Origin of the sequence: Chryseobacterium sp. MYb328, assembly GCF_037572595.1 — a bacterium.
Taxonomy (GTDB): domain Bacteria; phylum Bacteroidota; class Bacteroidia; order Flavobacteriales; family Weeksellaceae; genus Chryseobacterium; species Chryseobacterium pennae.
The window spans coordinates 230686-346028 of the sequence record NZ_JBBGZQ010000001.1 but is presented as its reverse complement, the minus strand read 5'-3'; the positions used below and the strand labels follow the sequence as shown (position 1 = coordinate 346028).

Annotated in this window: 112 protein-coding genes and 13 tRNA genes (1 of these 125 running past the window's edge); 84 read left to right on the top strand and 41 right to left on the bottom strand. The window is 34.5% G+C overall.

Going from position 1 to position 115343, the window contains the following annotated elements:
* The 17 genes from WH267_RS01735 to WH267_RS01655 form a co-directional block, all read right to left on the bottom strand.
* Positions 1–877, bottom strand: partial view of an NADH-quinone oxidoreductase subunit N gene (locus tag WH267_RS01735; protein ID WP_340005078.1) — the 5' portion only. 503 nt of this gene lie to the left of the window's left edge; 877 of the gene's 1380 nt are visible here — the first part of the coding sequence; the start codon lies at positions 875–877; its stop codon lies beyond the left edge, outside the window.
* A gap of 152 nt (positions 878–1029) precedes the next feature.
* Positions 1030–2523, bottom strand: coding sequence for a complex I subunit 4 family protein (locus tag WH267_RS01730; RefSeq protein ID WP_340005076.1), 1494 nt, complete (start codon positions 2521–2523; stop codon positions 1030–1032).
* Positions 2524–2525: 2 nt separating this feature from the next.
* Positions 2526–4439 carry an NADH-quinone oxidoreductase subunit L gene (gene nuoL, locus WH267_RS01725; RefSeq protein ID WP_115971758.1) on the bottom strand — a complete coding sequence of 638 codons (1914 nt, stop codon included), beginning with the start codon at positions 4437–4439 and terminating at the stop codon, positions 2526–2528.
* Between the two features lie 2 nt (positions 4440–4441).
* Positions 4442–4771 carry an NADH-quinone oxidoreductase subunit NuoK gene (gene nuoK, locus WH267_RS01720; protein WP_045492868.1) on the bottom strand — a complete coding sequence of 110 codons (330 nt, stop codon included), beginning with the start codon at positions 4769–4771 and terminating at the stop codon, positions 4442–4444.
* A 4-nt stretch (positions 4772–4775) separates the two neighbouring features.
* The gene (locus WH267_RS01715) at positions 4776–5273 is read right to left on the bottom strand and encodes an NADH-quinone oxidoreductase subunit J family protein (RefSeq protein WP_115971759.1); all 498 of its coding nucleotides are present in this window, start codon (positions 5271–5273) and stop codon (positions 4776–4778) included.
* On the bottom strand, positions 5273–5830 hold the full coding sequence (locus WH267_RS01710; RefSeq protein ID WP_040996950.1) for a NuoI/complex I 23 kDa subunit family protein: 558 nt from the start codon (positions 5828–5830) through the stop codon (positions 5273–5275). The genes WH267_RS01715 and WH267_RS01710 overlap by 1 nt, the downstream gene beginning before the upstream one ends.
* Before the next feature lie 152 nt (positions 5831–5982).
* Entirely contained in the window at positions 5983–7047 is a 1065-nt protein-coding gene (gene nuoH / locus WH267_RS01705) for an NADH-quinone oxidoreductase subunit NuoH (RefSeq protein WP_115971760.1), read from the bottom strand.
* A gap of 96 nt (positions 7048–7143) precedes the next feature.
* Positions 7144–8142, bottom strand: a complete 999-nt coding sequence (locus WH267_RS01700; protein ID WP_123321462.1) for a 2Fe-2S iron-sulfur cluster-binding protein — start codon at positions 8140–8142, stop codon at positions 7144–7146.
* Between the two features lie 41 nt (positions 8143–8183).
* Positions 8184–9056 carry a hypothetical protein gene (locus WH267_RS01695; RefSeq protein ID WP_340005065.1) on the bottom strand — a complete coding sequence of 291 codons (873 nt, stop codon included), beginning with the start codon at positions 9054–9056 and terminating at the stop codon, positions 8184–8186.
* A gap of 5 nt (positions 9057–9061) precedes the next feature.
* Positions 9062–10420, bottom strand: coding sequence for an NADH-quinone oxidoreductase subunit NuoF (gene nuoF / locus WH267_RS01690; RefSeq protein ID WP_115971763.1), 1359 nt, complete (start codon positions 10418–10420; stop codon positions 9062–9064).
* A gap of 78 nt (positions 10421–10498) precedes the next feature.
* Positions 10499–11008 (bottom strand): NADH-quinone oxidoreductase subunit NuoE family protein, encoded by a 510-nt coding sequence (locus WH267_RS01685; protein ID WP_103291622.1) that lies wholly within the window; start codon positions 11006–11008, stop codon positions 10499–10501.
* 128 nt (positions 11009–11136) lie between these two features.
* The gene (nuoD, locus tag WH267_RS01680) at positions 11137–12360 is read right to left on the bottom strand and encodes an NADH dehydrogenase (quinone) subunit D (RefSeq protein WP_047494369.1); all 1224 of its coding nucleotides are present in this window, start codon (positions 12358–12360) and stop codon (positions 11137–11139) included.
* A 71-nt stretch (positions 12361–12431) separates the two neighbouring features.
* Positions 12432–12926, bottom strand: coding sequence for an NADH-quinone oxidoreductase subunit C (locus WH267_RS01675; RefSeq protein ID WP_340005060.1), 495 nt, complete (start codon positions 12924–12926; stop codon positions 12432–12434).
* A 6-nt stretch (positions 12927–12932) separates the two neighbouring features.
* Positions 12933–13493, bottom strand: coding sequence for an NADH-quinone oxidoreductase subunit B (locus WH267_RS01670; protein ID WP_002983540.1), 561 nt, complete (start codon positions 13491–13493; stop codon positions 12933–12935).
* Between the two features lie 87 nt (positions 13494–13580).
* Positions 13581–13952: an NADH-quinone oxidoreductase subunit A gene (locus tag WH267_RS01665; RefSeq protein ID WP_045492896.1), complete on the bottom strand. Its 372-nt coding sequence runs from the start codon at positions 13950–13952 to the stop codon at positions 13581–13583.
* A gap of 122 nt (positions 13953–14074) precedes the next feature.
* Entirely contained in the window at positions 14075–14251 is a 177-nt protein-coding gene (locus WH267_RS01660; RefSeq protein WP_165852242.1) for a hypothetical protein, read from the bottom strand.
* A gap of 56 nt (positions 14252–14307) precedes the next feature.
* The gene (locus WH267_RS01655; protein ID WP_340005055.1) at positions 14308–15441 is read right to left on the bottom strand and encodes a GTP cyclohydrolase; all 1134 of its coding nucleotides are present in this window, start codon (positions 15439–15441) and stop codon (positions 14308–14310) included.
* A 105-nt stretch (positions 15442–15546) separates the two neighbouring features.
* Between WH267_RS01655 and WH267_RS01650 the strand changes: the two genes are divergently transcribed.
* Positions 15547–16257 carry a zinc metallopeptidase gene (locus WH267_RS01650; protein WP_115971766.1) on the top strand — a complete coding sequence of 237 codons (711 nt, stop codon included), beginning with the start codon at positions 15547–15549 and terminating at the stop codon, positions 16255–16257.
* Here WH267_RS01650 and WH267_RS01645 read toward each other — a convergent pair.
* From WH267_RS01645 to rbfA, 9 genes are all read right to left on the bottom strand, one after another.
* A complete protein-coding gene (locus WH267_RS01645) occupies positions 16254–16859 on the bottom strand; it encodes an IMPACT family protein (protein ID WP_340005052.1) in 606 nt (201 codons plus the stop codon). The two genes, WH267_RS01650 and WH267_RS01645, sit on opposite strands and share 4 nt — an antisense overlap.
* Before the next feature lie 118 nt (positions 16860–16977).
* The gene (locus WH267_RS01640; protein WP_165852243.1) at positions 16978–17139 is read right to left on the bottom strand and encodes a bacteriocin-like protein; all 162 of its coding nucleotides are present in this window, start codon (positions 17137–17139) and stop codon (positions 16978–16980) included.
* A gap of 36 nt (positions 17140–17175) precedes the next feature.
* Positions 17176–17340 (bottom strand): bacteriocin-like protein, encoded by a 165-nt coding sequence (locus WH267_RS01635; RefSeq protein WP_165852239.1) that lies wholly within the window; start codon positions 17338–17340, stop codon positions 17176–17178.
* A gap of 72 nt (positions 17341–17412) precedes the next feature.
* On the bottom strand, positions 17413–18429 hold the full coding sequence (gene ribD, locus WH267_RS01630; RefSeq protein ID WP_340005049.1) for a bifunctional diaminohydroxyphosphoribosylaminopyrimidine deaminase/5-amino-6-(5-phosphoribosylamino)uracil reductase RibD: 1017 nt from the start codon (positions 18427–18429) through the stop codon (positions 17413–17415).
* 64 nt (positions 18430–18493) lie between these two features.
* A complete protein-coding gene (locus tag WH267_RS01625) occupies positions 18494–20296 on the bottom strand; it encodes a DUF349 domain-containing protein (protein WP_115971769.1) in 1803 nt (600 codons plus the stop codon).
* 74 nt (positions 20297–20370) lie between these two features.
* On the bottom strand, positions 20371–21108 hold the full coding sequence (locus WH267_RS01620) for a shikimate dehydrogenase family protein (RefSeq protein WP_115971770.1): 738 nt from the start codon (positions 21106–21108) through the stop codon (positions 20371–20373).
* Positions 21109–21172: 64 nt separating this feature from the next.
* Positions 21173–22963 (bottom strand): endonuclease, encoded by a 1791-nt coding sequence (locus WH267_RS01615; protein WP_340005046.1) that lies wholly within the window; start codon positions 22961–22963, stop codon positions 21173–21175.
* 81 nt (positions 22964–23044) lie between these two features.
* Complete coding sequence (locus WH267_RS01610; protein ID WP_115971772.1) at positions 23045–24250, bottom strand: ABC transporter permease; 1206 nt, start codon at positions 24248–24250, stop codon at positions 23045–23047.
* Between the two features lie 3 nt (positions 24251–24253).
* Positions 24254–24613: a 30S ribosome-binding factor RbfA gene (rbfA, locus tag WH267_RS01605; RefSeq protein ID WP_115971773.1), complete on the bottom strand. Its 360-nt coding sequence runs from the start codon at positions 24611–24613 to the stop codon at positions 24254–24256.
* Positions 24614–24707: 94 nt separating this feature from the next.
* On the opposite strand from rbfA, the gene mce reads away from it, so the two are divergent.
* The 10 genes from mce (at position 24708) to WH267_RS01555 (ending at position 35771) form a co-directional block, all read left to right on the top strand.
* Positions 24708–25106, top strand: coding sequence for a methylmalonyl-CoA epimerase (gene mce / locus WH267_RS01600; RefSeq protein ID WP_115971774.1), 399 nt, complete (start codon positions 24708–24710; stop codon positions 25104–25106).
* A 62-nt stretch (positions 25107–25168) separates the two neighbouring features.
* Positions 25169–25242: transfer RNA gene (locus tag WH267_RS01595), tRNA-Ile, on the top strand.
* Between the two features lie 351 nt (positions 25243–25593).
* Positions 25594–28563, top strand: a complete 2970-nt coding sequence (locus WH267_RS01590) for a TOTE conflict system archaeo-eukaryotic primase domain-containing protein (protein ID WP_340005043.1) — start codon at positions 25594–25596, stop codon at positions 28561–28563.
* An 87-nt stretch (positions 28564–28650) separates the two neighbouring features.
* Positions 28651–29700 (top strand): hypothetical protein, encoded by a 1050-nt coding sequence (locus WH267_RS01585; RefSeq protein ID WP_340005041.1) that lies wholly within the window; start codon positions 28651–28653, stop codon positions 29698–29700.
* Positions 29701–29810: 110 nt separating this feature from the next.
* Positions 29811–30113, top strand: coding sequence for a helix-turn-helix domain-containing protein (locus tag WH267_RS01580; RefSeq protein WP_340005040.1), 303 nt, complete (start codon positions 29811–29813; stop codon positions 30111–30113).
* Positions 30114–30119: 6 nt separating this feature from the next.
* Positions 30120–31670 carry a hypothetical protein gene (locus WH267_RS01575; RefSeq protein ID WP_340005038.1) on the top strand — a complete coding sequence of 517 codons (1551 nt, stop codon included), beginning with the start codon at positions 30120–30122 and terminating at the stop codon, positions 31668–31670.
* An 11-nt stretch (positions 31671–31681) separates the two neighbouring features.
* Positions 31682–32194: a ribonuclease H-like domain-containing protein gene (locus WH267_RS01570; protein WP_340005037.1), complete on the top strand. Its 513-nt coding sequence runs from the start codon at positions 31682–31684 to the stop codon at positions 32192–32194.
* A 1-nt stretch (position 32195) separates the two neighbouring features.
* The gene (locus tag WH267_RS01565; RefSeq protein ID WP_340005035.1) at positions 32196–33473 is read left to right on the top strand and encodes a DNA polymerase; all 1278 of its coding nucleotides are present in this window, start codon (positions 32196–32198) and stop codon (positions 33471–33473) included.
* Between the two features lie 39 nt (positions 33474–33512).
* Positions 33513–34415, top strand: coding sequence for a hypothetical protein (locus WH267_RS01560; RefSeq protein ID WP_340005033.1), 903 nt, complete (start codon positions 33513–33515; stop codon positions 34413–34415).
* 108 nt (positions 34416–34523) lie between these two features.
* Entirely contained in the window at positions 34524–35771 is a 1248-nt protein-coding gene (locus tag WH267_RS01555) for a site-specific integrase (RefSeq protein WP_340005031.1), read from the top strand.
* 69 nt (positions 35772–35840) lie between these two features.
* On the opposite strand, the gene WH267_RS01550 is transcribed toward WH267_RS01555, so the two are convergent.
* Positions 35841–36416, bottom strand: a complete 576-nt coding sequence (locus WH267_RS01550; protein ID WP_340005029.1) for a hypothetical protein — start codon at positions 36414–36416, stop codon at positions 35841–35843.
* A gap of 843 nt (positions 36417–37259) precedes the next feature.
* Between WH267_RS01550 and WH267_RS01545 the strand changes: the two genes are divergently transcribed.
* Positions 37260–37880 (top strand): hypothetical protein, encoded by a 621-nt coding sequence (locus WH267_RS01545; protein ID WP_340005028.1) that lies wholly within the window; start codon positions 37260–37262, stop codon positions 37878–37880.
* A 142-nt stretch (positions 37881–38022) separates the two neighbouring features.
* Here the strand turns inward: WH267_RS01545 and WH267_RS01540 are convergent, their stop codons facing one another.
* Positions 38023–38286: a helix-turn-helix domain-containing protein gene (locus WH267_RS01540; RefSeq protein WP_340005026.1), complete on the bottom strand. Its 264-nt coding sequence runs from the start codon at positions 38284–38286 to the stop codon at positions 38023–38025.
* A 112-nt stretch (positions 38287–38398) separates the two neighbouring features.
* Here WH267_RS01540 and WH267_RS01535 point away from each other — a divergent pair, with 112 nt between their 5' ends.
* The 7 genes from WH267_RS01535 (at position 38399) to WH267_RS01505 (ending at position 44808) form a co-directional block, all read left to right on the top strand.
* A complete protein-coding gene (locus WH267_RS01535) occupies positions 38399–38914 on the top strand; it encodes a hypothetical protein (protein WP_340005025.1) in 516 nt (171 codons plus the stop codon).
* A 43-nt stretch (positions 38915–38957) separates the two neighbouring features.
* Entirely contained in the window at positions 38958–39839 is an 882-nt protein-coding gene (locus WH267_RS01530; protein WP_340005023.1) for a hypothetical protein, read from the top strand.
* A 201-nt stretch (positions 39840–40040) separates the two neighbouring features.
* Positions 40041–42230, top strand: coding sequence for a type VI secretion system Vgr family protein (locus WH267_RS01525; RefSeq protein WP_340005021.1), 2190 nt, complete (start codon positions 40041–40043; stop codon positions 42228–42230).
* Positions 42231–42240: 10 nt separating this feature from the next.
* Positions 42241–43443, top strand: coding sequence for a hypothetical protein (locus tag WH267_RS01520; protein ID WP_340005019.1), 1203 nt, complete (start codon positions 42241–42243; stop codon positions 43441–43443).
* Complete coding sequence (locus WH267_RS01515; RefSeq protein WP_340005017.1) at positions 43440–43892, top strand: hypothetical protein; 453 nt, start codon at positions 43440–43442, stop codon at positions 43890–43892. The genes WH267_RS01520 and WH267_RS01515 overlap by 4 nt, the downstream gene beginning before the upstream one ends.
* 82 nt (positions 43893–43974) lie before the next feature.
* Positions 43975–44463, top strand: coding sequence for a hypothetical protein (locus WH267_RS01510; protein ID WP_340005015.1), 489 nt, complete (start codon positions 43975–43977; stop codon positions 44461–44463).
* 15 nt (positions 44464–44478) lie between these two features.
* Positions 44479–44808, top strand: a complete 330-nt coding sequence (locus WH267_RS01505; RefSeq protein WP_340005014.1) for a DUF4280 domain-containing protein — start codon at positions 44479–44481, stop codon at positions 44806–44808.
* A 35-nt stretch (positions 44809–44843) separates the two neighbouring features.
* Here WH267_RS01505 and WH267_RS01500 read toward each other — a convergent pair whose 3' ends face one another.
* The 5 genes from WH267_RS01500 to WH267_RS01480 are packed head-to-tail and all read right to left on the bottom strand — an operon-like array spanning position 44844 to position 48985.
* Entirely contained in the window at positions 44844–45584 is a 741-nt protein-coding gene (locus WH267_RS01500; RefSeq protein ID WP_340005012.1) for an NARF domain-containing protein, read from the bottom strand.
* On the bottom strand, positions 45571–46047 hold the full coding sequence (locus WH267_RS01495) for a Mov34/MPN/PAD-1 family protein (RefSeq protein ID WP_340005010.1): 477 nt from the start codon (positions 46045–46047) through the stop codon (positions 45571–45573). The genes WH267_RS01500 and WH267_RS01495 overlap by 14 nt, the downstream gene beginning before the upstream one ends.
* Positions 46037–47689 (bottom strand): ThiF family adenylyltransferase, encoded by a 1653-nt coding sequence (locus tag WH267_RS01490; protein ID WP_340005008.1) that lies wholly within the window; start codon positions 47687–47689, stop codon positions 46037–46039. The genes WH267_RS01495 and WH267_RS01490 overlap by 11 nt, the downstream gene beginning before the upstream one ends.
* Before the next feature lie 8 nt (positions 47690–47697).
* Entirely contained in the window at positions 47698–48675 is a 978-nt protein-coding gene (locus WH267_RS01485; protein ID WP_340005006.1) for a nucleotidyltransferase, read from the bottom strand.
* Positions 48662–48985, bottom strand: a complete 324-nt coding sequence (locus WH267_RS01480) for a DUF3892 domain-containing protein (RefSeq protein WP_340005004.1) — start codon at positions 48983–48985, stop codon at positions 48662–48664. The genes WH267_RS01485 and WH267_RS01480 overlap by 14 nt, the downstream gene beginning before the upstream one ends.
* A 136-nt stretch (positions 48986–49121) precedes the next feature.
* Here WH267_RS01480 and WH267_RS01475 point away from each other — a divergent pair, with 136 nt between their 5' ends.
* The 24 genes from WH267_RS01475 (at position 49122) to WH267_RS01365 (ending at position 72806) form a co-directional block, all read left to right on the top strand.
* Positions 49122–49460, top strand: a complete 339-nt coding sequence (locus WH267_RS01475) for a helix-turn-helix domain-containing protein (RefSeq protein WP_340005002.1) — start codon at positions 49122–49124, stop codon at positions 49458–49460.
* Complete coding sequence (locus WH267_RS01470; protein ID WP_340005000.1) at positions 49457–49984, top strand: ImmA/IrrE family metallo-endopeptidase; 528 nt, start codon at positions 49457–49459, stop codon at positions 49982–49984. The genes WH267_RS01475 and WH267_RS01470 overlap by 4 nt, the downstream gene beginning before the upstream one ends.
* A 474-nt stretch (positions 49985–50458) precedes the next feature.
* Positions 50459–51415 (top strand): tyrosine-type recombinase/integrase, encoded by a 957-nt coding sequence (locus tag WH267_RS01465; RefSeq protein ID WP_340004998.1) that lies wholly within the window; start codon positions 50459–50461, stop codon positions 51413–51415.
* The gene (locus tag WH267_RS25070; RefSeq protein ID WP_445223261.1) at positions 51412–51618 is read left to right on the top strand and encodes a tyrosine-type recombinase/integrase; all 207 of its coding nucleotides are present in this window, start codon (positions 51412–51414) and stop codon (positions 51616–51618) included. Before WH267_RS01465 ends, WH267_RS25070 begins: the two co-directional genes overlap by 4 nt.
* Positions 51619–51893: 275 nt before the next feature.
* Positions 51894–52853 (top strand): TM2 domain-containing protein, encoded by a 960-nt coding sequence (locus WH267_RS01460; RefSeq protein ID WP_340004996.1) that lies wholly within the window; start codon positions 51894–51896, stop codon positions 52851–52853.
* Positions 52854–52855: 2 nt separating this feature from the next.
* Positions 52856–53470 (top strand): hypothetical protein, encoded by a 615-nt coding sequence (locus WH267_RS01455; protein ID WP_340004994.1) that lies wholly within the window; start codon positions 52856–52858, stop codon positions 53468–53470.
* Positions 53471–53897: 427 nt separating this feature from the next.
* A complete protein-coding gene (locus tag WH267_RS01450; RefSeq protein WP_340004992.1) occupies positions 53898–57149 on the top strand; it encodes a phage baseplate assembly protein V in 3252 nt (1083 codons plus the stop codon).
* 64 nt (positions 57150–57213) lie between these two features.
* Positions 57214–57921 carry a hypothetical protein gene (locus WH267_RS01445; RefSeq protein WP_340004990.1) on the top strand — a complete coding sequence of 236 codons (708 nt, stop codon included), beginning with the start codon at positions 57214–57216 and terminating at the stop codon, positions 57919–57921.
* Between the two features lie 5 nt (positions 57922–57926).
* Positions 57927–58277, top strand: coding sequence for a DUF4280 domain-containing protein (locus WH267_RS01440; RefSeq protein ID WP_340004987.1), 351 nt, complete (start codon positions 57927–57929; stop codon positions 58275–58277).
* An 89-nt stretch (positions 58278–58366) separates the two neighbouring features.
* Complete coding sequence (locus WH267_RS01435) at positions 58367–58684, top strand: hypothetical protein (protein WP_340004985.1); 318 nt, start codon at positions 58367–58369, stop codon at positions 58682–58684.
* A gap of 1 nt (position 58685) precedes the next feature.
* Positions 58686–58913 carry a hypothetical protein gene (locus WH267_RS01430; RefSeq protein WP_340004983.1) on the top strand — a complete coding sequence of 76 codons (228 nt, stop codon included), beginning with the start codon at positions 58686–58688 and terminating at the stop codon, positions 58911–58913.
* A 193-nt stretch (positions 58914–59106) separates the two neighbouring features.
* On the top strand, positions 59107–60477 hold the full coding sequence (locus WH267_RS01425) for a helix-turn-helix domain-containing protein (protein ID WP_340004981.1): 1371 nt from the start codon (positions 59107–59109) through the stop codon (positions 60475–60477).
* Between the two features lie 826 nt (positions 60478–61303).
* Entirely contained in the window at positions 61304–61513 is a 210-nt protein-coding gene (locus WH267_RS01420; RefSeq protein WP_340004980.1) for a hypothetical protein, read from the top strand.
* A gap of 347 nt (positions 61514–61860) precedes the next feature.
* A complete protein-coding gene (locus WH267_RS01415; protein ID WP_340004978.1) occupies positions 61861–62124 on the top strand; it encodes a helix-turn-helix domain-containing protein in 264 nt (87 codons plus the stop codon).
* Positions 62125–62323: 199 nt separating this feature from the next.
* Positions 62324–62641, top strand: a complete 318-nt coding sequence (locus tag WH267_RS01410; RefSeq protein WP_340004976.1) for a hypothetical protein — start codon at positions 62324–62326, stop codon at positions 62639–62641.
* Positions 62638–62817 carry a hypothetical protein gene (locus WH267_RS01405; RefSeq protein ID WP_340004974.1) on the top strand — a complete coding sequence of 60 codons (180 nt, stop codon included), beginning with the start codon at positions 62638–62640 and terminating at the stop codon, positions 62815–62817. The genes WH267_RS01410 and WH267_RS01405 overlap by 4 nt, the downstream gene beginning before the upstream one ends.
* Positions 62818–63321: 504 nt before the next feature.
* The gene (locus tag WH267_RS01400) at positions 63322–64104 is read left to right on the top strand and encodes a DUF5694 domain-containing protein (RefSeq protein WP_340004972.1); all 783 of its coding nucleotides are present in this window, start codon (positions 63322–63324) and stop codon (positions 64102–64104) included.
* A 165-nt stretch (positions 64105–64269) separates the two neighbouring features.
* Positions 64270–66024, top strand: a complete 1755-nt coding sequence (locus WH267_RS01395; protein WP_340004970.1) for an alkaline phosphatase D family protein — start codon at positions 64270–64272, stop codon at positions 66022–66024.
* Between the two features lie 92 nt (positions 66025–66116).
* Positions 66117–66806, top strand: a complete 690-nt coding sequence (locus WH267_RS01390; RefSeq protein WP_340004968.1) for a hypothetical protein — start codon at positions 66117–66119, stop codon at positions 66804–66806.
* Positions 66807–66902: 96 nt separating this feature from the next.
* Positions 66903–67769: a helix-turn-helix domain-containing protein gene (locus WH267_RS01385; RefSeq protein ID WP_340004966.1), complete on the top strand. Its 867-nt coding sequence runs from the start codon at positions 66903–66905 to the stop codon at positions 67767–67769.
* A gap of 683 nt (positions 67770–68452) precedes the next feature.
* Entirely contained in the window at positions 68453–69376 is a 924-nt protein-coding gene (locus WH267_RS01380; protein ID WP_340004964.1) for an alpha/beta hydrolase, read from the top strand.
* 67 nt (positions 69377–69443) lie between these two features.
* The gene (locus tag WH267_RS01375) at positions 69444–70079 is read left to right on the top strand and encodes an NAD(P)H-binding protein (RefSeq protein ID WP_340004962.1); all 636 of its coding nucleotides are present in this window, start codon (positions 69444–69446) and stop codon (positions 70077–70079) included.
* 87 nt (positions 70080–70166) lie between these two features.
* Positions 70167–71747 (top strand): Na+/H+ antiporter, encoded by a 1581-nt coding sequence (locus tag WH267_RS01370; protein ID WP_340004960.1) that lies wholly within the window; start codon positions 70167–70169, stop codon positions 71745–71747.
* A 12-nt stretch (positions 71748–71759) separates the two neighbouring features.
* The gene (locus tag WH267_RS01365; RefSeq protein ID WP_340004958.1) at positions 71760–72806 is read left to right on the top strand and encodes an MBL fold metallo-hydrolase; all 1047 of its coding nucleotides are present in this window, start codon (positions 71760–71762) and stop codon (positions 72804–72806) included.
* A 145-nt stretch (positions 72807–72951) separates the two neighbouring features.
* On the opposite strand, the gene WH267_RS01360 is transcribed toward WH267_RS01365, so the two are convergent.
* Both WH267_RS01360 and WH267_RS01355 read right to left on the bottom strand, forming a co-directional pair.
* Positions 72952–73809: a DUF4822 domain-containing protein gene (locus WH267_RS01360; protein ID WP_340004956.1), complete on the bottom strand. Its 858-nt coding sequence runs from the start codon at positions 73807–73809 to the stop codon at positions 72952–72954.
* 118 nt (positions 73810–73927) lie between these two features.
* A complete protein-coding gene (locus WH267_RS01355) occupies positions 73928–74101 on the bottom strand; it encodes a hypothetical protein (protein WP_340004955.1) in 174 nt (57 codons plus the stop codon).
* A 225-nt stretch (positions 74102–74326) separates the two neighbouring features.
* Between WH267_RS01355 and WH267_RS01350 the strand changes: the two genes are divergently transcribed.
* From WH267_RS01350 to WH267_RS01310, 9 genes are all read left to right on the top strand, one after another.
* Entirely contained in the window at positions 74327–74524 is a 198-nt protein-coding gene (locus WH267_RS01350; protein ID WP_340004954.1) for a bacteriocin-like protein, read from the top strand.
* A 69-nt stretch (positions 74525–74593) separates the two neighbouring features.
* On the top strand, positions 74594–75412 hold the full coding sequence (locus WH267_RS01345; protein ID WP_340004952.1) for a GLPGLI family protein: 819 nt from the start codon (positions 74594–74596) through the stop codon (positions 75410–75412).
* Positions 75413–75802: 390 nt separating this feature from the next.
* A complete protein-coding gene (locus WH267_RS01340) occupies positions 75803–76522 on the top strand; it encodes a DUF434 domain-containing protein (protein WP_340004950.1) in 720 nt (239 codons plus the stop codon).
* Positions 76512–77165 (top strand): hypothetical protein, encoded by a 654-nt coding sequence (locus tag WH267_RS01335; protein WP_340004949.1) that lies wholly within the window; start codon positions 76512–76514, stop codon positions 77163–77165. Before WH267_RS01340 ends, WH267_RS01335 begins: the two co-directional genes overlap by 11 nt.
* A gap of 250 nt (positions 77166–77415) precedes the next feature.
* Complete coding sequence (locus WH267_RS01330; protein ID WP_340004947.1) at positions 77416–77820, top strand: hypothetical protein; 405 nt, start codon at positions 77416–77418, stop codon at positions 77818–77820.
* Complete coding sequence (locus tag WH267_RS01325) at positions 77804–79726, top strand: hypothetical protein (RefSeq protein WP_340004945.1); 1923 nt, start codon at positions 77804–77806, stop codon at positions 79724–79726. Before WH267_RS01330 ends, WH267_RS01325 begins: the two co-directional genes overlap by 17 nt.
* A 5-nt stretch (positions 79727–79731) precedes the next feature.
* Positions 79732–79802: transfer RNA gene (locus WH267_RS01320), tRNA-OTHER, on the top strand.
* A 34-nt stretch (positions 79803–79836) separates the two neighbouring features.
* Positions 79837–80895, top strand: coding sequence for a hypothetical protein (locus WH267_RS01315; protein ID WP_340004943.1), 1059 nt, complete (start codon positions 79837–79839; stop codon positions 80893–80895).
* A 198-nt stretch (positions 80896–81093) separates the two neighbouring features.
* Positions 81094–81879 carry a TatD family hydrolase gene (locus WH267_RS01310; protein ID WP_340004941.1) on the top strand — a complete coding sequence of 262 codons (786 nt, stop codon included), beginning with the start codon at positions 81094–81096 and terminating at the stop codon, positions 81877–81879.
* A 61-nt stretch (positions 81880–81940) separates the two neighbouring features.
* Here the strand turns inward: WH267_RS01310 and deoD are convergent, their stop codons facing one another.
* Complete coding sequence (deoD, locus tag WH267_RS01305; protein WP_340004939.1) at positions 81941–82651, bottom strand: purine-nucleoside phosphorylase; 711 nt, start codon at positions 82649–82651, stop codon at positions 81941–81943.
* A gap of 278 nt (positions 82652–82929) precedes the next feature.
* Here deoD and WH267_RS01300 point away from each other — a divergent pair, with 278 nt between their 5' ends.
* The 7 genes from WH267_RS01300 to WH267_RS01270 all read left to right on the top strand — a co-directional run bounded on the left by WH267_RS01300 (position 82930) and on the right by WH267_RS01270 (position 91311).
* A complete protein-coding gene (locus tag WH267_RS01300) occupies positions 82930–83319 on the top strand; it encodes a VOC family protein (RefSeq protein ID WP_115971978.1) in 390 nt (129 codons plus the stop codon).
* A gap of 417 nt (positions 83320–83736) precedes the next feature.
* The gene (locus WH267_RS01295; protein WP_228438768.1) at positions 83737–84387 is read left to right on the top strand and encodes a hypothetical protein; all 651 of its coding nucleotides are present in this window, start codon (positions 83737–83739) and stop codon (positions 84385–84387) included.
* Positions 84384–85517, top strand: coding sequence for an AAA family ATPase (locus WH267_RS01290; protein ID WP_115971977.1), 1134 nt, complete (start codon positions 84384–84386; stop codon positions 85515–85517). The genes WH267_RS01295 and WH267_RS01290 overlap by 4 nt, the downstream gene beginning before the upstream one ends.
* Entirely contained in the window at positions 85490–86233 is a 744-nt protein-coding gene (locus WH267_RS01285; RefSeq protein ID WP_340004934.1) for a hypothetical protein, read from the top strand. The genes WH267_RS01290 and WH267_RS01285 overlap by 28 nt, the downstream gene beginning before the upstream one ends.
* Positions 86224–88593 (top strand): hypothetical protein, encoded by a 2370-nt coding sequence (locus WH267_RS01280; protein ID WP_340004932.1) that lies wholly within the window; start codon positions 86224–86226, stop codon positions 88591–88593. Before WH267_RS01285 ends, WH267_RS01280 begins: the two co-directional genes overlap by 10 nt.
* Positions 88594–88601: 8 nt before the next feature.
* The gene (locus WH267_RS01275) at positions 88602–90299 is read left to right on the top strand and encodes an APC family permease (protein ID WP_340004930.1); all 1698 of its coding nucleotides are present in this window, start codon (positions 88602–88604) and stop codon (positions 90297–90299) included.
* Positions 90286–91311 carry a hypothetical protein gene (locus WH267_RS01270; RefSeq protein WP_340004928.1) on the top strand — a complete coding sequence of 342 codons (1026 nt, stop codon included), beginning with the start codon at positions 90286–90288 and terminating at the stop codon, positions 91309–91311. The genes WH267_RS01275 and WH267_RS01270 overlap by 14 nt, the downstream gene beginning before the upstream one ends.
* 628 nt (positions 91312–91939) lie before the next feature.
* Here the strand turns inward: WH267_RS01270 and WH267_RS01265 are convergent.
* Positions 91940–93319 (bottom strand): SDR family NAD(P)-dependent oxidoreductase, encoded by a 1380-nt coding sequence (locus WH267_RS01265; protein ID WP_340004926.1) that lies wholly within the window; start codon positions 93317–93319, stop codon positions 91940–91942.
* A gap of 11 nt (positions 93320–93330) precedes the next feature.
* Positions 93331–93403 (bottom strand) — tRNA-Ile (locus tag WH267_RS01260).
* A 68-nt stretch (positions 93404–93471) separates the two neighbouring features.
* On the opposite strand from WH267_RS01260, the gene WH267_RS01255 reads away from it, so the two are divergent.
* The 25 genes from WH267_RS01255 (at position 93472) to WH267_RS01135 (ending at position 112324) form a co-directional block, all read left to right on the top strand.
* Complete coding sequence (locus tag WH267_RS01255; protein ID WP_165852250.1) at positions 93472–93600, top strand: penicillin-binding protein; 129 nt, start codon at positions 93472–93474, stop codon at positions 93598–93600.
* Between the two features lie 577 nt (positions 93601–94177).
* Positions 94178–94245 (top strand) — tRNA-His (locus tag WH267_RS01250).
* Between the two features lie 81 nt (positions 94246–94326).
* Positions 94327–94400 (top strand) — tRNA-Arg (locus WH267_RS01245).
* A gap of 5 nt (positions 94401–94405) precedes the next feature.
* Positions 94406–94490, top strand: a tRNA-Ser gene (locus tag WH267_RS01240).
* A gap of 7 nt (positions 94491–94497) precedes the next feature.
* Positions 94498–94568 (top strand) — tRNA-Asp (locus WH267_RS01235).
* A gap of 66 nt (positions 94569–94634) precedes the next feature.
* Positions 94635–94706 (top strand) — tRNA-Pro (locus tag WH267_RS01230).
* 82 nt (positions 94707–94788) lie between these two features.
* Positions 94789–94861, top strand: a tRNA-Leu gene (locus WH267_RS01225).
* Positions 94862–94866: 5 nt separating this feature from the next.
* Positions 94867–94938: transfer RNA gene (locus WH267_RS01220), tRNA-Asn, on the top strand.
* A gap of 251 nt (positions 94939–95189) precedes the next feature.
* Positions 95190–95271, top strand: a tRNA-Cys gene (locus tag WH267_RS01215).
* Between the two features lie 215 nt (positions 95272–95486).
* Positions 95487–95570: transfer RNA gene (locus WH267_RS01210), tRNA-Tyr, on the top strand.
* A 263-nt stretch (positions 95571–95833) separates the two neighbouring features.
* A tRNA-Glu gene (locus WH267_RS01205) sits at positions 95834–95905 on the top strand.
* Positions 95906–96173: 268 nt separating this feature from the next.
* The gene (locus WH267_RS01200) at positions 96174–96659 is read left to right on the top strand and encodes a ribonuclease H-like YkuK family protein (RefSeq protein WP_115971972.1); all 486 of its coding nucleotides are present in this window, start codon (positions 96174–96176) and stop codon (positions 96657–96659) included.
* A gap of 85 nt (positions 96660–96744) precedes the next feature.
* The gene (locus WH267_RS01195; RefSeq protein ID WP_115971971.1) at positions 96745–97521 is read left to right on the top strand and encodes an ATP-grasp domain-containing protein; all 777 of its coding nucleotides are present in this window, start codon (positions 96745–96747) and stop codon (positions 97519–97521) included.
* A gap of 12 nt (positions 97522–97533) precedes the next feature.
* Entirely contained in the window at positions 97534–98079 is a 546-nt protein-coding gene (locus tag WH267_RS01190; RefSeq protein WP_115971970.1) for a 3'-5' exonuclease, read from the top strand.
* A 20-nt stretch (positions 98080–98099) separates the two neighbouring features.
* Positions 98100–98885 (top strand): hypothetical protein, encoded by a 786-nt coding sequence (locus tag WH267_RS01185; protein ID WP_115971969.1) that lies wholly within the window; start codon positions 98100–98102, stop codon positions 98883–98885.
* A 15-nt stretch (positions 98886–98900) separates the two neighbouring features.
* A complete protein-coding gene (locus WH267_RS01180; RefSeq protein ID WP_340004922.1) occupies positions 98901–99272 on the top strand; it encodes a cyclic-phosphate processing receiver domain-containing protein in 372 nt (123 codons plus the stop codon).
* A gap of 117 nt (positions 99273–99389) precedes the next feature.
* A complete protein-coding gene (locus tag WH267_RS01175) occupies positions 99390–100403 on the top strand; it encodes an RNA ligase, Rnl2 family (RefSeq protein WP_340004920.1) in 1014 nt (337 codons plus the stop codon).
* Positions 100404–100567: 164 nt separating this feature from the next.
* Positions 100568–101509, top strand: coding sequence for a peptidase (locus WH267_RS01170; RefSeq protein WP_340004918.1), 942 nt, complete (start codon positions 100568–100570; stop codon positions 101507–101509).
* 132 nt (positions 101510–101641) lie between these two features.
* Positions 101642–102205: a metallophosphoesterase family protein gene (locus tag WH267_RS01165; protein ID WP_340004917.1), complete on the top strand. Its 564-nt coding sequence runs from the start codon at positions 101642–101644 to the stop codon at positions 102203–102205.
* 14 nt (positions 102206–102219) lie between these two features.
* Positions 102220–102765, top strand: a complete 546-nt coding sequence (locus WH267_RS01160; RefSeq protein WP_340004915.1) for a 3'-5' exonuclease — start codon at positions 102220–102222, stop codon at positions 102763–102765.
* 69 nt (positions 102766–102834) lie between these two features.
* Positions 102835–103386, top strand: coding sequence for a 3'-5' exonuclease (locus tag WH267_RS01155; protein WP_115971963.1), 552 nt, complete (start codon positions 102835–102837; stop codon positions 103384–103386).
* A gap of 100 nt (positions 103387–103486) precedes the next feature.
* Positions 103487–105469: an AAA family ATPase gene (locus tag WH267_RS01150; protein ID WP_445223260.1), complete on the top strand. Its 1983-nt coding sequence runs from the start codon at positions 103487–103489 to the stop codon at positions 105467–105469.
* Between the two features lie 289 nt (positions 105470–105758).
* Positions 105759–108293, top strand: a complete 2535-nt coding sequence (locus tag WH267_RS01145; protein ID WP_340004910.1) for a DUF6493 family protein — start codon at positions 105759–105761, stop codon at positions 108291–108293.
* Positions 108274–110970, top strand: coding sequence for a DUF6493 family protein (locus WH267_RS01140; RefSeq protein WP_340004908.1), 2697 nt, complete (start codon positions 108274–108276; stop codon positions 110968–110970). The genes WH267_RS01145 and WH267_RS01140 overlap by 20 nt, the downstream gene beginning before the upstream one ends.
* Positions 110971–110974: 4 nt before the next feature.
* Complete coding sequence (locus tag WH267_RS01135) at positions 110975–112324, top strand: SWIM zinc finger family protein (RefSeq protein WP_340004906.1); 1350 nt, start codon at positions 110975–110977, stop codon at positions 112322–112324.
* 58 nt (positions 112325–112382) lie between these two features.
* Here the strand turns inward: WH267_RS01135 and WH267_RS01130 are convergent, their stop codons facing one another.
* The 3 genes from WH267_RS01130 to WH267_RS01120 all read right to left on the bottom strand — a co-directional run bounded on the left by WH267_RS01130 (position 112383) and on the right by WH267_RS01120 (position 115164).
* Positions 112383–113816, bottom strand: coding sequence for an MFS transporter (locus tag WH267_RS01130; protein ID WP_340004905.1), 1434 nt, complete (start codon positions 113814–113816; stop codon positions 112383–112385).
* 82 nt (positions 113817–113898) lie between these two features.
* Positions 113899–114708: a helix-turn-helix domain-containing protein gene (locus WH267_RS01125; protein WP_340004903.1), complete on the bottom strand. Its 810-nt coding sequence runs from the start codon at positions 114706–114708 to the stop codon at positions 113899–113901.
* Positions 114709–114717: 9 nt separating this feature from the next.
* Positions 114718–115164, bottom strand: a complete 447-nt coding sequence (locus tag WH267_RS01120; RefSeq protein ID WP_115971956.1) for a VOC family protein — start codon at positions 115162–115164, stop codon at positions 114718–114720.
* Positions 115165–115343: the final 179 nt, after the last annotated feature.

Sequence of the window (115343 nt, the reverse complement as noted above, 5' to 3'; positions counted from 1 at the left end):
GAGAAACTGAAGAGTAAGCCAACATTCTTTTTGCATTTGTCTGGGCAAGACCCATAACGTTTGCTAATAGTAAAGTGATGATTAAGAATACTCCCAAAACGTTGATCCATTCGTGAGTCACTCCGGCAAATCCGATTGTCATTAATCTGAACAATGCGAAGAAACCTGAAATCTTTACCACACTTGCCATGAATGCTGTAATTAATGAAGGTGATCCTGCATATACATCAGGGCTCCACATATGGAAAGGAGCTAAAGCTACTTTAAATGCCAATGCACAAAGAATAAGCAATACTCCTAAAATGAACATTACGTTTGAAGCATTAGCTACTCCAAAGTCGTGGATCTTATATAAATCAAAACTTCCTGCGCTTCCGTAGATGAACGCGATTCCGAAAAGTAAGAAACCTGTCGCGAATGCACCCATTAAGAAATACTTGATTGAAGCTTCGTTTGATCTTAGATCAGTTTTGTTGGCACCAGCCATTACATATAATGGGATAGAAAGAATTTCAACACCTAAGAACATTGTTACCAGGTTCTGGTATCCGAAAAGTACGATTCCTCCACATAATGCAAATAACATCAATGCATATAATTCTGACTGGTGGCTTCTGTGATTGCTGAATGCAAAACCTCCCAGGAAGAATAACAATAAGGTTGTTACAATGGATAGTTTAGTGAATAATGCAGTATTGGCACTGTATTCATACATATGCTTGTAGTGATCGAAGAACGAACATTCAGGCATAAAGCTTACATACAATGCGATGATTAAACCTAAAATCCCAATGTATCTTGCGAATTTTCCCTGTTCGAAAACTCCTGAAAATAACGCAATAACTGCCGTTAGGAAAACAATAATTAAAACACTCATAATATAGATTTGAGATTTGAGATTTAAAGTTTAAAGTTCAAGGTTTAGAGTAAAAAGTTCCGGGTTCAAGAGTTTCCGTCCTTTATCTCTTCGTCTTTTATCTTTATGCTCTCTAATCTCTTATTTTTTTAATTTTTAAATCTTTTAATTTTTTAGTTAGCCATTGCCGTGTAGATAAACTTCACTGAACTACTCACCATTTCTATTACCGGTTGTGGGAAAATACCAAGTAAGATCACAAAAACCGCTAAACTCGCCAATACAGAGAATTCTACACCAGATAAATCTTTTGCTGTGCTTAACACTTCTGCATTTCCTTCTCCAAACATTGCTTTTCCGTAGAATCTCAATAAGTATACTGCGCAAAGAATTACCGTAAGACCAGCAATTACTGCTGCTGTTCCGTTGAAATCATATACTGCTTTTAACAGGATAAATTCTCCGATGAATCCATTCGTCAATGGAACTCCCATTGAACCTAATATAATAATCAGGAATAAAACAGCAAACTTAGGCGCTACTTTAGCTAAACCACCCATTTGTCTGATATCTCTTGATTTAAATCTCTTGTATAAAATATCACAACAGTAGAATAATCCCACTACGTTAATACCGTGAGCAAAAGTCTGTACCAATGCACCTTCAGCACCTTCAACATTGAAAGTTCCTCTTAAAGTAACTACTGCTGAAGCGAAGATACCAGCTACCATCAAACCTACGTGAGAGAAAGATGAATAAGCAATGATTCTCTTCATATCCGTCTGGATGATCGCGATCAATGCTCCGTGAACAATTCCCACGATGGCAAGAATAATTACGATCTGTCCTGAAATTCCTGCAATAGGAAGTGGAGTGATTGGAAGTAGATAACGCATTACACCATACACAGCCATTTTAAGCATGATACCGGATAACAACATCGATCCCTGAGTAGGAGAGTAGGTATACGTATCAGGCTGCCAGGTATGGAAAGGGAATACCGGTAATTTCACTGCAAAAGCAAAGAAAATGAACCAGAATACCACAGTCTGCTGTACTTCGTTCAGTTGCGCATTGTATAGATCTGTTAAAGCGAATGATGCAGAGTGGTTGTACACATAGATCAATCCGGCTAACATAAATAAAGATCCAACGAATGTATATACGAAGAATTTCGTAGTGAATTCAAACCTTTTATTCTCTTGTCCCCAAAGTCCGGCAATAAACCAAATTGGAATCAAAGTTACTTCCCAGAAAATGTAGAACAATAATCCGTCTAAAGAAGTAAATACTCCTACAAGACCGAATTGCATCAACAGAATCAATCCGTAGAATGTATTTCTGTAGTTTACACTTTCATTGAAAGAAGATAAAATGATGATTGGCGCTAATATGTTAGTCAGCAATAAAAGAAGCATACTCATCCCATCGATACCGAAGTGAAGAGAGCTCTTCATAAATTGTGACCACGGATAATTGATCTCATGCTGCAATACGCTGTCTACTGTCGGAGTAAAATCAAAATCCGAAAGTATATAAAACGTAAGAAGCATTTGAATCAATGCAATTCCCAGTGCCAAATATTTGCTGGAATTACTCTTCCATGCAAAAACTAATCCCGAACCTACTAGAGGTAATAGTAATAATGTTAATAATAAACAAGACATTATTATTGTAATAAAAAGTTAACAATTAATATAATTCCCACAGCTAAAGACATGATAAGAATATACGTCTCTACATTTCCGTTTTGAACACGCTTCATAGCTTTTCCGCTGTCTTCAGCACCATCACCTACAAAGTTTACAAAACGGTCTAAGATACCCTTATCAAACATCTTTCCTCCGCGTCCTAATCCTTCAACAGTTTTTACAATCAATGCGTTGTAAAGTTCGTCAACGTATAATTTCTTAGCAGAAAGCTTTTCCCATCCGGTATAGTTTTCTTCTGCAACAGCCATTTTCTTCTTACTTACATAAGTATTTCTAACGATAAACCATACCGTAAAGAACATAATCACTGTAGCTGCTAATAAGATCATTTCAGTATTGAAATCTACTCCTGAAAGAGTAGCTTCCATCTGGCTGTAGCTTTGTTCCGTAAGAACAGGCTTTAACCATTCCATCAGTTTAGCATAGTGTCCGTGACCAATGAAGTGTGGCAGGTTGATAAAACCTCCAACTACAGAAAGAATAGCCAATACGATCAATGGTAATGTCATATTAGACGGGCTTTCATGTAAGTGGTGCTTTTGTTCTTCAGTACCTCTGAACTCTCCGTGGAAAGTCAGATAGTATAGTCTGAACATATACGTTGCAGTCATTGCCGCTAAAACAAATAAGATTACCCAGTAAACCGGATTTTTAGCGAAAGCTGCTACTAAAATTTCGTCTTTAGAGATCATCCCTGATAATAGAGGGAAACCTGAGATGGCTAATGTCCCGATCAGGAAGGTAGCATGGGTAAGAGGAATATATTTTTTAAGACCTCCCATGAAACGCATATCCTGTTCGTTGCTCATTGCGTGGATTACAGAACCTGCTCCTAAGAATAGTAAAGCTTTAAAGAAAGCGTGCGTCATTACGTGGAACATTGCTGTTGTATACGCACCAAGACCTAAAGCGATAAACATAAATCCAAGTTGTGAAACGGTAGAGTATGCCAACACTTTTTTGATGTCGTTCTGACGTAGTGCGTAGAATCCTGCTAAAGCTGCAGTTAAGAATCCAATTAATAAAATTCCTCCTTGTACAGTTGGTGCTAAAGTAAATAAGAAGTTAGATCTTACTACTAAATAGATCCCTGCTGTTACCATCGTTGCCGCGTGAATTAACGCAGAAACAGGAGTTGGCCCGGCCATTGCGTCCGGTAACCATGTATATAATGGAACCTGAGCAGATTTACCGGTAGCACCGATGAATAAACTCGCTGTGATAAAGATGATCACTGTTCCGTCTAATTCAAATTTTGAAGCGTTTTCAGCTACTGAAAGGTAATCTACAGCATTGGTCTGAGCAGCAATCATAAAGATACCAATCAATAACGCAAGGTCACCAATTCTGTTCATGATGAAAGCTTTTCTTGCTGCTTTACCGTATTCCTCGTTGGTATACCAGAAACCGATCAACAGGTAAGAACAAAGACCTACACCTTCCCATCCGATGAATAGGATAAGGTAGTTGCTTCCCATTACTAAAAGTAACATTGAGAAGATGAAAAGGTTCAGATAAGTAAAGAACTTATAGAATCCTTTGTCATGACTCATATATCCGATAGAGTATAAGTGGATCAGTGAACCGATACCCGTGATGATCATTACCATCATTAAAGAAAGCTGATCAATCTGGAATCCAAAATTGATTTGAATACCATTAACTCTAAACCATTCAAAAGCTTTTACGATTACAGGCTGGCTTTCAGAATTGAAATTCATGAAAAGACTTACAGCGATACAGAATGATCCGAAAACCATTGCCGTAGCCAAAGAACCAACCACTATTTTTGGAAGATTTTTTCCGAATAAACCGTTTATAAGAAACCCTAAAAGTGGTAAAAGTACTATTGCATATACTAAATTCTCCATTCTTATCCTCTTAATTTATTAAATATACTAACATCTACAGAACGGGTATTTCTATACAGCATAGCAATAATTGCCAGACCTACCGCTACTTCAGCAGCTGCAACCACCATAATGAAGAACACTAAAAGCTGTCCGTCTCCATTCCCTTTGTATGCTGAAAAAGCAGCCAATAAAAGGTTTACAGAGTTAAGCATAAGCTCTACACAGCCTAGAATCACAATAGCATTTTTTCTCAGCAAAACTCCCATTACTCCTAAGCAGAACAATACTGAACAAAGGATAATGAAGTAATTCAAAGGGATGCTTTGTATAAAAGTATTTACTTCTCCCATAATTTTATAAATCTTTTTTACCGATTAATACCGCGCCTACAATACCTGCTAAAATCAGGATAGAAGCAAGCTCAAACGGTAAAACATATTCATTAAATAAAAGTCTACCCAGATTTTTAGTAAGACCAACACCTCTGTCTACATTCTCTACTACAATTTGGTTTTGCTGAACTCCTCTGAATACTCCTAAAACTCCAACTAAAAGAAGACCTGCAGTAAAAACTCCAATAAATTTTAAAGTATTACCCTTCTTACTTTCGTCTGCTTTATTAAGGTTAAGCATCATTAAGATGTAAAGGAAGAGTACCATGATGGCACCTGCGTACACTATAATCTGGATAATTGCAAGGAACTGAGCATTCAGAAGAATGTACATTCCGGCAATTGAAAACATCGTAACAATTAATGACAAAATAGCATATAAAGGATTCTTCGCAAACACGAAGTAAACTGCACTTGACACTGCTAAAAACGCCACCAAGAAAAATAAAAACTGATCCATTATTTTACCGCATTTTTTTGTTTCTCGGATTGTCTTGTCGTGATGTCAATCCTTTCGTTTATTTTTTCAACTAATTTATCTTTTCCATAAATGAAAGAACCTCTGTTGGTTTCCACATCTACTAATCTGTCTGTAAGATAGATTGCAGATTTAGGACAAGCCTCTTCACACATACCACAGAAAATACATCTTAGCATATTGATTTCATATACTGAAGCATATTTTTCTTCTCTGTAAAGGCCTTTTTCCTCTTTAGTTCTTTCAGCAGCAGTCATTGTAATGGCTTCTGCAGGACAAGCTACCGCACAAAGTCCACAAGCTGTACATCTTTCTCTGCCTTCCTCGTCTCTTTTCAGAACGTGCTGACCCCTCCAGATGGTAGTTCTTGGCTTCTGTACTTCCGGATACGAATATACTGCGGGAGCACCCTTTATCACGGTTCTTACAGCATGCTTAAATGTAATCCCCATCCCTGTGAAGATCGCAGGCAGGTAGATTTTTTCAGCAAGGGTCATTTCTTTATTGGAAACAACTTTTGATCTGTTTGTAAGTTTCATTTAATTATAGATATTAGATGTTAGACACCAGATTTTAGACTAATCTTGTCTGCTATCTTAATTATTTAATATTGATGATTGAATATGATACGCTAAAGATAAAACTTTGATTTCATTATCAAATTTTCAAATCAGCTCATTTTCAAAATTTCTTAGTTTGCAAATGCTAAAATTACAGCTCCTGTAATTAATAGGTTTACCAATGCCATTGGGATTAATGTTTTCCATCCTAAGTGCATTAACTGGTCATATCTGAATCTTGGAAGTGTCCATCTGATCCACATGAAGATCAGAATTCCGATTACTGTTTTCGTTAAGAATGCTACGATACTTAAGATTCCTGCAACGTTTTCTCCCCAGTTCTGAGTTACCCATTCAATACCAGGATAGTTGTAACCTCCAAAGAAAAGAACAACCATGAAAGCATTAGAGATAAACATGTTCACGTATTCCCCGAACATATATAAACCTAACTTCATGGAAGAGTATTCTGTAGAGTATCCTGTTACCAGTTCAGATTCACATTCAGGTAAATCGAATGGGTGTCTGTTGGTTTCAGCTAAAGCCGCGACAAAGAATACAAGGAAAGCAATTGGCTGGTAGAAAATGTTCCAGTTCATACCGGAAACCCAAGGAATAACTCCCCATAATTTTCCAGTAGTCTGGCTTTCTGTGATTTCTTTTAAGTCTAAGCTTCCTGCCATCATAATAATAGAAAGAAGCGCTAATCCCATTGCTAATTCATAAGAAATCATCTGAGAAGAAGCACGGATAGCACCTAGTAATGAATATTTGTTGTTCGAAGCCCAACCTCCGATCATAATTCCGTAAACCCCGATGGAAGCCATTCCGATGATGAAAAGTACACCAACATCAATGTTAGCCACCTGAAGATCAAAAGAAGTACCTGCAATATTTAAACTTTTACCCCAAGGAATAACTGCTCCTGTGATTAATGAAATAAACATTACTAAAGCCGGTCCCAATACGAAAAGGAATTTTTCAGCATTGGCAGGTGTAAAGTCTTCCTTGAAGAAGAATTTTCCACCGTCAGCAAGAGGTTGCAGTAATCCGAAAGGTCCAGCTCTGTTAGGACCAATTCTATCCTGCATGATAGAGGCAACTTTTCTTTCTGCCCAGGTAGAGTAGGCTGCAATCGTCAACGATAGCAGGAAAAGCGCTAGTACAAGTATAAGTTTAAATGTAAGTAAATCCATTTTTGTTTTAAAGATTTTTAGATGTGAGATGTCAGATACTAGATATGAGGTTAAGTCTGATGTCTTGTGTCTGAAATCTAATTGTCTTTATTAAAATTATTTTTCGTCTTTTTCACTGATTTCCTTAGCACCAGGATTATCAATCATTATCAATTCGTCTTTTGGCTTCTGGTAGTGATTCAATGAAATTACAGAGTGTCTGTCGATATGTCTAGGACCTTCGATATTCCAGTCTGATAATGCTTTTCTTTCGAAACGACATGTATCGCAGATGAATTCTTCAACTTCACCCCACTGGTCTTTTCTTGCAGTAACTCTTACGATTTCGTCACCTTTCATCCAAACTACAGTTTTTCCTGAACATTTATCACACTTACAAGAAGCGTTCATTGGTTTTGTAAACCATACTCTGCTGGCAAAACGTGAAGTTCTGTCTGTTAATGCTCCTACAGGACAAACGTCGATAACGTTTCCGATGAAGTCATTATCTAAAGCTTTATTTAAATAGGTAGAAATTTCAGCATGATCTCCTCTGAAAAGGATACCGTGCTCTCTTTCACCTGTTAATTGGTTGGCAGCTAATACACATCTTGCACAAAGAATACAACGGTTCATGTTCAATTTGATGTTCGGGCCAAGATCATCAGCTTCGTAAGTATTTCTTTCGAATTCTGTTCTAGTCTCAAGGTTTCCGTGCTCATATCCAAGATCCTGAAGATGACATTCACCAGCCTGATCACAAACAGGGCAGTCCAGCGGGTGATTGACCAATAAGAATTCGGTAACCGCTTTTCTTCCTTCCTGAGCTTTCTCAGAAGTAAGGTTTTTAACTTCCATACCGTCCATTACATTTGTTCTGCAGCTTGCTACCAACTTCGGCATAGGACGCGGATCTGCTTCAGATCCTTTAGAAACTTCTACAAGACAGGTTCTACATCTTCCTCCACTGGTTTCTAATTTGCTGTAGTAACACATAGCAGGAGGTACAGATTTACCACCGATTTGTCTTGCAGCTTCCAAAATAGAAGTACCAGGCAAAACTTCAGCAGTCTGTCCGTCTATCGTTATTTTGAATTTTTTAACTTCTTCGCTCATATTGTATGCTTTAAGCTTTATGCGTTAAGCAATAGGCTTTGTTATTTATATTTCTTTGTATTAAATGTATATCCAATTCCCCCCATTATTTGTCCGAAAACAAAATCCTGTTGAGCTTTGTCTGGTTTGTTATTCAATGTGGTTTTGATATCCCACATATTGATGTAACCTGCTTTTCCTTCTAATCTTACCATTACATGGTTCCAAAGTACTAAGTTAAGACTGGCTCTTACATCGGTTCCCATACCTGCAACATGGAAACGGTCACTTCTTTCGTTTCCGAAAAGTTTCACATTACTTTTTGGGAACATAAATCCGATACCGGCACCATAAGACCAAACCAAATCAACATTTTTCTTGTTGATAAGGCTTTTATACTTTTCAAGACCTAAGTTTTCATAGTTAAGTCCATCTGTATGTTCAAAAGTAAGGAACCTCTCATCTGCAAGGTTCACTTGCCCGTTCTGTACCATGGCTGCATATTCAGGATCTGAAATATGTCCTTTAAAGTTAACGGTTTGATCCTGATCCATCACATATTTCATGTGGTCAATTCCTAAAACAAGCGCTAAATTATCTTTAATAAAATATCCTATTCTGAAATTATACTGTGTTACAGTAAACCAACTTGGATCAAAATAGACAATTCCGAATTTGGTAGGTCTATCCTGAGCCGTTACATTATTCAGCTGGAAATCATATCCATTTCCTTTAAAACGGATATCCGAATTACTGAACGCTGCTCTGTTCCACCCATAAAAAGCGAACATCTGACCTTTTTTGCTTAAAGGTTCCGGTTTCTTGGAAACAGGAGTTTTAAACAGGTCTGCATTATTTTCTACTAGTAAAGAATCTTTTTTCTGTCCGAAAACAAAACTCGACATCATTAAGCCGACAACCAATAACTTTTTCATTTTACCTATGCATTCTTTTCAACAGCCGGGATAGGATCTGCATAATGTGCTAATCCATAGTTTTGAGTCTGAGATAACTCAGGGTTTTTCACGTGCCACTCAAATTCATCTCTGAAGTGACGGATTGCTGCTGCAACAGGCCAAGCCGCTGCATCTCCCAATGGACAAATCGTATTTCCTTCGATTTTTCTCTGGATATCCCAAAGTAGATCGATATCTTCCATTTTTCCTTCTCCTTTTTCAATCTTCTTTAAGATTTTATGCATCCATCCTGTTCCTTCACGGCAAGGTGTACATTGTCCACAGCTTTCATGGTGATAAAATCTTGCTAAAGTCATTGTGTGATCCACAATACACTGGTCTTCATCTAAAACGATGAAACCTCCTGAACCCATCATTGTTCCGGTAGCAAAACCACCATCAGCTAATGATTCATAGTTCATATATCTTGGCTCTCCGTTCACTGTTCTCAGCAATAGATTAGCAGGAACAATCGGAACAGAACTTCCTCCAGGAATGCAAGCCTTTAATCTTTTTCCGTCTTTAATACCACCACAGTATTCATCAGAGTAGATGAATTCTTCTACAGTAATGGTCATATCAATTTCGTATACTCCCGGTTTGTTGATGTTTCCACAAGCAGAAATCAATTTCGTACCTGTAGATCTACCTACACCAATTTTAGCATACTCAGCACCTGTAATATCAATGATTGGAACGATTGCTGCAATAGATTCAACGTTGTTTACTACCGTTGGTCTTTCCCAAAGACCTTTTACAGCCGGGAATGGTGGTTTTAATCTTGGGTTACCTCTTTTTCCTTCAAGAGATTCCAGCAATGCAGTTTCTTCACCGCAAATATAGGCTCCGCCTCCTCTCTGTACATAGATTTCAAGATCGAAACCGGTTCCTAAAATATTTTTACCTAAAAATCCTGCTGCTTTAGCTTCTTCAATTGCTTCTTCTAAAATATCAGGAATCCATGAATATTCTCCACGGATGTAGATATAAGAAACATTTGAACCTAAACAGAAAGATGAAATCAGCATTCCTTCGATCAATAGGTGAGGAAGGAACTCCATTAAATATCTATCCTTGAATGTTCCAGGTTCAGATTCATCTGCATTGACAACAAGGTGTCTTGGAACGCCTTCCGGTTTTGCCAAAAAGCTCCATTTCATCCCTGTTGGGAATCCAGCTCCACCACGTCCTCTTAGTCCTGAAGCCTTTACTTCTTCAAGAATTTCATCAGGAGTCATTTTCAAGGCTTTCTCTGCCGCTGTGTAACCTCCCTGTTTACGGTACGTTTCAAAGTAGCGAATACCTTCTATATGTGCGTCTTTAAGTAAAAGTTTTTTACTCATTGTTTATTATGCTTTTAGCGTTCAGCTATTGGCTCGTGGCTTTTAGCTTATGGCTATTTTTAATGTGTTAAAATTTATTTAGTCTAAAGCAAGTTGTCCCTGTCTGCAAAGATCAAGGATTTCGTCTACTTTTTCTATCGTTAAATTTTCATGAAAGAACTTTCCAAGCTGTAGCATTGGTGCATATCCGCATGCTCCAAGACATTCAGCAGGCTTTAAGGTAAACATACCGTCTTCAGTAGTTTCCCCGTCTTTAATGTTCAGTTTCGTTCTGATATGATCAAGAATCTTTTCGCTTCCACAAACCATACAAGGTCCTGTTCTGCAAACCTCTAAAACATATTTACCTACCGGCTTCATGTTGAACATGGTATAGAAAGTAGCCACTTCATATACTTCGATCGGTTTGATACTTAATAGTCCGGCAACATAATCCATCACAGGAACATCTAACCATCCTCCGAATTCTTTCTGTGCCAAGTGAAGTACAGGAAGAAGAGCAGATTTCTGTCTTCCTTCAGGATATCTTGCGATAATTTTGTGTACCTGTGCTAAACTTTCCGGTTTAAAAGCTATTGTTTCGCTCATTTTTTATCTAAGATTAAAGAGTAAAGAACAAAGAAAGAAGATTCCTAAAGTCCGTTATTCTAAATTCGTTTTATATTGGGTGAAGAAAGTCTATTATCTTTTCTTCTATTATCTTTTAGTCTAATGTATTATGCGTCTAATTCTCCCGCAATAATATTCATACTACACATCGTTACAATGGCATCTGAAATTACAGAACCTGTAATCATTTCAGGATATGCCTGATAGTAGATGAAACATGGTCTTCTGAAGTGAAGTCTGTAAGGGCTTCTTCCTCCGTCGCTCACAAGATAGAAACCTAATTCTCCGTTTCCGCCTTCTACTGCATGATAAACCTCTCCTTTCGGTACATCAGTTTCTCCCATTACAATTTTGAAGTGGTAGATCAAAGCTTCCATTTTCTGATATACATCTGCTTTTTCAGGAAGATAGAAATCAGGAACATCCGCGTGGAATGGCCCTTCCGGAAGGTTTTCGTATGCTTGTTTGATAATTTTTAGGGATTCCCAGATTTCCTGTTGACGAACCATGAAACGGTCGTAAGTATCTCCTGAAGTTCCTACAGGAATAATAAAGTCGAAATCCTCGTATGAAGAATAAGGCTGTGCAACTCTCACATCATAATCTACACCGGCTGCACGTAAGTTTGGACCTGTGAAACCGTAGCTTAATGCTCTTTCCGCAGAAATTGCTCCTGTACCGATGGTTCTGTCCATGAAAATTCTGTTTCTTTCTAATAAAGTACCGAATTCTTTAAATCTTGCAGGGAAAGTTTTTAAGAAGTCCTGTAACAACTCATGGAATTTAGGGGTGAAATCTCTTTCAAATCCTCCGATTCTTCCCATGTTCGTTGTCATTCTTGCTCCGCAGATCTGCTCATACATATCATAAATACGTTCTCTTTCGATGAACATGTAGGTAAGACCTGTAATCGCTCCTGAGTCCATTCCGGTTACCCCGTTACAGATCAGGTGGTCACCGATTCTTGCCAGTTCCATTAGGATAACACGCATATAGTCTACACGCTTTGGAACTTCAACGCCAATCAGTTTTTCTACTGTCATATGCCAACCTAAGTTATTGATCGGTGCAGAACAGTAATTCATACGGTCTGTAAGGGTAGTGATCTGAGAATAGTTTCTTCTTTCAGAAATTTTCTCAAATGCTCTGTGGATATATCCTACGGTTTGCTCAGCATGAAGGATTCTTTCTCCATCCATCGTTAAGATATTCTGGAAAATCCCGTGAGTAGCAGGGTGGGTAGGTCCTAAATTGAGGGTATATAATTGTCCGTCAATCTGTTCCTTACTTTCGTACTGGTTTAGTATATTAGATAATGAGTTATCTTTCATAATATATGTAGATTTGAGATCTGAAACTTGAAATTTTAACTTCAAATATCAAATATCCAATTTCAAATTATTTATCTTCCGAACATATTATCGTCCTTATCGGTTCTTGTACCGTCTTCAAGTCGATATTCCTTCAACATTGGGTGGTATCCAAGATCTTCCATATTCAGAATAGGTCTAAGATCCGGGTGTCCTTTAAATTTAATCCCATAAAAGTCAAACGTTTCTCTTTCCATCCAGTTAGCACCGGCATATAGATCAGTAAGAGAATCCACTTCGATATTTTCTCTGGGCATAAAGATCTTCAGACGTAATCTGAAGTTGGCCATCATATTATGTAAATGGTATACAACACCTATTTCCTTATCCGGAAATTCAGGGTAATGAATACCACAGATATCTGTAAGGAAATTAAATTCCAGTGTTGAATCTTTAAGATAGTGAATGATCTTCTTGATATCTTCTTTCTTCACTTCAATGGTCAGCATTCCATAAGGCTCTGAGCTTGAAATAACAGATTCCGGAAATTCTCTGGTGATTGCTTCTAATACAAATTCGTTTGTCATTTCCGTTTAGTTGCTTATGTTGTAAGAATCTAATAATTTCTGATATTCAGGCATATCTCTTCTTCTGATGCTTTCGCTTTCTGCAAGAGCCTGTACCTGCATTACTCCTTCAATGATCTGTTCTGGTCTTGGAGGACATCCAGGAACATAAACGTCTACCGGAATAATTTTATCAATTCCCTGAAGTACAGAGTAAGTATCAAAAATACCTCCGCTGGAAGCACAAGCGCCAACAGCCACTACCCATTTCGGCTCTGCCATCTGAGTATATACTTCTTTAAGAACTGGTCCTAATTTCTTTGATATAGTTCCGCAAACCATCAACATATCCGCTTGTCTTGGAGAGAAAGAGTTTCTTTCCATTCCAAATCTTGATGCATCATAAGTAGGGTTCAGGGTAGCCATAAACTCAATACCACAACAAGAGGTTGCAAATGGCAATGGCCAAAGTGAAAACTTTCTTGCCATCCCGATTACACTGCTCAGTTTTGTTGCGAAAAACCCTTCTCCTTCATATCCTTCGGGAGCAGGTGCATCTGTTCTTATTACTGGTTTTTTATCTGACATTTCTTAGATTTTAGATTTTAAACTTTAGAATAAGATGTTTATTACTGTCTCTTATCTAAAATTTATAATTTTTAATTTATAATTATCCTACTTGTCCCAATCTAGTGCTCCACGTTTCCAAACATAGAAAAACGCCACGAAGAAGATCGCAACGAACGTAAGTACAGCCAGGAACCCTTCCATACCGAATTCTCTGAAATTTACCGCATAAGGATAAAAGAATACGATTTCAATATCGAATAGTACAAACAATACCGCAGTCAGGAAGTACTTGATAGAAAATGGCGTTCTTGCATTTCCTTCACTAGGAACTCCACATTCCCAGCTTTGGTTTTTTACAGAGTCTCCTTTTTTCTGCTTAGGACCTAAGAAATGTGCTCCAAGTAAAGAAACAGCGACAAATCCTACTGCTACACCAGCCTGGATAAGGATTGGAATATAACTTTCAGGTAAATTCATTTTTGCATTATTATCTCAATTTGCAAATTTAACGAATAAACAATAAAGCATGAAATTTATGAGCTTAAAAGTCGGATGAAAATAGAGAAAAGCTACAATTTAGAATCAATAAAAATAACGGGTTATTTCTTCATTTTTTTAAGAAGAGAGTAGGCCATAAATGCAATATATCCAAAAAGAACACTTGCAAAAACAATATTAATTACTGTATTTGTCCTTCCATCCTGAGACTGAAAAAAGAAATTGTAAGCAATAAATCCTGCGATTAAAACAGCGAAAATGATAAGTTGTGGTTTCATGAGGTGAAAAGGGGTTAAGAGTGGAAGAGTTTTTAGAGCGAGGCTTTAATTTTATCTCACCCGTTATTTATCATCATCGAATATGTTCTTCTTCTCTTGTGGTTCACAGGATTATAGTCCTGCCACAGGAGCTGAACACTTTTGTTTTCCTCCAGTTCCGGATTGGTTTCAGCAAAATCGATTCCCATACTTGTAAACCGGACAAAGATTTCTTTAAAGATAATAGCAGTTACGCCACGTCTTTGGTATTCAGGATGAATCCCGATCAGGTAAAAATTGGCACGGTCATTTTTCTTGCTGGCCTGTAAAAAATGCCACCACCCGAAAGGAAATAGCTTTCCTTTTGACTTCTGTAAAGCCTTCGAATAAGAGGGCATCGTAATGGCAAAAGAAACCAATTGCTGGTTTTCATCCACTACACAGATTACATAGTTTTTATCAATAAACGGGAAGTATTTTTCCTTGTAGGTTTTGATCTGTTCTTCTGAGATTGGCGTGTAAGTAGAAAGATGCTTATAGGTTTCGTCCAATAATTTGAACATAGGTTCTACATAAGGGAGAATTTCTTCCTTTGATTTAAATTTGAGAACACTGAGCTTATATTTTTGAGCAATTAATCCACTGAATTTTTCTACTTTTTCAGGAAGTACCTTCGGGAAATTCATTTCATATTCTACCCATTCTTTTTCCTTGGTTAATCCAAGATTTTCAAGATGTTTTGGGTAGTATGCATGATTGTAAATTCCAATCATTGTTGCCAGTTTATCAAATCCCATTGTCAGCATCCCTGCTTTGTCAAGATTTGTAAAACCCATTGGGCCTTCAATCTTGTCAATCTTGTGTTCTTTAGCGTAATCAATTGCAATTTGAATTAAAGCTTTGGAAACTTCAGAATCATCAATGAAATCTATCCAGCCAAATCGTACCTTTTTGATGCCTAATTCCTTTTCTTCCTTATGATTGATAATTACAGCTATTCTTCCAACTACCTTATTGTCATTTATGGCCAGATATTGTTTAGACTCTGAATAATCTAAGGCCGGATTTTCCTTTGCATCCCAAATTTTCATTTCATCTTTAATAAAGGATGGAACATAGTATGGATTATTTTTGTATAAATCCATTGGAAATCTTACGAATTGCTTGAGCTGACCAGCTGTTTTTACTTCAATAATAGAAATTGTAGACATGTTTTTTGAGGTAATTTAAGGACAAATATAAATAATAATATCGGATACTTTGGCACAGTTTTTATATCATTATGGTTAAAAATTGATCACAAAATCTAAATAAAAATGACGGGTTATTATATCATTATTGGGATTTCAATGCTGGTGAGCTGGTGGGTTTCGTCCAGGCTGAAATCAAAATTTGAATATTATTCCAAAGTACATCTCCAAAATGGCCTTTCGGGGAAAGAAGTAGCGGAAAAAATGTTGAGAGATAACGGAATTAATGATGTTCAGGTAATATCAGTTCCCGGGCAGTTGACGGACCACTATAATCCGGCAGATAAAACAGTAAACCTTTCAGAAGGGGTTTATATGCAGAGAAATGCAGCAGCTGCAGCTGTAGCGGCTCACGAATGTGGGCATGCCGTACAGCACGCAGTAGGATACTCAATGTTGAATTTACGTTCCAAATTGGTTCCGGTTGTAAATATAAGTTCCAACCTGATGCAGTTTGTTCTTATTGCAGGTATTGCGATAATGGCAGCTACGAGAACAGTGGACAATCCTAACGGAAATACAGCCATTCTGGCTATTGGTGTAGCTATGTTTGCAGTAACCACTCTGTTTGCTTTTGTAACATTGCCGGTGGAGTATGATGCAAGTAACAGAGCGATGAAGTGGCTTAAAGATACAGGTACTGTAACTGCTGAAGAATTTGTAGGCGTTCAGGATAGTTTAAGATGGGCAGCGAGAACATATGTTGTAGCAGCTTTAGGATCTTTAGCTCAGCTGCTTTACTGGGGATCTTTGCTTCTAAGCGGAAGAAGGGATTAATCATTAAATTCAAATGAAACATATTGCATCTCGGATAATTTTTCTGAGATGCTTTCTTTTTGGGCCAGTTTTAATGAGGCGGTAAGGATGCAGTTTTCATTGGCATCAAAGTTTACCACCTTAGCCTCAAATTTTGAAAGCAGGGTAAAGATGGTATTCTGCTGATTGAAGTTGAACTGGATCTCAATTTCTGTTTCCAGTTCTCTTGTGATAATATTGGCTTCTTCTAATGTGATCTTTGCAGATTCTTTGTAAGCTTTCACTAAACCTGAAACGCCTAGTTTGGTTCCACCATAATAACGGACTGAAATAACTAAGACATTAGTGATCTCATGGGCTAATAATTGATTGTAAATAGGTAATCCTGCACTTCCTGAAGGTTCACCATCATCATTAGCTCGGTAATTCTCACCATTTAATCCCATTCTGAAAGCATAACAGTGATGGGTCGCTTTGGGGTGTTCTTCTCTGACCTTTTCCAATGCAGCTTTCAGTTCCTTTTCATTAGTGACCGGGAAAGCAAATCCGATAAACTTGCTTCCTTTTTCTTTTAATAAGGTGTTTTCTATAGGTTTTTCTATGGTTTTGTATTCAAACGTCATTCTGTATTCCGGCTTTGTATTTGCAAAAATATTAAATGCTTTACAACTGGAGAAATAATAATAAAAATGTCGCCAAATAATGACGACACTTGTTTATACTTTATAGGTTATTCAATTGTTATACACAATAAACATCTCCACCGCCTCCACCTGAGTTTCTCCAGTAGCATTGTCTTGTGTTGGGTGGACATCCGTAAATGACTACGCAGTTCTCCATTTTTATTAATCCACCATTGATGGTTTTAAGATTCTCTCTTTTAATTTGCTTTAGGTTTTTCATAGTAATAGTTTGGTTAATTTGTATGTGTTAATGATATTAGCATGGGAAGCTTCCTACTTCCCAAGGTGGTGGGCAGCTCATGCTTGATGGTGTCGGGCAGCAATGTTGCCATTGAGCTGGATAATATGAACAACATTTTGGAGCGATACCTCCACTTACTTTTTTCAGGTCTTCCCTTAAAACTTTCTTTAAATTTTTCATGATATTTTTTTGGATATTACTAAGGTAAAGAAATTATTTCATTTAAGGGTGATAAACGGGCTTTTATTTTAATTAAAAAAAGGAAATGGTATTATTCCTATAGTTTTCTGTTTTATAAGGAATATGATTGAATTCCGGAGCTTTTGTGCCATTTCCTAATTTCAGGTTTTCATTTTTAATGATGATAGCTTCGTCCCAAAGATCAGCATCAATGAATTGCTGTAAGGTGAAACGGCCTCCTTCAATAATAACAGACTGGATTTGTTCCCTGTATAAGGATTCCATCAAATCAGACAGGAAGTTCTCTTTTTTGATTTTAATGAATTCTATATGATCTTCTTTTCCTTCTTTTACAGCATTTAAAACTAATGTTCTGGCTTCGTCGTTGTAAATTTTGAAGTCTTGAGGAACCTTTAAATCAAAATCGATTAAAATTCTGACAGGATTAATTCCTTCAACGTTTCTTACAGTCAGGCTTGGGTTGTCATTTAAAGCAGTTTGTGTTCCTACTAAAATAGCATGTTCGTCTGCTCTTAGCTGATGGACGAACTGATTGGCTAAAGCATTGGATACAGCAGTTGGTTTAAAATCTTTATCTAAAAATCCATCACCGGATTCTGCCCATTTCAGGAGGATATAAGGTCTTTTCTTTTCATGGTAAGTGAAAAATCTTTTGTTCAGCTCAATGCATTCTTTTTCAAGAATACCTGAAACAGCTTCTATTCCTGCATCCTGAATGATCTTTTTTCCTTTTCCATTGACTTTATCATGAGAGTCCATAGCACCAATGACTACTTTTTTAAATCCTAATTCTTTAATTTTTAAAGCACATGGGGGCGTTTTTCCATAATGGGCACAGGGCTCCAGCGAAACATAAATCGTTGATTCAGGAATGAGATTTTTATCTTTCACTGAATTGATCGCATTGATTTCTGCATGGTTTTCACCTGCTTTATGATGGTATCCTTCTCCAATGATTTCTCCATTGTAAACAATTACACTTCCTACAAGGGGATTAGGGTAGGTGTTACCAAGGGCCTTTTGAGCCAGCTCGATACATCTTTTAATATATAGTTCGTCGTTATTCATATTGTATAAAAAGAAAAAGCGAAGACAAATTGCTTTGCTCCGCCCTTATTTATTGTATTAAAATTTATTCTCCGGCAATAATGTTGTGGAGATTTTGTCTTAAAGTTTCCAGATGAGCTTTCTTTTCATCAATAGTATTGTAAGTGTCTCTTAGAAGAGGATTTTCCCTTGATGGTTTATTGAAGAATGCAAGGTTATTTTCAAGCTTAACGATTTCAGCTTCAAGATCAGAAATTTGATTTTTGATCTTTCTTGCTTTGTCAGTAAGCTGGTTTTCTGATAATCCTTCTTCTTTCAATTCAAGTTCATTGATCTTATTGATCTTCAGTTTTTCTCTGAGAGTCTTATTGAATTCAGTGTTGATAGAAATTTTATCTCTCGGAACTTTTCCAATATTATTCCATGCTGTTTTGATCGCTTCAATTTTCTCGATACTTCCTTCTTCGTTGGAAACCAATTTCAATTCATCGAGAAGGCTTTTTTTGTTCTTATAGTTTTCTTTCCAGTTATCGGTAGAAGTGTTACTTTTTTCTCTGTAATTGTTAAAGAAGGCATTACAAGCGTCACGGAATTCATCCCAGATTTTATTGGTCATGCTCTTTGGAACGTGTCCGATTTTTTTCCAGTCTTCCTGAAGCTTTTTGAATAATGGAACAGCGATATCCCATTCTTCATTACTCTGATTATCCTGGGCAGTCTGGATTAATTTTAATTTTTCTTCCAGATTAGCCTGTTGAGAACCTTTTAAAGATTTATAATAGTTATTTTTTGTTGTATTAAAGCCTCTAAGGGTTGTTTTGAAATCATTCCAGTTCTGATTAGACAGTTTTCTTGGAACACTTCCCGTTTTCAGGAAATCAGAACGAAGTTCTTCAACTCTTTTGATGGAATTCTGCCAGTAATTATGATTAGGGGTTTCAGAAGGTTCTGAAAGTTTCTTGATTTCAGCGATAATCTGATTTTTCTTTTCAAGATTGGCGGTCTGTTCTTTTTCGATAGATGCTGAAAGTTCAGATTTTCTTTCGTGAATTTTATTGGAAATTTCTTTGAACTCTTCCCATGTTTTTTCGCGGAATTCTTCTGCTACAGGCTCAGCTTCTTCTTTCCAAAGCTTATGAAGATACTGAAGCTCATTAAGTGCTTTTTGAATTACTGGTTCATTCTCCAGTTCCTGGGCACGGGCAATGATGTGCTGTCTTTTTTCAAGGTTATGGCTGTATTCCTGTTCTAAAAATTCCTTATTCAGATCCAGCATCTGATAAAACTGGTTCAGGTGATGAAAGTAATTATTGTTAAGGATCTTGAATTCAGATTTGGCAACCTGTCCGGCTTTTGACCATTCTTCTTTAATCTCACGAATAGATTTAAAAAGATTGACTCCCGGTTCAGAATTGGTATATAGATTTTTTAATCTTTCAATAATGTTCTGACGGTGATCCAGATTTTTCTTTTGTTCTTCTTCCTGTCCCTTCTGAAACTCGTCATGTTTCTCTCTGAAAATATTAACTAAAGCAGAGAATTTAGCTTGAGAAGGATGTTCATAACTGAAATTTTCAGAGGTATTTCCAGCTTCTGCATACTCATGCTTTTTATCTTCCACTTCATCATGGATGTGGTGACTTGCTTTTTCTTTCAACTGATTGAATTTTTTAGAATTCTCACCGGCATCGGGTGCATTGATGAGTTTTTCCATTTCTTTCAGGGCATCAGCCAGAGAGATCTCGACATCTTCATGTTCTTCCAGGTGTTCAGTATCATCTTCATGAGAATGGGCATCATGAGAAACAGTGTTTTCCGATGTCTCCTGAGATACTTCGTTAGGATTTTTCTTTTCTTCGTTTTCAGAAAGATTGTTTTCTGTAGTCATAGCAAATCTTTTATGTGAGTGGCGTTAATATCCTTTAAATATAGTTGTAAGGGCAATTAAAGTACTAATTTATGTTATTTTTTTTGAAAATTCCAAATTTCCCAAGCTTTTTCTGCTTGCTGTTCAAGCATATAATAACCGTTTACCGTTTTGGCTCCTTTTTCGGAAGCATTGATGATAAATTGAGTATAGCTGGGGTTGTAAATTAAATCGATAACTAAATGCTCCGGAGAAAGTGCGTCAAAAGGAAAAGTCAGACAGTCTTCAACATTCGGAAATGTACCTACCGGTGTACATTGGATAATAATCTTATGTTCGTGTACGGTTTCCTGATTCAGGTTTTCAAAATTGATTTCTGTACTTCTTGAAATAGTTTTGGATGGGATGTTATGTTTGTCCAAAATATATTTTACAGCTTTTGCAGCTCCTCCGTTGCCTAGAATCAATGCTTTGTCCTGCGTTGGCTTTTTATGAAGGAAAAGAGTTTTTTCAAAACCGAAAGCATCTGTATTGTATCCGGTTTTTTTGCCGTCTTGAATTAAAACACAGTTCACCGCACCTATTTTTTCAGCTTCATCACTTAATTCATCAAGATAACTGATGATTTGTTCTTTATAAGGAATGGTAACATTAAAACCTAACAATTCTGGTGAAGAAAAAAGGTCCTCTACTTCATTGATTTCATTCAGATCAAAAATGTCATAGGAAAAACCTTTAAGCATAAGCTTTTGGAACTTATTTTCGAAGAATTTTTTAGAAAAGGAATAGGAAATATTTCGTCCTATCAATCCTAATTTTTTGTTGGAATCCATATGATCAAAATTATAAAAAAAGACCGGATAAATCCGGCCTTTAGTTTGAAATATTTTGTAATAATTATTCTACGATAAATTTAGTAGAGAAATTATCTGTTTTTAAGATGTAAGTTCCTTTTACTAACCCTTTAAGATTAATTTTATTTGAGTTTTTGAAAGGATTGGAAAGTGTTTCAATTGCTTTTCCTGAAAGGTCATAGATCTGAGCTTTTGAAATTTTGTTAAGGTTTTCTCCTTTCATAAACAGTTCATTGTTTCTTACCGGGTTAGGATAGATACTGAACTCTGCTTTATCTTTTTTAGTTTCAGAAGTTGCTAATGATCCGTTGTAACATGTCCATTTAAGGTCATCGATAGCAACTCTATCATTGTTGTTAGGGTTTACAATTTTAATAACAGCATTTCCTGTAACGTTTACATTGATGAAGTTAGTTGCTACTGATGCGCTGTAAGGAATTGTTCCTGCTAAATTATTATTTACAAAAACATTCAGGTTACCATCTCCTCCGTTAAATTTACGTTGAGTAGTTAACGTTAATGTCTGAACTCCGCCAGGCACATTAGAACTAGTTAGATCACCTCCTTGAAGCGTTATTGCTTTACCATTAATAGTTTGGTCAGTTCTTGCTAATGTTGCAGTCCAGCTTACATTATTATTTGTCCATGTTCTGGTTTTATAATCACTTGCATTCGCAGGAATATTGCTGAAATTTTCATCACCACAGTTTCCTACATTAACTGGTCCGTCAAGAGTAGTTCCTGCTGCAATATTACTTTGCGGTGAAGCATTTCCAAATGCATCTTTAGCAATTACATAGAATGTATATGGAGTAAGTGGAGCTAACCCTGCTACTGTGGCTGTTGTTGATGTTCCTGAAACGCTGGTTTTTAATGTATTCCCAACATAAATATCATAACCTGTTACTCCAACATTATCTGTTGATGCAGTCCAGCTTAAGCCCATTGTATTTGAAGTAGGGTTGTTAGCGATCAGGTTGGTAGGTGCTGTTGGAGCTTGGTTGTCAATTACAGGAGTTCCCCAGATTTGATCTGCGTAAGCTGGATTATCAATGAATGGATTTCTATTCCCCTGAAATGTAAATGCTGCATTATTTCTGTTTATTTCTTCCGGAGATACAGGGTCCATAGCATTCCATTGTAAATACTGAGTTAATGCCCATTGTGTTAACCCTGGAAAGGAAGAGCTTCCAAGCATATCACCAGAACTGAACCCTGAAAGTTTATCTTCATATCTTGTTACAAAATAAAAGATCATTCTGGCTACATCTCCTTTGAAAGCATCGATAGGTTCAAATACAGTTCCGCTATATCCTGGTGATGCTGAATTTCCTAATTTAGATTGGTTTTGAGAAGTGTAAGATGCATTTCCTACTTTACCGAAAGGGTAATTGGATCTCATACCATTTACTTTTCCATCTGTAGGACGGATAAAGTGAATGTCTGCAACCATAGGTGATGCTTTACTGAATAAACTTTGAGGAATAATATGTTCTCTGTTGTAGCATTGTCCTTCATCATTATAGCTGCCACATTGACTGGTTCCTACATTGAAATTATAAGGATCTTGTCCATTAGGGTTTTCAGAGTAAATGTCTAATATTGTTCCATCGTTTTCAAAGTTCGTGTTTAGGTCACGATCCGTTGTTTGATAAGCTGTCCATAAGCCTCCATAGCCTTTGTCTATGTGTCCGTTGGTAATGATACCTTTAAGGGCTGTTTTAAGAGGAGCACCTGTTAAACCGTTTGCTGTATTATAATAACCAGCCGGGGCTTGTGCCATTGCATTGATGAATGCAAAACTTAATAGAAAAAAGGATAAAATTCGTTTCATTTTTTTTAAAATTGGGGCGTAAAGGTACGAAAAAATGAAACCCAAAAAGGTTTTAACTGTTAAATGTGTAAACTTAATATATTAATTTTTAGTAATATACTCTTTGCTTATTTTTGAGAAGAACCATGAGATTGCAATTCCAAAGACGGATGCTGTAAGAGCAACGATAATATAATTTTTTCCAACTATTTTTACAGGAAATGGCAATACCTCATTGGCTCTGAAGAATTCTGTGTAAAGTTGGAAATAACATAATACTGTTCCGAATATCAATCCGGTAATAACTCCGGAGATGACAATAAGAATTCCGGTATAGAAATAGGCCATTCTCAGATGGCTTAAAGGGAAGCCTAGAGAAATAAGAGATTTAGCCTGTTCTTTTTTATCAAGTTGTAAGATAATAATGGCACCGGCAAGATTAAAAGTAGTAATGAAAATAACCAGTGCAAAAATCAGGTAGATGAACATCTTTTCTGTGTTGATCATCTTCCAGAAAGCTGCATTTTCTTCTTCCTTGGTTTTTATTTCAATATTTTTGCCAAGAGAAGAAAGAAGACTTTGTTTTACAGCATCAGCATTTTCAGTGTTTTTTAATTTAATAACGATCTGATAAGCGGAATTTTTTGGAAGACTTAATAATTCTTCAGTAAGCTCAATAGGAGAGACAATATAGTTGTCAAGTTGATCTTTTCCCGGGAAAACTCCTGTTACTGAAATGTCTCTTTTATTGTAAATATCTTCTTCTTTACTGATGATTCCGGTTCCGGGCTTTGGCATAAAGACTGTTGCGTAATGATTGGAAGAATCTACAGGAATGGATAATCGGTTATCAAGGCTGTTTTCCATCAAAACTTCGTTGGAATATCTGAAACTCGGATAAGTTCCGTAGAATACATCTTTATTGATAGGGTTTACCTTTATATAGGCAGAATCCACCCCCCGTAAGTAAGCAATATCTCCTTTTCCATTAAAACTGATATATACTTTTTCCTCAATAACACGGGAATAACTGCTGATCTCTTTATTACTGCTTAAGACCTTGTTAACCTGATCCAGGTTTTTAATGGTTTTACCTGATGCACTTTTTAAAGTCAGGTCAGCGTGAAGATTGGAAATTAAGTCTTTGTTTAGGTCTTCAAGTCCTGAGAAAACTGAAATGATGACGAACATTGCAACCACAGCAACCGTCATAGCCCCTACTGCCAGCCACGTAATAAATGTAACAGCAGTACTGCCTTTTTTTGCCAAAAGGTATCTGGATGCTATGTAAAATGCAATATTCTTCAAGATCTACAAAACAGGATTGTCGCCTTCGCCTCTTAATTCTCTTTCCAGTTTTTCAACGTCATCAAGAGCCGTATCTAAGTAAAAGTTAAGTTGCGGAATGATACGTACCTGTTTTGCCATTTTCTGGCCGATAAAGTTTCTGTACTGAGGTTTGTTTTCTTCAATCTCTTTCATTACCGCTGTACGGTATTCCTGAGGGAAAATGCTTAAATAAATTTTTGCAATACCCAAATCTGCCGTTACTTTTACATCTGAAACGGATATCAATATACTTTGTTTGCTCTCTGAAGCCTGTTTGCGGAAAAGTTCAGCGAAATCCTCCTGGATAATCTGTGCTACTTTTCTTTGTCTGTTACTTTCCATAATTTATGCAAATTTACTACTTTTGTTTGAATTGATACTTTGAAATTCAGCTACAGTATCAAATTTACGAATTAATTATATTTATTAGTAGTATATGAAACTAGAACATATCGGTATTGCAGTAAAGTCTTTGGGGGGGTCTGATGAACTTTTTACTAAATTGTTAGGAAAAGAATCTTACAAGCGAGAAACAGTAGAAAGGGAAGGAGTGGTGACTTCTTTTTATGAAACAGGAGAGAGCAAAATAGAGCTTTTAGAAGCCAGCAATCCTGAAAGTCCGATCTCAAAATTTATTGAAAAGAAAGGTGAAGGTATCCATCATTTGGCATTTGGGGTTGAAAATATCCTGGAGGAAGTAAAAAGATTAAAAAAAGAAGGATTTCAATTTATCTCCGAAGAACCGAAAGAAGGTGCTGATAACAAATTAGTTGTATTCCTTCATCCAAAGTCAACAAATGGTGTACTGGTAGAACTTTGCCAAGAAAAGCAATAAAAAATTTTGTAGTGAAAGAAATTTTACTATTTTTGCAAACACAAAATTTAACCAAGTTTTGAGGTCCTATAGCTCAGTTGGTTAGAGCACCTGACTCATAATCAGGTGGTCCCTGGTTCGAGCCCAGGTGGGACCACTACAAAAACTCGACAAGCCCCTATTTATGGGGCTTTTTTATTTCCCAAAACCACAACGCTGAAATATACGCTTAAACTTCTCCGCAAAAGCCTTGCTGGATTGACTTTGCAAGAATATGATTCTATTTTAAAATAAAAATTAAAATGATTTTGTGATTATAAAATTACAGAAATTATTCTCCTATTTTATATCTGTGTTGCCTTTGCCTAAAGAGTTTTCAAAAGTTTCCATTTTCGTCAATCTCCGATATTCCTTCAGATTCCACCAAATATTTTTATCTTAGTTCTTCCGAAAGTCTTATTATGTTTTTAACCATCAAAAAATATAAAAAGTAATTGAAAGTTAAAAAATGAAAGATGATAACCATTCCCAATTAGTTTTCCTTTTCCGTTCTATTTTTAGAGGACGCGATGATGTGTTTGCCATACGATGGGAGAAAGGAAACAAAAACGGCTATATGCCTGCTTACACATACGATCCTTATCATTACCGTACACACAAAATGAATGGAGGAACTTTTCAAAGCTATCCCAATAAATCTTATTTATCTATTTCTGATACGGAAATTCAGAAACATTTGGATGGGATTCAGCAGATTGGCATCTATCCTTTGTTAAAAGATGATACTTCTTGGTTTTTAGTGGCTGATTTTGATAAAAAAAATTGGAAACAGGAAGCAACTGATTTTATAAAAGTTTGTAAAGAGAAGAACATTTATACTTATTTGGAACGATCTCGTTCAGGAAATGGAGGACATGTTTGGATTTTCTTTGAAGAGCCATACCCTGCAATAAGAAGTAGAAAAATTTTTATTTCTATACTTGAGAAGATAGGGTCTTTTTCAATATTTGATAAAAGTTCTAGTTTTGATCGTCTCTTTCCTAATCAGGATTTTTTATCGGGGAAAGGCTTAGGGAATCTTATAGCATTACCATTATATAAGGAAGCATTAGATAAAGGAAATAGTTGTTTTGTTGATTCTGAAACCTTTGAGCCTATCTCCAATCAGTGGCTGTTTTTAAAAAATATTAAAAGAAATTCTATAGAAAGACTTGATGGACTTTATAAAGAACTCTCTGCTTCATCAGACTCTTACATTTCAAAATCATTTGGAGAGAGTTTAATTATAACTTTAGATAGTGAACTAAAGATCACTAGAACAGGCTTGACCACTCTTTTGATTAATTTCATTAAAGAAGAATTAAATTTTGCTAACTCTGAATTTTTCATTAAAAAGAAATCAGGAAAAAATACTTTTGGAACAGAACGATATTTTAATTTGATTGAAGAAACTGAAAACGAAATTATAGTTCCAAAAGGGTTTGTTGGTAAATTTATTCGCTTTTGTAGAGAATCTAAAACTGATTTCAAATTTATTGATAAGCGGTTACAAAAACCACCTATCAATTTTGTTTTCACAACTCAACTACGAAGTTATCAACAAAAGGTGATTTCGGATATCTCCAAAAAAGACTTTGGAGTTCTAGTTTCGCCACCTGCTTCAGGAAAAACAGTTATCGCACTAAAAATTATTGCAGAAAAGAAACAACCTACATTAATAATTGTCCATCGTAAACAATTATTAGAACAGTGGTTAGAAAGAGTAGAAGCATTTTTAGGAATTCCTAAACAAGAGATTGGAATTATTGGGCAAGGAAAAACTAAAATAGGAAAACAAATTACTGTTGCAACGATTCAAAGCATTCATAAACAAATAGATACTCTTCAGAATTATTTTGGAATGATTATCGTTGATGAATGCCATCATATTCCAGCAGAAACTTTCAGAAAAGCGATTGGAAATTTTAAATCATTTTATTTGTATGGATTAACAGCAACTCCCTTTCGAAAGCATAATGATGATAAATTAATTTTCGCTTATCTTGGAGATATTATTGCAAATATTCTACCTATTGAAATTGAAGATTATAAACAAGCAAAAATTATTATCAGAAATACTAATCTGAATGTTCCCTTTAATTCAAAAACAGATAATTTTGAAACTTTATCAAAAATTTTAATTCACGATTCTTCAAGGAATAAACTGATTTTAAACGATGTGAAAACAGAGGTTAATCAAGGAAAAAAGGTTGTGATTATTACCGAAAGAAAGGAACATCTTGATACATTATATCTTTTCTTGAAGCCATTTTATGAAATAGTAACATTGAGCGGTGATGATACTGAAAATAATAGAAAATATAAGTGGAATATTTTAAAGGATGGTACTTTTCAGGTATTAATTACTACTGGTCAATATTTTGGAGAAGGAACTGATTTACAAAATATAAATTGCTTGTTTTTAGTATATCCTTTCTCATTTAAAGGAAAAGCTATACAGTATATTGGAAGAGTACAGCGCTCAGAAATTAATCCTATTATTTATGATTATCGTGATATAAAGATTGATTATCTCAATAAGTTGTTTTTGAAACGCAATACTTATTATCGAAAAATAAATAAGCAATCTACCTTATTTGATGAGCCAAAAGAAGAAATTATCCCTTCAAACCCAGTCATCAGCGTAGAAAGGAAAATAAAAGTATTGATTGAAAACTTAGATTTTCATTATGGAAGTGTAACTTTTAATTATTTTGTTGAAGAAATAAACACAAATCTCGAATTTAGTATTGAGAATTTGGAAATTTTACCAGAATTTGAAATATTAAAACCTTATTTTATTAAAGCTTTAAAATCTAAAACTATTTCAATTGTATTATTTGCAGAGTTTGAGAATGGTAGATTGGTTTCACAGCTTGCAACTTCTGATGATATAGAAAGAATTAATAAAGAACTTATTGAAGGAGTGAAATTTCAATTTTTAAACAAAAATCTAATTGAAAAACCTTTTTTTAAAGGGAAAAATGTGTTGACCGCTGACGAACTCCAAAACCATCAGGGTATTTACCCTAATGCAGAAAATATTTTACAAAACATTTTAAATAGTAAAAATTATAAACATTCGCTTCAAATACAGTATTTGGCAGATAAACATGAAAGTAGTGTAATGAAAATACGTTTTGTATTAAGTCCTTTTTCTTTTGTATTTTTAATTACAGGAAAACACTATTACCATATAGTATTAGAAACATTAGATACCGAAGAAGCTTCTTACATTTGGCATGTAATAAAAAGCAAAGAAGCATTAATTAAGACTGTTGATAAAATTGACTCTCAGCTAAATATTATTAAAGAACATGGCAGACAGATATTTTTAGAAACTAATCCTCAACATTTCAGTAGAATAATTCATAATTATTCTGAGGATAGAAAAGGTTTTATAATGTGGAAAAATAGCTTGGAAGAATTAATTATGTAGAAGATGAAATTTCCGTTTTCGTCAATTTTTAATATATCTTCAAACTTCACCAAATATTTTTATCTTAATTCTTCTGAAAGTCTTTATATGAAAAGAAACGATCTTATTACTATTGAATTAACTGATTTACCATTAGAATCGCTTCCAAAAATATTTACATTTTTGGAAAATACCTTAGAAGAATTTCTCGATTTAGATGTGTTTGATCTGAAAATAAAGAGGTTTACCGTTTTAGAACAATATTTTATTTGTAAATACGGTGTTGAATATTATTCAAAACCTAAGCTAACCTCGTGGTTAGATAAACAAAAGGAAGATCACGGAATGGAAGATGAAACTGTAAGAAGAATTCAGGAAAACTCGATAGAATTCTTATCCAGTGTCGAGGGAATGAAGAATTCTTTGGAGAGAATCGCCAAAAACCACAAAAGAAAGTATAGAAACTTTAAGGATCTGCAGTTTCCTTATGAAGAAGAGATTATTGATTACAGAATACCTCTCTATTTTGTTCCTCAAACTATAGAAGACTTCGAAAGCAGACATAAAACATTTTCACAAAATAAAAACAGATTCAAAGCGGAAGTATTTGAAATTTTCAGAGATATTTTTTCCGATCATGATTTAGAATGGTTTTTTAACAATTCTTTTGATTTTCAGTTTAATCCTTACTCTGTTTCGTTGCTTTATATAGAGGTTCAGGATATAGGAGATTTCAAAAACAGGGTTTATACGCTTTATAACAGCTATAATGAATTTTACAAATCTGAAAAAGCAAAATATGAAAAGTATTTTGCCAATTACTGTGAAGATCTTGCTAAGGAATTAACAAATGGTAAGATTAAAGAAAAACGTACTGACAATAGAGGGTTATTAATTGAAACAGGAAGGATAATAGAGCTAAATGAGGACCGTAAAAAGTTTTATCCTAAACCCGAAAAGTTGGAAGAATTGAAAAAATCTTTCTTATTGAGTGAGGTTGGCAAAATAGATTTTATAAAAATTCTGTATAACTCATTTCCTTTCATCAGGGAGGAGTATATTGAAAAGAAAATAAAAAATGGTGATTATACATTGGATAAGTTCCTGAGTAAATTTTCTACAAGTATTCGTCCTACTAAATCAACCCCTGATAACTAAAAACTTATTCTTGATGTGTAAAACGTATAAATACGATTCAGATTTTACACATCGTACTTCATAAAATTCTTCGCTATTCTACTTTTGATCCGTCAAATTGAGACAGGATCATGGATAACAATGCACTAACATATCATGTAACAAAAGTTTTTTCGGAGCTGGAGGTTCGGATAGCAGAGAGAGTATTATCTCTGCTGACGGAACAAGGCATAGCTGCAGGAGTGTCAATAGGCTCGGAGAAATTTTTAACAGATAAGCAGTTGTGCGAATTCCTCCAGATCTCGACTTCACATCTATCCAACTTTAGAAAAGCTAATCCCGATTTTCCTTCTTATCCGATCGGCAAGAATGTACGGTTTAAGCTTTCTGAGGTGGAAGAATTTCTAAAGTCTAACAAAAAAAGTAAAAAATAAAATAGAATGGAGAACAAAAAAATAGATATTCCATTTGAAGTTACCGATAAGGGTAAAGTAAGGTTTGATACGTATGGTTATATAGAATATGCCGAAGATTTGGGATACAGAAGAACCAAAATATTTGGAGTTGAGCATCTTGTCAGAATTCAGGGTAATATTGTTCGGATCGTCAGTAAATCGGATATTATACAAACAGCACTTGAATATCTGGATGAAAATTTCGATCAGGAATCAGAACTCAAGTACGGAGTAACCAAATATGAGATCAAAAATGCTTGGATCAATAAAGCACGGCAGATTTCAGAGGATGCGACATTATCATTTTTGCGATATGAAGAGCTTAATCCACTTAGGGATACGCAGGAAATAAGCTATTTCTGTTATAAAAACACAGTAGTTAAAGTGACTAAAGATATGATCTGTCCTTTAAGTTATTCAGATTTGGATAGCCACGTCATGGAAGATCAGATTATCCAACGAAATTTCATTATCAAAGATCATTTGCTGACTTCTTTCATTCCTTTTCGTCAGTTTGTACATAATGTTGCAGGAAATATAGAAGAAAGAATGATTGCCTTTGAAGCGATGATTGGTTATATGCTCCATACGTTTCAGAATTCTGCACTAGCAAAGGCGGTGATATTGCTTGATAGCGTTGTTAATGAAATCGGACTGATAGAAGGAGGAACAGGAAAATCACTCCTAGTGAGAGGATTGAGCTATATGAGATTCCTGTGTAATATTTCCGGAAAAGATTTTTCCAGTAGTTCCGGTTTTGCATTCCAAAGGGTAACACCTTTCACCAGTATTGTCGCCATTAATGATATTAAAGAAAATCAGAACTTCGAAGGCTTCTTTGGCAGAATAACAGACGGGTTTACAATAAGCAGGAAGTACAAACATGATATTTTCATCGCATTTGCTTACGGTCCGAAAATGATTATCACAAGCAACTATTATGTAAAATCTCCTTCAGGAAATAGTACAGAAAGAAGGAAACATGAAATTGAACTGTCAACTCATTACGGTAAGGATTTAACAGTTTACGATGATTTTGGGCATCATTTCTTTGATGATTGGAACGAGGAGCAATGGTTAGCGTTCGACCACTACATGTTGTATTGTGTTCAGTTCTATCTTGAGAAAGGATTGATAAAAGCTCCTTCTATCAACTTAGACTTAAGAAAACTCATCAACGAAGTAGGCGTGGAACTAATGGAGTTCTTAGATCAGGTATTGCTTAGTAAAACCAAGCTTCACAAAAAAGAATTATTTGTCGAATTCAGAAAAGAATCAATAGGATCACGGTATCAGCTGGGTTTGAGAGGATTTACCATAAGGCTTAAAAAATATCTCGAATATAAAGTTATAGGCTATGTAGAAACTCCAAGTAACACTAAGGTTTTTATTGAAATCATTACCGAAGAAACAAAGGAAAAGCAGAATCTTTTGACAATCAACGACATCAAAACTGATTACAAAACCGTAGATACTCCTAATAAAATGACACGGTTAGTCAATCAGTTACAGAAATTTTTCAATACAGGAAATTAGAATTTAATAATATGACCGAGATAAAAATAAAAGAGAAAACCATAGCGGTAGACTTGGAGACTACAGGATTAGACCCATTTACACACCATATAGTAAGTGTTGCTATATCCGTTGAAAAAGGAAAGGGATTCAACATTGTTCTCCCTTTTTATAAAAATAAAGCCAAAGTGAAAGAATTCTTACAGCCAATCCTCCCAATACTCGAAGATGAAACGGTTGTCAAAATCTTTTCCAATGCTAAGTTTGACTTAAAATTCTTTCATCAGTACGGAATTGAACTTAAAGGTGAAGTCAGGGATACCATGATTTTAGATTATCTCTTGGATCCCAACCGTAAAACCCACGGACTAAAGGAAATTTCAGAACGACATCTGCAATACCACCAAATTTCCTTTGAAGAAATGTTAAATGATAGGGTTATTACCGAAGTTCCGAAAGAAGAACTTACCAAGTATGCCTGTGAAGATGCAGACCTGACCTTGCAACTATATCATTATTTAACTCAACAACTAAATCATAACTAAAATGGATATAGCTATTAATCAGTTAGAACACGATTTAGTACGTGTTCTCGCTAAAATCGAATTCAATGGTGTGAAAATAGACATCAAAAAATTGAACAGTGTAGAACATCTGTTATTGAATCGACTACTGACGACCACCGAAAAAATAACGGGAATTGCAGGAACGCAAATCAATCTTAACAGCAATGAAAAGTTGAGTACTCTGCTTTTTGAAACATTAGAACTTCAACCGAAAGTTACTTCTAAAGGTAAGTCTGGATTTATTTCAGTTGATAAATCACACCTAGAGAAACTTAAAGAAGATCACGAAATTGTGCCACTCATCTTGGGTTATAGGAAAATTAGCACGCTGTTAAGCTTCTGTAATCAATTGAAAGAAGTTCACCCGAAAACAGGGCGACTACATTGCAACTTAAATCAGATAGGAACAGCTACAGGAAGATTTAGCTGTAGTAATCCGAATTTACAGAATATCCCTAACGTAAAACTGAAAGATAAGGACAACGAAACTGATGAGCTTAAAATTATTGCTTCCAAATTCAGAGAGGTTTTTATTGTTGAAAAAGGCTGTGTATTGATTGGTGCGGATTATTCGCAGATCGAGCTTAGGGTAATAGCGGAAATGAGTCAGGACAGCTTTTTACTTCATGCCTACAATAATGGTGTAGATATTCACGAATTAACCGCTTCTAAAGTGTTCAATTGTAAGATTTCAGAAGTAACGGAAGAACAGAGAAAAATTGCAAAGACAATCAACTTTGGATTAATCTACGGGATGTCAGCGGTAGGTTTAGCAAAATCTCTTACAACTATTACGAAAACACCTCATTCTAAAGAAGATGCCGAGAAAATGATGTCAGATTATTTTGCTCAGTTTAAAGGAGTTAAATCCTGCTTGGAGGGATTAATAGATTACGCCGATCAGTACGGTTATTCCAGAACATTGTTCGGGAGAACCAGACCAATCCCTGAACTAGCTTCCAACGATCTGAGGATTCGTGAAAAAGGAAAACGTTTGGCAATGAATTCTCCTGTACAGGGAAGTGCAGCTGATATTATCAAAATGGCAATGGTAAACTGTAATAAAGCTATTGTAGAGAAAGGTTTGCAGTCAAAAATAATTCTTCAAATTCATGATGAACTGCTGTTCGAAGTTCCTGAAAATGAAGTGGAAATCATGGAAGAGCTTATTAAGTATGAAATGGAAAATGTAGTTAAGCTGTCTATTCCTCTTACAATAGAACTCGGCAAAGGTGCTAATTGGGCAGTTGCTCATTAAATTAAGAACGTATTTATTATCAAATTTAAATCTAATACAATGAACAGTAATTTATATAAAACACAAGTAGACTTTATATCTATAAAGGTAGATGAACAAGAAGCATTAAATTTGAACTGGGATAATCTTATTGATCATCCTACTTTACGTAACCAGTATACATTAATTGAGAAAGTTAATCCAAATTACAAAAACTTCTCTCTTTATGTTAAGAGATCTGGAGAGGTTCTGATTAACCTAAGCATTCCATATTTTTTATTCGGACATAATTACCATACAGTAGAAAATGAAGAATTGCAGGATTTTTATTTTATCATTAAAAAGATTCTCAGGATAGATATTAAAAAATCAGAAGTCATTGAACTTGAGTACGGAGGGTACTGTAACTCAGAAATAAGTCCTGAAGAATTTCTGAAGAAAATTTTGAGGATGCATAATCATGATCTTATTTATTCAAAATCTTATATGAAGATGTTTGAAGATAAAAAACAAGGTATTTGCTTCAAAATATATGATACTGTTGAAAATGCGAAGCAAAAAAGAACTTACACTGCCCAACGTTTTATTAATAAACATATTATCAAATATGAAATAAAAGTGAAAAAACCTGAGGTAATTTTCAAAAGTAAATTGTTGTTCGAAACTCTACTTGTAGAACCAGCTCAAAATTCAGCTTTAGTTCAACTTAAGAGAATGCTTACTAAATTAAAAAATCAATTGGTTCTACCTTACGAGAAAAAAGTAGAACCTGTAAAGTATGATTTGATAAATATTATTTATACAGCATTGAAAAATATTGAGAATCATCATCCTGAAAATATATCAATATTTAAGCAACTAATGGATGTAATTGATGAGAGCCCTTTGTCTTCTTCCCAAAAAAGCAAGAGAAGAAAAGCTATTCAGAAGTTGGAAGAGGAATATGACTTTTTACCATTCTAATAATAATTTTAGCCCTAACCGTTGTAGCACATTAGGATTTAGGGCTAAAGTTACTACAACAAAACTATGTCGCAAAATTCACAATTAGCAATTTTAAAAATTAAAGTAATGGCAACATTTAAATTTATCCTGAGTAAGCTTGATTATCAGAAGAAAAAGAAAAGTCCTGAATCTCTTCTGATGCTGAGGTATACTCATAAAAAGAAAACAACTCACTTTTCAACTCAAAAGAATATTGACGAAAAATACTGGGATGAAAGAACACAAATGGTAAAGAGAAGCTATCCGGGTTCCGATAGGTTTAATATCTACATTAAGGGAATCCGTCAGAAAGTGGAAGATATTGTTAATGGTATGCTGATCGAGGGTAATGATCCTACCACAGATTATGTAAAGTCTGTTTATAATGCTGGTAAGAATGGAACGGAAAAAAAGAAGCAATATAAGTTCTTTGAATATGCTGAGAAATATTTAGAAAATGGTAAAAATCGTCTTACAGCAAGTACTATTAAAAGCTATCGTACTGCTTTACATAAGCTTGAAGATTATCAGGACTATAGCAGAAACAAATTAGACTGGATGAGCTTTGATATTGATTTTTATTATGACTTCATGGATTTCTATACAGGAATTGAAGGGCTGACTAATAACGGTTTTGGTAAAATTATTAAAAATCTTAAAGCGATTTTAAACTCAGCAACAGAGGACGGCTATAATACCTTTACGGGTTATCAACACAAAAATTTTAAGACTGTAAGAGAAGATGTTAACAACATTTACCTCAGTGAAGAAGAAATTTCAAAACTTTTAAAATTGGATTTAAGTGGTGATAAAACAATGGAAAGAACAAGAGACTTATTTGTGTTTGGCTGTTATACAGGGTTGAGGTTTAGTGATTTCAGCCAAGTGAAGCAAGAGCATATTGTTGGTGACATTCTTAGAATCAAAACTATAAAAACAAGTGAATGGGTAAATATTCCGATCCTTCCGGCGGTGAGGGAGATCATGGATAAGTACAAAGATAATCCGAATAATCTTCCGAAGTCCGTATCTAATCAGACAATGAATAGGAATCTGAAAGATTTAGGGGAAATGGCGAAAATTAATGATAAAATTCTAAAAATTAGAAATAAAGGTAAGGAAAGGATTGAGGATAATCTTTTAAAATATCAGATGATTTGTACTCATACTGCTAGGAGATCTTTTGCAACGAATATGTTCAAAAGGGGTGTTCCTACTCGGGTAATTATGAATATCACAGGACATAGAACTGAAAAGGCATTTAACAGCTATATCAAAATATCACAGGATGAGAATGCGGAACTGCTGAAAGAGTATTTTAGTAAATCAGCATAAATTAACTATTCGTATATAAACAAACTAATCCCTAAAGTAGGGATTAGTTTTGCTGTAACTACAAAATTATTACTCCTTTTGATAAATATATATAACTCCAGCGAAAGTACTTACGAGTATTGAAAATAGGATGAGTTTTGGAATTTCATTTTCAGGTGTACTTATTATCGTTTTGATAATTCCATTCTCAATAGATACATTGTAAACTGCTAATATTAGAGTTAAGGAAAAAAAGTATTGGGTATAATTCCTGATGGTGTTGAGTTTCTTTCGACTTTTAAAATGTTCATATTTCACTGAATTATTTTCTTCTAAAGCCTCTTTGAGTAATTTGTCAATATTATTAACTATATCAAGGTCGTGACCTGTCTTAATATCTTCGAAAAGATTGAATTTATATTTAAGATGTAATATCATCATAATAACAAAGTTGTATATAACAACAGTACAAAAAATTAAAAAGATATATACAGCTATAATTGATAGAAAATCACTCATTCTGAAGTTGTTAAAAGTTGTGATGAGTGGTTGTTTTAACAGTTCATTACTGGTTAGATCTGATGTTAAAATAAATGAGAATCCAATTACAGATAAGTAAAGTAGATTCTCTAGATCATCGAAGTACTTTGAAATTGATTCGAACATAGTATAAATATTTAAAAATTAATTTACAAAATACCAAAAAGTTTCTTTCAGTGTCTTTTTATTACAGAGGAAGGCACTCAAAGAAACGTGGGTTTATTTGTTTATCATGTAAACATTACACTTAGAAAGAAATACGACATAACCTCTTGTTAAATATCGTTTGCAAACATTTTAGCATTTAACATGGCGAAGTCCCTCAATAATTTTTGATGATACAACAGGAATTAGCTATAATCCCATGTGTTTAAAAATCGAAGCAATAAATCATGAAATTTTCTTTGTAGTAAATGTTTTCGGAGATGTTCTACTTGATTAATGGCTTAAGTTGATATAGATTCCCAATTGAAAATTTCTAAGTGGAGAACATTCCTCAAAATCGTTCTTAATATTTTGTTTTTTAAATTTCTCATTGATTTATAATGAATCAAGAAGAATTACTATTTCAGCTTCAAAGGATAATTTTAATTTATTCAAAGGATTGTTAAATGATGATTGATGAATGTCCTTTTAAAAAAGAAAGCGAAGCGGTTTACCGCTTCAGGCTATCTCTTTAATTAAATTACTTAATTGAAGTCTTTAATTATAAGTGCAAAATTGGTGATAATGAAATGCAAATTTGGTGAGATAGAAGTGCAAAAATGGTTAGATTGAAATGCAAAATTAGGTGAATTGAAATGCACATTTGGTGATAAAAAAGTACTGTTACTCTCTGAAAAATGTAGTCGTGGTAGTAGTTTTCTTGGAAGGTGGTAGAGGGTACCTCCAGATTTCAACAGAGGAATTTAGTAGTACGAAAGTGTAAAGAGGACAAAAAGTAGTAGTGAAAAATTAGAGAGCAGTACAATGAAAAAATATACCAATAATAATTCAACAAATCCTTTAATCGAAGGAGCTTCAAATAAATTAACCGTAGAAATTCCCTTTGAAATCTTATCCAGTTCGGAGCTATCTCTCAACGAAAAATTAATATTTGGGTTGGATTTTTCCCTGAAAAGTAAGCTTGGATTTAACCAGATAACGAGTAAAGATGTAGGAGTACTTTTTAACTTACACCCCAATATTGTTGGAGATTACAGGAAAAGCCTTTTGAAAAAGAGGTATTTAACCAAAGAAGGGCGGAAATATTTTCTGACCGACCACTATAAAACAGCTGAAAAATCCGAAGAAATTCAGGAAAATAAAGACCGAAGAAATATCAAAATTCCTTTTGAGCTTTACTCGAATAAAGCGTTAAAAACAGGAGAAAAGCTACTTTGGGGAGAGTACAACTCAATCAGTAAAGGAGTAAAGGAGTATTTTGCATCGAGGGAATATACAGCAAACCGCCTGAATGTAAGTGTTGAAAGCGTCACCAATTGGACGAAATCCTTAAACGAAAAAGGATTGTTCAGAAAATATGAAATTGTTGTAGGATACTACAAGCATCAGAGGAGGATCGTTACTTGCCGTTTTGATGAAAAATAAAATAAATTTAAAATGTGAAACTGGTGCTTTGAGGTACATTTTGTATAACACAATTTTTAACAAAGTAGATAAATTCTAAATCACTTTTGACATCAAATACCCAAATTGAAATGATAAACGATTTTTGAATGGAGTTTACAGCTTATTTTCTTTCTATTTCATTTTCTAAATATTGTTCAGGAAGAAAATCTTTAGGTGAACATTCAAATATTTCTGCAAGCCTGTTAATATGGGAAAGATTATACTTTGCTCTTGATTTATAGCTTTCCACATCTCCAATAAATCCTATGGATAAATCCAAAGAATAAGCAAGTTCTTTCTGAGAAATCTTTTTTTCTAATCTCATTTTTCTAACTACATCAATAACATATTGTTCGATAGGCTCTAAAAGTGAATTCTCTTCCATTCTATACATTTAGAACAAAGAGAACAATTGCTGTAAAAATATTCACTCGTATATATGCGAGTATTTGTGTTTTTTACAGATATTTGTAGCAAATTAAAAATTACAAACAATTATGAGAAAAACAACTACAAAATCTTTTGTTCTGCTGATTGCTTTAAATCTTCTTTCCTGTAATTCCAAAGGAAACGATTCACAGACTATCAAAAACAGTCCGTTTAAAATTACCAAAACTATTAAAAGTAGTTTTGAAAGACACGGAGATTCTTACAAATACAATTTCATAGGAGAAGCCCAAAATAATTCTACCAATATTTACGATGATGTCTACACCACTTTAGAGGTTCAACTTGAGCTGGAAAATGGGAGCATTATTACTGAAAGAGATTATGATAGTGGACTCATGACTAGTTTTGGAGATACTGAAAAAGTATGGAAACCCAATGAAGTCAGAAAAATAGACGACCACGGAGGTTTAGATTCCGACTTTATCCCTGCTCATTACAAAGAATATAAAGTCAAAAAAGTACTAGCAATATTTGATTTTAGTACAGAGGACATTGTTAACCATACCAAAGATACTTTTACTGATACCATTGATATTACAAAAAAATGGAACGCCTTACAATAATACTACTAACAACAAATAAATTATGAATCTTAAAAATTACACTATGAAAACAAAAACTATGAAAGCCATCATCTTGGGATTATGTACACTTGTAAGCAGCTGTTCAAAAAATACTGATGAAGAAATCAATGATCCAAAGAATTTAAATCCAAACGAGAAAATATTTGCATTTAAATATGCAGATAACGGAACAAATAGTGTTGTGCAGCTTAACCCTAATAATGGTAGTGAGATCAAAACAATAGCAAATCTGGGAAATCAATATTTAAGAATTGCGAAATATTACAGTACTACTGATGAAATAGTGGGGGAAGTAAACGAAAACAATACTAAAAAGTTCTACAGAATCAAAGTGTCTGATGGAACAGTGTCTAAATACAACTACAATGGATATGATGATTTTGTCATTGGAGGAAATAGATTATATGCTTTTAAATACAATAATAGCAATAACAGTATTGTAGAACTAAATCCAAACAATGGTACAGAAATGACCACCTTGAAATCCGTCGGTAGTAATTATCTTAAAAACTTTGTTTTCTCACAAAATACCAATACCATTATCTGTGAAAACAACACAATAAAATCCCTTTATAAAATCAATGCTACAAACGGTAATACAGAGTCTTTTAATTACTTTGGGTATGATCATTTAACAATTTCAAAAAACGGACAACTATACGGATTTAAGTACACCACTAACAATAATCAGATTGTAGAATTAAATACATCGAATGGTAACGAAGTAAAAACAATTAAATCAATTGGAAACAAATATTTAAAGAATATGTTCTATCTGAATTCTACTAATGAAATTATTGGTGATTTAGTTGATTCATCTATACATAACTACTTCAAATGTAAGATTTCTGACGGTGTTTCAAATGAAAACAGCTTTGGTAAATATGATTATTTTATCTTCTAAAATAAAAACGTACTTTAAAAGTCATTTAGAGAATCTTCTTTTAAAAAAGGAGATTTTTTTGATTAAATCTGTTATCCTAAAATAAGAGACAAGTGTTATTTCAATCGTAGTTTTACTACAATTTTTGAAATAGTGTCAAAAAAGTTTAGTTTTGGCATTATTTTTATCTACATTCAGTGATATAAAAACACACAAATCTTCATGAAAAAAAATAGATCTAATGCCGAGAAAATTTCGGAGAATCATATTGCAGGCATTAACCGTATGGTGAAGCTTGACATTGTGATTGATGGAAAGCCCATTAGCCACTTTAAACACTTCCGATTACAACAGAGTGCCAAAACCCATCATTATTTTGAACTTACTCTAGCGCACGATTCATTAGATAAAACACAAAACCATAACTTAGAGCAGGCAAAACAATTTTTTGGAAAACGACTGACAGTAACTTTCAAATACAAAGATCCGGAAAACGAAAGTCCTGAAAGAACATTTGTAGGGGTTATTATGAAAGTGGCATTTAGTCAGGAGGAAATGAGTCTGGGAAATATAGTCTTGAAAGGAAATAGTCCTACTATTTTAATGGATTCTGCTCCACATACTCAAAGCTTTGGAGGTAGTCAACCTGTAAATACTTCCATTATTGCTGATAGAGTAATTAAAGAGGCATTGGGTACCAATGATTTTGATATTAGAATAGATACGCAAAATAATAGTTACATTAATTACAGTTCACAATATTGTGAAACTCATTATAATTATCTTGCCAGAATTGCAGAAGCTTATGGAGAGCAGTTTTATTATGATGGAGAAGTGCTGCACTTCGGAAAGTTACCACCTCATGAAAAGTCCATAAAGCTTATTGACGGTAGTAATGCCAGTGATGTACAGATAGAGTTAAATGCCGTACATATCAAACCTGAGTATTTTGGCTATAATAGCAGTAATCATGCAAAGATGATTGGGGTTGATAATAAGATCAAACATCTTGGTGAACTATCATCGGAAACTTACGAGCTTAACAACAATATATTTAAAAACCGCTCCCTGACTCCTGCTCCTGTAAATCCTAATATGTTCCTTGATATAGATGATTCTCAGAAAAGTGCAAGAGGAAGTAAAGCAGTAGATGTTTTTAAAGTTTCAGGAAAAACAACTGTACCGTTTCTATATATAGGCTGTGTAGCAGATCTAGCCATGAGAAAACCAGATAGCAACCAAACTTCACACTTCACTACATTGATGATCACTGAAGTAAATCATGAGGTGGATGCAAGAGGATATTATACAGGAGGTTTTGAAGCTATTGCCGAAGGAACTGGCTTTATGCCTAAACCTAATTTTGTAATACCAAAAGCTGAACCACAAATTGCAACTGTAATCTCCAACGTTGATCCTTTAAACCAGGGAAGAATACAGGTAAGATTTGATTGGCAGTTGAATGATACCACCCATTTTATCAGAATGATGAGCCCTGATGCGGGCGGAACAGATGCAATAAGCCAAAACAGAGGATTTGTCGCAGTCCCTGAAATCGGAGATCAGGTAATGGTTGGTTTTGAATATCACAATCCAGATTTCCCTTTTGCAATGGGAGGAATGTTTCACGGTGGCATAGGCTTAGGCGGTGGTATGGACAACCGTGTAAAATCTTTACAGACCCGAAGTGGACATAGATTAGTGTTTACAGAGGATGAAAGTATTTTACTAACAGATAAAAGTGGTAATGAGCTCAGGTTTGATACAGAAGGAAGTAATATCAATATTACCGCTCCTGAAACCATTACTATAAAGTCTAAGAACTTGAGGTTTGATATTGAAGAAAACATCGAGACCAAGGCAGGAAAGAATATGGATACCAATGTTGGGCAGAATATCAAAATTATTGCTAAACAAGAGATTAGTCAGGACAGTGGTAAGAAAACCATTATCAATGCTGGAACCAATACTGAAATATCAGCAAAAGCTCATTTAGATCTTTATGGCAAAGAAAAATTCATAGGTTACACAGATGGGCAGACAGAGTTTGGAGCAAAAGATAGAATGCATGTGTATGGAGCAAACTCATTGTTAACTGCTAAAGATAAGATTGAATACAAAGCTCCACAAATGAATAAACTTCCTGAGCAAGGAGTATTTGATTATGATAAAGAACCTGCAATTGTAGATGTATTTTGGTTGAATGATACAGGTGAAAAAGCAATAAAAAAACTGTATAAGGAAGAAGAAGCGAGTATCGAGGTTATTACCAGAAACACCAAAGAAGGAGAAGAAGTTAGTATTGATGTTGAAGAAACTGATGAAAAAGGAGAAAAAGTCATGAATACCTACTCAGGTGCAGTTGATAAAGATGGAAAAGCTCTATTAAAGAAAATTGTAAAACATAGTTAAAACTTCTTTTATGGGAAAACAATTAAAGAAAGCCACCTCAGTATTTTCGATAAAAAAAGTAACAATAAAGGGGACCGAGAAAAAATTTGAAAATAAGGTACTGAATAATGATATTGGAAAAGAATATATAATAGTAATTGCTCCACAGAAGTTTCAACACGGAAATGATATGTTGAGTGGTATAAGAAATACTATTAAAAATGATGCAGGGTCTAATGGAAAGTTTATGTTTGTTCACCAAGGAATCAGAAGAGTTAAATTGAATCAGGAATATAATTTTAACTGGACAATTCTAATGTATACTTATAGTTATACCGAATCTCAAATAACAAAAACAAAAGAAGCTTTTCAAAAATTAGCTCCTGAATGTAATTTCGTCAAAATAGCTAGTTACCAAGAAGCTATAAATTATATTAACACTAAAAATAAAGATAAGGCAACTGATGATAAAAAACTTCGGGAGAAATGTTTAGTAGAAAGAGTTTTTATATATTGCCACGGATTTGTTGGTAAACTAGCTATGGGATTGACTAATAGGAGTAGTGGTGATGAAAAGCTTGATTGGGATGAAAAAGTTGTTTCAAAATTAGATAAAAAAGCTTTTTCTAAAACGGTTAAAATCTATAGTTTCTCTTGTAAAACAGGATTAGGAAATACAGAATTGGGAGAAGATGCAAATATATATGAGAACATATATATTGGAACTGAACACAGTGGTCATAGTAATTCCGTAGGAATACCTGTATCTCATAAAGTATATGATAAAAAAATTATTGGAACTAAACCTTTACTCGGAGAAAAAAGTTTAGCTCAAAAATTTGCAAACACTACTGGTGCTATTGTTTATGCATATTGTTCGAGGTCTGAATATTCTGATACATTAAATACAAGTGATGAATTAGATTTTTTGCAATACTATGAAGAAGGGAAATTTGGAAAAAAGCTAGAAGAACAAGGAACCAAAAATAAGATAATGTACTCATTAGGTCTCAAAAATAAAAGATATAATAAAAAGTATGAGTATCTATTAAATAGGACTAATATAAAAATTAGTGATGATAAAAGATATGCTGAATTAATAAAAATTGAAAGAAGGAGAGTAATAATAGATGATGGTATGTTTGACTCTGAAGGAGCTCGTTATCCTGTAAGAGGAGGTGATACACCTGTTGGAGTTCCAAATGATATGAAAACATATACAAAAAAACTATGATAAACAAAGATAAAATAATATGGGGAGTATTTATGGGAGCATTAGCAATACTTCCAATACTTTTTATTGACTTCCTATGGATACAAGATACAAATGATATTGAAGAGACTTATACTACCCCGGATCCTGAACTTGGCTTGATGTATATTTCCCTGGCATTATTTTTTATTATTCCTATTTTTTATTTGAAAGTTTTTACAGCGAAAAATAAAATTCCTCTTTTAATTATTATAGGTTTAGGATTACTTTGGGCGCTTACAAACCTTTACTTTCTTTTTAACTATAAACATATTGAATTATATAGCTGTTCTTTTATATTAATATCTATGCTTAATATAATCTCATTTCAAAAGGTAAAAACAATAATATGGAATGTAATTGGCTTATTTCTGATTCTTCTGTTTATAGGAATGGTTTTTTATCAATTTTATATAACATCAATACACTAAAAACATGAAAATTTACTCTTTACTATTCGCAGTTTTTTTTATACAATCTTGTTCACAAATAAATAATAAAATAGATAAAATTATGGAAAGGGATTATTATATTTCAACTTCAAGAGGAATGGTAAATTGCAACGACTTAATACAAAAAGGTTATCGCTATATAGATCATAACCGCCTTGTCAACCCAAAACCCATGACCTTTAACAATCAAGAATTAAAATGGGTGAAAGAAAATTTATATCATTATGTAAAAAAAAGTTATTCTTCGGTTTCCAAAGATGCTTTAGATGATATAAAAAATATAACTATTGAAAAAATAAAATCAAGACCTTACATTTTTACAAACTTTTTTCACAATTTTGATCAAGATGTTTATTTATTAAAAATAAAAGATACTGATAATAAAATCTACAATATCTATATAGTAAAATATGTAGATGTTGATTTTATTGAAGATAATAAAGGAGAGTTGATTGATAGTAAATTAGTGGAAAAAGTTCGTTTCGAAAATGAAAGCTGGTACAGGAATTTTTTTAGTGATGAACAAGAATATTTGAAAAATAAGTATTAATTTATAGCTTTAACTATGGCTAAACATATTACTGATACCACCCAGCTAAAATGTGACAAAGGAGCTTCACCAGCACCAATCACGGTAACAAGTCAATCCTTTATGAGTATTGATGGAAAACTACAGGCTACAGAAGAGGACAAACAGCCTAATACCAATATTAAACCTTTTGGAATTTGTAGTGTTTTAAGATCTTCCTGTACCCCCTTTCCTGTTAAATGGGATAATACCTCTGATTTTGAAATTGAGGGTAAAAAAGAGCTATTAGATAGTTCTACTTGCCAATGTTCTATCGGTGGTAAAATCTCTGTTATACAGTCTGCTCAAAATTTTGTTGAGGAGTAGGTAATATAATTACTTTACAAATCATATTATTCTATTTATTCTATGATATCTATCAAATCAGAAAACTTAAGTGTATTCAATATTTGGTGATACAATGTAAATCTTGAATTTGCAAAATTGAATTGCTCATGTCTTTCAAGATTATGAACCGTGTAGCCAATATAACATTTTTCGTTATCATTAATTTGTGTTACAATAGTATCTATATATGATTGACCAAGTTCAGTACCCATATTATTGAATATAATAATATCGTTATCAGGAATATTAGTGAAATTATCTTTAACTCTAAAAATAATGTTTTTGAAACCCATCTTCGAAAACGTATTTTTTATTTGTTCTTCGGCTTCTCTGGAAGAGCTAATTACAAGAATTTTCTTATTATTCTTTAATTTTTTTTCGTATTCTTCATCTTTGATAATTGAGATTATATCTTCTCTTTTTTGTTCAACAATTGTTTCAATTTTGTCAGTAATCTTCTTGTTGATTTTTTTATTGATTCCCCAAAGGAGATTATATAGATTTACTCCCAAAGCCGCAATAGCAACAACAGTTAATCCTCCTATTAACCAAAAAAGAGATTTGGAGGTTTCTTCTGTATCTTTTTTAAATTCCTTTATAGAATTATCATAATCAATTTTTGCTGTTTTATCAATATTTTCTTTATACTCTTCTAAATTAGACAGCCGTTGATTTAAAGTAGTTAATGTCAGAGTATCATTCTTTGCAAAAAAGAATATGGGAAAAAATAGTAATATTAAGTTAATTTTTTTCATATGTATAAATTTTATTATTGATAATTAAATGAAATTGTAATTGAAAATCATGTTTTGTATATCCTATGATACACAAAACAGGTTTGTTAATAGAAACTTCCTCACTTTCGGAAATTAGTTTCATTGCTTTAATATCCGTACCACTGGGATTTGTTCCTCCATTAGGATGGCTATGCCACTCTCCAACATAATATTTTGATGGATTTGAATCATAGAAAAGTTTTAGTTCCTTATGAAGATCTTTTGTTTCTCTTTCGAAAAATACAGGACTGACTTTGAAAGATTTTGGAGCTAGAATGTCTGTAATAACTAAATCTCTATTTTCATTATTATAAAATCCAATAAGAAGACCTCCAAATTCGTTGGGATAATATTTTCTTGCAGATAATAGCATTTCTTCAATAATATTGTCCTGTATCTGTATTGTTAAATTTTTTTCTTTTAATAAATATTTAGAACTCATTAAGTGCGATTTTCAAATTGTCTTCAAATTCCGTTTCTACTACAAAATTACCTATTGCTATATTTTTTTCAAGTTTAAGATTAATATGTTTAATAGCGGTCTGAACCAATAGATTAATATCATTGTATGAGGCTTTAAAAGTAGGACTCCAGCAACCGGTTGGTTCATAAAGATCTTCAGTGTTGTATTTTAATACATTATTAAACTGTGTTCGTGAAAATAGATAGCGATTACCATCGCAAGCACAAACGAGATGATCAGCTTTATTGGATATTGAAAAACTGAAGAGATCACTTGTTAAATTTAATTTTGAAATCAAATACAACAAATCATTATCTGTTGTACAATCAAAAACAAAATCATAAGAATTAAAAATTTCTTCAAATTCTCGGATTTTTTCTGGTGTGTTTTGAAACAGTAACTTTAATTCTATATCTAAAGCTGGGATATGGACATACGGAGAAATATCATATAAAAGCCCTCTTAAATCTTCAATTTTACTACATACAAGGGGATTTAATGTATATTCTGACCTGCATACATTTTCAGGATATTTTGTATCAAAATCAATGATACATATGTTTTTACAACCTCCTCTGACCAAAGTATTTGCTATCATACTTCCCACAGCTCCTATACCTAAGAGTAATATTTTTCCTTCAGTAAGTCTATCATTAAGTTTTCCTCTTCCAAAAAAATAATCATAACTAATGTTATGTGTTTTTCCCCATTTAATGGTTCTATCTCCGTCAATCTCTGTATTCCATTTTTTAGTAGAATCTTTGACTCCGTATAAAGGAAAGTCCCCAGCCTTCAGAATTATTAATTCCCAATGTAATTCTCCATTTGGAATTTTATATCCTACAATTAAAGGAACAATTTCTCCTTTACCGAAAATATTTTTCTCCCAATAATGAAGAGTTTCTATAAAACTTTTACTTAAGTATGGGTGTAACTGGTCCCATTTTTTTAAAGAAAATTTTCCATATTCTGCGGGAATATTCTCTATATATACATATATACCCTCATTTTTAGATAATGATTTTATTTTCGGATTCCACTCAACATTATGTAATTCTTTTCCTGAAATATTATTGAACGATTGCAGATAAAAATTCCTTATTCTTTTTTCATTGTAAATTCCAGACCGAACTTCTGATAATGAAATCAGTCCAAATTCTCCTTTTAAGAAGTCCTTTTCTATATTATTAAAACAAAGAGAGTAGTAACAATCTTCAAATAGGGCTAATGGAGTTATGATATGTTCATATTTACTACTGGAGTTTCTGGAATTTATATAATATTCCTTTATCCATAATCGGAGAGAATTAAAATCGTATCCTAATTTTTCTTCTAAACTAACAGAATGTGTAGTATGAATACATATGCTCCCATCCTTCATAATATGCCCATATTCTAATAGTTCAGGATTCTTGAAACTTATGGATTCCACGTTCTGAAACTGAAATGGATAAAGTGGATAGATAGAAACCTCAAAATTTAGAATAATTGAAGGCTCAACTTCAATTGTAATTGAGCCTTCAATTAATCCCTTTAATTCAGAGTTATAGGAAAAAGAAGTGAGGATTTTTATATCACTCTGTCGCTGAATAAAATTTTCAATATGTTTTAACTTATTCATTTTAGCGGTTATCCAAAATTGGTTTTAGGAGGAACGGAATATAATAAACCTGATTTAGATCCATATGAATTATTGCTCTCTTTTTCTTCTTCTATAAATTTTTCATTTTCAGGAAAATAAATTTTAATATTTTCATCATTCGCTTCGATCCTTTCAAGCATATTTTTCATTTCATTACTCAAAGTTTCTCTCTCATAGTCTTCGAGTGTATCCATAAGATTATTTGAAGAATTTCCAGGATCTTTTAATGTAAATCCGTTTACAGTAGCATTATCCCGAATGTACTCTAATACGGTTTTTAGCTTCTCCCAAAGGTTTCCGCTTACATCACACTTATCAACAGCTTTGATTATAAATAATTCTAAAAAGAACGATTTATATTTTTTAGAATGCTGGACTTTCCAAATTTTCAATAATCGGATAATCTTTCTAATCTTTTCTTTCTCATTAGTGGCACGATCATTTACATGGCTTTTTTGTGCTTCTATATTGGTTTTTAAACGATCACTTCCTTCTGAGAAAAGACCATAGTTGGAATAGACATACAAGTTAAGATTCTGATCATCTTTATATTGATCCTGATTGAATTCTCTACCCGGCACAACATCAATCTTTACAATATCACCATCGGAATCAGGATAGAATTCAATTCCAATAGATACTTTCTGTTTTTTGATATATGCCGAACCACCAAACTCGCCTTCTAAGAAATCATATACATCTTCATACATTTCTTTCAGAGTACCATTTGACCCGAACGCATTTCTCTTAAAGGGAGAAACCAAATCAAAATCAAATTTTGTATTTATGGCTGTGTTTTTTGCATATGACCCCGAATTGAAAGGGGAGTATACTTTATCTCCATAATGTTTTTCCAGCGCCTCTTTTACCTCTTTGTTCCTGTTTTTGAACTTTTGAAGTAAACTCTCTTCTTTAGTTATTTGATGCGTTTTAATTGCAGATTCTAAATGTTTACTTTTGTCCATAGTGTATGCTTTTCATTGAAATTAAATTATCTAGATTATCTTCGGTTTTACTATTATGAATTGTCCTTAGATATTCGTTATTATTGTTTAGAACATAAGTAACTTCTGCCCCAATATTCCATCCCGGATAGCCCCAATTCAAGGTATAAATCTTCTTCCCATTTTTAATGTGCTTTATGGCATTTTGTTCAGTAGTTTTAATGCCTGGATTAAAACTACCATTTTCCATTACCTTATGAAGTAGTACATGGGTAATTCTGTCTTTGGAATCTTTCCATATTCCTGAAATAAAATAGTCACGTTTATTCATCTTAAAAAAGTATTATTATGCTAGGTATTTCTCTAAAATTATGCCAAATATATTTTACGGAAAACCGTAATGTTTATGATGTAAACATTGTGTGATTAAATAAACATTATTATCTTTGTATAGAAAATAAACCGCATTGAAAGATTCATTATATCCCATTGTAGGCCAAATATTACAAGATATAAGAAAAAAACACAAAGTCAGCCAACAAGAATTGGCTGATATGTTAGACTTAAGTAGAACTTCTATTTCTAATATGGAGAACGGTAGACATCCCATATTTTTACATCATATATATACAATTGCAGAAAAATTTAACATTCCCTTAGATAAATTGTTACCATCTGTTTTTGATATTCAGAATGAAAAAAAAGCTAAAGAAGAAGACTTGAAAAATTCCCTTTTGCAAAAAGGAATAACTGATGAACGTACTATTAATAATGTTTTTTCCGTTATAAATAAAAGTAAATTATGATATATAACGATATAGAACGTATAGTAAATAATATCATAGAAGAAAATAATATTACTGAGGCTCCTGTTGATATTGAGAAGATTTGTCAGTATTATGACATAATGATTGAATCTCTTGACGTAGAAGACAATTTGTCAGGTTTTTTTGTAGTCAATGATAGTAAAATTAAAATTATAGGCTATAATAAAAATCATTCTGAGAAAAGGAAAAGATTTACTATTGCTCATGAGCTTGGACACTTTAAACTTCATTTTCAAGGTAATCAAAAGTTTTTTATTGATAACGGAGCCAAATTTTTTCGTAATGAGAAATCTTCTTCTGGTGAACTTAGACAAGAGAGAGAAGCTAATTCTTTTGCTGCATCCTTGTTAATGCCCATTTTCTTACTCGAAAAAGAATTAGAAAAACTTAAAGAAAATGAAAGTATAGATTCTATAACAAATATGTTATCTTCAATTTTTTTAGTTAGTGAAGAAGCTATTAGATATAGATTAATAAATTTGGGATTGCTTGATCCAAATTAACATTACTTCCAACACGCTTAAACCCATCTACATACACAGCACTCCACACAACTCCAATATTTTTATAAGTAGCTGATATAAAGTAAATATAACTCCATCTATTGCCACATAAATACACGGGGGACATTACAGGTGGGACCACTTTTTGGAAAATCGAACTTTTCCTTAAAAATCAAAAAGCCTCTATTTTAGAGGCTTTTTTCATGTATATATGGTAAATGAATTCGTCATGGTTACCCATATTTCGTCATAAAAAAGTTCCCTATTTTTCTCCCCGAATTATTTTTGCATAGAATAGGGAAGAAAATGAAAAATCCAGTCGTAGAATTTGCTTATCTTTAAATTAAAGCAAAATATTTTATGTAAAATATTGGCTATCAATTTTTTATCTTTGAAATTTGTAATTTTTTATCTATCTTAGCTAATTATTTAATGTTACAGGATATAAAATTGTACTCATTAAAAAATAACGACATGGGAAATAAAGTTTCGGTTAAGCCTATTTTACGAACCGATAAAATTTTGAAAAACGGAAATTCTCCGATTTATCTTCAGGTAATCATTAATTCTGTAAAGAAAACCTTTACTTTAAACGAAAACGTTGCTCCTAAAGATTGGGATAAGAAAAGCGGAGAAGCGAAAGGAAAAGGCTATAAGCCTTTGAACGACAAAATAACCAAAGAAAAAACCGATTTGGAGTTATTCCTCCGTCAGAACGAATTAGCAGGTGTCCCTTTATCCTTTACTTTAGTAGATAATTTTCTAAAAGGTACTGATAACAATGATTTTTATGCTGTATTTGATGAGGTTTTGGAAATGAAGAAAGGAGACGGATTAGCTGAAGATACTGTATATAAGTATGAAACTCTAAGGAAACGGTTAAAGAGCTTCAAAGCTAAGTTATTCACTTCAGATATAGACTCTGTTTTTATAACAAAATTTAATAACTATCTAAAGAAATTAGAAATAGGAGAAGGAGGACTATACAATCATCATAAATGTTTGAAATGTATTATTAACGAAGCTATTGAATACAAAAAGTTTAAGGGTGATAATCCTTATAAGAGTAAGAAATCGTTAAAAGTAAAATCCCCAGATCACAAGACTATATTTTTAGATGAAGAAGAGGTTCTTAAAATTTTAAAATTTAAAACTACTTCTGCTACCATGAAAGCTACTAAATATATGTTTCTGCTATCCTGCTGCACAGGATTAAGGTATGGTGATCTATATTCACTAAAAGTCTCTGATATTGATTGGAAGAATAAAATTATCTCTAAAAAAATGTTGAAAACAAAACATATTGTAGATATTCCTCTAAATAGTCAGATAAGAGCTTTACTTGTAAGATTTCTAACTGGTAAAAAACCGAGTGATAAGGTGTTTCCCGAAGTATCTAATCAGGTCGGCAATAGGATTTTAAAAAAATAGCTGAAGAATGTAATATAGATAAAGAGATCAGCTTCCATGTAGGAAGGCATACCTTTGCTTCGTATCTGGTAAACAATAAAAATGTATCCCTACCTTTGGTAAGTAAGCTTCTGGGGCATAGAAGAATCGCTAATACGATGATTTATACAAATTCAAACGTTAAAAATTTAAGAAGCGTAATGGATGTAAGCCGTTACGGATAATTTTATAAATTTGTAAAATGTTAAAAACAAAATAGAATGTAATATAAAAATAAAAATACTTCAACGATAAAGCGTAAGCTGTTTATTGTCTCATCCGAAAACTGGTAATTTTCTTATACACAGACGAAATAAATAGTGAAACGCCCTGCTTTTGCGTGGGGCTTTCCTATTAGTCTGTGTAGGTGTACCAGTACCTCGGTTGATAATACGGTTAAGTTCCACGCTTTTCTATGAATTAAAGCGACTGTATGGAACTTTGCGGTCATGAAATAATCATGGGAAACTTTTCTTATCTGATTCAGAAAAAATATCGAGAGCTGAATTCAGAACAACAAAAAATCTTTATTAACGAATTTGAAAGGCGGAAGAAGTCTGTAGGAATATCTTACCTGCTTTGGTTTCTTTTAGGATGGCATTACGCCTACCTTAAAAAATGGGGTTGGCTGATATTATATATCCTTACCGCAGGAGGTTGTTTTATCTGGGCAATTATTGATCTCTTCAGAATTCCTAAAATGGTAGAACAATATAATAATGATCTTGCTTTAGAGATATTACGGGATATTTCGATCATGTTTCCCGATGAAGGTCGTAATTCAGATGATAATAATGTTTCTAAAAAGGCTGTAAACGACCTTTACATCACTCAAAAAATGCAACCAGGAGAAAGTTATTCATTTTATATAATCGTTGGTATAATCATCTTGTTTAGCATTTCTGCTTTCTTCTTAAAGCCCAATAATACGGAGATGAAAAATAAGATTGTTGATGATGTTATGGCTTATCAGCCTCCACTTTTCAAAAATATAAAAGATTTTTTTGCTGGTGAGAAGCTCAATGAAAGACAATCCCAGAGCTTTATAGCTTTATTTCTATCAGAAAATGGTTATGAAAATAGTAAGGTATATGATGAAGACCTTGTTTTGCTAAGGAAATTAGTCTATAAAGATGAAAATGACAAACAAAGTCTGATAACGGCTTACGGCTTCTTTGGTTTTACAAAGATTATATATGAGGATGAAAATCTGAAAAACAGAAAGTTTGGAAGTTATAAAAATGAGCGGAAGACAAAACCTTATGAATATAGTATAATAGAATCGACGAATAAATATCAAAAATTTGAAAGACTTAATTCTGAAGAAAACCAATCAAAATCTGAAATGAGAGGAAAAAATAAGGTATACCAGAATTCTGAAGCTGAAAATCAGCAGGGAGATTCAATACAAATCAATTAATCATGAAAAACTTAATCGTACTTATCAATCTGTTCATTTTTTCAGTTTTTTATTCCCAAAACTCCTATGAAAACGAACTTAAGCAGACTAAATTGTTTGTGAAAGAAGTTTTGGAAAATCAGCCCTCAAAAGTTATTGAATATGTTAAACTGACTGATGGTAATATAAAACAAAGTAAAACCGATAACCCCGTTGAAGAATTTGAGCTTAAATGGGATATGTTCTATAAAGTCATAAGAAAAAATAACAAAATTGTTTATATCAGTAAATCTGATGATTTATGGGGGCATATTGGAGATAGCAAAACTTCTTATGATTATTACTTCAATGAAGAAGGAATTTTGGTAGGAGCTGAGAAAAGCCTTGATTTCTTTTTGTTAGATACAACGTGTGCAAACCAAATCAAGTATCACGTTTCCTATATCAATATAAAAGCTGAAAAACTGGAAAAAGTCGAAATATACAAAGATGATAACGGGAATATTATTGATTTTACTTCCAGAAAATGCAAAAATAGCAAGACGTATATTCAGAGTATTACCAATAGTTTAGATAAGATTACTTTCAGAAACTTAGAAGGCTTTATGAAGGCTGAGAAAATCAAATATTACAAATAAGATTGGGAAGGAAAATAAAACAAGTAGAAAGCAAGTAAAGACAAGATATGTTTTACTGAAATTACAAGTAAAATAGACGTGAAAATATAAGTCAGAATACAAGAAGAAACAAGTAAGGGTTTCCTAAAAGTTTCTATGAAGTCGAAAAAGGAAAAAGCCCTGATACTATGGGAAATCCTGCCTTTTAAACTTCTAAGAGATTGAGCAATACAAGTAAAAAGTTTTAAAATATTGAGAACCATATTCAAATTTGAAAAGTCTTTTGTAGGTCAGAATGCCAGAAAACAAAATATATTGGAAGGTATACTATTAAAATAAGTTTCATTTGAATCGTAGTTTTACTACAATTTTTGAAATAGTGTCAAAAAAGTTCAGTTTTGGTATTATTTTTATCTACATTTAGTGATATAAAAAGACACAAATCATCATGAAAAAAAGCAGATCTAATGCAGAGAAAATTTCAGAGAATCATATAGCAGGCATTAACCGTGTGGTGAAGCTTGACATTGTAATTGATGGAAAACCTATCAGTCATTTTAAAAACTTCCGTCTACAGCAGAGTGCAAGAAGGCATCATTACTTTGAACTTACTTTAGCTCATGATTCTTTGGGTGAAGCGCAAAATCATAACTTAGAAGAGGCAAAACAGTTTTTCGGGAAAAGACTAACCGTTACTTTCAAATATAAAGATCCTGAAAATGAAAGCCCAGAACGGACATTTGTAGGAGTTGTTATGAAGGTGGCGTTTAGTCAAGAAAAAATGAGTCTGGGAAATATAGTATTGAAAGGAAATAGCCCAACAATTCTGATGGATTCAGCACCCCATACTCAAAGCTTTGGAGGGGATCAATCTGTAAATACTTCCATTATTGCTGAGAGAGTGATTAAAGAGGCATTAGGTACTAATGATTTTGATGTTAGAATAGATTCGCAAAACAATAGTTATATCAACTACAGTTCACAATATTGTGAAACTCACTATAATTACCTTGCCAGAATTGCAGAGGCTTATGGAGAGCAGTTTTATTATGATGGAGAAGTACTTCATTTTGGTAAGCTACCGTATCATGAAAAATCTATTAACCTTATTAATGGAAGTAATGTTAGTGATGTACAGATAGAGCTTAATGCAGTACATACCAAAACTGAATACTTTGGCTATAGTAGCAGTAATCATGCAACAATGCTTGGTATTGATAATCGTATCAAACATTTAGGAGAACTGTCATCAGAAACTTATGAGCGTAACGAGAATATATTTAAAACCCGTTCGCTTACCCCTGCTCCTTTACATCCTAATATGTTCCTTGATATAGATGATTCTCAAAAAAGTGCAAGAGGAAGTAAAGCAGTAGAAGTTTTCACGGTTTCAGGTAAAACAACCGTTCCATTTCTATATATAGGTTGTGTGGCAGATTTAGCCATGAGAAAACCAGATAGTAATCAAACTAACCATTTTACGACTTTGATGATGACTGAGGTAAATCATGAGGTTGATGCAAGAGGCTATTATACGGGGAGTTTTGAAGCTATAGCCGAGGGAACAGGCTTCATGCCTAAACCTGATTTTGTAATACCGAAAGCCGAACCACAAGTTGCAACGGTAATATCCAATGTTGATCCTCTAAACCAAGGAAGAATACAAGTTAGATTTGATTGGCAGTTAAATGATACAACCCATTTTATCAGAATGATGAGTCCTGATGCGGGAGGTACAGGTTCAGTAAGTCAGAATAGAGGCTTTGTAGCTATTCCAGAAATTGGAGATCAGGTAATGGTAGGTTTTGAATATCATAATCCAGACTTTCCCTTTGCAATGGGTGGAATGTTTCATGGAAAGGTTGGATTAGGAGGTGGTGTGGATAACCACTTAAAATCCTTGCAATCCCGAAGTGGAAATAAGATCGTTTTAAATGATACTGAAGGGCAAGGAAGTATTAGAACAGAAGATGGAAGTACCAATTTTATATATTTGGATGGAGAAGGAAATATCAGAATAAATGCACCTAACAATATCATATTCGAGGCTGGAAATAATTTGGAAATGAATGTCGGAAACAACCTGACGATGAATGTTGTAAATACAGCGTTACTTACTATTCTGCAAAAAATGATGGTTAACTCTCCTATTTTATTACAAAATATAACTGACTTTTTACATACACAAGCAGGTAAAGCTGTATTTAATTCAGAGAACGAGATAAAAATTGAAGCAAAGGAAACCAATGTAGCTGGAACCCAAAAATTGTTTATGCATTCTGACCAAAGTACTATCGTTAATAGTAAAGGTATTGTGGATATGCATGGGAAACAAGGAAATAATCAGACTAACAAACCTCAAAACTATAAATACGTTCCTGTTTATGTAGATGAGAGGTGCTTGGTAAGTTTTAGGCCGAAAAATGATTGGGGAGGAAAAGGATACGGTTTTGATTGGGTCAGAGTTGGAGATACTAAGATTCCTGGAGATGTTTATTATGGAAAAGAAGTCGGAAAATATAGAGATTCAAGTGGCGCATTATTTCAGGTTTATGAAAATGAAGATGGTAAACCTCCTGTAAGTTTTTTCATCAGTGATAAAAATGATTTTATCTCTTTAATGTCCAACTTTAATCCTCATGCATATAGTGTTAAAAATAAAAAAGGGAAAAAAGTGATGGTAAACTATTGTGTACCTTGGATAACTCTTTATCCTAAAACCATCGTGAAAAACATCAAACAACCTAACGGAAAGATTGTTCCGACAACATTAACATCAACCTATAGTAATACTACAGCCACTTTAAGAACCATCATAAATATTCAAAAAAAACCTGAAAAATTAGAATTTGAATATGATGATAAATTACTCAATATAGTTAACAAACCTCTTCCTCTTACGGTTGGTAAACATGAAATAGAAATAACCGTAACTTGTTTAAAAGAGCTTAAAAGTGAACAACCCATTAAAGTTATTGCTACTTATAAGGATTCTAAAGGAACTGAAGAAAAATCATTAGCGGGAAAACTTAGGATTACTCAAAACAAAAAACGATTTAAAGCAAAAGTAGTATTTATACAGGTGTCAACTGATATAGGAAATGGAAAAAGAACAGGACAACCGAAAGGTAGAGAAAACGAATTGAAAAAATATATGAATCAAGCGTTAATTACCCCTTATTTTGAAAATACATTATCTTTAGATTTAAGTACTGATACAGATCCAAAAACTAAAAGAAAACATAATAAGAAGAAAAATTTTAATAGGATTGCTAATATAATTAATAACCCACAGGGAGGAGGTGATAAATGGATTGAAAATTCAATAGGAGATAATTTATCCGACTACCTAAATGATGAACTTTATAAACAGTATGGAAAGAAAAAATATCAGAATATCTACAAAGTATATTTCATAAATGAAGAGAACCCGCACATAGCAGGAATCGGTAGAACCATGAATGATCCTGCTGCAAAAACTATACTTGTTTTTAAAGCTGGATTTAATGATAGTACTATTGCCCATGAAGTATTTCATTCCATGGGACTATATCATAGTTTTGATAATGATTCCAAGTTCACTTTTGAACAATTTATTACTGATAATATAATGGATTATTCTGATTTACAAGGATTACCTGTTATCAGTACCTATCATTGGCAGTGGGCAATCTTACAAAGCAGGTCAGAAAAAGAATAGAATACTATCTCGTATTTTTATAAATTAGATAATGAAAATATTGAACTGAAAAAATTATTAAACAATGAAAAAACTTCTGTACATCTGCTTTGTATTATTTATTTCATCCTGTAATTCTCAGGATAAAAAGGAAGACACAAAAGCAACCAAAACCCCAACCTCAGTAAAACATAATACAATGAATCAAAAAAATAATTATGCCAATCTCATTAATGATAAAATTGAACATTTTAACATAAAAAAATACTATGAAAATAATCCAAATGGTTTAGGGAAAACTTACGAAGATAGAGACATTCAAATTGAAGAAAGTTCAGGTGAAGGAGGAAATTGGTTTATAGCTAATTCTACTGCTAAAAATTCAATATTTTCAATATATAAGGAATTTAATGATAAAGGTATTATACTTAAAAAATGGGTAAATTTTAGAAATGGTGGTGGGCCAGTAGGATTCAAATATGAATATGATGACTCTGGAAAACTTATCAAGAAAACTGATATGGATAAAGGATATACTATAACGGCAGATGATATTATTGATTATTGTAAAAAACATGAAATTGATCTATTCTCAGATTATACTCATATAGATAAGAATTACGATGAAGGTTCTCAAAAACTTTATCTAATTAATTATAGAGGTAAATATGAGGGAAAATTTGGGGCGAGAATAATAATTGTTATAGATGGTAGTAATGGGAACTTATTAAAAGTTACCTCAATAAACGGAAAACATAATGATTCTGCGGAAGTATTGTATGAGAAAAAATAATCTTTATGCCACAAAAAATCACTGATACCGCTAAATTATCCTGCAACCAAGGAACAACACCAAGTAATCTAAGTGTTACCAGCCAGAATTTCTCTACGGCTGAAGGGAAACATATTGCTACGGAGCAGGATAAGCAGGCAAATATCAATATTAAACCTTTTGGGCAATGTAAATTAAAACCTACTTCAGGTGGATATTTACCATGTATTCCTGCACCAGTTGCTTGGGAAAAAACAACACAAAAAGATACTATCAATAGTTATAAAATTCTTACAGAAGATTCATTTTGTATGTGTAGTATAGGGGGTAAAATAGAAATAACTAACAAAGGACATGTAGAAAAGCATGAGGTGTGATGAACCATTTAGTTTTTATTCATTAATCAAAAGAATTTGATATTTTTTCTTATTTCTTTATCTTTGAGAAAATACTTAGATCACAAAAAATGAAATACCCTGTAAAATACACTTTTCTTGGTTTCTACTTAAATTCGATTGTTGATAACGGAGGTTTTGTAGAATTAGATATTATTCAGTCTAAAATTAATGGTAAAGCAGTTTTTAGCTATCTCAAAGAAAAATTCGGAGACGAGCTTGATATTAGTCTTTATACAGAAAATGAAATTATCGAAATAGAAGATTATTTTTATAATCTAGATAATGCGATTGACGCAAGAAGAAAATTCGGAATAGAAAAAAATGGAATCTGTCTTCTTGTAGCTTATTGCTTTGAAGCACTTCAACATAATCCTGAAAATCTATAATATGAATAAAAAAGAAAATTTTTATAAAATAGAAAACATAGAAGTTGGTGATGAGGTTATATTTTATTCTACGAACCAACAAAACAATCGTGATCTATATTGGAAGGTTACAGGAAAAGAAGGAAATAGAATTTACATTGAATTAAAAAAAATGGGATGGGAAGAATATTGGACAATTTCTATTGATGAAGTTAAAGGCCATATCCCATTAAGTAAAAAAGATAAATAACAATCTCCTATTTTAGGATGAATATGACATAGCGGTTTTTATAACCGCTTTTTTATGTGAAAATTTTAGCATTGATTTTCAATGAATTCTATTTTAGGCTCAATATGACATACCCAAAAATAAGTGTTATACAATTTCACCTCAGTTTATTATTATGAATAATAAAATTGTTAAACCTTTAAATTTTTACCAAATGAAAAATAATATAACTCTAACAAAATATGTGATCCGAGAAATCAGAAACCTGAAAAAAGAAAACAGAATTATGAGGGAACTTCTCATGGAAAAAAGTAATTTTAGAGAACAATTTACAGTGAAAGAAATTTGCGCTTTGTATGGTATCGAACGCCAAACAGTTTATGATTATAGAAGTAAAGGGCTAAAGTTTACCCAGCTTAAACCCAACGCAAAAATTTTCATTAAAAAATCTGATTTTGAAAAATTCTTAAAAAAAATAATAATGGTAGATAGAATAAAGTTTAGTGTTGATAATGTTGATATTGATAAAGAAATCTTAGCCAAGAAATTTTATAAATCCAGCCCCAATAAAAAAGGTAATATCACTTATACGTTTAAAAATAATTTTGTAGAAGATGACGAGGAAGAAGATTCAGAGTACGAAACTCCTGATACAGAAAAAAGTCCTTATGATAAAAAGTACAAAAAATACCTGTATATAAAATACATTACGTATAAAATCCCTAAAAAACTATCTACAGAAGATGAAATAAAATACGAAATAAGAAATGAACTTATCATCCATAGAAATATACGAAAAGATCGTTTAGGAGAAGGGAAAGTAGAAGATATATCTTATAATGGTTTTGTAAATAGGATTAATAAATATGCTCGGGATTTTAAAATCGAAGAGAAGAAAATGTGGAGTGCAAGAGTGACAAAGGTAGAATTGGGAGTAACTCTTAGGCTAAAAAAAAATATGAAAGGAATTCTGAGTTGTTTTCAAAGCTTTAAAGACCTTCCAGAAAAAAATATCTATAGTGACAATGGGATAAGTTTTATCGGAAGTAATTATTCCGTCTCATTCTATGACAAAATTGAGAGAATGGATAATAATAACGAACTGTTAACAAAGTCAAAAAATAAAAAGAAGCTTAAAGCTAAAGTCACCGAAAAAAATTATTTTCTAAGGCTTGAATTAAAAGTTGAAAAAGTGAGTGGATTCTACAAACAAAACTTCAGAGGTAAACTTAAACATCTGATAGATATAAAAAATAACTGGGATCATTTATTAAAATCTATTGCAAAATTATATTTTGACATAGGATATATTGATGTTTTATCCCAGGAATCCAGAGATTCAATCATTGGTGAAGAAAGAAGGCCCATGAATAATTACTTAAAGTTTAAAGGCATTCAATTAATCGGAAAAGATGTTTTTTTTGAAGAAATATTGCCTCTGATGAAGGAGGATGGAGTTTCAAAATTCCGTAAAGAGTACCGAAAATTTTATGATGATTATGAACGGAAATTCAAATATAGCTACAAGGATGATTTCAAGGCTAAATTAGACGAAAAAGTGGAACTATTGATGCGGAAGGTATAGTATAAAGAGTAATATATATACTAATATAGGTAACTATTAAATACTAAAGAAGGTTATATACTTAGGGCGAAATTTCTGTTTTTGTGATTCCGAAAGTTCCCCCTATTTGTTAAGACTAGAAATCTTTACTATGAATAACCCGATTACTCTGCAAAAGAAGTCCAATCTGAATGAGCTTGATTAATAAGGCAAATTCCTGCCGTTTTTCACTCGAAGTATAAATTTACTATTTCAGAATTTGAATTGAAATTTGATTAGTAAAAACTCGAATCTGAAAATGGGAGTTTCCCTAGACTTACTATCTCTAAAGTTTTACGAAGCTTCTACTTAACTAAGAAGGTATTTAAACAAGCGAAAAGTTTCTAAAAACCAAAGTACGATAAAAGATAGGATACTGTAAATAAAATACATCAAAATATAATATGAGAATTTCTTATTCTTATTGACCAAAATATTGATGACAAAAAGTGCAATGGTAAGAAAAAAGCCGACGGCAACGGCAAGTATCCCTAAAAGAAAATAGACATCTTCTTCATTAAATATACTGATATCTGACATAGTTTAAATTTTGTATGAGTTTAGATTATGTGTTATAGGTTTTATATAGAAAATAAAGATAACTTATTTTTTCCCATTAATCACATTGAAACCAAATTTATCCACATCTCTCCTATTTTAGATTATTATTAATTAACCCCGTAAGCTCTCTTGGTAAAGCATTGAAAATCGACTATCGCTTATTTTTAGTAGAAGTTTACCTTTCAGGATTATTAATTGATTTTCGCCTTATTAATAGAGCTTACAATTTTATTTTAAAATAATATTTATGAAACAAATTAATGAATTGTCGATAGCAGACCTAAAGGCTGCTTATGATTTTGTGAAAACGTCCTTACATTCGTTAAAGGAAATAGAAAGTAATATGGACGAAGAAGAGATCACTTCAGATCGTATTAAAGCTTCCGAAAGATTAAGCAGATTGGAAAATTATCTTTATCATGAACTCCTTAATAGGGTTATATCTTTAGATGTTTAAAATTAAATCCAATTTACATGTTTCTCATTTTTCAACCAGTGATTTCGATTATAATTTACGTTATTAAATACTTTAATTTAATTGTAAATAATTTAAGTTCACTTTGGTTGAAAAATACATAAATTCCTCTTTGTGGAAATTCCCCCCTCCCCCTATTTAAAGGAAAGTTTAAAAATTGTTAGGTTCTGGAGAATCGAATGATCAGAATATTAAAGTAAGAGTTTTTTTAAGTAGTGACGAAATATAATGAGGTAATATGTAATTTAGACCAATTACAGTTCTTGAACTTTTAACTTTCCCATTACTTTCAGAATACTTAATTTCATGTGAAATTAAAATCATATTTAATGGAAGGTAAAGAGATACCGAATAATATCTTTCTTCTAAAAAGATTGAAGGCTTTAGAAAAGAGAGTAAAATCATTAGAAGAATTTTTAGAGGAGAAAACTTTAAAAGAAACGTTTACTGTGGATGAAGTTCTGAAAGTCTATGGTATTAGCCGATCCACTTTCGATAGGTACAGAGATTCAGGATTAAAAGTGTATCAGCCTAAGAGAAATGGAAGAATTATGGTTAAAAAATCTGATATTGATAAGTTTTTAAAAAAATAAGAATGGTTGATGTGATAAAATTTTATGTTGCAGATGTAGAGCAATGATACTTAATCTGAGGACTCTCATATAATGCTATCAGGAACGATGTAAATGCCTTAAAAATCGATTTAAAACTAATTAGAGCATAATTTAGTCTTGAAAGAATTTTAATTGATTTTTACTGCTTGGAAATATTTAATAATTAAAAAATAGAACTATGAAAAAATCTGAATTGGAGAGTGGATATAATCTTCTGAGCAAAATCGTAGAGGAATTTTACGAAACTCACTATGAATATAAAAATGGAAAGCCGAATAATAAAAAATATATTGAATCGAGACTAAATACTTTAATAGGTAGAGCAGAAAACTATATTACTGAAAATGATGAATTTTATAATATTGTAACGGTAGGTAAAAATGAATATGAAAGAATCGTTTCTATTGAAGGTACATTTACTATTAGAAATTTTTCCAGTGATATGCCTGAAATTTTAGAAAGATTAAAGAACTTTATTGAAAATTTGAAAGAATGAAAATAAATGAGTGTCTTATAGAATCAATAAAGTTTATCAAATCTAATGAAATTGTAAATGATTCCTCAGGTATTGGAGAAGCTATTATGGATTCAAATTTAGAAGATGGAATATTGAAAGATATTCCGATAATTGGAACTTTGATAAACGGACTTTGTCTTTTGGTTGCTTTTTAATTTAATACTTTGAAAAGTGAACCTGAAAATTTATAAATAAACGAGATATTAATTGTTGATAATAGTTATTGTTTCCCTATTAATTAATAATGTAATAATTATCTAAATTAATTTGTTATTTTTCAATAAATATTCCCTATTTTTCTCCCCGAATATTTTGTGAATTGCTAAAAGCCCATTAAATAATGGAAAAATAAGATATTAGTTCGAGCCCAGGTGGGACCACTTTTTAAATCAAGCACTTACAGATTTGTAGGTGCTTTTTTGTTTTGTTGAGTAACTAATAATAACAATTTTGCAGTTACCTTTTGCAGAATTCACCCTTATTTTCTTAATATTATTTCATCAATAAAAAGAATTAAATTTTAGCTGTACTTCTTTTTGGAATCAATCAGGGGGAATCGTGAATGCTTTTAACGTTTCATCGGATAAATATACCTCTTCGTCGATATAGGCTTGTATGCTTACTGTTCACTTTTTATTTTTGAACCATAAATTAAAATCATGAAAAGAATAAGTGTTATTTGTGGATTTTTGATGAGCATGTGTTTATCAGCGCAAAAGATAGAGGTACTTAATTTTGCGACCTTTCATATGGGAAAAACGCCAGACGCAGCAAAAGTAAGTTTTGATCCGCAAAGTGAGAAAAGCCAGAAAGAGGTTTTTGAGATTGCAAAATTGCTTGCTGAATTTAAACCAACAGTTATCTGTGTTGAGCTGGTTCCTGCTGAGAATGAGAAAATCCAGAATGACTACCACAGTTTTTTAAAGAATAAAAACCATAAAGTAGCCTATGAAGGTGAAGTTTCATTATTGGCATATCAGATTGGAAAACTGGCTAATGTGAAAAAAATATATGGAATTGATGAGCAGGAAACAGGGCAGTACAATTATAGAATTGGAGATCAGTTGAAAAATCAGGTAGATAATATCACCTATAAACGTTTTATAACTACTTTTATTGAAGGATTCAAAAAACAGGAAAATCTTTCTGTGAAAGAAAAACTTATCGACTATAATAAAGAATCCACTTTACAGGAGATGATTACCGCTAATGCTGATATTTTGACTCATGTAAGTACAGCAAATCATTTTGAAGGAGCAGATGAAGCAGCTAAATATTACAGAAGAAATCTGAGAATGTATTCTAACCTTAATCAAATTCCACTTTCGGAAAATGACAGAGTCCTTATTATTTCTGGGGCAACCCATGCTGCATTTTTCAGTGAGTTTTTAAAACGAAGTCCTAAATACCAGTCTGTAAATGTTTTTGATTACCTGAAGTAGGGAGAAAGGCTTAAGTAAATGTTGATCCTTACAATTAATATTTCTAAAGTTCAAATATTTCAGAAAATATTATGTTAAACATATGTTTAAAAAAAGCATAAAGAATAATTAAAACTCAGTTAACAACCTTCTTCGGCAGATACTGTTGCTTTGCAGAAAAAAGTAATGATGGAAAATAACAATCTGCTTAACAGAAGAAGGTTTCTTAAGAATTCACTCTTAGCAGCTGGAGGACTCTTTATTGCTCCTCTGATTATAAGTTGCAGTGATGAAGATTTTACTGAAGGTGGAATAGCTCCTGATGATCTGAAAAACTCAGGTTTTGATACCGGAGTGGCCAGCTTTGATCCTACAGCTACTGGAATTATTATATGGACAAGATATTCTGCAGGAGCAGATGCAGAAATAACCTGGGAAATAAGCCGAAACAGTAATTTTTCCGAAGTTTTAAGAAAAGGACAGGCGACTGCTACATCAGCCAATGATTTTACAGTAGCAGTAGATGTGCAGAACATTCCGTCTAACACTAAATATTACTATAGATTCTATAACCTTAAAACTAAGGAAGCAAGCGTAACCGGAGAAACCATTACACTACCATCCAAAACAGATACTGTAAACGATGTGAAGATGGCAGTGGTATCATGTTCCAACTTTCCGGCAGGACTTTTTAATGTTTATGGAGCCGTTGCCAAATCTGAAGCAGATGTAGTAGTACATCTTGGGGATTATATCTATGAATATGCTCCGGGACAATACGGAACCAATCCTTATACCAATCAATTAGGAAGAGCACATAAACCTGCAAAAGAAATCCTGAATCTGAATGATTACAGAGAAAGATACAGACAATACAGAGGTGATAAGAACCTTCAGCTGGCTCATCAGAAAAAACCTTTTATCTGTGTATGGGATGATCATGAATTTGCCAATGATACTTATAAATCAGGTGCAGAAAACCATCAGCCTGATGAAGGTGATTTTGAAGCAAGAAAAAAAGCTGCTTTCCAGGCATACAGTGAATATATTCCTCTTAAAACAGGGAAAGATCTTAGAATTTACAGAAGTTTCAACTTCGGAAATATTGTTTCCCTGTATATGATGGATACCAGAGTAATTGCAAGAGATAAGCAATTAGAATATTCAGATTATCTGGACAATGCCGGGAATTTCGATCAGCTGAAGTTTAAAACAGATTTTTTAGATCCCAACAGAAAACTGATCGGAAGCGAGCAGATGGCATGGCTAGGTTCTCAGATCAACGCTGATTCTGCAAAATGGAAGGTATTGGGACAGCAGATCCTGATGACCAAAATGATGGTTCCTGCAGAACTATTGATGTTACTCAATCAGATTTTAGCGGAAATAAAAAAACTCGGAAGTGCACAACCGGCTACCATGCAGGCTTTACAGACTACAATTGGGCAGCTGATTGTTATTAAAGAAAGATACAAACAACAGGATCCTACACTTACCCCACAGGAAATAGCAAGAATAACCACCACCTTACCTTATAATCTGGATGCGTGGGATGGATATTTCATGGAAAGAGAACAGCTGTATTCCCTTCTTACTGGTAAAAATGTTATCGTGCTGGCAGGTGATACACACAATGCATGGCTGGGGAAACTCACCAATGCACAAGGAAAGATTATTGGAACTGAGTTAGCCTGTAGCTCTGTTTCGTCACCAGGGCTTGAAGGTTATCTTGGAATTACATCAGATCCCACTCAAGCAATTGCTTTGGCCCAGGCATTTTCATCATTAATTGACGATCTGGAATATGCTAACCTTTACAAAAGAGGCTACCTTCATGTAAAATTTACTGCTGGAAATTCTGATGCGGAATGGAGGTTTGTAGATAATGTGGTTTCCGATATTTATACTGTGACTACAGAAAAAAAATACACAATCTCATAGTTTTAAAGAACATATCTTATTTTCAATTTTGTACATAGCTCCAGGGAATACTGGGGCTTTTTTTGTTCTTATTTTTTCCGTATATTGAACAGATGCAAGAGGATTTTAGAAAAGAGTTTTTACCATTAGTTTCAAAACCTAACTGGATAATCACCTGGCTGATTAATATTTTTGGTGGAGCATTGTTACTGGTTATGTTTATAGTGCTTGCTGTATTTCCACTTTTGGTTTCCGGGAGTATACGGATATTGGTTGTGGTAGGCGTATTATATTATCCTGTTTGGGCTATAGTTATGTATCATTTTTTCCGTCATATCAGGAAAAATATGGCTATAGCCATAAAAAAGATAAGAGTAGATGATACAGGTATTCATTTCTATAAAAGGGATGGAAGTATAGATGATGTGCTTTACAGTCAGTTGGGACCATCTTATCTTTCAGATGATTATGAGGTGTATATATCAAAAGAACACAAAACATGGATGCTCGCTGTAGGAATAGATCGTAATGAAACTAAAGTGGTTTTTGATGGAACACACCTTGGAAGTATATATTACATCAAAAATGCAAGAGCTTTACGGGCCAGGTTTATAGAAGGAATTGTTCGTTTCAGACCAGATTTGAAAATAGACCCGTTTGTATTTAAGGAATTCAGTATTCATCCCGAAAAGTTTACGTTCGACGGGAAAAGATATATGAAACATGTTTTAGAAGGTGCAATAATAATAGGCATTATATTACTGATAAGTTTTGGAATAATGTTTCTGGTTGTAAAATTATAGGGCATAAACCGTAAAATGTATCTGTTTTTCCTGAATATGTATCATAAGGACGCCACTCAAAAGATGTAATTTTACCCATTATTGAAAGCCTGTACTATGAGCATGAAAATATTAAATATCCCCGAATTCTGCCGTTACCTGAATGTTGGCCCTCTGAAAAGTGATGATCTTCACATCGTAGATTTTGAGGCAGAAAACGATATCAGGTTAAAATCCGAACCGGTAACCATTGATTTTTATCTTTTGGCCATCAAGCCCTCCATGGAAGTGAAATTTACTTCTTACCAGCTGCTGGAAGATCAGTCTGATTCATCCTATATGTACGTAGATTGCCCACAAAATACGCTGGAATGGGAGATTACAGCGCCATTTTCAGGATTATGCATTATGGTGGGCACCAAATACCTTGAAAAATATGCCAAGGACTACAGCTTTGTACATTATAACAATCACGAAGCTCTTTTCCTCACCAAGGAAGAAGAGAATATTGTTTGGGACCTGTTCAGAAAAGCCAATCATGAATTTCAGAAAGAATACTATTCAAGAACAGTGATCATTTCTTATGTCAACCTCATTCTTACCTATGTTAAAGACTTTTATGATCGCCAGTTCGATACCAGAAGTGAAATTTACCACAGGGTTATTGATGAGTTTTATAAAAATCTGGACTATTACTTCAGAGAAAATGAAAACCTTGCAGGACTGCCATCTGTAGCTTATTTTGCTCAGAAAAGTAACCTTTCACCTAATTATTTCGGTGACCTTATCAAACATTTTACAGGCAAATCACCGCTGGATCATATTCACGACTATGTTATAAAACAGGCCAAAGATAAACTCAAAAATACCAGTCTTTCCATAAGTGAAATATCTTACAGTCTCGGTTTCGATTATCCCAACTATTTTGCCAGGTTCTTCCGGAAAAAAACAGGACTTTCCCCAAAGGTCTTCAGAAATCAATAAATAATTATACATACCATTATAAAAGGCAGCTCAATGAGTTGCCTTTTTATTTTCAGGAGCTTTTTCCGGCTATCCACTTATACTCCTCACGCCAATACACGCCAAGGCTAAGTCCTTCTGTTTTCCAGCCTATGCTGCGGGGTAACCGTTACTATCCGGGCTAATTTATGAGTAATGAATGATAGTAATGTTAAACCTAAACTGAAGCCTTGCCTCCAATACTATCCACAAGCATCTGTGTAAATCTGAGCAATCTGTGGGAAACAAAATTCTAAAATCTAATAAGGATTATGACTAACCACAAAAGTTACAAAAGACTTAAATACTTAAGAGATTTAAAGTTACAGGCTTTCTGCATAAGAAGTACACATAAGTTTTTTGAAAATTTCTGATTTTCTTATCCGCAATCATCTGCAAAATCTGTACGATCTGCGATAAACCTTAAACACTGAACGAGTAACATCAATAGAGGTGGGCTCTAGCCGCCTAAAAATACAAAAAAGTAAAATGTATCTGTTTTCAGGTAATGAGTCTCCGTTTACAGCATATATCTCTTCCTACCTTTGATCTGTCAAAAAGAAAGAAAATAGATCGGAGAAAAGCAATCAAAAATAGAAAAGTGCTTTCCATTTCGTTCTGAAAGATTTCATTCGAATAAATAATAACAAATAAAATACAAAATCATGTCACAGGAAAAAATCAGTATTAAAAACACAAACGCTCAGGAAATTACTTTATCAGCAATCATCAATTTCCCAGAAGGGTTTGATCAAAACAAAAAATATCCGGCAGTAGTTGTATCTCATCCGGGTGGCGGAGTAAAAGAACAGGCGGCAGGTCTATATGCAGGAAAATTGGCAAACCACGGATTTATTACCATTGCCTATGATGCCTCTTATCAGGGAGAAAGTACAGGAGAACCGCGCCAATTGGAAAATCCTTACATCAGAACAGAAGATGTAAGTGCCGTAATTGATTACCTTACGACCTTATCTTATGTAGATACTGATAAGATTGGTGCTATGGGAATTTGTGCGGGAGCAGGATATACAGCTAATGCGGCCATCAACGATCATAGAATTCAAGCAGTGGGAATGGTAAGTGCTGTAAACATTGGATCTATGTTCAGGAATGGTTGGGAAAACAATGTGAAAGATGCCGATGCATTACCTTATTTAGTAGCAGGTTCCAATGCCAGAACAGCAGATGCAGGGAGTACAGAAATTCAGACCATTCCGTTAGCCCCAATGAGGGAAGAAGATGCACCTAATGAAGAATTGAGAGAAGCCTGGGAATATTACCACACAGACCGTTGTCAGTACCCTACAGCACCAGGTTTTGCTACAGCCCGAAGCCTTTCACAGATCATTTCTTATGATGCTTATAATAAAGCAGAAGCCTTCTTTACGCAGCCACTGTTAGCCATAGTGGGAAGTATAGCAGGAAGCGCATGGATGAGTGATGACCTTATAGCGCGTGCAGCCTCTGCAGATAAGAGAAAATATATTATTGAAGGAGCAAACCACATGTCTTTATATGACAGGGAAAACTATGTTAATGAAGCCATAGACCAGTTAGTTCCGTTCTTTCAGGAAAAATTAGCTTAACAGAACCTTGTAAATGCTGCTGTATTTTGGATATGGCAGCACTTATTTAATATTAAAACCAATTAAAATGTCAACAAAAGTATTAGTGTTAGGAGCCGGAGGCGCCATTGCACAACATGTCACAGAATTTCTTAAAGAAAATAAAGATATTGAACTTACCTTGTTTGCAAGGAATACAGAACATTTAAATCAATATCAGTCCTCTGCAAATATTGTAAAAGGAGATGTACTCAATCCAAACGATCTCAACAATGCCATAAAAGATCAGGATGTTGTATATGCAAACCTTTCAGGACCAATGGATAAATTAGCAGGAGAAATCGTAAAAGCTATGGATAAGAATGGAGTTAAAAGGCTCATTTTTGTTACCTCATTAGGCATTTACCACGAGATTCCCGGAAAATTCGGAGCGTGGAATGAAAGAATGATCGGAAAAGACCTCATTCCTTACAGACAGGCCGCTGATATTATAGAAAGATCTTCTCTTAACTATACCATAGTTCGTCCATCATGGCTTACTGATAAAGATGAGGTAGAATATGAAACTACCCAAAAAGGAGAATCTTTTCTAGGAACAGAAGTTTCAAGAAAAGCGGTTGCTGCATATATCGCGAATATCATTGAACACCCTGAAAAAGATAATAAAGCAAGTGTTGGAGTCAATAAGCCTGGGATATATGGTGATAAACCAGTATTTTATTAGATAAAAAGAAACAAATTCCAGATAAAAACAAACCATATTTCTCAAAAAAATATATACATTAGAGGTACACAATTAATTGAAGAACAAATGGTAGAAAATTTTATTTATTATCTCGGGTTGGTTTTGGTGATCATTGGAGCCATTATGCTGGCGAATCGTTTAAGAGTAGCATATCCCATTATATTGGTTATTGCAGGACTGCTTATCAGTTTTATCCCCGGATTACCACCCATTAAAATTGATCCTGAACTTATATTTATCATTTTTTTACCGCCGTTATTATACGAAGCAGCCTTTGCTGTTTCATGGAAGGAAATCTGGAAAATGAGGCGGATCATCACCAGTTTTGCCTTTATTGTAGTATTCCTTACAGCCATATCAGTAGCTTTTGTGGCTAATTCTTATATTCCCGGGTTTTCATTAGCATTAGGTTTTGTACTGGGAGGGATAGTTTCTCCACCGGATGCGGTGAGCGCAGGAGCTATTTTAAAATTTGTAAAAGTACCTAAAAATCTGTCTACCGTTTTAGAAGGTGAAAGTCTCTTCAATGATGCTTCCTCTCTTATCATTTTCAGATTTGCAATGGTAGCTGTAGCAACCGGACAGTTTATCTGGCAGGATGCCGTGGTGAGCTTTGGATGGATGGTATTTGGCGGACTGGGAATAGGTCTTGTATTGGCCTATATCTTTCTCAAAATTGAAAAAATATTTCCCACCGATGTCAATATGGATGCAATTCTCAGTTTAGTGGCTCCTTATGTAATGTATATTGCTGCTGAAGAAGTACATTCATCCGGAGTATTGGCTGTGGTGAGTGGAGGATTGTTTCTGTCCATCAGAAGACATGAAATTTTCCGGACCTCAGAATCAAGGCTGAAGGGTTCCAATGTATGGGAAAGTTTTGTTTTCCTGATTAATGGAATTGTATTTCTATTAATTGGCTTAGATCTTCCGGAAATTATGATAGGGCTTGAGAAAGAGGGAATAAGCCTTTTCAACGCAGTTGGTTACGGATTATTGATCACAGCAGTACTGATTGTTGTACGCTTTTTATCCTCTTTTGGAGCTGTATTCGTTACCCTGATTATGCGAAACTTCATTAATGTAGCAGATAGAGATCCTGGGATGAAAGCTCCTATACTGATGAGCTGGACAGGAATGCGTGGAGTAGTTTCACTGGCAGCAGCTCTATCTATTCCTGTAGTAATGGAAAACGGTCAGCCTTTTCCACATCGCGACCTGATTCTTTTCATTACCTTTATTGTAATTCTGGCAACCCTGATTATCCAGGGGCTTACGTTACCTTCACTGATCAAAAAACTTAATCTGTCCGATACCGGAAGTGGGTATCTTTCTGAAGAAGAATCCGAACATTATTTAAGAAAAGAAATGCGAGGAGTAGCTTTCAGGTTTCTTGATGAAAACTATAAGGAACGAAGAAATGAAAACGAATATTTTAATAAACTAATGGACCGTTGGGAGCAGGAAGATAAAGAAGATTCTATCCATAAACTATCAGAAGACGCCAAAGAAATTTATTTCGAAACCCTTGAGCAGCAACGCATCTGGCTTCGGGAAGAAAACAGACGCAATCCTAATATTGACGAAGAATATATAAGACATTATTTAACGAGGCTGGATCTTGAAGAAGAAAGGCTCAGAATGTAAAAAAATAAGGAAATGAATTTAGTAAAACAGCTCGGGCAGTTTCCTGATGAAAAAAGAAAGGAATACTTCAGCACCTTACCCAATTATGCCAATGGGAGATTTCATAATATACTCATCACTCCGCCTTTATTGGAAGGAGAAAGTATGACCAAAGCTCTTCTTAACAGCTTGTGTAAAGTGGAAAACACCTCCCCCAAATCGGCTCTTCCATTTGTCATAACAGACCTGAAAACCCTCGACCCGGAAGAAAATGTTCTGGTATGGTTCGGGCATAGCTCATATTTTATACAGGTGGATGGTAAAAAATTCCTGATAGATCCTGTTTTCAGCGGAAACGCTTCACCTATGCCAGGATCTATTAAAGCATTTCCGGGAGCAGATTATTACAAACCGGAACATATGCCGGATATAGACTTTCTTTTGATTTCCCACGATCATTGGGATCACCTGGACTACAAAACCGTACAAGAATTAAAAGATAAAGTGGAAACCGTAATTTGTGGATTAGGAACAGGACAGCATTTTGAATACTGGGGCTGGGAACCGAAAAATATCATTGAAAAAAACTGGTGGGAAAGTGTAGATATTGCAGATGGTTTCAGAATTACCCTGACTCCCGCAAGACATTTTTCCGGAAGGTTACTGAACCGGAATATTTCCCTCTGGACCTCTTTTGTCCTGAAAACACCTGCCAAAAACCTGTTTTTAGGTGGTGACAGCGGCTATGGAAATCATTTTACGGAAATTGGAGAAAAGTACGGCCCGTTTGATCTCGCTGTCATGGAGTGTGGGCAATACAACGAAAAATGGCCCTACATTCATACATTACCGGATCAATTGATTGGTGAAATTAAAGAGCTAAAAGCGAAAAATTTTATTCCTGTTCATCATTCAAAATTCAAACTTGCCCAGCATCCATGGTTTGAACCGGTGGAATTAGCTGCAAAAAATGCAGAAGACAATAATCAGCCTATTACTTTACCTTTGATAGGTGAAAAAGTAGATCTGGATCAGTTAGGAAATGTAACCTGGAAAAAATGGTGGGAAGAATATTGGTAAGAATAGAATGTATAAATAGCTTAGAACTCAGTGGACAGTTTCTGTTCATTCTATTCAGAATAAAAATAAGTAATTCACTTAACCAATAAAATTAAAACCTGCCCATTACTGAGCAGGTTTTTCTTATTATCAAAAAAAATAATCATTACTGAGGTTCTTTGTGAGAATCCTTAGTATGAATGATGTCATAAAATACGGTTGGGTTAGTTGCATCAGGAGTAATTCTGTAAGTAAACGTAGTTTCGTTCAGTACAAGAATATCTACAGTACGGGTAAAAAGTACATTTCCGTTAGCATCTAAAGCAACAAGAGTTCTTGTTTTTCCATCAGGAGAAATAGTCCATGTTCCTTGGGATCGTAGAACATCATTTAATCCAAAGATTTTAAAAGTTCCGTTAGCTTTGAAGTAAGAATATCCAACATAACCTGCTACACTGGCATTATCCAAAGCTACAGCAGCTCCGGCATTATCTTTTGCACCTGTAGTTTTCCATGGAGTAGAAGCTAAGGTAAGCTGTCCGTTTTTGGGTTCCGTATGAGGAGTTCTCATATGGATAATGTCATAATAAACTGATGGATCAGCAGCGTTAGGACGGATTCTGTAAGTAAATTCATTTTTGTTTAAAACAAGAATATCAACATCTCGGGTAAAAATTGCAGTTCCATCCGGATTTAAAGCAGCAATAGTTCTCGTTTTTCCCTGAGCATCTACAGACCAGGTTCCTCGTGATCTCAATACATCATTTAAATTGTAAATGGCAAAATTTCCGTCTGCTTTGAAGTAGGCAAATCCTACATAACCTGCTACGCTGGCATCGGTCAAAGCTACGTTAGCTCCATTTTTATCCTTTGCTCCGGTAGTTTCCCATGGAGTAGAAGCCAGAACCTGTGAAGGGGTCTGTTGTTCAATAATAATTTCATTATCATCGCTTGAACACGAAATGAAAGAGGCTGATAAAAGTATCGCCGCAGATAGATAACAAAGTTTTTTCAGTGTATTCATAAGAGTATTTTTAAGTATTTGCAAACTTATCCCTAATAAATATCAAAAGTGTTGTATGAAATATCTCTTTTCTTGTAAAAAATATAACCGATGGTAGATTGAGCTGAAGATAACAGTATTACCAACCTGTTATCAAAAGGTTTCTTGCTGCTTTTACACTGCATTTCTGATATTTTGAATAGGTTAGTGCCGCTCTGCTTCTGATCTGTTCACCTGATTCATTATTGAGGTACCCTGTTAAAGCATCATGCAGGATATAGGCTTCAGGAGCCATCAGATGGCTGGTCCACACCAAAGGATTAGCTTTGGTTTCCTGTAACAGTGGTGAGAAAAATCTTTTGCTGTAACAGGCTAAAATGATACAGTCCCTGGTCTGTGTTATTTTTACCCTACAAAAAACAAATTCAGGAGTCTGGTTTCATTATTAAATTAATCGGCATTTTTTTTAATATAATAAACAAAACGTATATAGTAATTTAATTATTATATTTACACCTTAATCTAAAAATACTTACAAATGAAAAATCTTAAAAAAATTTCGAAAAATGAATTAAAAAACATTAGTGGAGGATTAAAAAATCCCAAAGAATATTTAGAAGGTGAAGGAGGGGGTGGAGCTTTTAGTACTTATAGATGTTGTAGTAATCCACATACTTGTGGTGGATGTAGTACTGGTAGCAATTGTCCATCAGGTTACTATTTACAAGCTTGTTGATAAAATAGCTAAAATTATTGAGTCTGTTGAATAATTATTCAACAGACTTTGTTTTAAATAAAAAAAATAATGAATATAATTAGAATCATAATTCTTACTTTAATCTCAATTAATGTTTTTGGTCAAAACAAACAATTTTTTTATGAATACAAATTTATTAGTGATTCTACAAACGTTAAAAATTTAGAGAAAGAAATAATGGTTTTGAATATTGGTAACAATAAATCAGAATTCTATAGTCTTGAAAAATTTAAATCGGACTCAATATTAAACGCGGATTCAAAGAAAGGAATCTTTTCCGTACCCCCTAATAAAAAAATGAATGGAGATAGAGTAGTTAGAAATAGTAATACTCAAAAAATTGAATTTATTACACCTATTGAACTTTATAGATATTCAGTGAGTCAGAATATAGATTTAAAATGGAATATACTTGCGGAGTTTAATAATATCTTGGGGTTTGATGTGCAAAAAGCAACCACAGAGTTTGGAGGTAGAAAGTGGATTGCGTGGTTTGCAAAAGAGATCCCGATACAAAGTGGTCCGTATAAATTTTTTGGACTTCCAGGGTTAATACTTAAAATAGAGGATCTTTATAAAAACCATACTTATGAACTTAAAGGAATAAAAGAAACAAAAGGAGACTTTAATTATCCTTACGTGAATAATTATAGAGATATAAAAATTACCTATTCAAAATATGTTAAAATTTATAAAAATTTCAGAAAAAACCCGATGGCAGGTTCAGTTGGAACTTTTCCAGATCAAACAGATGCTAATGGCGTTTTTCATTCCGGAAATGAAATTTTTCGTGAATTTGAAAAAAAAGCGCTTGAAGACTTGAAAAAAGACAATAATATTATAGAATTAGATTTATTAAAAAAATAAATTGAAAGGAAGGTATCTAAATTCAGGGATTCCTGACCTTTGGTAAGACCAGCGAGGTTGGTTATCTTATCTTTTGATTTATTTTGATAGACAGAAAAAAGAGAATAGTAAAACAAATAGAAATGATCTAGGTATTTTCATGATTTTGTGCATTTTTCTTAAAAGTACAACAAACTGGAAGTACGGAACAATGATTTCCTGAATTTTAAAGGTAAAGTATTCGGAAATCTATTAATTTTCAAAGAATAATTGTGCTTTTTCTTCATAAGCCTTATCACTACAGATTATTTACAGGTCAAAAAAGTACATTTTAAATCCTCTCTCTCATGTCTCTCAGATGATTGTGCAAAATCTGCGAGAATTTTATCTCTAAAAACTCTATTTTTGAGTATGAATAACAGAAACCGCGGAAAAAACACTGGTGATGATACTTTGTTCGGTTCAGAAAAACAGGTCAGCAAGCTGAGACTGGCAGTTCAGGATATGCAGTACCTGCTGACAAGAGGTTATGCAGAAAAAGCTGGATCTGATCTTGTCGGAAACAGGTATAGACTAAAGACGAGACAGATACAGGCATTGCGCGGAGCTTCAGCATCTGACGGGCAGCTTCAGAACAGGAAAGAAAAGCAGTTGGAAATTTCAGATATGAAAGATAAAACAGTTTATCTTGACGGTTTCAATGTATTGATCTTATTAGAAAGCCTGCTATCCGAAGCGTATATTTTTGAAGGCGTCGATGGCTGTTTCCGGGATCTTTCCGGTGTTCATGGAACTTATAAACGGGTGAATCAAACGCAGAGGGCAATAGAGCTTGTTGCTGTTTTTTTTCAAAAGGCTCAGATTCAGAAATTAGTCTGGATTTTCGACCAACCGGTTTCCAACAGTGGAAGAATTAAACAAATAGTCCTTGATTTTGCTGTGGAAAATCAGTTCAACTGGGAAGGCGAATTACAATACAACCCGGATAAATTTCTGGCTGAAAGTTCCGGGATCGTTATTTCCTCGGATGCCTGGATTCTGGATCACTGTAAAGAATGGTTTAATCTTATTGATTATCTTATCAAAGAAGAAAACCTGTCCACTAATCTGATACAATGTTATGATGAATAAGTTTGAAAAATACACTCCTTTACTTTCAGAAGACTGGAAGGAAAAATATCAGGCTGTTTTAGCGGAAGAACATTTACAGGATTTAAATAAAAATATTCAAAGGTTCCAGGAGAATACACTGGAATGGGATCTCCCTTATTTTAATGAAGAAATAAACATTGACCGGGAAAAAATCTTTAATCAGTTTGTTCATGTTTTGATCAGTAACGATACTGATGAGGGGAAAGCAAAGCATTTGGAAGAAATATCTTTTGAAGATTGGCTGATTGTTTTAGGACAAAGGTTGACCTCAGCCAGCATCCGTGACGAAAGGGCTGTTCCTCCACTGACTTCTGTGTTGATTGAAGCTTGCCAGAAACCTTTTAATGAAGAAATTACCATTACACAGCGCGCCTGGGAAAAGCATATCGGACGAATGGATGATAATTTTTGGGGTGAAGTGAAAGGAAATAACCAGCAGAAGCAGGAAAAAGTAATGCAGAAAATTCATTATATCCTTGAAAATAAAACCTGGTGGAATGTCTTCTTTCATTATAAGCACGAACTTGTCTTTGAAGTCAGAGAAAAAGAAGGTCATGGCATCCGATGGAGCCATAGCGGTACAAAGCTGATTGGATTTCTTGAAAAATTTATCAATGAATAAAGTATGGAAGCTGGAAGAAGGAGGCTGGAAGTTACTCTTTGCTGTGAAACTTCTAATCATCTTTTTATTGATCTTAAGGATATAAAAAAGAAATAGAATTTATCTTTATGACCTTTATAACTTCCTTCTTCCAGCTCCCATCTTCCAACCTATTTAACTAATATTTTCATACTACGCAAAAAGATTGCGTTTCTGAGGAATAACTTTGCCCTCGTAATTCAGAAGTGATCTGAGCTTAAAAATAAAAATGATGTTGAATAAAATAATAAACTTTTTTAAAAATAAGACTCCCGGAGAAAATCCTCTCTCAGAGGACAACATACAGAAAGCTGATGCGAACAGTATTCCGGAAAATTCATTTCCTCAGCAAGAAACAGAACAGATTAAAGAGGATGCTTCCGCTTATTATAAAAACGCAAAAAGTTACAAAGAATACTGTCTGGAAAATACAGGAAATCCACATCTTTTAAAAGCATCAGACATCAGAATTACAGACAAAGACGGAAGTACAGAAACTTTTAAAGTTTCAGGAGATGCACAGGTCTTTCATAAAGAGGAAAAGCCACTGCAGATCGAAAGTGAATACTTTGTGAAATACGTTCAGCACGAATATAATCCCATCACAAAATTCATGAAAAATGCATACTACTATTGATCCCATACAAAAATATAAGATTTTCGCTGAAGAAGATCTTCAGGTTATAGATCCTACCCAGGAGAGTACAGTTGAGGTATATGCCAGACATATTACATGGAATATTGATGAGCTTAATGGAAATCTTGTGTTGCGTGGATCAAATTGCCATTTTCCTAATCTGGTAAAGGTAAAAGGGTCACTTTCTGTAGATGCTGAAAACTGTTCTTTACCCCAATTGAAAACTGTTGATGAGAACTTTACGCTCCATTGTCAGGCAGAAATAAATCAACTGGAAACGGTAAAAGGACATTTTAAATGCATCATTGATTTCAACTTTGAAAACCTGAAAAATATTGGCGGAAGTATTTCTTTAAAAAAGGCGAAGGTTTTTGCTGGAAATCAAAAACTGGAAAAGAGAAGCGATGTTATTCTTATTTACCATCAGCATGAAGCAGATCAGCTTCCGGAAAACGGGATGTTTAATGTCGATATTTTTGGTGATGATATCGTGATTCAGAATCATGAAATCTACGGGAAGATCAACGTTCTGGGGAAAAATGTTTCTTTTCCTAATCTTGAAATTATTCAGGGTGATCTCAGTATTAAATGCAGGGATAAAGATGGTTTTCATTTTACGCATGATTTTTCAAGACTGAAGAAGATGATGGGGAACATTAAGCTTGAAAAAACAAAAGCATTCTTTCCTCTGCTGAGGCAAAGTAAGAATATCACTCTGCAAAATAACTCTTATGCCTCTTTACCTCTTTTGGAGAGATCGGGAAGTATTTTGGTAGGTATGAATTCTGCTGCAAATATTCCTGTTCTGAGTGAAGTAAATGGATATTTTAATAATTATGGTTCTGAGACTTGTCACCTTCCAAAACTGAAAAAAGTAACAGGTTTATTGAATGCTACGAAAACCATAGCGTGCAACCTTACAGAAGTAGGAGATATTATTATAAACAGACAGGCTGGAGGACATTTTGATAAACTGAAACGTATCACGGGGAAAGGGCCTTCTCATGATGTAGATTTAAAATCTTTAGAATATCTCGGAAGATGGGGCGGCCATGTCATAAAACCTTCATACTCATTTCCGGTACTGAAAAAGATTAAAGACTATTTATACAATAAAGATGAACATCTGGAATATCTGGCAGACAATGTTTATTTTAAAATTAATGAATGGCTGTACATTACCAAAAATATATTTATCATTTCAAAGAATGGTTTTTATTTTATAGATAAGTGCCAGCATTATAGTATCAGGAAGTTTATTGCTGTTCTTAAATTAAAATATAACAGTTTTCAAAGCTTTATGATCCGGGAATATCCAAAATGGGAAAACTATGAAACGCCTCTTTTTGCTGAAATCCTGGAGAAAATAGATCTGCTTTGGGATATGGTAGACCCTGTAGCTGCTGAAGACTTCCTTCATTCAAAAGATCGGTATTTTCAGGCATTATGTTTCCTGTATGCAGATGCCGGTATTGTGATGAAACATTTTCAGGAAAGAAAGATCAGCGATAAAGAAATAGAATTGACCCATCATGAATATGACGAACAGGGAAATAAGGTACAGGTAAAAAGACTCAACTGTTATGAACTTTATGAACTGGATAATATTGCATTAAGATCTTTAAATAGTTGGAATACGGAACGTTATTCTTATGTCTTAAAATGTTCATGTCCTTCTACAGAAAAAGAGCACTGGCACTGGATAGAAAAAGAATATAGTGGAGATGCGCTTACAGCTGCTGCATCAACCTTTAGAATTCATGAAAATATAATTCCTCACATAAAATGTGTGAAAAGGCAGGGAAATATTTTAATCTGTGAATTGAAAAAAGAAATAATACCCCAAGGATTTCCAAGAGTTCTTACCCCAGCCGAATATTTTGGATTTTTAGAGGTAGAAATATAGAATAAGAAACAGTAGCTTAATCGGAAAAGCATACCAGAATGATGGAGAGTCACAGGTTCGATCCCTGTCTGTTTCTTTTTAAAATAAATAAAACCTATACATCACATCTTATGAAATATATTTTACTTTCAATAGTCACATTGGCATTGTTCTCCTGCAAAGGAAAAGAAAACGGAAAACCTGTTGGGAAGAAAGATTCATTAGCGACCGTAAAACCTGTTCCTGTTTCAGAATCACAAAAAAACTTTGACATTCTGAAAGTATTACTGGATGAAGAAGTGGGTGATGAAAAACCTGAAGAAATAGATTATAAAAATTATACTGTTTCCTTCCGCAATGATGACGATCCATATACAGTGACCTTTCATAAAATAGCTTCCGATGATTTTAATAATGATGGAATTACAGACTATATCATAGAAAGAAATTCCGAAGGAATGCTGGGTGGAAATGCCAACACCAATTCCGAGATTTTATATATCATTATGGGAAAAGACCATAAGATCAGTGAAAGACATGAAATACAGGAATCAGCTCCCTTTTCATACAATATTTTGGATGGAATCTCTTATGAAGGCGGAAAACTGAAAGCAACAGCACAGCAGAACTACCGTTCCTACAATAAACCGACAGACAGCTTTGAATCTACAGATCTTTCTTTTGTTTACAAAGACGGAAATGTTTTCGAAGAATCTTATCTCACCAGCTGTACGTTGGCTAAATGGAAAGATAAAAAAATCTTTAATCCAGATTCGGAACACCACAGAAGTATCGACAGGCATAATTATACGGAAACAATAGAGGAAAAATATGCTTCTGATGGTTTTAAAGCTTCAGCAGAACTGTCCGGATGTGATAATCTGGAGATTATTTTTGAAGGTACCTATAAAACAGCAGACACAAGTTCAAAATCCATTGGCGAAAAAGCCAATCAGTTCCTGAATTTTTTAGCTAAAAATACAAGTTCCATTCTTCAGAAAGACCTTTCTGCTATTCAGAACTATTATCTGAATCATAAGATGTCTGAAGATAACATTAACGTAGGAAACCTGTCCTTTAATATCTTCAGCAATAAAAATAAAGGCGAACTCAATTTCAGACTGGTCATGACAAGAGAATCTAATCCTAACCAAAATGAAAACTGGGAAATTGTAACCCGGACAAAATAATAACTAGTTTCAAATAAGAGGCTGAAAGATGGAAGAGTGAAGCTGGAAGTTGTTTGTAATCATATGATTACTGAGGTCCACGGTAAAATAAATATTAATAGCAATAAAAAAATAATAGCCATTTTTTATGACCTTCATAACCTCCATCTTACAACTCCCATCTTCCAGCCTAATAATAACACAAAAATTTTAAAACAAATGAATACATACATTGATATTGGTATCAATTTAACCAATAAACAGTTCTACAATGAACACGAAGAAATCATTAACCGTGCTTTAGATAATGGAGTAGACTATATGATCCTCACTGGAACAAGCATCCGTGGAAGTAAAGAATCAGCGGAAATAGCAGAAGATTATCCTGATGTCTTATTTTCAACAGCGGGAATTCATCCGCATGATGCAAAATCTTTTAATCATGAAAGTATTAACGAGCTTAGAAAGCTGTTGAAGAAGGAGCATGTCATTTCAGTAGGTGAGTGCGGATTGGATTTCGATCGTGATTTCTCACCAAGACCTGTTCAGGAGAAATGCTATAAGGCTCAGCTGGAACTGGCAATAGAAGTTGATAAACCTCTTTTCCTTCATGAAAGATCTGCTTTTAAAAGGTTTAATGAAATAACGGATGATTATCTTTCGAAGTTACCGAAAGCCGTCGTACACTGCTTTACAGGAACCCTGGATGAAGCAAAAACATATCTGGACAAGGGATTTTATCTCGGATTTACCGGAGCCATCAGCGATGAGAAAAGATTTAAACATTTAGAAGAAGTGATCCGATATGTTCCTCTGGACAGAATGATGATTGAAACAGATGCACCATTCATGCTTCCGAAGAATATGCCGAGAATGCAGAACAGACGAAATGAACCCTCCTTTCTCCCTTATGTGGCACAGACCATTGCCCGCCTGAAGAAGATCAGCATTTCTGAAGTTGCAGACGAAACCACAGAAACCGCCAGAAATTTTTTCAGACTATGAAAAAGAGCTCTACTGATACAGTAAAGCTCTTTTTTTATATTGTTGAAAAGGTAGCCTTTTCTTATAAACTTTTGATTGCAGACTCTAATGCCAATTCCATCATTGGTTTCAAAGCTGTTTCTCTTTCGTCAGCAGAAATTTTCTCATGAGTTGGGATAATGTCAGTTACTGTAAGAATAGTCGCTGCATTTTTACCTAAGTGCTGAGCATTTGCAAACAATCCGAAAGCTTCCATTTCTACCGCAGGACAGTTGTATCTTGTAGCAATCTCTGGAGTGTTAGGATCTTTTCTGTAGAAAATATCACTACTGTGGATATTGATTGCTTTAGCATCTAGAGATAGTTCTTTAGACGTTTCATTGATCGTATTGAAGATATTTCCCTGGTGAGGAAGGATGTCTTCTTCAATTCCCCATGCAAATTTAGCATAGGTACTTTCGCTGGCAGCATTTTCAATATTTAAAATATCAAAAAGCTTAAGGTCTGTATTGTAAGCCCCACATGTTCCGATTCTGATGATCGTATCTACTTCATATTCTGTATATAACTCAAAAGAATAGATCCCGATACTAGGGAATCCCATTCCGCTGGCTCCTACAGTAATCTCCTTACCTTTGTAAAGACCTGTATAATAAAAGATACCTCTGGTTTTGCTTACCAGTTTTGCATTTTCTAAATAATTTTCAGCAATATACTGTGCACGAAGCGGATCCCCCGGCTGCAATACTACTTTAGCAATTTCTCCTTTTTTAGCACTGATGTGAATACTCATAACTTTATTTTGAATGGCACAAATATAATAACTTTTATATTGACCTTACCATTGTGGAAAGTGAAATGATAAAGCTGGTTTATCAGAAAATAATGTATAATTTGTTGTAAATAAATACTTTGTTTACGGACTTTGAAGGTGAGATTTTGAAACTTTATTTCTTTAGGGTAAAAAAATAAAATCAGTAAATACAGAACAAAGATAGAATAACAGAGAGCGGACATGCCATAGTTCCGGCAGTTACTTTTGCAATTATTAATATTCTTAAAATTTTAAAAATGAAAATAGAACATGTTGCAGTCTGGGTAAAAGACCTTGAAAGATCCAGAGTATTTTATGAAAAATATTTTGGAGCCGTTTCCAATGGAAAATATAATAATCCTGTCAAAAATTTTCAATCCTACTTTCTAAGTTTTGATAATGGGAGCCGTCTCGAAATCATGACCAGGCCAGACCTTATAGAAAATAAAAATTCCTATGAATTTCAACAGTTTGGAATCATCCATCTTGCATTCTCTGCAGGAAGCAAAGAAAAAGTAAACGAGCTTACAGAGACTTTAAGAAAAGATGGGTATACGATCGCTAGTGAACCCAGGACAACAGGTGACGGATATTATGAAAGCGTCATCCTGGATCCGGAAAACAATATTATTGAAATAGTAGCCTAATCCGTCATTACAAGGAGCGCTGGCGACGAAGCAATCTCTTTTTATAAAATCTCTATTGTTATAAATGAAAGGGTACAAAGATTTTAAATAATATACTGCTTTTAAGATACAGGAATATCAAAAATTTTCAGCAAGCAGACTGTTTTATGCCACGAATTCACGAATAAAATCATTCGTGAATTCGTGGCAATAAACTATACACTCACAAGTTTTATCACAGAAAAAATCCTGACGCCTTAAGAATATATCAAAATGGAAAAACTCGCGCCTTTGCGTTTTCCAACATAACCCGGTTTTAAAAGTGAAATTTCTGCATTATCAGACATAAAAACGGCGTTTTTTCATCATCAGCATAATTTAATATCAATCCTTTCTTTAAAAATTTTATTCTCAACGAAATAATTCTATTTTTGTTATATGATGGAAACCAAATCACCATTTTTAGACACTCTCTTTCTGCTAAGGAAAAATGAATGTATTACTCTTTTTTCGAACATCCGGAACATCTCCCCAAAAGAAGAGGCGGAGGCAGAGGTATATTTTGAAGCAGAGTTTGAAAAAGAAAGGCTTGAATTTCTGTCTGATCAACTTATCTGTAATACATCAACAGCTGTCTGGGCCGCAAAAATACTCTATCATAGTGCACAACTGTATTTGATAAGGGAAAATACGGCTGACAATCTGGAAAATTTTATTCCAACATTTAAAGGGACAAAAGACATTTCCTCTATGCTGTCAGCCGATTTATCATTAAGGTTCCTACCCGATGTGATGATGGCCCTGAATTCAGTAGATCCGGAAGATACACTCCTTAAAATGCTTGAAGATATCCTTACAGAGTTCCATTATTCAGGAGTCGGGTATGAACTTGATCTGAAAGGGATGAACTGGGAAGAAGAACTGAAAGATAAAACCTACCGGAAATTATATCTGGAGAGAATTGTTGAAAAAAAAGATTACAGACTGGCGGAAATTCCGTTCATCAATAAATTGCTTATTTCAGAATTTGGAATGTACAAAGATGCATTCTGGAGAGAATTAAAAATAATAACTGAAGAAAATCAATGACGCAGAATATTAATAAACTTAATACGGTCCTGAACTACGTAAAAGATACTTTTGTAGGTAAAAATGACGTTGTAGACCTTCTGGGAATCTGTCTTTTGGCCAGAGAAAATGCCTTTTTATATGGTCCCCCGGGAACAGCGAAGTCAGCCATTGTAAGAACATTGGCAAAGACCGTAAAGGACGGAAAGAATTTTGAATATCTATTGACCCGTTTTACAGAACCCAATGAGATATTCGGTCCTTTTGATATCAGAAAATTAAAAGAAGGAGAACTTCTTACCAATACCGAAGGAATGATGCCTGAAGCTTCCATGGTTTTCCTGGATGAGATCTTCAATGCCAATTCCGCGATTTTGAATTCACTTTTGATGGCACTTAACGAAAAAGTATTCAAAAGAGGAAAAGAAACCAAACATCTACCCGCTTTGATGTTTGTAGGAGCAAGTAATGTTCTTCCGGAAGATGAAGCTCTGAATGCGTTATTCGATCGTTTTCTGGTAAGAATCAATGTAGATTATGTCAATCCGGAACTTCTGCAACAGGTACTTTTAGCTGGAAGAAAGCTGGAAAATGAAGAAGAAACAGAAGTACCGGAAATTCATGCCAATGAGATCAGAGAATTGCAGAACCTGTGCAGAACGGTAGATTTAAAACCTATTTATGAAGTATATCTGAATACCATCATGAGTCTGCGAAACACAGGAATTGCTATTTCGGACCGTAGAGCTGTGAAACTTCAGAACCTCATTGCTGCAAGTGCATTAATTTGTGGAAGAAACGAAGCCGTTCGTTCAGACCTTTGGGTGTTAAAGCATATCTGGGATACAGAGGAGCAGATTGAAACACTGGAAGGGATCGTCAACCGAACTATTGAGAAAGACGATCATCCGGATTCTCATCCACAAGCTATGCATAACAAAACGCCCAATTCGGAAGAGGTGATGAAAGATGTGAAAATCCTTGTGGATAAATGGAATCAGGGTCAGCTAAGCTTTGAAGAGCAAAACGTGATCAAAGATAAACTGAGATACCTGCAGACCCGCTGCGACTGGATTAGAAACCCGGAACAAAAACAATATATTCAGCAGGAAATTGAAAGCTTATGGCAGAAAATTCTTCAGACCCTATAAAAGAATTTTGGGCAGAACTTCCCCATGCCGATCAGGACTATCTGGGCTCTATCAGAGACTGGAAGAATGTTCAGATCGCAACGGAGGATGAAACCATATGGCTCAAAGGTTTTACTGAAGAACAGGTTGTAGCCTCAGAGCTTCATCAGTTGCCTAACCTTTTGCTGTACGAATTCCGCGATGGCCTGCTATTTAAAAAAGAAGCATTGGTTCCCAGTAAAAAAATGAGAACAGCATTGCTTTGGATGTCTATTGATAAGGCATTACGGCTTACTTTTCCTGCATCCAATCAAAACTATTTCGGAATCAGTGAAAAAGTTCAGATCAGATTAAAGGAAAGTGATGAAGAACATTCCGTAATAGGTTTGTTGAGTGATATAGAGGATATAAAAGATAGTATTGCAGCATTGCCAAAATTCAGACTGGAGAAAATAGAATGGACTGTGATGGGAGAGAAAGCTCTTTTTTTAGGAACTCCATTATTAAGTCTTCCGGGAAAAACATATTGGGCTAAAGACGGGCATCTTTTGCCTTCCGGTTATGATTTTGAGTTTAAAAATCTGAGTACATTCTTACAGCAGAAATATAATAAAACGTCAGATGGATGGCTTTTATGGGATGAGAACGGAAATTATCTTGTAATAAAAAACACAGATTTCCGGCCATTATCTGTAAGCTCATTCCGTCTTACCGAAAAATCAAGAGAATGGAATTAAAGGCTTATTTCCAATCCTATGAAAATTACTTCTGGGAATGGAAAACCGATGAAGATATTCCCGGAGATTCCGGATATAACGACAATAACCTCCTCTCCATACCGGGAGTAGGAGCTATTGCTTATAGACCTTATATCATGGAGATACTGAAAGAGCTTTGTGATCAGGGATGGCCGCCGTTTGGTGCTTTACTTATGGTTTTATATGCAATGCAGGATGGTTATACAGATTTTGCAGGCCCTTTAAGATATACTACGGATTTTTACAGTAGTGGAAATTTTGAATTCAATGCAGAAAGAGAAATCGAATTTCTTGAAAAGATAAAAGCACTTCCGAAAGTTTATAAACAGAAGCAAAATAAGATTATCCTGTTGCAGACTTTGTTTAAAGATAGTCACAACAGAATATCTTCTTCACAGGCTAAAACGTATTTGAAGATTTATGCCAGAATGCCACAGGATCTGTCTGTAAGTGCAGAAAAACAACATGCAGGCCCATCTGTTTTAAATAAAGATCTGGTGGCAATGGATCTCAACAAAAAATTTCCAACTGTACAATCCATCATTGATGCTATGAAAGGGCTCATTGAAGAACCGGAACTGGATGATGAGGTTGTAGAGGAAGAAGCTACTGCAGATACAGATAAAGACTTTATCAGAGAACTGATAGAAGAACCCAAAACATTCCAGGTAGGAAGCCTTATCAAAAGAATCTGGAGTGGACTGAAAATTCCGATGCGTCATCTTTCCCCTGGAGAACAACCTATCGGAGGAATTTCTGATATGACCAATAAAGGAGATTTTCATAGAATGCTTCTGTCTGAGTTTGCCAATGAAGACGATGTATTCATGAGCCGTGTAGCCAATAATGAAGCTTTATACATTCAAAGAGAAATTCCACCTGAAGAAAATATTTTTGAAAGAATTATTCTCATTGATACTTCCCTGAGAAACTGGGGAACTCCAAAAGTGCTGGCATTTGCATCAGCCATTGCCATCATTAAACATCCGAAAGCCCATTCAGAATGTACAGTGATGGCTTTGGGACAGGCAGCCATTCCTATTTCCTTGAATAAAGTGGAAATGGTGATTGAAAACCTTAATCAGGTAAGTCCGGTGCTGGAAGTTTCAGAAGCATTGGAAAAGTTTTTTAATGAAGAATATTCTCAAAAAGATATTGAAGTATTTTTCATCACTCATCAGGAGAATCTTGAAGATGAAAATATTCTGAGAGTAGTTCATCAGAACAGAGACAGGCTTAAGTTTTTGGTGACCACCACGTCAGATGGAGAAATTAATTTTTACAAACACCATAAAGGGACAAGGAAACATATCCAGAAAATAAAACTTCCCCTCCATGAACTGTGGGCCAATCCGCCACAGCAGAAAATGACAGTAAATAATTCGAGCGGAAAGAAAACCGATCTTCCGTTGAATTATCCAATCCTTTTCCCAACACCTGTTAGTAAGATTGCACAGTTTTTATATGAAGGAGAGTTTTTTATACTAAGTTCAAAAAAGCAATTACTGAAAACCTATCTTTCGGATAATTATTATGACAGGAACTCTTATGATTACTATAAGACTTACCATGGTTGCGAAGTGATGTTTGAAGACATTTCTGTAAAGCCAACCGGACAGTTTGCACTGGCAAAAAATAAGCAGCACCACTTTATTATCTGTCAGTATCAGCCTGCTAAAAAATTAATATCCAAGCTTAATCTGAATACAGGAGAGTATTCCGATCAGAATATCACGGGACTAAATATCTCCGATGCTTATGAACTGATCTATTTTGATCAAAGCTTTTATCTTCATCAGGCAGCTAATCCTCAGTTATATAAGATAAATATAGAAGGAAATACTTCTGTAGAACCTTTTGATAACAAATACAGGGATATAGACAAAAATACAGCAAAAGTAGAGACTGAAGTCGCCAAACTGAACCGAAGCGGATTGAAAATTATCGGTAACTTTAATAAGATCGGGATTAACGTGCATGATAACTTTGTTTTTTCAGGATGTGAAATAAGCAGTGTATATGAGAATACCCTGAACCTTTACAAAAACAGATACGAGATCAGGGTTTTTGCAGAACAGAATAAAAATAAATATACCTTCCCTGACGGAAGTGAGGTCATCACAGATTCCCGTGGGATGCTGACATTCAGAAGCAGTAACAAAGGAATAGAGGAGTTTTACATTCCGACTACAACCTATGGATTTCTTGCGCTGGCAACTCAGACAGAATTTGGCGGATCAGAATATTATCTTCCGGAACAGAACTTATTGAAAGTGAAAACGATGGAAGAAATGTATTATCAGTATTTAAAGCCGTTTATAGACCAGGTTATAGCATAGATTAGATTATGGAGCTTAGAATAAAACCTTTTCCGAAAAATATATATCCTAAAAGAGGGCTTTTAATAAAAGGTTCCTCACTATTGATATGGCTTCAGGAAATGGAAAACCTGGGAATAAACTTAGATCAGGTAAAATGTTATGCTATTCCAGCCAATAATCCCAATATATTGTATGGATGTTTTCTTGTGTTTTATGACCCCCCCCCACAGGAGATTGGAAAGAATTTTTATTTTCAACGGGTGGATAACAAACTTTTTATCCCCGAAAATACTACGTTTTATCCAAAGGTTAATCCGGAGGAATGGGAAGGGGTAGACTCAGACTTCCTCATCATGCATCCTGAATTTGGATTGGTAAAACTATCAGAACAGATCAATTGGATCGAATTGATTCAGGAACCGGAAAAGATAGAAGAAACAATCAGAAAACCTTTGAACGGGGTTAAAATTCCACAGACTATAGAAAGCTATACGGTGGAGATGGATGATGAAAAAATGCTCGAAGCATTACAGAAGCCTCAAACTGAAGAAGAATGGATGAACAGCCTGCCGTTTGACCTGCAGAAAGTAATGGCCGGAAACAAAAAAGAAATTGAAAAATATTTAAAATACATTGAACAATATCCTGAAAGAGCTATAGAACTCGGAATTCCTTTAGATATCATGGGGACTTCCAGAGGCGACGGTTTTAATAAATTCACCTGGCTTGAGGGGCTGTTTGGTAGTTCCAGTGACAGGCAGGAAAGTACAGGTACCAAAAATTTCCGCAGAATATTTTGGATGGTTATAGTAATTGCTATTGTGCTAAAAATAGCTTTGCCGTCAGATAAAGATAATGCAGGAGAGGATGGAAATGTGGTTTCTTCCGGAAACATTGTAACAGATGCTGTAAAAGCTCCTTCAGACATGATTGCGTTTCATTCCGGTGTATCTGAAATAGATCAGAAGATAGACTCGATGTATTTTGATCAAAGGAAAGTTCTTTCCAATGAACTATTGAATGCAGGTCTGCAGGAAAGTAAAACGAAAAAAGAAAAAGAAGAATATAAAAAGAAAGGAGGCAGAGAGGTAAGCGCCATTGGTCATGATATTCAAAAGCTTAGCAGTAAGGAACAGCAAAGTCGCGATTCCCTTAAAACCATTTATACCAAAAAAATAACAAAACAGATTAAAGAAAGAAGTGAAGTACTGAAACGTAAAATTTCAGACTCTTTAAAGCAGTATACCAGAGGGAAACCTGTGAATGGAGATGTCGTAAAATACCTTTTAAAGAAAAAACAGGTTCTGATGCAGGACTCTTTGGGTAAATTGTACGGAACCATTGATCTAGCTGATATGTCACCTCCGTCACCCATCAAAGATTCAAAAGTAAAAGGGATGGAATCAGGTGGCAATTCGCTGAAAGAGAATACTCCGGTTTCAGATATTCTGTACATGGTAATTCTTATGATTGCTGGTGTTGGATTGTATTCCTTCCTGTTTAAAAATAAATCATTGAATCTGGGTGGAGATAATGTTCCGGCATGGGTGAAATTCTTTCTGATTGTAATCCTGATTGCCATGTTAGTATACCTTTTTTATCCGTTGGTCAAGATGTTTGGTTACAACTGGTTTGTATGGATACTTGCTATTGGGGTAATGGTACTGCTTTACCGACTGTTCAGAGATGATAAAACCATTTTAAACTCTGATGATGATGAATAAACAAAAATTTATAGACAAGTTCATGGCTGCTTTTGTACTGCTGGCCATGTTTAAAGTCATTGGGATTGTAGCGCAGCTGTTCCATGAAAGCTTCTGGAGTGTAGTCGGAACTCTGGTAATCTTTTTAATTGTAGCATTCATTATTCTGATGGTCATTACCGCTTTGAAAGATAAAGAACAGAGTGAGCACAACTCAGGAAAAGGAGGAGCCGGAGGAGGGAACTTCTATTTAGAAAATTCACTGTTTGACAGAATCCGAAGCAAATATGAAGAGCTGGCTCAGAAATACATCGACGAAAAAGATTATAAAAAAGCAGCAAAAGTGTATATGAACCTGTTACAGGACTATTACAGAGGAGCAAAAATGTTGGAAGAAGGTGGATTCTATAACGAAGCAGCAGCAGTATATCTTAAAAAATTAAATAGCAAATCTGATGCAGCCAATTGCTACGAAAAAGCAAAACAGTACAAGAAAGCCATTGATCTGTACAAAGAAATGGAACAGAAAGAAAAAGTAGGAGATCTTTATAAAGAGATTAATGATCTGAAAAATGCTCATATCTATTATCAGATGGTGGCGGAGGATTATACAACCAATAACCAGATGGTAAAAGCTTCACTCATATACCGGAAGAAAATGGAAAAGCCGGAAGAAGCTCAATCCATATTGCTAAAAGGCTGGGAAGAAGATAAAGATGCCTTTAACTGCCTGAATAACTACTTTGCCAATATTTTTGACGTTAACAAACTGGAAGTGGAAATAGAAGAGATATACGGGAAAACTCCGGCTTACAAAAAGGCCACTTATCTGGAAGCCATGAAATATGAATTTAAGAAAGACCCTAAACTACAGGCTGTCACAAGAAAAATAGCATATGAGATCATTGCTGAAAAAGTAGAAAACCGCTCAGAAATAATAAATGAGCTCAAACACTTTAATCCTGGTGATGAGGTAATACTTAAAGACATTTCAAGATTCAAGACCGGAAGAAACAAAATGTTTAGAAACTAAAGAATAAAAAATAAACAATACCGTAAAATGCCTTGATTTTAAATATGACAATAAAAATCCCTTTGAAATTGTACAGGAAACAATATCACAGGGAAAGCTTCCATTATTTGCAGTAAAAGATATTCAGGAAAATTTTCTGCATTCTCATTAATGGAGTCTAAAGAAGTAGTTGCCATAGCTGCTTCAGAACATAAAAGTCTTTACGATTATCAGGGGGGACTGCTCAGTCAACTTGAAAAAATAGAATAATAACTTTACAGTAAATCTAAAAAGGCTTACTTGTAAAAGCTCTGAACTTTAGCTATAATTACCTCAATAACTTCCATCCTCTCTTTTCCAGCTCCCCGCTTCCTCGCCATCCTGTTTTTCAGTAGTTTTTCAAGAACATCTTACCTCATTTATTTTTAACAGAAAACTTATTAAAAATGTTGGATATTGGTAGTAGTCACCTCAATAACTTCCAGCCTCCATCTTCCTCACCATTCTGTTTTTCAGTAGTTTTTCAAGAACATCTTACCTCATTTATTTTTAAAAGAAAACTTATTAAAAATGTTGAATATGGGTAGTAGTCACCTCAATAACTTCCAGCCTCCATCTTCCAGCCCCCATCTTCCAGCCCCCATCTTCCTTACCATCCCGTTTCCCGATAGTTCTTCAAAAGCTTTCCATAAAGTTCCGGGTCCCCCTGATTGATCTTTACAATAGGATGAAAGATTCTCATAGCACCATCCACAGGATCTAAAGGTGGTATTTTCGTTTTTTCAAAAAGTCTTTCCCTTTTGGATTCTATAGCTCCGGTGGAAATCCAGCCCACATCCACGGCATTCATGAAAATACCATTTTTTACAAAATCAGAAGCAGAGGTTTTTGTGAGCATATTCAACGCTGCTTTGGTCATATTGGTATGTGGATGAAATTCATTTTTACTCTTATAGCTGAACTGGCCTTCGGTGGAGGTAACATTGATGATATGTTTGTGCTCGGCATCACTTTTTTTCATCAGAGGTTTCAATGCAGAGATCAGCAGATAAGGTGAAATATGATTGATGAGATTCACTTCCAGAAGCTCCTCAGTCCCGATTTCATCCATGAGGGAGTTCCAGCTGTTTTTGTCTCTGGAATCTTTAGGCTGCCCAAACCGGGTGACAGGTATTTCAGGCAGATCCTCGTGAGATAAAGTTAAAAAATCATGTTCCCTCTCATGAACGGGAGTTTTATTTTCAACCAGGTTTTGAGGAATATGAGATAAAAGAAGCTTTTCCTTTACTATCAAAGGCTGATAATATTCCGAAGTATATTTGATAGTTTGAGCCGCATTGTTGATGAGAATCTCAATACTTCCAAAATTTCCGTAACAGTAATCAGAGAACTCCTGCACTGATCTCAGACTTCGTAAATCCAAACCATAAAGAAAAAGACGGTCCTTCCAGACATCATAATCATTCTCTCTCTGAAACTGTTCGGAAGCCAGTGCTGGAAATCTTGAAGTTGCAATCACTTTTGCTCCGCTTCTTAAGAACTTTAAAGCTGCAGCATATCCTATTTTTACCCTTCCTCCGGTAATAATTACAGTCTGACCAGTGAAATCATAAGTTAAATTCCTGTTTTTATAATTCTCATCAGCACAGGACGGACAAAGCTTGTGATAGAAAAAATGAACCTGATAATAAGACTGATGACAGCAATAACATAATTGAGGCTTTTGCAGTAATGAAAAAGACTGAATCGGCTCTTCAGTGTGAACATACAAAGTTTCATTGTCCAGAGCTTTCTTTACAATAACTGATTGTTTAAGAATTTTCAGGTCAGAGCTCTTAGCATGTAATTCCTGATGATCTCTGTATTCCTCAGGATTTTTACTGATGTTCTTCTGAGCCTTTTTACGAATCGATGAGATCAGGGTTTTGAAACGCTGATTATCCGGATTATGCAATGGGTTTTCCTGAAGTGCTTCCAGAACCTTCAGACAGGTTTCCCATTCTTCGTTGCTGAATGGATATGAGGCCATAATAGAATTTTGTGGGGGAGGAGGGTTCGAACCTCCAAATTCAACGTTATCAGTGTAGTGTTTTTCCAGTTAAACTATCCCCCGTATTGGTGAACAAAAGTATAGTTTTCCGTTTTGAAAAACAATTTTTCATATCTTTGCGCCAGAAAATTATGACAATACAAAGAGCACATATCAATGCAGAACTATTCGAAAGTCCTTCTAATAAAGGATTATTAGGATATGATTGGATGATATGGAATGAGGCGAAATGTGCTGACTTTGGAAATTATTTACTGTAAACCCGTAAAAAATTAATCAAAATATAACAGAAACGTCTCGAAAAATCGAGACGTTTTTTGTTTTTTAGGTCAGAAATTATTTAGAATGAAAAAAAATAACCATAAACATGAAAAATTTTTAATTAACAATGCAACTTTAATACAATAAAATAGAGTGATAAGTAACCCGATGAGAGACAGTCATTTAGGTAATTAATATATCTGCAAAATATTGCGGACAGAAATCGCTTATTCTTAAAATTGGATGTAAGTATTTGATTTTCAATTATTTAATTTAAAAATTTATTTGCGGATTCCAAAAAATCATATTTACTTTGCAACCGAAAATTGAAAGCAACAGGTTTTCAGGATTCAACAAAAAATAATTTAAAAGCAAAACAAAAATAAAATGAAACAATTGCATAACATACTCAATCAGTATTCAGAACTATTCGGACAGGAACCGGCAGGGAGAGTGTGTAGTTATGATAGTGAAATTGTGGATAAAAGGTGCTTATATACGTGGATCAGCTAATGATCTTTCACGTCACAATATAAACGAGCGCCTCCCAAAAAGAGGCGCTTTTTTTATGGTTTCTTTAGCTTATTTGGTAAAGCACCGGTCTGTGGAACCGGAGAACAGGGTTCGATCCCCGGAGATACCCAATTAATCTCATAGCTTAAGGCAGAATATCGGAATTGACCCGAAGGTTGTTTAGGGTTCAAGTCCTTCTGAGATAGCAAAATGGCTTCATAGCTCAACTGGATAGAGCATGGGTTTTCTAAACCCAGGGTTACAGGTTCGAATCCTGTTGAGGTCACAAAAGGAGAGTAGGCAAATATTGGTTTGTTGCGGCTTACTGCTAATAAGTTCTATGACAGTAGTGAAGGTTCGATTCCTTTGCTCTCCGCAAAAAAGGTCTATTGAGGTAATGGTAACCTGCCCGACTGTCTCTTGGGCACTGCGAGTTCGATTCTCGCATAGACCGCAAAGATTCGTAGAAAATCTCCGCTCCGGCTGTCTCCCGGAAAAGAATGGAAATGAATCTGCAAAACTGGAAAGATAACGGTGGTTGTTTACCCGCCTTGGACGCGGGAGGTCGCAAGTTCGAATCTTGCTTTCCAGACAAAATGATTAGTAATAAATAATCAGTAATAAATAGAAAGTAGTTTTTGCTATTCATCATCACTAATTACTATAAAACCGCCGCGGGAATGGTGGAACGGTAGACACACTTGATTTAGGATCAAGGCGCTGAGGGTTCGAATCCCTCTTCCCGTACAAATGATTTTGTAGCTCAATGGTAGAGCGCTGGTCTGTTAAACCAGAAGTTGAAAGTTCGAATCTTTCCAAAATCGCAGTAACTGAATGTTAATTGTTTCAGGAGAAAAATAAAAGTTTGTCGAGAGCAGAAGATCTTTACACCAAAACATAAAAATACAGACAAACTTTTTCTTTCTCAATCATAACAGTTAGAAGCTAAAAAAATATGATTAATACAATTTTAGGTAAAAATAAAGTCTGTCAAGCGCAGAAGTTCAAACACAAAAATAGAACAGGCTTTGTTTTTTTGAATAATAGGCATTAAAAATTACTCATATTAAAATCTGATGGTTCGCCGAAGTGGAAGAGTCGGGGCGGTCTGCAAAACCGTTGCGTGAGCTGAGTGGGTTTGAATCCCATAACCATCTCAAAGTAAAATTGTAAGTGAATAGAACAAAGTATTCATCACTTATAAGAATAAAGAATATCCTTTATTAGAAAAGAAAAATGTCTGTCAAGAGCAGAAGATCTTTAAGCCAAAACACAAAATACAGACAGGCTTTTTCTTTTTATCAATAATGAGCAATAAGTAAAGAATGATAGAAAAGTAATTTTCATCATTACTCATTACTTATAAAAATCTGGAAGTACGCCGAAGTTGGAGAGTCGGGGCAGACTGTAAATCTGTTGCTTCATTGCTGAGTAGGTTCGAATCCTACTACTTCCACCCAACCTCTGATAATGTAATGGCAGCATGCAGGAACTATACTCTTGTTGTTTAGGTTCGATTCCTAGTCAGTTGGTCAAAGAGAAGAAAATATTAAATGCTCAATATAATTTTCGAAAGAAAGGCTTGTCAAGCGTAGAAGTTCTTTTTGTTAAGCAAATTTAAGACAAGCTTGTTCTTTTTTAATAATGAACAATAAGTAATTAACGATATAAAGTAGTTATTATCATGACTCATCACCAATTACTCATTGCTTATAAAATGCTCTATTCGTCTAACGGTAAGGACGCCTGCCTTTCGAGCAGAAAATAAGGGTTCGATTCCCTTATAGAGTACTGGATGTGAATAACTGGTCAATATTAAATTGATTTTAATACCATGAAAGTTCAGATAAAAAAATGGCCAGTTACCATTCACACAAATAAAGAAAAGAGAAAAGGTTTGTCAAGCGCAGAAGATCAAACAAAAAATATAGACAGCCTTTTACTTTTTTAATAATGAACAATAAGTAATGAATGCTAGAAAGAGGTTCTTGTCATTACTTATCAATCAATTATCATTTATGAATTATAAAAAGTATAGAACTTAAATATGTAAAAAAAAATGGAAACGCAACAACAAACATGGCAGAATATGACCGGAAAAATTTTCCAACACTCTATCGCACAGCTGGTAGAAGAAGCCATTATTCGCGAACAGGCAAACGGACATCGTCTGAAAGTATGTGTGGGATCAGACTCTCACGTATATGGAGAAGCTATTAATTATGCTACGGCAGTAGTATTTATTCGTGAAGGAAAAGGAGCGTTTACCTTTATCAGAAAAGAAAGAGAAATACAGACCATCAGTATCAAAGAGAGAATGCTGAATGAAGTCAACAAATCTGTTGAAATTGCTTATGCAATCTGTTCTGTATTGGACATTTATGGAGTGGAAATGGAGGTACACGCAGACATTAATACCGATCCTGATTTTAAATCCAATGTCGCATTAAAAGACGCCATGGGATATATTCTGGGAATGGGCTATGTGTTTAAAGCAAAACCTTTTGCCTTTGCAAGCTCCAATTGTGCCGATATGATGGTATAATATGAGGCTGGAAGCTGGAAGTTTTAACGTTATAAATGAACTTCCATCTTCCATCCTAAAAATTAAATAATAAAAACTAATAACCATGTATTTTTTAATTCAGTCTAATGTGTATTTAGATCCGGATCATTACAAAATTTTTAACGCGTTGGAAGAATTGAATATTGATTATGATGTTATCAATATTCCGCCAACGGCAGATAAAATAGACTTTGAAACAGATAGGAAAGATGTTTTTGTATATGGTTCGGTGACGATTGCAAGATTGGCGAAACAGAATTCAGACTGGGTTCCAGGTTCTTTTTACGGAGGTAACCATTTATATGAGGTCTATTCTCAGCATTATGGTGAGAACCTTTTGAATCATAAAGTTTCTATTCATCCAATTTCGGAAGAATTATCGTGGAAAAAAGGTGAAGAAAAATTCATCAAACCATACAGTGAAGCGAAAATTTTTACAGGAAAAGTTTTTACAGAAACCGAATGGAAGGATTTTGTGTTTGAAGGACTGCAAAATCAAAACAACAGAATTACAACGGATTCTTTAATTCAGAGCTCTGAAGCAAAACGAACCATAAAAGAAGCAAGACTTTGGATCGTTGGTGGGCAAATCGTCGATGGCGGCTATTACAGATTTAATGATAATGCTCCTTTCGAAGAAAACGTATCACAGGACGGATTAGATTTTGCGAAAAAAATGATTCAACTGTTTACTCTCGAAGAAGCTTTTGTAATGGACATTTGTTTAACGGATGAAGGCTGGAAAATCGTTGAAATAAACTGTATCAACAGTTCCGGATTCTACCCCAATACCAACGTGAAAAGTGTGATCAAAGCATTGAATCTCTACTTTTCAAATTAAAAAAACAAAGACATGCTTTTGTATGATAAAATTACAGTAATAGACATAGAAGCTACATGCTGGGAAGACGAAAAGCCCCCTGAAAATCAGGAAAGGGAAATCATTGAAATCGGAATCTGCAAGCTGAATATGTCAGATGGAAGTATCGAAGATAAAAGAAGTTATTTCGTAAAACCTTACAAATCCGAAGTAAGTGAGTATTGTACAAAACTTACCGGAATTACAGCAGAAAAACTGGAAAAAGAAGGAATCTCTTTTCAGGAAGCCTGTTCAAGAATAAAGAACAGGTACAATTCTCTGGTCAGAACCTATTCAGCATACGGAGGATTTGATAAGGAAATTATTGAAAATCAATGTAGAGAATTGGGAACAAGATTCCCTTTTAGTGACACTTATATTGATTTGAAAATACTCATAAGTTTAATGAAAGGAGAAAAGCCCAAAGGTCTTTTAAAAGAACTCCAGTTCAGAAATCTTGAATTTGAAGGGAATAACCACAGCGGAGCAGATGATGCTTATAATACCGCCAAACTATTATATAGCGTGTTAAGAAAATAACACACCAAAAAACTAAAAACATGACTCACAATAGAATAGCCGTTATCGGTTTACACGAACAGGAATACGAATATATACGACAACATTATGATGGTCTTATGATCTGGCATCAATCCATTCCGATGATTAAAGTAGTGGACGGAACATTATATGTCGAAAAAGCTCAGGGAGTAGGAATGCTTCCTGTAGATAAAGTGGTGTATCACGGGATTTTTGAAGAAGATCTTGATCTTATCGCCGGGTTGACAATTTGGAATGGCCCATGCTTTCCAAATGCATACGGAATGCTGGAATGCCGGTTGAAAATTCCTTGTCTTGCCAAAGCGATGAAGTATTCAAAATTCAATTCCCAAAGAGGATTTATTTCGGCAGGAGCTTATGTGAATACCGATAGAGAGATGGTTGCAAAGTGGGGAAACTGGCATTGTGGAGAAAACAAGCATAAGTTTACAGGAAGTTGGGAAAGTACAGAAAACAGCATATTGGAGCCTTATTTTGAGGGAGATGCTGTAAGAATTTTAAACATAGGCGAAAAATCCTGGCAGATTAAGCTAGAAGGTGATACGTGGTTAAAATCCATACATCCGGACGATGCCCAATTCATGGAAATGGATGCGGAACTTTTACAGGATACTTTAATGTTGAAAGATAAAATAGGAATGGATGTTATCGCGAATGATTATATCATTCAGAAAAACGGAAACAAACATTTATTAGAAATTAATCATATTCCTAATATTACAAGGTTCGAAGAAGTCAGAATGCACTTTTTGAAGACCGTTGTAGATTGGATTGATGAAGACTAAGTTAAAACTAAAACCATGGAAATGACCAAAAGACTATTGTTTCTGGATGATATCCGATATCCTATTGAGGCGTATCGTTATACCAAACAGGACATTTTTCTCAGAAGAGACTGGCATATTGTTCGGAATTACGATCAGTTTGTCAGCAGGATTCAGGAAAAAGGACTGCCGGAAATGATTTCTTTTGACCATGATCTTGCAGATGAGCATTATCTGAAAACAGATACTGGTGAATTTGTGGAAAAAAATGGCTATGACTGTGCAAAATGGCTGATAGAATACTGTATGGATAATTATTTAGACTTACCTAAATTCTATTGCCACTCCATGAACCCTGTAGGAAAAGAAAATATTGAAAGACTTTTAAAAAACTTTAAAAAATTGTAATGGACATTTTCAGACCTATTCAGGATATTAAAAATCATCTCAGCCTCAGCTTTAATGCACAAAGACACATTACCCAAATGGAAAATAACCAGTCAGAAATGACAAAAAACTAAAAAAATGATTTTCAAAACATATAACTCTATAGAAAATGCTTACCAAACCCGTATGATCGATCAGATCAGATTGCAGGGCTTTGGGGATGAGGTTTTCATCGTGCAGGAAAAAGTTCATGGCGCTAATTTCTCTTTCTTTACCGACGGAAAGGAGATTAAGATCGCAAAAAGAACAGCTTTTATTGAAAAAGATGAAAAATTTTACAATGCACATCAAATTTTGGAACAGTACAGAAAAAATGTAATTAATTTGTTTCAAAAAGTGAAAACAATATACCCGGACGTTGAAACAGTAGTCATTTACGGTGAATTGTTCGGTGGCAGTTACAAACATAAAGAAGTAGAACCCGTGAAAGATGCGATAAGAGTGCAGGCAGGAATTGAATATGCACCTTACAACGATTTTTATGCATTCGACATTAAGTTGAATGGGGTAACTTATTTAGATGCAGATATTATCAACTCAATTTTTGAGGAGGCGGGATTTTTCTATGCTAAAACCTTGTTTGAAGGAACTTTAGAAGAAGCATTGAGGTTCCCGAATGTTTTCAATTCTAAAATCCCAACCTGGTTAGGATTTCCGGAAATGAATAATATGTGTGAAGGAACCATTATCAAGACCTTAAAAACCAGATATTTCGGTAATGGAGCCAGAGTCATTCTGAAAAATAAGAATGAAAAATGGATTGAAAAATCTAAAATGGTCAAAAAAGAAAATAAAATTGTTCAGAAACAGCTTCATTTCAGCGAAACAGCTCAAAATATCTGGGAAGAAATCCAACATTATGTAACAGCAAACAGACTGAATAATGTGGTGAGCAAAATTGGTGAATTTGAACCCAAAATGATAGGGAAAGTCATAGGCCTTTTTGCACAGGATATTTTAGAAGATTTTGAAAAAGATTTTCCGGCAGTTTTTACAACCATTGAAAAAGATGAGCAGAAAAAGATCAACAAAAAGTTGAATTCTTTAGTCATAGATTGTATAAAAGAAGAGTTGATGACTCTTAAAGTTTAGTTTCGGTAATTCATTACCGGAACTTTTTTATGTATAAACCCAACCACAAACGTTGAAGTATTGAATACTCACAAATATCTCAGTTGAAGACGTGAAAATTCCCTTTCTCTGAAGGGGAAGCAAAAATTTTTAATTTTTGACGGGGTGGTTTAAAAAGAAAAGAAATGTTACAGGCAGAAATAAAAAGTCTCTTAAAAGAAGATATCAGTATATTAATAAAAGTTCCAAACTCAGCAAAGCATTATGTATGTGATTGTGGAGAAGCAAGTTTATTAACGGTAAAGGAAGCACAGGCGATATCGGCGATATTCATCAGCCATACTCATATCGATCATTTCTCAAATTTTGACGGAATTTTCAGACATCATGTTGGTAGTGGAGAAAAAGTCGTTATCTGTGGGCCGAGAAATATTCATCAGCAAATTGAAGCAAGATTAAAATCTTATACATGGAATTTAATAGATGAAAATGCTATTGAATATGAGATCCGTGAAATTGTTTCCAAAGAAGAAATCAATGTCTACACTATTCGTCCGCCTTACTGGAATCTTGAATATGTAAAGACACAGAATATTCTTTTTGAAGATGAATATGTAAATGTAGATTTTGCAATTCTGGACCACAAAACAGATTCTATTGCTTATCTGTTTAAAGAAAAAGATTCTGTAACGTTCCATGAAAATGTCTCTGATTTTAAGAAAGGAAAATGGATCAGCGAATTGAAAACAGCCTTTGAAAATAATGATCCGGATAAAGAAATTGAAATAGAAGGAACACTGTATAAAGCATTAGGTCTGTTTCATTTGCTGACCAGAAATGAAGGCTATAAATTAGGAGTTATCATGGATCACGCAGCAGATGAAGACAATTATAAAAAGATAAAAGATGTTTTCAATCATGCAGATATGGTGTACATTGAAACATTTTACAAAGACGAAGATCAGGAATTTGCCAAGATGAATCACCACAGTTTTGCCTCTGCATCAGGAAAGATTATGAAGGAATGTAAGGTAAAAGAAGCCATTCCTATCCATTTTTCAAGAAGATATACTGAAAACGACCAGCAGGAAATTGAAACCGCTTTTTATAAAGCATTTAGAAACTAAAAACCCTCAAAATTCCCCTCTTCACAAAAACCTCAGTTGAAGACGTGATATTCCCCTCCTCCGAAGGGCTGTCAAATCTACGATTTGAAGGGGTGGTTCTAGGAGCAACTAACAACAAAAAAATTAAAAAAAATGAAACCCAATATATTTTTCACAGCAGACCATCATTTTGGTCACGAAAATATTATAAAATTCTCCGAAAGGCCCTTTGAGTCTATGGAGCATATGAATCAAGAACTCATTAAAAGATGGAATGAGAGAATCAATCCCGGAGATACAGTCTACCATTTAGGAGATTTCAGTCTTGGAAAACCGGACTTTACAAAGGAAATCTTAGATCAATTGAATGGAAATATCCATTTGATCAAAGGTAATCATGAAGGTGCAGCTTTAACGTATCCCAAACGATTTGCATCCATCAGAGATTATCACGAATTGAAAATTGATGAACCAGATAATCAAAACGGAAAACAGAAAATCATTCTCTTCCATTACGCAATGCGTACCTGGAATGGTTCACACCGCGGAGTCTGGCAGTTATACGGACACTCACACGGAACATTGCCGGATGATGAAATGGCATTAAGTTTCGATGTGGGGGTAGATTGCCATGATTTTTATCCGATTTCCTACGAAGAAGTTAAGGAAATCATGAAAAAGAAAAAATGGACCCCGCGATTCGGTCCCCGAGAGTAATTTTTAAGACAACCATGAAAACAACTAATGAAATAATAATTGTCGATTTGGAAGCAACCTGTTGGGAAAACGACAGGATTCCAATCGCGCAACAAGTTGATATTATCGAAATGGGAATTTGTAAGTTGGATCTGATATCCAATATCATCTCCCAAAAACAAAGCATTTATGTAATTCCCGAAAGATCAGAAATCAATAGATTTTGTACAAAACTAACGGGAATTACACCGCAGCTGATAGAAGAAAAAGGAATCTATTTTGAAGAAGCCTGTGAGAAAATCAGAGATGAATATCATCCTGAATCTCTCACCTGGGCCGGATACGGAAACTTCGACAGAGAGCAGATCATCGAACAAAGCGATTGGCTCGGAATAGAAAACCCTTTTTCAGGACAATACATTGATGTGATGTATGAATTCAAAAGACATTTCAGGCTGTATAAATCTATCGGACTGAAAAGAGCCCTGGATTATCTGAAAATAGATTTCGAAGGAAATCATCACAGCGGAGCAGACGATGCTTACAATACAGCCAAAATTCTTAATAGGATTTTGGAATAATAATCCGGATGGAAGCAGAAATTTAAAAACAATAAATGGCTTCTATCTTTTAACCTTAAATAAAAAACAATGAAAACAACAGAAAATATACTGATCATAGACCTTGAGGCCACATGTTGGGACAACCGCCCGCCACGGGGTCAGGAAAGTGAGATCATTGAAATCGGGGTTTGTATCATGAATGCAAAAACCGGTAAAATTTCTAAAAATGAAGGGATTTTAATAAAACCCCAATATTCGAAAGTGAGTCCGTTTTGTACAGAACTTACCACCCTTACCCAAAATATGTTGGATAGTGAGGGGATTATGCTGGATGATGCATTTGATATTCTGAGAGCAGAATACGACTCTGAAGAATTAACCTGGGCAAGCTATGGAAATTATGATCTGAATATGCTTCAGGATCAGGCCAGAAGATTTTATGTGGATTATCCCTTAAGCGATGATCACATTAATGTAAAAACCTTATTCGGAGAGACTCATCCTACAGTAAGAAAAAGTGTAGGCATGCAGAGAGCACTGAATGAACTTGGATTTAAATTAGACGGTACCCATCACAGAGGTGTGGATGATGCCCGAAATATTGCCAAAATTCTGCATTGGTGCATGCAGAATAATTAAACTGCAATACAGAGAATATAATTGATGCTGAGAGACTGTTCCAAAAGGTTCAGTCTTTTTTTATATACCTTTTATTTTTATAATTTACCTTTGATAAAAATTGTATCCTTTGGAGGAGCTCGCCGGATTACTGGAACATACCAACAGAAGTGTATTCTTGACAGGAAAAGCAGGAACAGGAAAGACCACCTTTCTCAATAATTTTGTAAAGACAACACGTAAAAAGCATATCATTGTTGCTCCCACAGGGATTGCAGCGATCAATGCTGGCGGAGTAACCATACATTCGCTGTTTGCCATCCCTTCACGTACATTTGTTCCTACTACAGAACCCGTTGATCCTAATCTTGCAATGAATATCAATGAGCTGTTTCCTCACTTTAAATACAGAAAAGAAAAACTTGATCTTTTTCGGGAGATAGAATTGATTATCATTGATGAAGTATCCATGCTGAGAGCTGATTTATTAGATATGATAGATCATTCATTAAGAAGGGTGAGGCGGAACCAGTTGCCGTTTGGAGGAGTACAGTTATTGTTAATTGGTGACTTATATCAATTGCCACCTGTAGTAAGAGATGATTCAGAAAAGATTTTATCAAAATTCTATGAAACTCCGTTTTTCTTTTCAGCCAAAGCATTATACAATGTAAGATTAATTACAGTAGAATTAACGACAGTATACCGTCAGCAGGATGAAGAATTTTTGGAAATACTTAATGCTGTTCGGAATGCTGATTTCCATGAATTGGATTTTGAAAAGTTGAATTCCAGATACAATCCTGATTTTGAACCTGAAAATGAAACCTACATTCATTTATGTTCCCATAACCGCATCGCAGATCATATTAATCAGAAAAAGCTATCTGAGCTGGAGGAAGAGTCTCTGTTTTATAAAGCATCAGTGATTGGTGAATTTAAAGAAACTCAATATCCGATGGAGGAAACACTGGAACTTAAAGTAGGTTCCCAGATTATGTTTATCAGAAATGATTCCTCACCAGAAAAAAACTTTTATAATGGGAAGTTAGCCGAAATTTCTTATCTCGATGAAGACATCATAAAGGTCGTACTGGATGAAAGTAAGAAAGAAATTATTGTGACCACCGAAGTCTGGGAGCAGAAAAGATACACGCTGGATTCAGAAAAAAATATTAAAACAGAAGTATTGGGCAGCTTTGAACAATATCCCATACGGCTGGCATGGGCCGTTACCATTCATAAAAGTCAGGGATTGACGTTTGACCGGGTAATTATTGATGCCGGAAGATCCTTTGCGAGCGGACAGGTGTACGTGGCATTAAGCCGCTGCCGTACCCTGAATGGAATTGTTCTGAAATCTGAAATTTCACAGAATGCCATATTCAAGGACCGTAGAATTGAAGATTTTCAGGATTCTACCAATGCTAACGAAAGTTTACTCCAGATCATTGACCATGAAAAATATGATTATACACTGTATAAAGTTCAGATGACAGTAGATGCAGGCTGGTTAAAAGAAGCTGTAATGAACTGGAGAGAGATTACCTTTACTGTAGGAATACCAGATGCAGAGAAAGCGAATACTCTGTCTGATGATTTTGAAAGAGAAAGTGAATATCTATTTAGAATATCTCAAAAATTTAAAAAGGTCATCCGTTTGAAATTAACAGATTTTATATCCGGAGAAATTCAATGGAGTGAACTAGAAGAAAAATGCAGTGGTGCCATAAACTTTTTCTATAAAAATGTAGCAGAAAAGATCTTATTACCTTTAAAAAAGCTTTATTCAGAAACCATAGGGACCAAAGGTTTGAAAACTTTCAATGAAGAAACAAAAATGCTTCTGCATGATCTGGAAGAATATATTGAAAAGCTTAAGACCTGTTACCTGTTGGATGTACCTTTATTCGATAAAGAAATTGAAATGGATACTTCCACAACAATTGTTAAAAAGCCAACCCACATGATCACATTTGAGCTATTTGATGAAGGAATGCCCCCTTTTGAAATTGCTGAGAAACGAAACCTTACCCTGGCAACTGTTTACAGACACCTGGCAAAAATGGGATTAACAGAAGTAGAAAGAACTTTTAAACAATAATGGGTTGTAATATATTATTTGTTTTAATTATTTTTGAAGTATAGAAGGTTAATAGTATCCACTTCCCAGGTTCTGACTTTACAAAATCTACGTTAAAGAAATTCCAATTATAAATGAACTCTTCTGATATTTTATCTCATATATCTTAACAAAGAGAATTTAAATATGGACTGAAATAGCATTAGAAGCTGTTTTATTAACTTAAAATTTTGTTAAAAAATTCACTTTTTAGGGATAATTTATCGCCTATCAGTCAAATTTTTCTATTTTAGCCGCCAAGAATGAATTTATGCTTATTAACGAAGAGTTTAAAGCAATATATTTAAACTATAGAATCAAGGACATCATTCCTTTTCTTAAGAAACTTACACCCAAAGATAAACAAGAAGTTGCTGCCATTTTAAAGAAGAATATCAATAAAGAATGGGGGCACAATACAATATCGGTGTTGGCTGCTTTGGCATGCAGTAAAACAAAAGAAGAATATGAAAAGATGAGACCGGGATACCATTCCATTCCGGTAGAACTTGTTGATGATCTTTTTGAGGAGTATATTCCTGACTGGATTGGAGAAAGCCATCTTTTTCTTTATGGATTCGACTATCTGAAAGTCCTGGAATGGGTACAGAAAGAGTATCTTACCCTTCCCGATGACATCTGGGCATCATTGCTTTCCTCATCGTCGAGAGCAGAAGAAATATTTTCAGCATATCCGGTAACTCTGGAATTGCATATCTGGCTTTTGTTTGAACACGAATGCAGTATTACATCCAGTTATCAAAACAGAAGTTGGAAAGATGTTTTGAAAATCCTAGTAGAGGAAAAGAAAATTAACCGTTCAAGAATACTTAAAGCTAGTCTTGCGGCAATCAATTTTAATTTTTCAAAAGAACACAATACCTGGTTCCTTGAGTTTTTTGCTTATCTGGAGCCTGGTCATGAAGAAATTCTGGATTTGCAGGATGAACTGTTTATGATTTTTCATTCCACTCAATATTCATTATTTCCGGGAGTGATAAAAATTATCAATCCGATAATAGCAGAAAAAGATTTTAAAACAGAAGATTTTCTACAGGCTACTGCAACTTTAATGACCCTTCCCACCAAGAATATTGTCAATGCACTGCTCGTGGCTCTTGAAAAAATAGCCAAAGAAAATCAAACATATCATGAAGCCATATGTCTGTTCCTTTTGCCAGTATTCCTGAATAAAGATAAGGCACTTCAAACCAAAGGAGCCAAGATCATTGTTAAGTACGGAGATCTTTACTCAGAAAAAATCAGGGAAGAACTCACATTTTATAAAGAATTCCTTCTCTCTGATGCCCAGAATTTATTGAAAAAGTATCTTGTAGAAAAGGAAACCAAAGACAATAAGGAAGAAAGGAACTATGAGACAGTTCCATGGCATCTGTCACAGCCTATTCAATCAGTTGAAACTCTGGATGATTTTATTTTCCTGTCTTCTCAGTTATTTAATAATAATGAAAACCATCACATTGATCTGTTTTTAGATGCTTTGATTAAATTGAATGATAGTTTTGAAGAAGATCATTTCAGCCACCTTGAACCTGCCTTTAAAGCAGCATTCAAAAGAAAAGAAACCGTTGGTTTTCAACATTTGCTGGCCACTTTCCTGATCAATTACGGACTGTTGAAACAAAAAAAGAAATCGCAGGTCTTATTGGATGCACATCTGGGCTTTCCAACGCTGGAAAACTGGAGTGAAAAAAGAACCCCTCTTATTTTCAAAGCCTACCATCAGCTGCTGTTAGGAATTTTTGAATTTTTAAAACAGAATAAAAAGCTTCCGTTACTTTCAGTTCCGGATCATACTCCTTGCTGGATCAGTATTCACACGCTTATTGACAAATTAAAGATCTATCAGGAACAGAATGAAAAACCTATTCCTTTTGATCTGCAGATTGCAATACTCCGGGTGAAAAAAGAAAATCTGAAAAAAGGAGAACAATACGCAAAACAACAGCTTAAAGAAGAATATTTCGAATTCCTTAGCCCTGTCTTCGAGCAGACTTATTTTACAGATCATTACGAGAAAGAATATCTAGATGGTAATTTCAGTTGGAAGCTGGATTATAAGAAAATCTATAAATGGAATAATACTGAGGAAGTAGCTCAGTCATTACTCTCTCTTGAGAATCATAAAGAACTTCCTGAAAATGCTTCATTCCTGAATTATTTTTTCAACTCCTATCATACCCTTGATCAGGATGATCTGATCCGGGCATTATATACGGTTCCTTATTTTTCGGGATCTGTAACGGCAAGAAAATACAATGGAGATTTATCCTGTGCTATGTACCAGTATGATGTAAAAGGGAATATAGAATTTCTTGACGCATGGATGAAACTGGATCTCCCATTTCAGCCTGTACATTATTTATTCCTGTCAGCAGGATTATTTCATAAAGATAAAACATTCTCTGGTATAGCTTTTGAAGTACTTATAAACAAGGCTGTTTCAGAAGATTTTAATATCCAGGAACTGGGAATTATAATCGGTAAAAAGATCAATTTTGAGTGGGCGCCGGTAAAACGGTTTACAGATGGTCTTTCCGGATTTATTAATCTGAGTACCAGTCATAACAAAGCCTTTGAGAGGCTGCTGATATCCATTCTTTCAGCAGTTGAGAAACCGGTTTTCAATCTTAAGAAGCTGCTGGAGCTTTATTATGAGTTGCTAAACCAAAACCGGACAGCAGTAGATGAAAAAGTCTCAGAAGTCCTTAAAGAATGGGAAAACGAAAATAACCTGAAAAAAATTATACTTCAAATTAAAACAAATGAAAGAAAGACTTTATGAGATCCTTAATGAGGAAAAAATACATGAGATTGTCCCTTTTTTGAAACAGCTTACAGCAGAGGAAAAGCAGACATTAGTACCTACGATAAAAAAAATGGATCGTGAGATCAATAAGATTGTCATGACCAAAAATTCTTACCATACTGCAGGTTCAGTCAATCAGCATTCCATCATTGATATTGCATCATTTGTCTGTATGGACCAAAAAAACTTTGGTAAAAACTATTGGAGTCTTTTCCGTAATATAGAACAGACAGAGCAGATTCTGGAATGGGGCTGCCCGGATTGGTTCTCCGATTTTATCAATGATTCTATTGATGCTGAATTTACGGCTTTTAATTATCAGCATATTTTAGGATGGACAGAAAAAGGATACATCAGGCCGAAACCAGAATTGCTGGGGCATCACCTGAGCAATTATCCTGCTGATCTTGATCAGTATCCCGAAACACTCAGTACCCACTTTTGGTATCTGTGCGAATATCCGTCCAAATCATTACCCTTCCAGAAAGAATGGTCCCCATTAGTACAAAAGCTGGTTACAGAGCAAAAAATCGACAGAAAAAGATTTTTAAGAGAATGTCTGCTGGCTTCCAACAGAAACTTTAATAAAAACGTGACAGGCTGGTTTATGGACGCCTTTACGAGCTTAAAACCCACAGAAGCAGAACTGGTAGAATTACAGGATGAGTTACTGGGCGGGTTAGCCTCTGCACAGTCAAAAGCAGTTAATACCATCCTTATACATCTTAAAAAAATGGTAGGAAATCCTGCCTTTAAAAATGATGAATTTGCACATTACCTTCCCAATCTATTGAGTGTTGAGGTTAAAACAGTTGTCATGGGCAGCCTGAGTTTAACCGAAAAGATCTTCCAGCATAGAAGACTGGATCCTGAAACATTAGGAATTGCCCTAACCTCTGCATTTGTATGCAAAGATGACAGTATACAGTCAAAGGCAGCAAAAATTATCCTTAAATATATTCCTCCATCCAAAGCAATAAAAGAGTCTCTTTCCCATTATTCAGATAATATACTGACGAATGTACGTTCTCTTTTAGAAACTTATATAGAAGAAAAGCCGCAGGAATTAGAAGCGATGGTCTCAGAAAAGCTTCCTTTGATTACAGAAGAAAATAAAGTTAAAGTACTTGAAAGCTTTGAAGATCTGATGTTCTTCCTTCCTTTGGCCATAGAAGATCCATATAGTCATCATTGTGATACTGCTTTGTCCGGATTCGCTTACTTTGCCAATGACGTAAATGAAGAATCTGTAAAACTCATAGAGCCGGTATTTCTGAAAGCTTGTAAAACCATTGCAAAATGGGAAGTTCCTTATCTGAATGTCCTGTTATGTAACCTGATTATTAATTACGGATTGAATTTATTGGAAAAATATCCTGTTCAGCTTAAAAATCTGGAAAAAATATATCAGAAAACCAGTCAGGAGGAGGCTGCAAGGGAAGCTTATTCAAACTATCATAAAAAGCTTGGTCCCATTGGAAAAGTAGGAGCAGGAAGTCCTGTCATGAAAGCTTTTAAAGAACTTGCAATATACACTTATGAAAAAATAAAAGCGGGTGACAGTGTTCCATTGCTGTTTGCAATTACCCACGCACCTTGTTGGATTTCTCCGGTTACTTTAGTGGAAAGGCTGGAGGTCTATCAGAACAAAAATATTGAACCTCATCATCTGGATATGCAGCTGGCACTCCAGCGATGTGCTCTGGATAATACATCTGAAGCATTACAGCTGGCTGAGAAAAAATTAAAAGGAGAATATAAAGAATTATTACTTTTCTTCTTTGGTAAAAATACTGAACCAAAAGGGAAATTCGAACATCCTGCATGGTGGATGACAGCCGGGATTACACGCTCTCCTGAAAAGGTATTCAAAGAATTCAGTAGCTTCGAATATCATACAATTCCAACAGAATTCTTTTCAGGAATTTATAAATGGAAAACCATAGACAGTAAGAAAAATTCATACTATCCTGCCGAACTGAATATTGAGATTCCAAAATATCATGTTGAAAAAAGAAAAGATCCTCTGCTTCTGGAGTATTTTATTGCTGAGCCGAGAGAACTTTCCGAAACCCTTGGTATGATGTGGTGTTTCCCGAATACCCTTGGTAATGTTTTGGCAAAAGTGATCAAAAGCTGTCTTTTCTATTCCGGTATTGCAGAAGTGTATGAAAGAAATCTGGTGCTGAATACAGTACAGGCCCTTTATCAGGTTAAAAAACCTTTGGATGAAATGGGATATCTTTTCCTGGGAACGGTTCTTCTGGATGGTGATAAAACCATCCGTGGAACTGCTGCTGAAATCTGGCTGGAACATGTCTCCTATAAGATGATAGACAATGCACAGCTGGGAAAAGTGATAGGAATCCATGAAAAACTGGAATGGGCACCCGTAAAAAGATTAACAGATCTTATTCAGCATCAGATGCTGAATGTAAGTAAAAATCATAATATTGCACTGGAGGAATTAATCTCCAATATCCTGCTTCAGATGGAAGACCCAATCACCAACCTGAGGAAGCTGCTGGAGGTGTATCATGAAGTATTGGCACTAAATCAGTCACAAGCCAATAAAAAAGTAATTGAGAAACTTAACGACTGGAAAGAAAACTCGAGCCTGAAGAAAATCTGCAATCATCTTCTAAAAAAATAAATTTATGGAAGATACGCTTACTTATAACTATTCAAGATCCTCTTCGCTGGTTAAGAAAGAGACTCTTGAAGAACTGTTTCTTGCCCAGTACAGCGAGATACAGAAAAATACCAATGCACCCTGCTTTTTTTGGGGAAATGTAGGACAGCCTTTTATATTGGCCCGTTGTCTGATTACGCTTTCCAATATTGTGAAATCAAGCTTCAGCCTGTCTCCGTTTCAGATGGCTCTTCTTAAAGACCCGATTGTGACTGCCGGAAATGAAAGGCTTCGTTTTGAAGGCTTCTCACACTGTGCCGGTGTGTATGCCCGGGTAGATGTTCTTCCTGGAGGATTGGATGGAGAGTTTCTGGAAAACGGAACAACCAATGTAGACTTTAATCAGCCTATGATAACTGCTTTGGGAAGTATCCGTCCCAATGAAAAAATTATGCTTTCTGTAGGCGAAAAAGAAATGGGGCTGTACAGGGAAGACAAAAAGGTGGTGGAAAGAAAAGTTCCGTTACCAATAAAATGGATCAAAGGTCTTGGAACCGTTCAGATCTATCTTTCCGAGTCAGAAAAACAGCATACTTTTAATAAGATCCAGACCCAACAATTATTCAGAGGGATGCCGAAAGGCGTTGTAAAAGCTGATTATTACCTGATGGTAAGAGGAAACAAACCTATGTTTTCTCCCGTAAAATCTGCTGATGCTGTTTGCATAGGAGGCCTTCACAGACTTCGTTTGCTGGAGCCCTTGCTTCCATATATCGACTCCATGCAGGTTTTTTCGCATCCGAATATGCAGTCTACAACCTGGCAGCTTTATATGGGGAATATAAAATTCAGTTTTTCTTTGTCAAGAGAAAGCTGGAGAGGGTTTTCAGGAGAAGGAGCCTTGCTGAATAGTCTTATTACCGAAGTATCTGATGAATGGATTGATGCACTGGATAAATATGCTTATGCCAATCAGTCATTCAATGCTACAGCTTTGGCATTGGAAGAAAACCTTAGTCTGCGTAAAACAGAGAATCTGACAGGAAGGCTGGCTGCCATGGGGTTGTTGGGCTATGACCTTGATGAGAATGAATTTTTCTACCGCAAATTACCTTTTAAGCTGAGCCGTATTTTAGGGCTGAACCCCCGAATGAAAAATGCGGAAAAGCTTATTGAAGACGGAAAAGTAGAGATTTTAAACAATAGCAAAGAAAGAACAGAAGCCAGAGTAGAAGGTACTGGAGTACACCATACAGTAATCCTTGAAGAAGGTAAAGAGCGCTGTACTTGTGAATGGTTCAGTAAGTATCAAGGCGAAAGAGGACCTTGTAAACATGTTCTGGCAGTGAAAAAGGTAGTAAACCTGGTTCATTAAAATATAAATTCGGGCAAGCCCAAAGGGCTTGCCCGAATCCATTGGAATAAAAAGAAAATTACTTATTTAATTGTTTCTTACCTCCGGATATCAAAACAATAATGGCAAATAAAGGAGCCAGTGAAAATGTTCCATATAGAATCCGAGATGCATTCTCTGTACCCTCAATGCCGCCAGGAAAGTTAATACCACCAATATTGGAAGCCAGGCCTGCAAAAGCAGCTCCGAATGCTGTAGCGATAAGTTGTACAGTCGTTACGGAAGTAGACGCAAGCTCTTCCTCACCTTTGGGAGCTAAAGAAAATACTTTGGTCAGCAGATGGGGCCATCCCGCTCCGATTCCTATGCCTATTGCCAGAAGAAACATACAGTTTAAAACAAGTTTTGGAGTAGGCATTATATTAATCGGAAATGAAATTAACGTAAGTCCAATGAGCCCTATCAGCATAATCATACATCCTGTAAGAATTAATCGATACGAAAACTGAGACTTTACTCCGGAAAATAGCAGCGAAGAAAGAGTCCAGCCTATTGCGATAAGAACAGTAAGATATCCTGATTGGATAGGAGTGAACCCATTCAGAATCTGGACAAAATAAGGAACAAAAATTTCAATGGATGTGGCAATTGTTAGAAGAGACATCACTATGTATACCTTACCCAATGAGGACGAAAGCTGATAAGATCCGGAAGGAAGAAGTTGGATTCCGGAACCTTTGATTTCCTTAATTTTTACAATATATAGAAAAAACAAAGCAAGAACAACGCCAGCAACATTGGCCCATATATTTTCAAAAATGCTTCCGGCAGAAACAGAAAAAGAAGCCAGAACAAGTAAAAGTAACTTTAAAATAGGAACGGCTGGAATGATATTTTCACTTTTTTTATCAGGAAGAATAACTGAAGCAATGATCAGTATAGCCAGGCATATAATCAAAAGAACCCCAAATGCCCATCGCCACTCATGATGTTCTGCAAAGATTCCACCAATGAATGGGCCGGAAAAAGCAGCAATTCCCCACATTCCTGAGATAAGAGCCATGGCCCGGGGCCATAGGCTTTCTGTAAATACGATTCTGATCATTGCATAAGACAATGCAAACAGCAATCCGCCACCAAGCCCCTGTACGAAACGCCCCAGTAACAGAATTGGCATTGATGAGGCCAGAGAACAGATTAAAGTTCCTGTTGAAAAAATGATAATGGCCATTTGATAAGATTTTCTGGGTCCTAGTTTGGAGATCCGGTTTGCAGAAACGACAGAGCCGATTACAGAGGCTACTACAAATAAAGTTGTATTCCATGCGTAATATTCCAATCCGCCAATTTCTTTTATAATAGATGGCATCACTGTGGTTGCAAGATAGACATTCGTAGCATGAAGCATCACTCCCAACGCTAAAGTGATGGCTTTTATTCCGTTCCCATTAGAGAATAAGGCATGCCAGGAGGTATTTTCCAATGGTGTTGACTGATGATTTGTATCTTTCATATGATCTTAAAATGTATGACTACAAATTTCATAAGAGAGATGAAAAATAACAATATCAAAATTGCGGTTTATCTGTCACATTTTACGGTTGGCAGCGGTAAGTATTTGGATTAACACCGCTATTGTTTTTAAAAAATCGGGTAAAATAGGAAGGAGTTTCAAAACCTAACTTATAGGCACATTCTTTTACAGAGCAGGTGGTGTGTTTCAGTAAATATTGACTTTCCAGTAAAAGTCTTTCATGAATAATCTGTAAAGCCGTATTTCCGGTTTCGGTCTTTATAACTTCTGTCAGATGCTTGGCACTGATTCCTAAAAAAGAAGAATAGTTAGCTACTGTTTTCCATTCTGTAAAATGCGCATCCACCAATTTTTTGAATTCGTAGGTGAGCTGATAATTGCGATTCATATTCTTTTTAAAACCCAGCAGACAAAATTCACAGGCTCTGTTGTATTCGTATAATATTTCCAGAGTGATCAGACGTACAACGTCCAGATGATAGGCAGACTGTATCTTCAATTCGTTTTCTATACATCTGAATTTATCCAGAACACGCATAAAAGAATCTTCCAGAGAATATACTGGCGGATAGTTGGGGTTCAGTTCCAGCAGTTCGCGCAGGACTTTTTCCCGGAGGAAGGTTTTATTGAGAAATGATAGATCAAAATGCAGCTGTATCACTTCCAAATCAGCTGAAGAATTTTCAGTAGAAAAGATTTTGCAGGGAGAAAGAATAGAGATCATATTCGGGCCAAGTTCAAAACTGTGATGCCCGATTTTGATCAATGTATTACCCTTCAGACATAGCAAAACAATATAATAATTGTTTTTTTGGGGAACCGTAGCCAAAAAATGACCGGTATCCTGTGTGTAAAGGATTTCAGAATTCATTTTTGAATTTTATTGAAGTTTCATCCATTCCTCATAAGAAAGTACACCCAATTCAGGCTTCCCATCACCTTCAAGGATAGAAATAAACTCCAGCTGATTGCCATCAGGATCGTTAAAATAAATGGCCAATGCAGGCATCCAGCCGAATACCATAGGTTCTATACTTCCGTTTTTCAGAAAATTGTAAGGCTTTAAATTTTTATTTTCCAAAAACTTCACAGAATAGTTCAGGATATCTTCTTTAGTACTTGTAAAGGCAAAATGTCTTGTCTGAAGGTTTTCTTTCTGTTCCCATAATCCAAGCATAAACTCCTTTTCTTCTCCAATCCAAAGAAATGCAATAGGTCTTGTTTCATCCCTGTGCGCTACCCTCAACCCCAATACCTCAGTATAAAACTGAACAGCACTTTCCAAATCACTTACCTGAACATGCGTTTCATATAATCCTTTAATCATAGCTTTAATTTAATGCAGACAAAGCTAGTTAACACTGACTGAAAACCCTGATAATACCGATTTCTTTCATGAAAATGAATGATAGAAGAAAGTTATAAAAGATAAAAGATAAAAGATAAAAGATAAAAGATAAAAGATAAAAGATAAAAGATCTTGTCATTAAACAACAATTATCCATA

Excerpts from the sequence above, each read along its gene's own strand:
- WH267_RS01730 (WP_340005076.1), bottom strand. The coding sequence starts at position 2,523 with ATGTCTTGTTTATTATTAACATTATTACTATTACCTCTAGTAGGTTCG.
- nuoL (WP_115971758.1), bottom strand. The coding sequence starts at position 4,439 with ATGGAGAATTTAGTATATGCAATAGTACTTTTACCACTTTTAGGGTTT.
- nuoK (WP_045492868.1), bottom strand. The coding sequence starts at position 4,771 with ATGGGAGAAGTAAATACTTTTATACAAAGCATCCCTTTGAATTACTTC.
- WH267_RS01715 (WP_115971759.1), bottom strand. The coding sequence starts at position 5,273 with ATGGATCAGTTTTTATTTTTCTTGGTGGCGTTTTTAGCAGTGTCAAGT.
- WH267_RS01710 (WP_040996950.1), bottom strand. The coding sequence starts at position 5,830 with ATGAAACTTACAAACAGATCAAAAGTTGTTTCCAATAAAGAAATGACC.
- nuoH (WP_115971760.1), bottom strand. The coding sequence starts at position 7,047 with ATGGATTTACTTACATTTAAACTTATACTTGTACTAGCGCTTTTCCTG.
- WH267_RS01700 (WP_123321462.1), bottom strand. The coding sequence starts at position 8,142 with ATGAGCGAAGAAGTTAAAAAATTCAAAATAACGATAGACGGACAGACT.
- WH267_RS01695 (WP_340005065.1), bottom strand. The coding sequence starts at position 9,056 with ATGAAAAAGTTATTGGTTGTCGGCTTAATGATGTCGAGTTTTGTTTTC.
- nuoF (WP_115971763.1), bottom strand. The coding sequence starts at position 10,420 with ATGAGTAAAAAACTTTTACTTAAAGACGCACATATAGAAGGTATTCGC.
- WH267_RS01685 (WP_103291622.1), bottom strand. The coding sequence starts at position 11,008 with ATGAGCGAAACAATAGCTTTTAAACCGGAAAGTTTAGCACAGGTACAC.
- nuoD (WP_047494369.1), bottom strand. The coding sequence starts at position 12,360 with ATGAAAGATAACTCATTATCTAATATACTAAACCAGTACGAAAGTAAG.
- WH267_RS01675 (WP_340005060.1), bottom strand. The coding sequence starts at position 12,926 with ATGACAAACGAATTTGTATTAGAAGCAATCACCAGAGAATTTCCGGAA.
- WH267_RS01670 (WP_002983540.1), bottom strand. The coding sequence starts at position 13,493 with ATGTCAGATAAAAAACCAGTAATAAGAACAGATGCACCTGCTCCCGAA.
- WH267_RS01665 (WP_045492896.1), bottom strand. The coding sequence starts at position 13,952 with ATGAATTTACCTGAAAGTTATATTCCAATCCTTATCCAGGCTGGTGTA.
- WH267_RS01660 (WP_165852242.1), bottom strand. The coding sequence starts at position 14,251 with ATGAAACCACAACTTATCATTTTCGCTGTTTTAATCGCAGGATTTATT.
- WH267_RS01655 (WP_340005055.1), bottom strand. The coding sequence starts at position 15,441 with ATGTCTACAATTTCTATTATTGAAGTAAAAACAGCTGGTCAGCTCAAG.
- WH267_RS01650 (WP_115971766.1), top strand. The coding sequence starts at position 15,547 with ATGACGGGTTATTATATCATTATTGGGATTTCAATGCTGGTGAGCTGG.
- WH267_RS01645 (WP_340005052.1), bottom strand. The coding sequence starts at position 16,859 with ATGACGTTTGAATACAAAACCATAGAAAAACCTATAGAAAACACCTTA.
- WH267_RS01640 (WP_165852243.1), bottom strand. The coding sequence starts at position 17,139 with ATGAAAAACCTAAAGCAAATTAAAAGAGAGAATCTTAAAACCATCAAT.
- WH267_RS01635 (WP_165852239.1), bottom strand. The coding sequence starts at position 17,340 with ATGAAAAATTTAAAGAAAGTTTTAAGGGAAGACCTGAAAAAAGTAAGT.
- ribD (WP_340005049.1), bottom strand. The coding sequence starts at position 18,429 with ATGAATAACGACGAACTATATATTAAAAGATGTATCGAGCTGGCTCAA.
- WH267_RS01625 (WP_115971769.1), bottom strand. The coding sequence starts at position 20,296 with ATGACTACAGAAAACAATCTTTCTGAAAACGAAGAAAAGAAAAATCCT.
- WH267_RS01620 (WP_115971770.1), bottom strand. The coding sequence starts at position 21,108 with ATGGATTCCAACAAAAAATTAGGATTGATAGGACGAAATATTTCCTAT.
- WH267_RS01615 (WP_340005046.1), bottom strand. The coding sequence starts at position 22,963 with ATGAAACGAATTTTATCCTTTTTTCTATTAAGTTTTGCATTCATCAAT.
- rbfA (WP_115971773.1), bottom strand. The coding sequence starts at position 24,613 with ATGGAAAGTAACAGACAAAGAAAAGTAGCACAGATTATCCAGGAGGAT.
- mce (WP_115971774.1), top strand. The coding sequence starts at position 24,708 with ATGAAACTAGAACATATCGGTATTGCAGTAAAGTCTTTGGGGGGGTCT.
- WH267_RS01590 (WP_340005043.1), top strand. The coding sequence starts at position 25,594 with ATGAAAGATGATAACCATTCCCAATTAGTTTTCCTTTTCCGTTCTATT.
- WH267_RS01585 (WP_340005041.1), top strand. The coding sequence starts at position 28,651 with ATGAAAAGAAACGATCTTATTACTATTGAATTAACTGATTTACCATTA.
- WH267_RS01580 (WP_340005040.1), top strand. The coding sequence starts at position 29,811 with ATGGATAACAATGCACTAACATATCATGTAACAAAAGTTTTTTCGGAG.
- WH267_RS01575 (WP_340005038.1), top strand. The coding sequence starts at position 30,120 with ATGGAGAACAAAAAAATAGATATTCCATTTGAAGTTACCGATAAGGGT.
- WH267_RS01570 (WP_340005037.1), top strand. The coding sequence starts at position 31,682 with ATGACCGAGATAAAAATAAAAGAGAAAACCATAGCGGTAGACTTGGAG.
- WH267_RS01565 (WP_340005035.1), top strand. The coding sequence starts at position 32,196 with ATGGATATAGCTATTAATCAGTTAGAACACGATTTAGTACGTGTTCTC.
- WH267_RS01560 (WP_340005033.1), top strand. The coding sequence starts at position 33,513 with ATGAACAGTAATTTATATAAAACACAAGTAGACTTTATATCTATAAAG.
- WH267_RS01555 (WP_340005031.1), top strand. The coding sequence starts at position 34,524 with ATGGCAACATTTAAATTTATCCTGAGTAAGCTTGATTATCAGAAGAAA.
- WH267_RS01550 (WP_340005029.1), bottom strand. The coding sequence starts at position 36,416 with ATGTTCGAATCAATTTCAAAGTACTTCGATGATCTAGAGAATCTACTT.
- WH267_RS01545 (WP_340005028.1), top strand. The coding sequence starts at position 37,260 with ATGAAAAAATATACCAATAATAATTCAACAAATCCTTTAATCGAAGGA.
- WH267_RS01540 (WP_340005026.1), bottom strand. The coding sequence starts at position 38,286 with ATGGAAGAGAATTCACTTTTAGAGCCTATCGAACAATATGTTATTGAT.
- WH267_RS01535 (WP_340005025.1), top strand. The coding sequence starts at position 38,399 with ATGAGAAAAACAACTACAAAATCTTTTGTTCTGCTGATTGCTTTAAAT.
- WH267_RS01530 (WP_340005023.1), top strand. The coding sequence starts at position 38,958 with ATGAAAACAAAAACTATGAAAGCCATCATCTTGGGATTATGTACACTT.
- WH267_RS01525 (WP_340005021.1), top strand. The coding sequence starts at position 40,041 with ATGAAAAAAAATAGATCTAATGCCGAGAAAATTTCGGAGAATCATATT.
- WH267_RS01520 (WP_340005019.1), top strand. The coding sequence starts at position 42,241 with ATGGGAAAACAATTAAAGAAAGCCACCTCAGTATTTTCGATAAAAAAA.
- WH267_RS01515 (WP_340005017.1), top strand. The coding sequence starts at position 43,440 with ATGATAAACAAAGATAAAATAATATGGGGAGTATTTATGGGAGCATTA.
- WH267_RS01510 (WP_340005015.1), top strand. The coding sequence starts at position 43,975 with ATGGAAAGGGATTATTATATTTCAACTTCAAGAGGAATGGTAAATTGC.
- WH267_RS01505 (WP_340005014.1), top strand. The coding sequence starts at position 44,479 with ATGGCTAAACATATTACTGATACCACCCAGCTAAAATGTGACAAAGGA.
- WH267_RS01500 (WP_340005012.1), bottom strand. The coding sequence starts at position 45,584 with ATGAAAAAAATTAACTTAATATTACTATTTTTTCCCATATTCTTTTTT.
- WH267_RS01495 (WP_340005010.1), bottom strand. The coding sequence starts at position 46,047 with ATGAGTTCTAAATATTTATTAAAAGAAAAAAATTTAACAATACAGATA.
- WH267_RS01490 (WP_340005008.1), bottom strand. The coding sequence starts at position 47,689 with ATGAATAAGTTAAAACATATTGAAAATTTTATTCAGCGACAGAGTGAT.
- WH267_RS01485 (WP_340005006.1), bottom strand. The coding sequence starts at position 48,675 with ATGGACAAAAGTAAACATTTAGAATCTGCAATTAAAACGCATCAAATA.
- WH267_RS01480 (WP_340005004.1), bottom strand. The coding sequence starts at position 48,985 with ATGAATAAACGTGACTATTTTATTTCAGGAATATGGAAAGATTCCAAA.
- WH267_RS01470 (WP_340005000.1), top strand. The coding sequence starts at position 49,457 with ATGATATATAACGATATAGAACGTATAGTAAATAATATCATAGAAGAA.
- WH267_RS01465 (WP_340004998.1), top strand. The coding sequence starts at position 50,459 with ATGGGAAATAAAGTTTCGGTTAAGCCTATTTTACGAACCGATAAAATT.
- WH267_RS01460 (WP_340004996.1), top strand. The coding sequence starts at position 51,894 with ATGGGAAACTTTTCTTATCTGATTCAGAAAAAATATCGAGAGCTGAAT.
- WH267_RS01455 (WP_340004994.1), top strand. The coding sequence starts at position 52,856 with ATGAAAAACTTAATCGTACTTATCAATCTGTTCATTTTTTCAGTTTTT.
- WH267_RS01450 (WP_340004992.1), top strand. The coding sequence starts at position 53,898 with ATGAAAAAAAGCAGATCTAATGCAGAGAAAATTTCAGAGAATCATATA.
- WH267_RS01445 (WP_340004990.1), top strand. The coding sequence starts at position 57,214 with ATGAAAAAACTTCTGTACATCTGCTTTGTATTATTTATTTCATCCTGT.
- WH267_RS01440 (WP_340004987.1), top strand. The coding sequence starts at position 57,927 with ATGCCACAAAAAATCACTGATACCGCTAAATTATCCTGCAACCAAGGA.
- WH267_RS01435 (WP_340004985.1), top strand. The coding sequence starts at position 58,367 with ATGAAATACCCTGTAAAATACACTTTTCTTGGTTTCTACTTAAATTCG.
- WH267_RS01430 (WP_340004983.1), top strand. The coding sequence starts at position 58,686 with ATGAATAAAAAAGAAAATTTTTATAAAATAGAAAACATAGAAGTTGGT.
- WH267_RS01425 (WP_340004981.1), top strand. The coding sequence starts at position 59,107 with ATGAAAAATAATATAACTCTAACAAAATATGTGATCCGAGAAATCAGA.
- WH267_RS01420 (WP_340004980.1), top strand. The coding sequence starts at position 61,304 with ATGAAACAAATTAATGAATTGTCGATAGCAGACCTAAAGGCTGCTTAT.
- WH267_RS01415 (WP_340004978.1), top strand. The coding sequence starts at position 61,861 with ATGGAAGGTAAAGAGATACCGAATAATATCTTTCTTCTAAAAAGATTG.
- WH267_RS01410 (WP_340004976.1), top strand. The coding sequence starts at position 62,324 with ATGAAAAAATCTGAATTGGAGAGTGGATATAATCTTCTGAGCAAAATC.
- WH267_RS01405 (WP_340004974.1), top strand. The coding sequence starts at position 62,638 with ATGAAAATAAATGAGTGTCTTATAGAATCAATAAAGTTTATCAAATCT.
- WH267_RS01400 (WP_340004972.1), top strand. The coding sequence starts at position 63,322 with ATGAAAAGAATAAGTGTTATTTGTGGATTTTTGATGAGCATGTGTTTA.
- WH267_RS01395 (WP_340004970.1), top strand. The coding sequence starts at position 64,270 with ATGATGGAAAATAACAATCTGCTTAACAGAAGAAGGTTTCTTAAGAAT.
- WH267_RS01390 (WP_340004968.1), top strand. The coding sequence starts at position 66,117 with ATGCAAGAGGATTTTAGAAAAGAGTTTTTACCATTAGTTTCAAAACCT.
- WH267_RS01385 (WP_340004966.1), top strand. The coding sequence starts at position 66,903 with ATGAGCATGAAAATATTAAATATCCCCGAATTCTGCCGTTACCTGAAT.
- WH267_RS01380 (WP_340004964.1), top strand. The coding sequence starts at position 68,453 with ATGTCACAGGAAAAAATCAGTATTAAAAACACAAACGCTCAGGAAATT.
- WH267_RS01375 (WP_340004962.1), top strand. The coding sequence starts at position 69,444 with ATGTCAACAAAAGTATTAGTGTTAGGAGCCGGAGGCGCCATTGCACAA.
- WH267_RS01370 (WP_340004960.1), top strand. The coding sequence starts at position 70,167 with ATGGTAGAAAATTTTATTTATTATCTCGGGTTGGTTTTGGTGATCATT.
- WH267_RS01365 (WP_340004958.1), top strand. The coding sequence starts at position 71,760 with ATGAATTTAGTAAAACAGCTCGGGCAGTTTCCTGATGAAAAAAGAAAG.
- WH267_RS01360 (WP_340004956.1), bottom strand. The coding sequence starts at position 73,809 with ATGAATACACTGAAAAAACTTTGTTATCTATCTGCGGCGATACTTTTA.
- WH267_RS01350 (WP_340004954.1), top strand. The coding sequence starts at position 74,327 with ATGAAAAATCTTAAAAAAATTTCGAAAAATGAATTAAAAAACATTAGT.
- WH267_RS01345 (WP_340004952.1), top strand. The coding sequence starts at position 74,594 with ATGAATATAATTAGAATCATAATTCTTACTTTAATCTCAATTAATGTT.
- WH267_RS01340 (WP_340004950.1), top strand. The coding sequence starts at position 75,803 with ATGAATAACAGAAACCGCGGAAAAAACACTGGTGATGATACTTTGTTC.
- WH267_RS01335 (WP_340004949.1), top strand. The coding sequence starts at position 76,512 with ATGATGAATAAGTTTGAAAAATACACTCCTTTACTTTCAGAAGACTGG.
- WH267_RS01330 (WP_340004947.1), top strand. The coding sequence starts at position 77,416 with ATGTTGAATAAAATAATAAACTTTTTTAAAAATAAGACTCCCGGAGAA.
- WH267_RS01325 (WP_340004945.1), top strand. The coding sequence starts at position 77,804 with ATGCATACTACTATTGATCCCATACAAAAATATAAGATTTTCGCTGAA.
- WH267_RS01315 (WP_340004943.1), top strand. The coding sequence starts at position 79,837 with ATGAAATATATTTTACTTTCAATAGTCACATTGGCATTGTTCTCCTGC.
- WH267_RS01310 (WP_340004941.1), top strand. The coding sequence starts at position 81,094 with ATGAATACATACATTGATATTGGTATCAATTTAACCAATAAACAGTTC.
- deoD (WP_340004939.1), bottom strand. The coding sequence starts at position 82,651 with ATGAGTATTCACATCAGTGCTAAAAAAGGAGAAATTGCTAAAGTAGTA.
- WH267_RS01300 (WP_115971978.1), top strand. The coding sequence starts at position 82,930 with ATGAAAATAGAACATGTTGCAGTCTGGGTAAAAGACCTTGAAAGATCC.
- WH267_RS01295 (WP_228438768.1), top strand. The coding sequence starts at position 83,737 with ATGATGGAAACCAAATCACCATTTTTAGACACTCTCTTTCTGCTAAGG.
- WH267_RS01290 (WP_115971977.1), top strand. The coding sequence starts at position 84,384 with ATGACGCAGAATATTAATAAACTTAATACGGTCCTGAACTACGTAAAA.
- WH267_RS01285 (WP_340004934.1), top strand. The coding sequence starts at position 85,490 with ATGGCAGAAAATTCTTCAGACCCTATAAAAGAATTTTGGGCAGAACTT.
- WH267_RS01280 (WP_340004932.1), top strand. The coding sequence starts at position 86,224 with ATGGAATTAAAGGCTTATTTCCAATCCTATGAAAATTACTTCTGGGAA.
- WH267_RS01275 (WP_340004930.1), top strand. The coding sequence starts at position 88,602 with ATGGAGCTTAGAATAAAACCTTTTCCGAAAAATATATATCCTAAAAGA.
- WH267_RS01270 (WP_340004928.1), top strand. The coding sequence starts at position 90,286 with ATGATGATGAATAAACAAAAATTTATAGACAAGTTCATGGCTGCTTTT.
- WH267_RS01265 (WP_340004926.1), bottom strand. The coding sequence starts at position 93,319 with ATGGCCTCATATCCATTCAGCAACGAAGAATGGGAAACCTGTCTGAAG.
- WH267_RS01255 (WP_165852250.1), top strand. The coding sequence starts at position 93,472 with ATGACAATACAAAGAGCACATATCAATGCAGAACTATTCGAAAGTCCT.
- WH267_RS01200 (WP_115971972.1), top strand. The coding sequence starts at position 96,174 with ATGGAAACGCAACAACAAACATGGCAGAATATGACCGGAAAAATTTTC.
- WH267_RS01195 (WP_115971971.1), top strand. The coding sequence starts at position 96,745 with ATGTATTTTTTAATTCAGTCTAATGTGTATTTAGATCCGGATCATTAC.
- WH267_RS01190 (WP_115971970.1), top strand. The coding sequence starts at position 97,534 with ATGCTTTTGTATGATAAAATTACAGTAATAGACATAGAAGCTACATGC.
- WH267_RS01185 (WP_115971969.1), top strand. The coding sequence starts at position 98,100 with ATGACTCACAATAGAATAGCCGTTATCGGTTTACACGAACAGGAATAC.
- WH267_RS01180 (WP_340004922.1), top strand. The coding sequence starts at position 98,901 with ATGGAAATGACCAAAAGACTATTGTTTCTGGATGATATCCGATATCCT.
- WH267_RS01175 (WP_340004920.1), top strand. The coding sequence starts at position 99,390 with ATGATTTTCAAAACATATAACTCTATAGAAAATGCTTACCAAACCCGT.
- WH267_RS01170 (WP_340004918.1), top strand. The coding sequence starts at position 100,568 with ATGTTACAGGCAGAAATAAAAAGTCTCTTAAAAGAAGATATCAGTATA.
- WH267_RS01165 (WP_340004917.1), top strand. The coding sequence starts at position 101,642 with ATGAAACCCAATATATTTTTCACAGCAGACCATCATTTTGGTCACGAA.
- WH267_RS01160 (WP_340004915.1), top strand. The coding sequence starts at position 102,220 with ATGAAAACAACTAATGAAATAATAATTGTCGATTTGGAAGCAACCTGT.
- WH267_RS01155 (WP_115971963.1), top strand. The coding sequence starts at position 102,835 with ATGAAAACAACAGAAAATATACTGATCATAGACCTTGAGGCCACATGT.
- WH267_RS01145 (WP_340004910.1), top strand. The coding sequence starts at position 105,759 with ATGCTTATTAACGAAGAGTTTAAAGCAATATATTTAAACTATAGAATC.
- WH267_RS01140 (WP_340004908.1), top strand. The coding sequence starts at position 108,274 with ATGAAAGAAAGACTTTATGAGATCCTTAATGAGGAAAAAATACATGAG.
- WH267_RS01135 (WP_340004906.1), top strand. The coding sequence starts at position 110,975 with ATGGAAGATACGCTTACTTATAACTATTCAAGATCCTCTTCGCTGGTT.
- WH267_RS01130 (WP_340004905.1), bottom strand. The coding sequence starts at position 113,816 with ATGAAAGATACAAATCATCAGTCAACACCATTGGAAAATACCTCCTGG.
- WH267_RS01125 (WP_340004903.1), bottom strand. The coding sequence starts at position 114,708 with ATGAATTCTGAAATCCTTTACACACAGGATACCGGTCATTTTTTGGCT.
- WH267_RS01120 (WP_115971956.1), bottom strand. The coding sequence starts at position 115,164 with ATGATTAAAGGATTATATGAAACGCATGTTCAGGTAAGTGATTTGGAA.